A 115,343-nucleotide genomic window follows, 5' to 3' on the forward strand; every position below is an offset into this window, starting at 1 on the left:
GTTGAAAAGCTTTACTCTGTTTTTCAAAATCAATGAGTGGTTGAAAATTGCCATCGAGTAAATAATCGTTTATATCTGCCCTTGCTTCTACAGCCCAATCGTAACCGTAATTTTCGGTATTGATGTTTCTAAAATCGACCATTCTCAAATTATGGATGATGTTTCCGCTACCTACAATTAGGATTCCCTTGCTACGTAAGGCACTTAGTTTTTGCGCCAAATCAAAATGATATTGTCCTGATTTTGTATTATCGATACTCATCTGAATTACAGGAATATCGGCATCTGGATATAAATGTTTAATTACACTCCAAGCTCCATGGTCTAACCCCCAATGCTGGTCTAATTCTACTTCGGTTGGAAGCAGTAATTCTTGGGTTACGGTTGCTAATTCAGGGCTTCCTTTGGCGGGATATTGCACTTCAAATAATTCTTGTGGAAATCCGCCAAAATCATGAATTGTTCTTGGCATTTCCATTGCGGTAACTTTGGTTCCATTAGTAAACCAATGCGCCGAAATACACAAAATAGCATTGGGTTTGGGCAACGTTTTAGCTAAATTTCTAAAACCAGTGACAAACTGGTTTTCTTCAATAGCATTCATGGGGCTTCCGTGTCCCAAAAACAAAACAGGCATTTTTTCAGTATTTGAAAATGAACCTGATATTTTATGTAAGTCATTTAGTGTGTTCATTGTATTTATTTTTTTTACCGCAGATTTGCAGATTTTTTTATAAATCTATAGTTATCTATTATTCATTCAAGATCTGCGAATCTGTGGTTAATTTTTTAATCATTCCACAAAACTCTCATCCTTAAAACCTATCAAATATAGCTTATTTTTGGCTCTTGTCATAGCGGTGTACAGCCATCGGATGTAATCTCTGTCAATACCATTTGGTAAATACGGTTGTTCTATAAAGACCGTATTCCATTGCCCTCCCTGCGATTTATGACAAGTAATAGCATACGAGAATTTAACTTGTAATGCATTGAAATATTCGTTTTCCTTAACTTTTTGGAACTTTTTGTACTTTGTAGTTTCACTTTCATAATCTTTCATCACTTCTTGGTACAAACGATTTGATTCCTCGAATGTCAAAGACGGGGATTCACTTTTTATGGTATTCATCAAAAGCACAGTTTCAAAAGGTTTCTGATCGGGATAGTCAATCATTCGGATTTTTACTTTTGCAAATTTAAAACCGTAGAGTTCCATTATGCCAAACATTTCCAAAATCTCGATAATATCACCATTGGCAATAAATCCGGCTTCATCCGAATCCTTTAGCCAAAAATAATTATTCTTTACCACCATCAGGAAATCTCCTGTGGAGAGTTCACTTTCTTTATCGAGAATTTTTGTCCGTATTTGCTCATTATATTGATTTGCCCTTTTATTGGAACGAACAATAAAAGCGGTGTCTTCTATACTAAAATTGCTGTAAGCCGAATGAATTGCATCCTGAATATCATAGCCATCAACCAAACGAACAATGTCTTTGAATTTCCGAACATTAAATTTGAATTCGGTTATAAAAGTATCCTTTAATAATTCACGCAGTTCGGTAGCATTGTGCAAAATCCCAGAGTTTTCTTCCTGACGCATTACTTCGTCCAGTTCAATATATTCAACTTCTTTGTTGTAATTTATACTCAGTGTATGAATGTCCAAAGCCGGGCTTATGTCCAAATTCACAGGCGGTAACTGAGCCGTATCTCCCAATAGAATCATTTTGCAATTGGTTCCCGAATAGACATAGGAAATCAAATCATCAAGTAAAGAACCGTTTTCATACAATTTAGAATCCGAATTCGTATCCGAAATCATCGAAGCTTCATCGACTATGAAAACCGTATTTTTATGTTTGTTCTGTTGTAAAGTAAACGAAACGCCTCCCCCTGAATTCTTCTTCGGGAAATAGATTTTTTTATGAATCGTAAAAGCCGGTTTATTCGAATAATTGGCAATTACCTTGGCCGCCCGCCCTGTCGGAGCCAGCAAAACATACTTTTTGTTAATCTCCAGTAAGCTATTTACAATGGTGGAAATAACCGTTGTTTTTCCAGTTCCTGCATATCCTTTCAGTACAAAAATCGTCTCATTTTGAGTGTCGGTCAAGAAAATAGCTATTTTTTGAAAAAATATATCCTGATTATACGTCGGCTGAAAAGGGAATTTTTTCTGTAAATGGCTGTAAAATGAGGAGGAATTCATTGGGTATATTTTGATTGCAAAGTAAGGCTATTTCAATGGCAATTTCAATTTCAAAAATCAATTTCAAAAATCAATTGCAATATCAATGGCAAAAAACAATTACAATTGCAATATCAAAAATCATTATTAACTTGGAATTTCAATTTAGATTGAAAGCCTATTCCATTTTTTATTTACTATTAAACTTTATTTTTTTTCTATTGCCATTGATATTGCCATTGCCATTGATTTTTGATATTGCCATTGCCTTTTTATTCGTAAGTTTGCATTGTTGAAGAAAATACTATGAGCACCAATATAACCGATAAAAAATACAAAAAGCTTTCCATTCAGGTTTCACTGACAGGACTCTCTTTTTGTTGTTTTGATACGCTTCATAATACGATTGTATCTATAAATGAAATTCATTTTGACACTTTCCATAAATCGACCAAGATTGAGGAATTGTTTTCGGATGCTTTCCGAAATTATCCGGAACTGAATGACAGTTACGATGAAATTCAAGTGATTCATAATAACAATCTTTCGACATTTGTTCCCACTGCCCTATTTGATGAAAATTTTCTAGGCAGTTATTTGCAATACAACACCAAAGTTTTTGAAACCGACTTTTTTGCATTTGATGAAATCAACAATTATCAGATGAATGCGGTTTACATTCCGTATGTGAATATCAATAACTTTTTTATAGATCAATTTGGTTCTTTCGATTACAAACACGCCAACAGTATCTTGGTTTCAAAGCTTTTGGATGCATCCAAAAACAATGACAATAAGAAAATGATTGTCCATTTTAATCCTGGACATTTTGAAATTATTGTGATTCAGAATCAAAAATTACTTTTATTCAATTCATTCGAATATAAAACGCCAGAGGATTTCATTTACTATCTGCTTTTTACAGCCGAACAGCTAAATATGAATCCCGAAAGTTTCCAATTGGAATTATTAGGAGCCATTTCGGAAGAAGATGATTTTTATAAAATCGCTTTCAAATACATTCGAAATGTATCCTTTCTTGATGTAACAGATTTACAAAAAAGCAACAACTTTTCAGCAGGACAGAATCTGCAACATTTTATACTTTTTAACTCATGAGAATCATATCTGGAAAATACAAAGGAAGACGCATTTCTCCACCAAAAGGACTCCCCGTTCGACCTACAACCGATATGTCCAAAGAAGCATTATTCAATGTTTTGAATAATCATTTCAGCTTTGACAGTTTGAAAGTATTGGATTTATTTGCCGGAACAGGCAATATCAGCTATGAGTTTGCTTCACGAGGAAGTACGCCAATTACTTCAGTTGATGGTGATTTTGGGTGTGTGAAATTCATCAAGCAAGTGGCATCTGAATATGATTTTAATATTGCGGCCACCAAAAGTGATGTTTTCTCTTTTTTGGAAAAATGTAAAACAACTTACGATATTATTTTTGCAGATCCTCCTTATGGTTTAGATCAAAAAATATTTGAGAAAATTGTTTTATTGATTTTCGAAAAAGGATTACTCAATGAAGATGGCATGATGGTTATTGAGCATTCGAAGTACACCAAACTGGATCACATGATTAATTTTTCTTTCCAGAAAAGTTATGGTGGCTCTATTTTTAGTTTCTTTGAATTGGATTCAGTTAAAGAGGAAGAAATTGACGATGAGTCCAATCAAAAAGATACAGAAGAAGACGAAGGTTAAGATACTTAAGAATTTATACAAACAAAGCCCTTGCAATCGCAAGGGCTTTATTTGTATAAGGGAGTTAGTTTTTTACTTCTTTTTACCAATTACCCAACCTATTGTAAATCTAAAATATGGTGTAAATCCATCATCATTAGATTTTGATATTTGATACCCAACTCCAACCTGATACCCAATATTAAACCCTCTTTTATAAGTTCTTTGTAAACCATAAAAAGCGGCTATTTGGGAAGATTCAACAAATTTTTCCTGCTGTTTCGTAATTGGCTTAAAAAAATAACCTGCGTTAGCTCCAAAATAATTTCCTGAATTTCTCGAAATGCTTTTACCTTTTCGAATTCGTCTTGCAAAATTATAATAATAACGATATTCTTCTAATATGAAAGGATAAGCAATAAAGGTTGAGCCATAGTAATCACTATATTTATAACCAAGTCCTAATCCAATTTCCGAATTTAAAGTGCTGTTTGCTGTTAAACCATGTTCGAAAGTAAAACCTGGATCTAGGAAATCAATTTTGAATAAATTTTTCTCAACTGATGGCATGTCTTGAGCAATTGTTTTAATCAAAGGTGTAAAAAATAAAAAAAGAACAAAGGGATGCAGTAATTTCATAAAGGCTGGTACTAATAATTAATTTGTAATCAAATGTAATACAATTATTATATTTAAACCATGTTTGTAATCATTTTAGTTTATTAATAAGATTAAGATTGTCTGATTAAGAAAATTGACTGGGAAAATTATTATCGAATTCTATTAGAATTATCATCAATATTTTTTTCCTTAAACTCTGCCGATTTTATTTTGCCAAATGAATATTTAACAGCTATCGAAAATTCATGTGCATCGACAAGATATCTAGCTTTTGAACTTATTCCATTAATCGTAAATCTTTCTTCATAAATTGTGTTTCTAAAAATATCATTATAACTTACGGTGCAGTTCCAATTGGTTAAAAATGATTTTGAAACGCCCAAATCCATTATGAATACAGGTTTTCTTTCAAATACTCCTTCTTTTTGTTCGGTTAATCCCCAAGCTGATACTACAATTGTGTAACCTTTTGGCAGTTTAAATTCATTACTGGAATAATAATATAAATACGGTTTTGATGTAATAAATTCGGCAGAATCATCTTCTATTTTATTCAAAATACAGCTTAGACTGTTGGTTGAAGTCCAAATTTTATAAGTAAAAGGCAAAGTAAATTCTAAGTTAAGTCCCGATTCTTTATCAAAATTGGTTTCTTTAAAAATCAATATATTATTCTTGCTGTCAAATAAAAAACTGCTGTACACAGGATCCAAATTTTGATAAAAACTTAGCTTTACCGATTTGTCATGATATTGGAAGCTAGACGAAATTTGATTGTTAATAGTTGGATTTAAATTGATATTTCTGGAATATAAAAAATACGGATTGATATAAGTTGAACCCTGACTTGTCGATGAATAATTAGGTCTCAGAATACTTTTTGAATAATTTAAGGTTATTGATTTTGTACTGTCAATTGGGATGTCAAGCTGTGCTTTTGGAAAGAAATCGGTATAACTTTTATTGATTAATGGCACATTGTCATTTTTGAATTTTCCTATAATGTTTGTATTTTCAACTCTCAAGCCAAAAGAATATCCAATCTTTTTCATACTGCCAGACAATTGAGAATATACTGCGCTATTTTTTTCTTCGAAATTGTAATTTGAAATGATTGTAGCGTTGGAATCATAATTAAAATTGGCAAAATCAGTTTTTGCATCAGCTGATAAATAAAGGCCTCCCGCTTCCAACTTCATCTCATTTTTTAATTTTTTTTCAAAATCTACCCTACCGGAAAAAACATTTACATTGAATTTTTGATCGCTGTTTTGTGCCAATTCAAATTGAGTGTCATTAAAATTGTTCCGGGCCAACGACTTTGAATCCTGATTAAAATTAGAATATTGTAAACCCGTAAACAATTGCGTGTCAATAGATTTAATTTTCTTTGAATAATTAACAAAAGAGTTGATAAAATTCTTCTGGCTCTTATTATCGCTGTACGTTACAACATTATTTTCGACATCTCCGTTTTTGTTATAAGTTGTTGTGTTTATGTCGAAAGGTTCGCTTTGTAATTTACTGTTCATGCTAATTGAAAAATAATCTTCTTCATTGATTTTATAAAAAAGGCCTCCACCAAAAATGAACTGCTTCCTTTTAGTATTTGCCGTAGCAACATTATAATTCGAAATTATACCCTCAGATGGAATTTGATAATTAATGCTGTGGCTTTCCCAAGGACTCAGTTTGTTGTAATTAAAATTAGTTTTCCATTCCAATTTATTCTTTTTGAAACTCGAATTTATTCCCAAATAATTATTGAATTCTTTCTTGAACGAAGCCACCTCGGATAAAGTCGTTTGTGAGCCTTCCTTTTTACTAAATTTTCTGGTTATCAAAATTACCGCTCTTCCTTCGGCTTCATATTTTGATGATGGATTATTGATGATTTCGATGGTTTTTATGTCATCTACCGACAAGGCAGTCAAATCATTCATTCCCACTTTTTGATTGTCTATGTATATTAAAGGATTTCCCTTTCCAATAACCGTGATATTCTCTTTGTCAGCACTGAGAGTAATATTGGGTAGTTTGGATAACAAATCTATCGTATTTGGGGCTGAATTTAGAATAGAATTAGCAACATCAACTTTTATATTGCCATTTTTATTGGTGAACATTTTTTTTTCTTTAGTGACAACTACTTCCTTTAATTTATTGGATATACTGTCATTTTCGGTAGTATTTTGTCCGTAACTCAATCCAGAAATAAGAAGACAAATGGTGATTAATGCATTTTTAAATCCTAATCTATTTTTCATTTATAATAGTAAGTTTTTTGATTATGAAACGCTGCAAAAATGATTCTAAATACTCACTATTTAAGTTAATCGAAGGTTAATGCGGAGTTAATGGCTAATTTGAATGATAAAAGAATTATTTTTGAATTCAATTATTACCAAATGAAACAAAGAATTAATTTATTAATCGCATTTTCAATAGTTGCTATGATTGTCTTATCTGCCGTGCAATGCTATTTGGTAAAAACCACTTATGATTATAAAGTGGCACAGTTTCACACAGAAATTAAAGAAGATATTGCCAAAATAACGAATGATTACAGTGATATTGATTCGGCTTATGTCAACAAAAAAGAAATGCTTTATAAGCAATTGGCCCAAAATTATGTTTTGGGTAAAAAATCAAAGATTACTATCAAAAATACTTTAATAGAAAATGAATCTAATGACGCCTTAACACGAAAACTACAACTTCGATTTAAAAGAGATTTCCCCAATATAGCCATTGATTTTGCTATTGTCCTGAACAAATTTGTCATTTATAATAGTTATCGAAAAACGGATACTATTTTTTCTGAAAAGCCTCTTATTCAAAATAAAATATACGGTAATTTAAAGTCTTTAAATAATGCTTTTTTGGTTAGAAATTATGTTAGTACCACAAATGGTCCTGCATCATTAAAAGATTATAAATTACTTACAGAAGATTCCATGTATGTTTCTGTAATCGATTGGGAAATGATCATTTTTGAAAGAATGAAAATGATTTTACTGCTGTCATTGCTTTCAATTCTAACTTTAATAACTCTTTTTGTAATTGCGATTAAAGCATTAATTAAGCAAAAAAAAGTAAGTGATGTCAAAACCGATTTCATCAATAATATCACTCACGAACTCAAAACTCCTCTGACTACTTTGGGAATTTCCACAAAAATATTAGAGCGAAAAGACATTCGCGAGAATGAAGCGCAATTCAGCTGTGTTTTGAATACTATTTCGCGTCAAAATACTCGTTTGCAAAGCTTAATTGACCAAGTAATGGCTAATTCCTTGGGAGAAGATGAGATTGAATTGCAAAAAGAGAAAATCGATGCAGAATCATTTTTAAAAAATATCGTTGCCGATTTTAAGATTGCGTTTCCAAAAGTGACTATCGAAACACATTTTAACACAAACGAAACGTCTTTGGTTTTGGATAAATTCCATCTGACGACTGCTCTTTTAAATGTACTCGAAAATGCCGTGAAATATGGAAGTAATACTATTACAATTAAAACCGAATTAATCAAAAACCAATTTAACATCAGTATTAAAGATGATGGAATTGGAATTTCAAAAAATAAACATTCTTTATTGTTTGATAAGTTCTACAGAGTCGAAGAAGGCAATTTACACAATACAAAAGGATTAGGATTGGGGCTTTTTTATGTAAAGCAAATTATAAAAGCACATCAAGGCACAATTGATGTTATAAGTGATTTAGGTAAAGGATCTGAGTTTACGATTATGTTTAAAGTCTAATATTCTCCCATTGAAAAAAATACTTTTAGCCGAAGATGATGCTGATTTCGCAAGTGTTCTCAAGCAATATTTAGAATTATACCAATATGAGATTACTTGGGCAGAAAACGGAGAAGAAGCGTTGCGTATCTTCCAAATTGAAAGCTTTGATATTTGCGTTTTTGATGTTATGATGCCCAAAATGGATGGATTTACCCTTGCCGAGAAAATCATCAAAATCAATCCTGAAGTCCCTTTTGTTTTTCTGACGGCAAGAAAGCTAAAAGAAGACAAAATCATTGGATTAAAATTAGGTGCGGATGATTATATTGTAAAGCCTTTTGAGGCTGACGAACTTGTTTTGCGACTGAACAATATCCTAAAAAGAAGTAATCAAAAACTAACTCACTTCCCTATGACAGATGAATTGCGAATTGGCAGTTATTTATTTGATACCCAGCGTTTATGTCTAAAAAATGACTCTGCGATACAGCAACTCACTGAAAAAGAAGCGGCTCTTATCCATTTTTTCTATACTCATAAAAACCAAATGGTAAAACGGGAACAAATTTTGAAGACTATTTGGGGGAGCGACGATTTTTTTTCAGGAAGAAGTATGGATGTCTATATCAGTAAAATTCGTAAGTATTTCAAAAATGACTCTCGAATAAGTATTGAAAGCGTTCGGAATATTGGATTGGAATTTAAAATCGAAAATTAAATCTGTTTTTATTTTTGCAATTTGTCTAGTATCAATTGATAAACTGGTGTCGAAACTCTATATTTCTGACCTTCTTTTACGACGAATTCGGTTAGTGAAACAACTTCAGTTTTATGATTGGCTAAAAAATCCCTATGCATTGAGGAAGTTGCTTCTTGCGGTGATTTTTCAAGTTTGATAATAGTTTCTTCAATAATATTTTTGGGCATTTTTAACCCTTTCGCGGAAGCGACCAAGGCAATTTCATTCAACAAAGAAATATAAACTTGTTTACTCTCTGAATTTGATAAAATCTGACCAATATTCTGATTCAAATAAGAAGTTGCTGAGGCAAGAGCCGAAATAAAAATGAATTTTTCCCAAACGGTTTCTTCAATATTCGTAACAAAATAACTTTCGATTTTTGCCTTTTCGAAAATAGATTGAAGTGTTGTTATTCTAGAATCCTTAGTTGATTTCGATCCGAAAAATAGTTTTTCGTAAGGTCCCATTTTTTTGATTATTCCTGGTGCAACAATCATCGAAACGATATAGACACAGCCTTGCAAAACAATATTTTGTGGAAATAGTTTGTTAATCCTCTCTGTAGCATCAACTCCGTTGTAAAGTGGAAGAATGATTGTATCGGGTGTAATGCATTTTCTGTACAATTCAAAACTAGTTTCAATATCGTAGGTTTTGGTCGCACATATCAGGTAATCGAGTGTTCCGATTAATTCAGGATTGTCAGAAACTAAATTTGGGAAAACAATCGTCTCACCATCATCGGAGAGGATTTTTAATCCTGATTCAACAATGTTTTTTTGAGTTTCGCCTCGAGCAATAAAAATAATTTCGACGGTATTGGATTTAGTGTATTCTCTGGCCAATAGTCCTCCAAAATAACCGCCTACTCCACCCAAACCTAAAATTCCTATACGTGTTTTCATTATTTAATGGATTAGTTTTCAAGAGTCTCTTTATGGTTTTTCGTAGCTGCAATAACAATCAGCCCCAAAATTAGAGCACAGCTATACTCCATTCCTCCTTCACCGTGTTCACCAACCCACCAACCATTTTCATAATGGATGATAATATTACCCATTATTAACATCAAAATAAATCCAAGAGACAGATACTTTGTATAATATCCAAAGGCCAGTGCGATACCTCCAATAATTTCATAGGCAGTGATTCCCCAAACCATTACAGTGGTTGCAAAGAAGCCTTTGGTGGATAAAAATCCGGCAAATCGATCTATTGTCCCGTTTGCTATTCTTGTAACGGCATGGGCCACAAAAAATAAGGGTAGTGTAATCCTAAAAAGCAAAAGTGACTGTGATGAGGATAAAAAAGGAAAATTTTTCATATTTTTTTGACTAAAATAGTAAAAAAACATGAAAATTGTAAAAAAATGCAGACCTATAAGCCGGATTCTGTTCTTGTTATTACTAACAATACCTTATCATTTATCTAGATCCAGCATTACTGTTGGACTCAAGCTATCTACCCTTCAGCAACGGACGAGAAGCCCTTAAATGCTGATATACTTGATATTTCACCGCATAGAGTTTACCTGGTTTCACTACAGCATTACCTGTACATACTTTCTGTTGCACTTGTCCTAATCACGTCCTAAAACGCAACCGACGGGTGTTACCCGCTATGCTTCTCTGTGGTGTCCGGACTTTCCTCCCTCCCGATTAATCGAGACGACGATAAGGCGGTCTGCGGTGCAAATCTACAACATTAATCAAGGTTTTTCAAGAATACAGCTTTTACTTTAACAAGTCATTTGCAACATACTACAAACAAAATAGTTATCTTTAATCTAAATATTAATTTCTGTCATTATGAAATTGGCATGACTCTAAATTGGTCGTAAAAACCAATGATGATTGCGTCTCGAACGTTAGCGAACAGACGAAGCAATTACATATGACCAATAAAAAAAAAGCTACATATGAAACCAACTTATCATTATACCACCGTTTTGGAAGCCTTAGAAGATTTAAAAGAAAAAGGATTTCACCATGATTTTAATCTTCATACAGAAGCCATTAAATCGAATCCAGATGATTACTCAGTAGAACATGTATATCGATATGAAGGAGACTCGGATCCAGATGAAGAATCTGTTGTTTATGGTATAATTTCCATTTCAGGTAAAAAAGGTGTTTTTGTGTCCGGTTTTTCAGCAAATTCTGATGATGAAGCGGCAAAAATTTTGGAAAAATTATTTATTGAAAGTAGCAAATAATCATCTCTTGTTTTTATTTTTAATGAATATAATAAAAAAACAAACCAACTTAAAATGTTCCAAAATACCCGTTTTAGGTCTAAGAATAACTTAGTTTAGGTGTTTTCTTCCAAATTATTGTGATCGTCTCCGCCAATGCTGTAATGGCTGTTTTCTTCATCTTCTTCTCCAGTCGAAATGTATTCATCATCAAACTCTGAACCTGGGATATCTAAATCGGCACCAGACATGTCCTCATCAAATTCCTTTTGGTTCAGTTCGCTTATATTGTTGATTTCGATAGGAATTTTCTTTTTCGAAATATCTTCAGGGTCGATGTCACTTTCTTTATGGAATTTTCTATAAATATCTTCTTCCGGAGGATACAAAAGAGAATCCGGTAACTTGTTTTTGTTTTCTTTTTTTTGTTCTAAACCATTTGTTCCTGAATTTTTTTTCATCTCTTCCATAATGCCTTTATTTTACTGATTTTCAATATACTAATTTACGTATTCTAACTAAATATTACTCCCAATTTATTCATTTTTTTTTATGTTTAACACCATGCAGAATTGTATTATTCTAAAAATAGGATGTAAATGATACTAATAACCATCAATAATGACCAATACATTTTTTTAATAAAAAATTAGATTTTACTTCGCTTTGGGTCAAAAAAAATATTGCCGCATTATTTAATCAAATGGAAATAACTAACTTTAAGCTACATTGATGGTATAAAACAAAACTTCTATTATGGGAAATGATAATTTTATTAAAATTGAGGCTATTCAAATCGCAGAAGTTTTTAACATAAAAAAAATAAGAACTGAATATGGAGTTGAAGCACATTCTAGTTCACCCTCTGAAATTTTTTATACGTTAAAAAACAAAAAACGCTACATCTATATATTTGATTATGGAGTAGTTGTATTTGCAAATTGCACAGCTACGGAGAAAAATGAATTCATTGATTTTGTCAAAAACTATGCTTCGACAATTGTTGATTTGGAATTGCTTGAGGAATATCGAATAGAAATTGATACAAACACTCCAAAAGTGATTATCAAAAATGATTATGTCTCTGTACCTTTTGTTGATGCTTCTGTCATGAAAATCGTAATGCTCAATATTGCCCAATCTGTTGCATTGGATTATTATGAAGCGCTGACAGATGATCTTATCACTTCTTCCAAAAAATACATACAAGAATTAGAACAGCACGGAAAACTAAGCATTTCAAAAAAAAATCTATTAAAATACATCGGTAAAGTACTAAATGTAAAAAACAGTATAGTTGACAATCTTTATATTCTCGATGACCCCAATTTAGTTTGGGACAATGAAGAGCTCCATTTGCTAAACCGTCATCTAAAAGCTAATTTTGATATTAATCCACGGTTTAAAGACCTTGATTATAGATTGGACATTGTAGAAGATAATCTTAGACTTTTTACGGACGTTTTGAATGTTCGCGAAAGCTCGCGCTTGGAATGGATTGTGATTATATTAATCTTTCTGGAGATAATGATAGCATTGCTTTTCCATTAATCACTCTTCAGCCATCCTGTAATACTCATTCTAGTACTTTGGGTAACCAAAACTTCGTGAACGAGCTCATCACTCTTAAAAAAGATAGTTTTACCTTGAGTAGGGCTTATTTTTTGATTGTTATCCAATTGATGAATAAGTAATTCTCCACCATCACTTTCTTGCCAATCACTGTTTAAATAACTAATCATGGAGTATTTTCGGCTTGGGTTGTTTTTGAATTGATCGAGATGTTTCAGATAGAAATCTCCTGCTTCATATAACGAATAATGAAATTCATAACCCGTAATTCCAGCGTAACAACTTTGATTCAAATAAAGAATAAAAGCTTCTATTTGAACAAAGAACTCATTTTCAAAACTATTATTGTTTTTTTTGTCAAGCCAATAAATAGAATCACTTCGAATGGCACCATCGTATGATAACTTCTCTGAATTTCCAATTCCTGCCGCAGACAGTTGACTGTTTTGATTTAACGTATATAAATTCTGCTTTAAATTATTGGCTAAATCATAACTCAAAAAATTTTCTGATATACCTACTTTGTTTTCTATATATGTAGCAATCAAATCTTCAAAACTATTCTCCATATCGCATTTTGATGGACTGAAAATAATTCCAACGTGGCAAGGTAGACTAATTAAAATCAGTAATGCTATATTTAAAATAAATAACACGTAAAGTACTGATAATCAATTAATTTTTGTTAAATTTAATTCTTTTTTTAACTAAAATTTTAAATAAACATGAAAAATTGTATTGCACTTGTATTGTTGATCGCAACTTGCATCACTTACGCTCAAAAAAAACCGAATGGAACTATTTATGCAGAGCATCCAGCTATCACCACGGTAGAAAACATGACGCAAGCATTTGTTAGTGGAAACGCCGATAAAGTGGCTAGCTATTTAGCTGATGATTTTAAGTACTATAGCGGAACAACTACCAATAAGGATGACAAAGGAATGGATAAAGCGGCTTATTTAAAGACGGTTAAAACATGGAAAGACAACATCGATTATCCTAGTATTAAAAGATCCAAAGGTGCTTATCCTGACGCGCTGGAATACAAAGATGAAGATCAAAAAGATTTGGTTTGGGTGCAAACTTGGGAAGATGTAAAAGGGGTGCAGAAAGAAACTGGCGTAAAAATTGATCGTCCAATCCACCGTTTATTTACCGTAAATAAAGACAATAAAATAAAAATGATGATTAACTATTCAACCAGTACTGTGAATGATGAAATCAATGAAAGTTTTACTGAGAGAACCAATGGTCAAATCTACAATCATCATGAAAATATTAATTCTGTGCGAAAAATGGTGTATGCATTTGAAAACAAAGATTTTGATAAAGCTTATAAGTATTATGATGACAAAGCTACTTTTATAGATATTAATAATCCAGACATCAATAAACAATACACCTTGGCAGAACAAAAGGAAAACGATAAAAAAATGTTTGAAATATATGATCTTGTAAGCATTGATCAAGTGGGATATCCTGATTATCTGCATTACGAATTGGACGATGCAAGAGTTGTTCAATCATGGTGGAAAATTAGATTAATCCGAAAATCAGATAAAAAAAGTATCGTCTTGCCTATGATGTTCATTGATACTTTTGATGATAAAGGAAAAATAACCAATGAAATAGCATATTACAGTCAAAAAATATTGGAAGTGAAATAATGGGACATTCAATAACTCAAATCTTAACCCAAAAAAACACGAATTACACTAATTAGCACGAATTAGTATCTTTTTTTAACGATACAAAGAATTTGTGCTAATTAGTGTAATTCGTGTTAACTTTTACTAATCCAATTAGTTATAATTTACTGATATAACTTCCAAAGATATCTTTGAACTGATACCCTTCGGATATACGGTCTTTGCTTAGTTTTTTGTATTCGACCAATCCCCACAAAACAAACTCTTTCATAAAATAACGATCTCGTTTTTCTAATTGTGGTTGATACTTTTCTATTAATTTTTCCAAAGGGACAATACCGTCCAAAATAGTTTTGTATTCCTCATCGGAACAGTCATCCAATAATTCAAAACCGCTTTCGGTGAAAAACCAATCCAAAATATCCGTATATGGTGTTTTTTCTCCTTGTTTTTCCAATTTCTCAACTTTTGGGAAATAGGCTGGGAAAAAAGTATGGATTGCATCATTTATAAGGTGTTGCGCCACAATAGCCGCTCCCTCCTGCTCTCCTTCGTAAACCAATTCAACTTTACCGGTTATGGACGGAATAATCCCCATAAAGTCAGATAAACGCAAAGTAGTTTTATCTATTCCTGATCGTAAAGCACGACGCTCGGCGGTACTCAATAAATTTTCGTAAGCCGTAATGCTCAAACGGGCGCTAACGCCACTTTTATTGTCAATAAATTCGCTTTCTCGCGCTTCAAAACTGATTTGTTCCAATAAGTCCTTCGCTAGAGAAGGAATATAAACCAAATCGCTTTGGGCAGTATCAAGTTTTGCTTCCTGCGTTGTAATTGTTCGAGCCGTTTTGATATCTTGAGGATAATGTGTCAAGATTTGCGAACCTATTCGGTCCTTTAAAGGAGTCACAATACTTCCTCTATTGGTGTAGTCTTCAGGGTTTGCGGTAAAGATAAATTGCATATCGAGTGGCATTCTCAATTTGAACCCACGAATTTGTATGTCGCCTTCTTGCAGTATGTTAAATAGCGCTACTTGAATTCTAGCTTGCAAGTCAGGTAATTCGTTGATCACAAAAATACAACGGTTGGCACGCGGAATCATCCCAAAATGAATGACGCGATCATCAGCATAGGATAATTTTAAATTCGCAGCTTTTATGGGATCGACATCACCTATCAAATCGGCGACTGTTACATCTGGAGTGGCAAGTTTTTCGAAAAATCGTTCGCTTCTGTGCAACCACGAGATCGGGGTTTCGTCTCCTTTGACAGCAATAATGTCTTTAGCAAAACGGGATAAAGGATGAAAAGGATCATCATTGATTTCAGAATCCGTTACATACGGAATGTATTCGTCCAACAGTTCAATCATTTTTCTAGCCAATCTTGTTTTGGCCTGCCCGCGAAGTCCCAACAAATTGATATTATGACGCGACAGAATAGCTCTTTCCAATTCAGGGATTACGGTGTTTTCAAAACCGTGCACTCCTTCAAAAGTTGGTTCTCCCGATTTGATTTTTGTTCTTAAATTGTGTCGCAATTCATCTTTGATACTTTTGCTTACGTATCCTGATTTCTTTAATTGACCGAATGTATTTATGTTTTCTATCTTCATATTTTTTATTTAAGTTGCTGTCCCGATAGTTATCGGGACTAAGTTTCTAAGAATCTAGGTTTAATTAATTCTATTTGTTTTATAAGTGCGAAAAAGCAATTTTCCCTTTTAGCCCCGATTGTAGCGGAAATCCTTATAAGCCGGGGTTAGGCTTATAAGATTGTAGTGGAAAGCGGGACGATGTTTCCAAAAATGCCCAATCTTTCTGCTCCAAACTATACCTAAACTATTTTATTCGTTTCTTTCTATTGGTTTCATAATCTTCAAAAATCATTTCGCCCAAACCTTTCAATCCGGTGTAGAATGCTTTTCCCTGATTGGCTTCGGTAAACTTATTTACAAACTTTTGCAGATAAGGATCGTTTGCAATCATAAAAGTGGTTATCGGAATATGGAGTTTTCTGGCTTGTTGCGCCTGGGTATAACATTTTTCGACGATGTAATGATCGAGACCGTTGCTGTTCATATAATAAGAGCCGTCTTTTTCCCTAACACAACTTGGTTTACCGTCGGTAATCATGAATATTTGCTTGTTGGTATTACGTTTTCTGCGCAATAAATCCATTGCCAATTGCAGACCGGCAACGGTATTGGTGTGAAATGGACCGACTTTGAGGTAAGGCAAATCCCGAATGGAAATCTGCCAAGCATCATCTCCAAAAACAAGTATATCCAGAGTGTCTTTTGGGTAACGGGTAGTGATTAATTCGGCCAACGCCATTGCCACTTTCTTGGCGGGAGTTATACGATCTTCTCCGTACAGAATCATACTGTGGCTGATGTCAATCATCAAAACGGTGCTCATTTGGGATTTGTATCGGGTTTCCTCGACGACCAAATCATTTTCGGTCAACATAAAATCGGCCACACCGTTGTTGATTTGTGCATTTTTCAAACTTTCGGTCAGCGAAATACGCTCTAATGCGTCTCCAAAATGAAACTCTCTAAATTCTCCTGTATGTTCATCGCCATTACCAACGTGCTTGGTTTTATGGTTACCGCTCCCCGATTTTTTAATGTTTCCGAAAATGTTATCCAAAGCCTGTTGGCGTATCGCTCGCTCGGTTTTGGCTGTAATTCCCATACCTGAAGTTCCATCGTCTTTGAGTTCTTCTCGGATGTATCCTTTTTTCTTCAAATCCTCGATAAAATCATCGATTGTATAGGATGGCTCGGTAAGTTTGTATTCTTTGTCCAATTCGCGTAGCCAACCGATGGCTTCGTCAAAATCTCCCGAAGTGTGTGTAATTAGCTCTTTGAAAATTTCAAAAAGTCTATCAAATGGAGATTGAAACGGAGCTTCGTAGCTTTTAAAATAGAATCCCTTTTTTATCGTATCGTTCATAAATATAAATTTAGATTATTTTTAAATGAACTTGCTACTAACAATTTATAATTTTAAGTTAAAAGCCTTTTTAGGAAAAGAAACACAGATTTAGATCATTGCTCAATATTTTTTTAGTATTCGCTGATTTTTAATTCACAAATTTACACAACTTTATCTGTGTGAATTTGTGAAATCTGTGTTGCATTTTATTGCTGTGGATTTTTTTTGGTTGAACATATTCTAAATTAATCATTTAAAACAACTAATCTACTTTTTTAAAAACCAACTCATTACCCGACTGATTTGTAAGCGTCAATCGTAAGTTTTTGACTTTATAAGTGGTCGTGCTTTGTAATGCTTTTAGGAATTCATTTTCTTTATTATTTTCACTGCAAGCCATTCTTGTGGTTATGGTATTGGTGAATCGAAGCAGTCCTCTTTCGAAGAAAATAGTGCCATTCATTCTGTTGCAACCGGCGAAACCCATGAATTGATTGGTTGTACTGTTTATTTCAAGATTGGGCAATTCCTTGGTGAAATCTGTTAAACTTACTTTTTTCCCATTCAATTGTTCCAAAACCCAAATATCGTGCAAACGGGGATCGGTTATATAATTACCGCAACCACTCAAAAATGTGGAATTGTTGTCTTTTACAATTTCAATTCGAACGGAATAAGATGATTTCTCACCAGACATCGTATTTACACATTCCTGCTGCATAATTTGGATAATCATTGTGATTGATTTATCCGTAACTCGATACATTTTTACATTTGCATCCATAGCCCGAAGGGGTTCAACATGATTACCGGTTAATGTTTCAAAACCGGGCATCAAAGAAGAAAATTCAATGGTATTTTCGGATATTTTTAAGTTCCAATCCGGTTCGTTGCCATTTCCCCTGAAATAGATGCCTTTTTCCAAATTCTCCATTTGCTGTTTATAGGCAAAAGTAGGTTCGGATTTCACGGTTTCATTCGGAGCTGTTACAGCGCTTTTGCAACCAATTATAAGCAAAATAATTGGCAAAAATTGAATCCATTTCTTCATGATTTTTAATACGCTTTTAAAACTGTAAATTATTTAAACTTCCCATCCACATAATACCAACTGTCGTTTTCCTTTTTAAAAGTAGAAAACTCATGATGCACTTGATTGGTATTGTTTTCATCAATAAAATACGCTTTGAATTCCACCGTGTTTTCAGTAGCCGCGGTAATTTCGAGTTTTTGCCATTTATTGGCTGTCGCCCAATGTAAAATTTCTTCTCGCGAATAATATTTTCTTTCGGAACTGTGTGTTGTAGCCAATAAATAATCAGCCTGATGTGTGGCATAGGCCGAGTATCGCGATTTCATTAGTGCTAAAGCTGTTGGGGCTTTTTGAGCACCACTTATGTAACGATTACAGCAGGATTCAAAAGATTTCGAAGAACCGCAATAACATTTTTTAGAAATCATATTCTATTTTAAAATGGATTAAATTTGCCCGTCAAGCATGACTATTCTTTGTTGTAGCTGGTTCAATAACACTTGATATTTACTGATCTCCCTAAGATCTTCATCCTCTTCGGCGTGATCCAGCATTTCATCCAATTCCTCGCTAATATCAACCAACTTATTATTGGCGTCCTTGGCGTTTTTACTGGCAATAAAATCAATTATTTCCTGAACACCACTTTTTAATTCGATAAATTTACTTTTATCCATGGTTTCTCGTTTATTCATTCTCCGAAGATTTTCCTTCATTGAATTTTTTAGTGATTTGTTTTAGTTTTTCTTTACGATCCATCGCTGCTTTCTTGGCTTTGTCTTGCGCTTTGTGCAGTTTATCGTTGTGTTTTTTGATGTTCCCTTCGTTGTTTCTGCTCATTATATTTCTTTCGATTTTTATTTGAATAATAATCTTATTATAAAATCGTTACCCTAAAGTACGGCCACAAAGTTCGGGTTTATTATTGAAATGACTGAAATTTTTATGTTGAAAAACCATCTACTTCATGTTTTAATATTAAAAATGAAACAAGTATTTCTTACTTTTGTGTATTAGAAATAGTATCTTTATATAGACAACTTAGGTTTTTTATTCAAAAAAGGCACCTTTTTTGAAACCTTACAATATTATTTTCAATGGAATACAAAGGTAAATGGCCCAATTTTATTCAATGGTTTTTAACAAAGCCTAAGACGACAGGGGTATTAATTTTTTTAATCCTGAGTATTGGCGTTGCATTTTCAATTTTTCAGCGTTTCCAAATTATTAAAGAAAATAAACTTCGAGAGATGCAGTCAACTCTTGAAAATTTACATCAAAATATTGATCAATGTCTTAAGAGTTGTTACGCAACAACTCTTACGTTGGCATTAACTATCAATGACGATGGTACGCCCGATAATTTTGACTCTATAGGATCCCAACTTCTTGCTTCTAATAATTGCATTAGTGCAGTTCAACTGGTGCCAAATGGGGTTATCAAATATATTTATCCTTTACAGGGAAATGAATCTGCTTTAAATCTTAACCTTTTTAGCACTCCAAGTGTTAAAAGTGAAGCACTAAAATCTATAGCAAATAAAAAAATGTATTTTGCCGGTCCTTTGGTTTTGAAACAAGGCGGAATTGGAATTGTTGGCAGATTGCCTGTTTACAAAAAAAATAAATTTTGGGGGTTCTCTGCTGTTGTAATCAAATTGGGAGATTTATTAAAAATTTCTGGAATTAATTCAATTGATACCAGTAAATATTATTTTCAATTTTCAAAAATAAACCCCAATACTCAAAACGAAGAGTTTTTTCTTCCTCGCAAGGAAGGAATTTATGACAAAGAAAAAATTTCAATACAAATTCCAGATGGAAACTGGAAACTATATCTATTGTCAAAAAAGCAAAATAATCATTACTCAGTTCTCTTTCTTCCTTCAATTTTAGGCTTTCTTCTAGCATTATTACTGGGGTCATTCGTCACCATCTTATTAAATAGACCGAAACAATTACAGAAATTGCTCGATATTCAACAAAAAAAGTTACTGAATAGCGAATTGAAATTTAAAACTATTTTTGATCAGGCTCCAATAGGTATAGCTCTCGTAGACAATGATACAGGTGCTTTTCTGGAAATCAACAATAAATTTTGTAGAATTCTGGAATATTCTGAAAATGAGATAAAAACAAAAAACTACCAATCAATTACGCATCCTCATGATTTAATAATAAATGAGGAAAATGAAAAGGCACTCAATGAAGGTCAAATTAAAGATTACAACTTAAAAAAACGTTATATAACTAAATCCGGGAAAAAAATCTGGGCAAATATCATTGTAAGTTCACTTTCCAAGGCGAATGAAAAGTCAGACACGAACACAAACATTGCTATCGTGGAAGATATTACTCTACAAAAGCAAATCTTAGAGGATCTTAAAAAAAGTGAAAAACAATTTAAAAACCTTTTTAAAAACTCCCCTATTCCTTTATGGGAAGTTGATTTATCTTTTATAAAAAGTTACTTAAAGGATCTTAATCTTGTTGATAAAGACCCTGTAGTGGTCGAAAAATATTTTTTGGAACATTTTGATGTTGTTCATACGTGTTTCAATCTTATCAAAATTATTGCAGTAAATAACGAATGTCTTAAACTTCTTAAAATAAAAACAAAACAGGAATTAGTTGGTAATTTAGAACAAGTTCTTGATACAGAAACTTTAAATGATTTTATTAAACAGTTGGTTGCTATTACACAAAATAACAATCGTTTAACATATGATAGCAAAATCAAGAGCAGTGATGGAAAAACTATTGACATACATTTTAGATGGAATGCATTACAGGGGTATGAAAAAACATTGGAGCGCATGATTATTTCTACCGAGGATATTACTTTTCGAAAGACAAATGAAAAAACAATCCTTAAATCACAACAAAAAGTACAATCCATTATTAACACTATTGACGGAATTGTTTGGGAATGCGATATTCAAACCTTTGCTTTTACTTTTGTTAGTAAAAAAGTTGAACAAATTTTAGGCTATACTTCAGATGAATGGTTAAGTAATCCTAATTTTTGGAAAGATCATATCCACCCTGAAGATAGAGAATGGGTTACTGAATATTGTGTGGCAAAAAAAAATGAACACATAAATCACGATTTAGAATATAGAATGATTTGCAAAAACGGAGCTATAATATGGCTACGAGATATGGTAAATATTGTTTATGAAAATAGCAAAGCGATAAGCTTGCAAGGAATAATGATTGATATTACAAAATCAAAAAATATTGAAGATGATTTGAATAATTCATTTATTTTGGTTTCCAAACAAAATGAAAGATTATTGAATTTTTCTTATATAATTTCGCATAATTTAAGATCGCATACCAGCAATATAGCCTCAATTGTAACATTACTTCAGGAAGCTGAAACAGAGCAGGAAAAACAACAAATGATGGAATTGTTGGTTTCGGTTTCCAGTTTGCTTAATGAAACAATGTTGCACTTAAATGAAGTGATTAATATCCGTACTAATATAGACTTAGCAACGGAAGCATTGAATTTAAAAGAGTATATTGATAATGTTATGAAAGTCTTTTCTAAGCAAATTATATCCAAAGAAGTTACAATCCTTAATCATATTCCAGAAGATTTAACAATCAACTACAATCCTGCGTACCTGGAAAGTATTCTTTACAATATCATTTCAAATGCAATTCGATACAGCCATTCAGAACGAAAAATTATTATAAGCATTAAATGGATAACTAAAAAAAATAAAAAAATTATTGAAATTTCCGACAATGGAATGGGTATTGATTTAGTAAAATATGCAAATAAAATTTTCGGTATGTATAAAACTTTTAGTAATGATCCTACTTCAAAAGGAGTTGGATTGTTCATTACAAAAAACCAAATAGAAGCTATGGGTGGAACTATAACAGTAGAAAGTGAACCCAATGTAGGAACAACATTCAAAATTGAAATCGTATGAGTCTTAAAACAATATGGGTAGTAGATGACGACCCTATTTATCAAATTATTGCAAATAAAATCATCAAAAAATCGGAACTATTTTTAAGTGCCAGCAGTTTCAAAAATGGAAAAGATGCAATTGATGTCTTAAAAAAATCAGTTGAAAAAGGAGAAATACTTCCTAATATAATTCTTTTGGATATTAATATGCCAATTATGGACGGTTGGGAATTTATGGAAGAAATGGTTAAGCTAAAATCGCAAATCAGTGAGCCCATACAAATATACATAGTGAGTTCATCTATTGCTTTAGAAGATAAAAGTAAGGCAAAAAATTATTCTGACATAATTGCCTATTTATCAAAACCAATTGATTCCAATGATTTAATATTAATAGCGGCAAACATCTAAACGAATTCTCTTTTTATTTCTTCCAATGTTTTATTGGTGAAAATTAATTCTTGTATGATTTCCCTGCGCAAATCATCAAGATTGTCATAATCAAAATACTTGGCCCACGAAGTAAGTTCAAATATGTTCCGAATTTGCTTGATTCGTTTTGCGGTTGCAAAACTGGTTCTCAATATGGCTTTCGAATCGTAATTTGGATTGTTGCGGTGTTGGTAGTTAACCGTTTTTTTTAAGTAATTGGCTTCCAGATAATATAATTCTTCTTCAGTATTATCTGGATAAAATTCATTCCAGGCCGCAAAACCTATTTTGAATTTGGATTCTGTCTCTGGTTCCATTGGCTCCAACCGCCATTTGCTGTTGGCCAAACGCCCCCAATGATTGGAAAGCCGATACATCCCTTCCCTGGTGTAAAAATATTTACTCCCCGATTGACTGTCATATTGCACTGGCATTCCCGCAATTCGATCAGGCAACACTTCATGAAAAACACAAAATGTGTTTTTGAATGATTTTGGGCTCGGGCGAAATACTTTTTCCATAAAACAAAGGTAATCACAAACATCGCTAAGTACCAAATCAATTCCAAAAACAAGTATTTTGGGTTGTCACCATAAAGAAAAGGAACCTAATTCACGTAACGCTTATGAGGTTCCTTTCCTTTATGCTGTCGGGCTATCCATGCTACTTCGGTAGCTTATTTCTATCCCTCACCCAGCTCGCAATCCTATTTTTTATAAATAACAACTATTCATTTTACGAAAAGCATTTAAACTCTCGGGACAAACGATGAATTCCTTTTGCCGAAGATTCGTTGATTTTTGTAAAAATTTCTATCCAAAATTAACCGCTTTCCGAGGAATTAGCGCAAATTAGTTTCCCTGAAATTACAAAATTCAATTTATCAAGGAATAAATCTGCTAATCTGTGGTTGTTTTTAAAACTAATGAATTTGCCCTGATTTCAAGTGTAATCTCACATCAATTACCGATTAATTTCCTAACTTTGTCCCCAGAATTATTTTAAAATAAAGAGATTATGACCAAAGCATCAGAAGAAAGAATGTTACAAAAAGGCGTTTTTACAGGAATAATGGAGCAAGATGAAAACAACAATTATTTTTGTGGTATTTATCTTTTGGACTTCAAAATGGCTCAAAAACATAACGTTGGTGATTGGATTACCATAAAAAGTGTCATCGAAAACCCAAGCGATATCAGTTATAATAAATATCCAAAAAAATCAAAAAACTTTGACAAGGCTAATATGAAGCCTGAACAATAGGCTTTTAGCTCATCAAAATTATTTTTAAAAATCAAAAAAGTACTTTTTTTGATTTTTTTTTTTAGCTAAAGTAAAAAGTTAAAAAAAAGTGTACCTTTGCAAAAAATTGTCAATTTCCAGCCAAATACATTTGGTTTGATAGTAAAAGACAAGTAGTTACCTTATTTATGAAAAAAATAGTTGAATACCGCAAACTACTTAACGTAGAAAAAACAGTAGAGCTTAAAGAATTAAAAACCATCTATCGTAATGCAATGAAAGATGCTCATCCTGACAAATTTCAAGGCGATGAAGCTGGTTTAAAAGAAGCTGAAGAAAACAGTAAAAAAATAATCGAGGCTTATCACTTCTTGGTAAGTATTAATGCAGAGACCATTAAACAACTTTTACCTGAATATACTGAGACAATCGCTACATCAACAATTACAGACTACAAATTTGTTGAAGGAAGATTGATTGTCAATTTCTCAAACGGAAGTGTTTACGAATACATTAGTGTTCCTAAAGCTACTTACGTAAAAATGGTAAATGCCGATTCTCCTGGAAGATTTGCAAAAAGACATATCTTTAATGCATTTCCTTGGAGAAAAACTATCAATCAAGAATAGTTTTCAATATAATATACACAAAAGCACTCCCTCAAAAGAGTGCTTTTTTTATATCCATACTAATTCTAAATTGCTGCATATATTTTCATAAATTTTAAAATTGAAGTGACTTAACGTTTTTTTAACAGGTTTTTTAATAAATTAGCATACCCAAATAATACTAACTTAACCCAAAAAACCATGAATGATTATATTAATCGGTACCAGAGGCAATATAAAAATGCCCTGAAAACCTATGAAAAGCTTGAAAAAATAAAGGCTGAAATTGATTTTAAATTAAAATCAAATCCAGTTTGTTCACATTTGCACAAAGATCTGAGAACAGTGAATTTAGATATTAAGATAACATTAAATGAAATCGAACATATTGAATCACATATTCATCAATGCGAATCCTGAATTCATTAATTAAAAAAATTATACATACTCTATACTTCTCCAGGCTATGTATATTTAAACTTTTATAAAATTATAAACATTGAATTTTACTGGTTTCTAAGAACTTTAGAAGCGAGAAAATTATAACATAAATTTAGGGACTAAAGTTATTGTTAATTTATAATTTTAAATACTTTTGTAACCTTAAAAACAATTAACTAATAAAAATGAAAAAAATTATTTTATTTCTTACTGCTACAGTATTACTTACTTCTTGTAGCAAAGACAAATACACTATCTCAGGAACTGCTACTGGTTTTGAAAACGGTAAAACAGTAATCCTAGAAACTCAAGATGAGAAAGGTATGGGATTAATTGCTGTAGATACAGTAAAAATAGAAAACGGTAAATTTGAAATTAAAGGAAAAGCAGTTGAACCATCTTTTCATACTTTGCAAATTGAAGGAACTCAAGGTAAAATTCCATTTATCTTAGAAAATGGAGATATTACAATCGTTGTAAACAAAGATACAATTCAAAAATCTAAAGTTTCTGGTACTTACAACAATGATGAGTATGTGAAATTCAACGAAGAAATCACTAAAGTTCAAAAACCTTTAATGGATTTCCAAACAGCTAACATGCAAAAAATGCAAATGGCACAGCAAACTAAAGATACTGCAACTATCAATGGTTTAATGAAAGAGTATACTAAAATTCAAACTGAAATTGGAGCTACTTCAAAAACTAAATATGTAGATTATGCAAATACACACCCAAAATCTTTTATCAGTGTATTAATTATCCAAGGAATGAGCAATGACCCAGCTGTAGATTCTAAAAAAATTGAAACTATGTACAATAGCCTTGAAGAGTCTTTAAAAAACTCTAAGCCAGGTAAAGCTCTTAAAACAAAACTTGCTGAATTGAAAACTCCTTCTGTTGGTGCTACAGCAATGCCACAAGCTCCAGCTGCTAAATGAAGGACTGATTTCTCTGCTCCTAACCCACAAGGCAAAAAAATCAGTCTAAAGGAAAGTTTAGGAAAAGTGACAATCGTTGATTTTTGGGCCTCATGGTGTGGTCCTTGCCGAAAAGAAAATCCAAATGTAGTGGCTATTTATGCTGAATTGCATTCTAAAGGTCTTAATATAATTGGTGTTTCTCTAGACGAAGATCCTGCAAAATGGAAAGAAGCTATTGCAAAAGATAAACTAGTTTGGACTCAGGTTTCGAATCTTAAAGGTTGGGAAGATCCGATTGCAAAGCAATACAAAGTAGAATCAATTCCAGCTACCTTCATCCTTGATAAATCAGGAAATGTAGTAGCGCAGGATTTAAGAGGCGATGAACTTAAAGCAAAAATCATAGAATTATTAGGTAAATAATCCTTTTTAGTATTCCAAAATAAAAAATCTCCCTTATGGAGATTTTTTATTTTATTCAATACCAATGCATTAAAAATAATACTAAAATAAAGTGCAAAAAAAGTTTGTAAAACTAAAAACAGTCTCTATATTTGCACCCGGATAACGCAATAAGCGTTACCAAATAAGGCCTGGGGAGATACTCAAGCGGCCAACGAGGGCAGACTGTAAATCTGCTGTGTGAACTTCGCAGGTTCGAATCCTGCTCTCCCCACAAAATCGCTTCAAGTAATTGAGGCTTTTTTTTTATCTAAAAATCTACTATATCCGTATAGTTTATATAATTTATTTATTATGCTAAAAAAATCAATTGCGGCTTTAAAAATTGAAGCAGCGAATACAGGAGAAAATTCATTAAAACGGAGCTTAGGAGCTCTTAATTTAGTTGCCATTGGAGTCGGAGTAATTATTGGTGCAGGTCTTTTTTCATTAACCGGAATTGCGGCTGCAAATAATTCTGGCCCCGCTGTAATACTATCATTTGTTATAGCAGCTGTTGGTTGTGCATTCAGTGCTTTGTGCTATGCCGAATTTGCTTCTATGGTTCCTGTCTCGGGAAGCGCCTACACTTATGCATATGCAACTCTGGGAGAACTTTTCGCCTGGATTATCGGATGGGACTTAATCCTAGAATATTCGGTTGGTGCTGCGACGGTTGGAATAAGCTGGTCACAATATTTGGTAAAATTTCTAGAAAAATTCGATATTTTCATTCCGCCCCAATTGGTTTTATCACCATTTGAAACCGCCACATTAGCCGATGGAAGTATTGTTCGTGGTATTGTAAATTTACCTTCTATTTTAATTATTGCCTTAATTACTTCTATCATCATTCGTGGCACAAAAGGCTCTGCCCTATTTAATGCAATAGTTGTGGCATTAAAAGTAGGTGTAGTGATTGTTTTTATCGCTTTGGGTTGGCAATACATTGATCCTGCAAATTATCACCCTTTCATACCAAATAATACGGGAACATTCGGAGAATTTGGATGGTCTGGAGTTTTACGAGGAGCCGGTGTGGTTTTCTTTGTCTTTATAGGTTTTGATATTGTAGCAACAATGGCTCAAGAAACGAAAAATCCGCAACGTAATATGCCTATCGGAATACTTGGATCTTTACTTGTTTGTACAGTTCTTTTCATCCTATTTGGTTATGTGATGACAGGATTAGCTAATTACACCGAATTTAAGAATAGTGCAGCACCAGTTGCCATTGCTATAGCAAATACACCTTATGAATGGTTAGGAATTGCTGTAATTTTAGCCATTTTAATTGGTTATACTTCCGTTATTCTAGTTGATTTATTGGGACAATCACGTGTATTTTATTCGATGAGTAAAGATGGATTGTTGCCAAAAGTTTTCTCAGAATTGCACCCTAAGTTCAATACACCTTATAAATCAAATATTGTTTTATGCATTTTTATAAGCCTTTTTGCAGGATTAGTTCCAATAAGCATTGTGGGTGAAATGACCAGTATTGGTACTTTATTGGCTTTTGTAATGGTTTGTTTAGGAATTTTAATACTTAGAAAAAAAGAACCCAATTTAGAACGTCCTTTTAAAACACCATTCGTTCCCGTTGTTCCTATCTTAGGAATTATTACTTGTGTTGTTATGATGGTTTCTTTACCATTTGATACTTGGTTGCGACTTTTTGTTTGGTTGGCCATTGGCTTTATAATCTATTTCTTTTATGGCAAGAAAAGAAGTAAACTTCGAAACGAAACTAAATCATAAAAAAAAGTGCTTGAATTTTCAAGCACTTTTTTTATAATAAATGGATATGATTTTATTCCAATTTAAAACTTACACTAACATTGGCTATAATCTCGATTTCACCAACAGCCATGGTTTGTCTTGGAGCAGCATTATCAGATTCAACAGACATTGATTTCATTGCATATACGGGTTGTGGATAATACGTTTGTGAATTATCCGTAATAGTAAACCCTGCTCCTACTTTTTGCCCTAAAACCGACACATAGTCATCAGCTTTCAATTTAGCATCTTTCATGGCTTGTTTGCGAGCGTCAGATTGGTATTGAGCCAACTTTGATGATTGAAAAGTTACATTGTCAATACGATTGATTCCTTGATCAACCAAGCCTTCCATTAATTCGTCATATTTTGATAAATCTCTCAAAAGAATCTCGATGGTTTGCGTAGCATTATAAGTATGTTTCTTTTTTTCATAATCATATTGAGGATTCAAAGAAACTCTTTTTGTTTTATAATCTGCAGGAGCCAAATTCATGCTTTTTACCAATTTTAGAACAGCCTCCATTTGTTGGTCATTTTGCTTTTTAACTTCTTTGGCATTTGTACCTTTAGTTTCCACTGTAGCCAAAATGGTAACTTGATCAGGGACTACTTTGATTTTTCCTTCACCTGATACATTTACTTGGGGAATAGGTTTGATTTCTTGGCTGTGTGCCAAAACAGTAAATAGACAGATAACAAACAAGATCGATTTTTTCATAATATTGATTTTTAAAGATTGAAATTAAATTTTAAAGTTTACCCATTTTTGCCATTGCAAAAAGAATTACAATAGGAATTGCAAGCAAAACGGTCATTAAAGCATGTTCTTGTATTAATTCAGGATTTCTCAACAGAGTAATCAAGTAGCCTCCCATAGCCCCTCCAAAATGAGCTGTATGGCCAATGTTGTCATTTTTGGATCGCATTCCATAAATTGAATACAACAAATAAATGATACCAAATAAATAAGCTGGAATTGGAATCACAAAAAACAGGCCTAACATCATATCAGGCTGCAATAATATAGCAGAATATAAAACTCCCGTTACCGCTCCAGATGCTCCTACAGCTCTATAACTATACTCATCTTTGTGAAAAAGCATCGTTAATAAACTGCCAAAAATCAAACTGCCGAAATAAACCATGATAAATGAAACATTACCTAAATAATTTGTGACAACAGGAGCAAAGAAATAAAGAGTAAGCATATTGAACAATAAATGAGTCATATCAACATGCAGAAATCCAGAGGAAATCATTCGGATTTGTTCTCCGGCGCGAATACTGCCAACATGGAATTCATATTTTCTAAAAAAAGAAAGATCGTTAAATCCTTTATAACTTATTAATACATTGGCGACAATAATTCCAAGCAAAATGGCATTCATAAAATGTAGGTTTTTAAAATTTAGTGTAAATCTACTTAATATTATAATTTGTCCTAATAAAGAAATCATAAACTATTTCCCTATGAAATTTAAAAAACTATATTTGGGGAAATATATCAAATGAAATACATTGTTTACCTAATTGTTTACCCTATTCTATGGTGTATTTCAATCTTACCTTTTCGCTTACTCTATCTTTTTTCAGATTTTGTTTACATAATAGTTTATCGACTTATTGGTTATCGAAAAAAAACAGTACGAAACAATTTAGCGCTAACCCTACCCCACTTATCTGATAAAGAACGATTGGTCATAGAAAAAAAATTCTACCACCACATGTGTGACATGTTTCTGGAAATGATAAAAACGATGACTATTTCCAAAGAGGAAATATGCAAAAGATATGTTTTTACAAATTTTGAAGTCTATGCAGAGCTTGAAAAACAGGAAAAAAGTATAGCCATTATGTGTGCTCATTACGCCAGTTATGAATGGGTTGTGTCAATGAACTACTTCACAAAATTTCACGGCTACGGAATTTACAAACAAATAAAAAATCCCCATTTTGATAAATTAGTTCATTCCATTCGTTCTAAATTTAATGCAACTTTGATTACTACCAAAGAAACAATACCCACAATTATAACGAATAACAGAAATAAAAAACTGTCGGTATATGGTTTTGCGAGTGATCAATCTCCAAAGGAGAATAGCGCCCATCATTGGACAAAATTTATGGGAATTGAGGTGCCAGTACACACAGGTGCTGAAATGCTCGCTAAAAAATACAACATGAATGTTGTTTTTCTTAAAACAAAAAAAGTAAAGCGCGGTTATTATGAGGCAACTTTAGAAGTGCTATCAGAAAACGCAAGTGAAGTCCCTTGCTATGAATTGACCGATTTATTTTTGAAAAAAGTTGAAGAGCAAATTTATGAATCTCCAGAATATTATTTATGGACTCATAAAAGATGGAAACATAAACGATTGCTATAAAAATGGACTAAAAGCGTAAAATTAGTAATTCTCAAATTTCAAACAATTCTGAAAAAGATTATTTAATTATATTTGCATTAAATTTTAATAAATGCAATACCTCATATATTTAGTAGCCTATCCAGTAATTTGGGTAATTTCGATGCTTCCCTTTCGACTATTATATTTATTTTCTGATTTTGTTTATTTCATCGTGTACCGAGTTATTCGATATCGTAAAAAAACGGTTCGTGAAAACCTTATCCTGGCATTACCCCATTTATCTGACCAAGAACGATTGATTGTAGAAAAAAAATTTTACCATCATATGTGCGATATGTTCCTTGAAATGATAAAAACAATGAATATTTCGAAAGAAGAAATTTGCAAAAGATTTGTTTTTAAAAACATTGAAGTTTATAAACAACTTGAAAAACAGGGAAAAAGTGTAGCTGTTATCTGTTCGCATTATGCCAGTTACGAATGGATTATATCAATGAATTATTATTCGGATTTTGTAGGGTACGGAATTTACAAACAATTAAAAAATCCCTATTTTGACAAATTAGTCCGTAAGATTCGCTCCAGATTTAATGCCAAATTAATCACGACCAAACAGACGGTCCCGACGATTATAAATAATAATAAAAATAACATATTGGCTTTGTATGGTTTTGCCAGTGACCAATCACCTAAAGCAAAAGGGGCGATGCATTGGTCAAAATTTATGGGAATTGAAGTCCCTGTTCATGTAGGCGCCGAAATGTTATCCAAAAGATACAATATGAATCTGGTTTATCTCAATACCAAAAAAGTATCACGAGGTCATTACGAAGCGACCCTTGAAATTCTTTCTGATAACCCTAAAGAGGTTCCAAACTTTGAACTCACTGACCAGTATTTGAAGCTTTTGGAAAAACAAATCTACGAAGCCCCAGAATTCTATTTATGGACACATAAGAGATGGAAATACAGAAGAGATAAGATTTAAGACTGCAGATTTTAGAATTAAGATTTCAGGAATTTGATTCAATAAAAAATCACTTATTCAAGACAAGCTGTTTTGATTAAGTGATTTTTTTTTAAACGTAGAATCTTATCATCTTAGTTTCTTGGCTTCTTATAAAGAAAACCAATCATGAACTAGTGTATCTTCAATTGCATGAGCGTTTTTGTGTAAGAACTCATTGGTGTCTTTATTATAATCATAATCCAATGCCCAATTTTTATGATTTTCGGCAAGAGATTTAATGCTGTTGCAAACATATTCAATTTCGGCCTTAGTGGTTGTTGGATGTATTGACATCCTGATCCAACCTGGCTTTCTGATTAAATCTCCCAAACTAATTTCATCAATCAGTTTGTTTGAAGCTTCTTGGTCCACGTGCAACAAGAAGTGGCCATAAGTTCCAGCACAACTACAACCGCCACGAGTTTGGATTCCGAATTTATCGTTCAATAGTTTTACACCTAAATTAAAGTGCAAATCTTCTATAAAAAATGAAATTACTCCCAACCTATCGTGATGTTGTCCTGCAAGAATCTTGATATTTGGAATATTTCCCAATGAATCAAAAACATATTCCACAATTTCGTGTTCGCGTTTGAGAATATTTTCAATTCCCATTTGCTCTTTCAATTGAATAGCCAATGCTGTTTTGATCACTTGAAGAAATCCCGGAGTACCGCCGTCTTCCCTATCTTCTATGTTATCAATATATTTATGTTCTCCCCAAGGATTGGTCCAAGAAACCGTTCCTCCACCTGGACAATCAGGTACCATATTATGGTATAATTTTTTATTAAAAACCAAAACTCCAGAAGTTCCCGGCCCACCCAAAAATTTGTGAGGAGAAAAGAAAATAGCGTCCAAATATGATTCAGAATCTTCTGGATGCATATCTATTTTTACATAAGGACCAGAACAGGCAAAATCCACAAAGCAAACCCCGTTGTGCTGATGCATTAGTTTAGCAGCTTCATGGTAAGGCGTTTTAATACCGGTTACATTAGAACATGAAGTTATAGAGGCAATTTTGTATGTTCTGTCTTTGTATTTATCTAATAAAATAGCAAGATTAGCGATACTAAAAAGCCCTTCCTCACAGGAAGGAATAACTTCTACATCTGCAATAGTTTCAAGCCATGAAGTTTGGTTGGAGTGATGTTCCATGTGCGAAATAAAAACAATTGGTTTTTTTTCGGCTGGAATATTGATATAATCTTTTAGATTCTCCGGTACTTTTAAGCCTAAAATGCGTTGAAATTTATTTACTACACCTGTCATACCGGTTCCATCCGTTATCAAAACATCGTCTGAATTAGCATTTACATGACGCTTAATAATGTTACGGGCATGGTGGTACGATTTGGTCATTGCTGTACCTGAAACGGTAGTTTCGGTATGAGTATTGGCAACAAAAGGTCCAAACTCATTCATCAACTTTTCTTCGATCGGACGATACAAACGACCACTGGCCGTCCAATCTGTATAGATAATTTTTTGAGCCCCATAGGGAGATTCAAATTCTTGGTTAATTCCAATAATATTATCTCGAAATTGTTGAAAATATTGTTCTAGTTGAGTTGTTACTTTAATTGAAGCCATTTCATTTTAATTTGGCACCAAATATATTGTTTTTTGATTAAAATATAAACATTCCAATCTTTTCATTTTTGAAAGTATTTCAAGTGTAAAAGCAAACTATTATCATTTTCAACTTGTATAAGTCACTAATTTTAGGAATAATACAAAATATGATCTTGAAAATTCGTACATTAAATATTGGATATTCTAGTAATAAAACTTAATTATGATTGCAAACAATCCGAATTATAATTTTCTTTTTTTTCGATAAAAAAATATATTTGCAATCGAAGATACCCGGGATGTAGCGCAGCCAGGTAGCGTACTAGCATGGGGTGCTAGGGGTCGCTGGTTCGAATCCAGTCATCCCGACAAGGCATAAAAAAACCGACTTACGAGTCGGTTTTTAGTTTTTATATTCCAGCTATTGCTTTTATTTCGTCGATAATTCGCAAGGCCAAATCATCTGCCAATTTCTGACTGGACGCCTCGGTATAAATACGAATAATCGGTTCGGTGTTTGATTTTCTTAAATGCACCCAATTATCGGCAAAGTCAATTTTGACCCCATCAATTGTGGTAATATCTTCATTTTTGTATTTTTCTGTCATCGCCACAAGAATCGCATCTACATCAATTTGTGGAGTCAGCTCAATTTTGTTTTTGCTCATATAATATTCTGGATATGAAGCTCTCAATGCCGAAACTGACATTTTTTTGTTCGCCAAATGAGTCAGGAATAAAGCTACACCTACCATACTGTCACGCCCATAGTGTGATTCTGGGTAAATGATTCCACCATTACCTTCGCCCCCAATAATCGCATTGTTTTTCTTCATCAATTCCACGACATTCACCTCACCTACTGCGCTGGCTTCGTAGCTTCCGTTGTGTTCGTTGGTCACATCACGCAGTGCACGAGAAGATGACATATTCGAAACCGTATTTCCTGGAGTTTTACTCAAAACATAATCGGCACAAGCCACCAAAGTATATTCTTCACCAAACATTTCACCGTCTTCACAAATAAATGCCAAACGATCTACATCTGGATCAACGACTACTCCCAAGTGTGCTTTTTCCTTTACCACCAACTCCGAAATATCTGTTAAGTGTTCTTTTAAAGGTTCTGGATTGTGAGGAAAATGTCCGTTGGGCTCACAGTATAATTTTACTACTTCAACTCCCATCAATTCCAATAATTTTGGAATAATAATTCCTCCTGAAGAATTCACGCCATCCACAACTACTTTAAATTTAGCAGCTTTTACAGCTTCAACATCTACCAATGGCAAGTTCAATACTTCATCGATATGGATATCCATATAGGCATCATTTACAGTAATTTCGCCTAAACTGTCCACATCTGCAAAGTCAAAAGCTTCGGCTTCGGCAATCTCAAGGATTTTTTCTCCTGCAGCACCACTTAAGAATTCACCTTTCTCATTCAGCAATTTCAATGCATTCCATTGTTTTGGATTGTGAGAAGCTGTCAAAATGATTCCACCATCTGCTTTTTCCAATGGAACAGCAATTTCAACTGTTGGCGTAGTAGAAAGACCTAAATCTATTACATCAATTCCTAATCCTATAAGTGTATTGATAACCAAATTATGAATCATAGGCCCCGAAATACGGGCATCACGACCAACTACAACTGTTAGTTTATCTTTTTTTGAATAGTTTTTCAGCCAAGTTCCATACGCCGAAGCAAATTTTACGGCATCAACCGGAGTTAAATTATCTCCTACTTTCCCACCTATAGTTCCTCGAATTCCGGATATTGATTTTATTAAAGTCATTGTGAATTATGATTTTTGATTAAGGATTTTTAATTGCAGATTTCCATTTTGCAATTCAAAATTTGAATTATTTTATAGGGACAAATATAAAAAAGTTTATGTCTTTATTAAGAAGAAAATTGCAAAAGGAATTGAATTTTGGACTACTATTTCTTTTACTAAAGGGTTTACTGTTTTTTTATATCTTTATCAAACGAAGATAGACTACAAACATCTTCAGACTTGATTTAAAAAGCGAAAATCAGAAATCCTTAATCTTCAATCAAAAATCCCAATGAACTTCCTAGCCCACATTTATTTATCTGGAGACAATGATTTGATAAAAATCGGAAACTTTATGGCGGACGGAATTAGAGGAAAACAATTTGAAACTTATCCCCCAGAAATACAAAAAGGAATTATTTTGCATCGATTTATTGATACTTACACTGATGCTCACCCCGTTTTTAGAAAAAGCACCAAACGATTACATGAAAAGTACCATCATTATGCTGGGGTAATTGTAGATGTCTTTTATGATCATTTTTTAGCCAAAAATTGGAGTAATTATTCGGATGAAAATTTGGTAAATTTTACAAATCGTTTTTATCAATCTTTACGTGACAATTATGATTTTTTATCTGAAAGAACCAAAGGAATGATGCCTTATATGATTGAATACAACTGGCTGGTAAGTTACCAAACTGTAGAAGGAATCAATAGGATTCTGACACAAATGGACAGTCGAACCAAAAATGAATCTAAAATGCGATTCTCATCTGCTGAACTAATTGAATTCTATACCGAGTTCGAACACGAATTTATCACATTCTTTGAAGACGTAAGAATACATTCAAAACAAAAATTAATGACATTATGAAAAAAATAATATTCTTAGCTGCAATACTGTTCTTAAGTTGCAAATCGAATGAAAAAATAGTTGAACCTACAGGTCTGGTGACTTCGAAAGCTATGGTCGTTTCGGCTAGAGAAGAAGCATCCAAAATTGGTGTTGAAATTTTGCATAAAGGCGGAAATGCTTTTGATGCTATGGTTGCCACCGAATTGGCTTTGGCGGTAAGCCATCCACAAGCAGGAAATATTGGCGGTGGAGGATTTATGGTTTTCAGAAAATCCAATGGCGAAACAGGCGCTTTGGATTACAGAGAAAAAGCACCTTTATCAGCATCAAAAGATATGTATCTCGATGAAAAAGGAAACGTTATTGAGGGTAAAAGCACCGAAACAGCTTTGGCTTCAGGAATTCCCGGAACAATTGCCGGGGTATTTGAAGTACATAGAAAATATGGCTATTTGCCTATCAGCGAAATTTTAAAACCTGTAATTGCTTTAGCAGAAAGAGGCGTTGTAGTTACCCAATTTCAAGCACAAAGTTTAGCAGAATACAGAGCTTCATTTATAGAAGCAAATGGACCAAATAGTTTGTTTTCGAAAGTATATAAAGTTGGTGATACCATTAAATATTTGGCTTTGGCAGAAACATTGAAACGAATTTCAAAAAATGGGGCAGCTGAATTTTACAAAGGTGAAACTGGACAGAAATTAGTTTCTTTTATTACAAAAAAAGGAGGTCTTTTTACTCTTGATGATTTGGCTAAATACCAAGCAAAATGGAGAACGCCAATTACTTTTAAATACAAAGATTTAAAGATAATATCGATGTCTCCTCCAAGCAGTGGTGGTATTTGTTTGAACCAAATTATGAAAATGATTGAACCTTTTGATCTTGCCGAAATGGGTCATAACAGCATGAAAGCGATTCAGGTAATTACCGAGGCTGAAAGAAGAGCCTATGCCGATAGAAACTATTTCTTAGGCGATCCTGATTTTGTAAAACTTCCAATGAAAGAGTTACAAGACTCAACTTATTTAAAAAACAGAATGGGTAATTTTTCATTTGATAAAGCCACAAAATCTTCAGATGTTGCTCACGGTACAATTCAAGGTTATGAGAGTAAGCAGACAACCCATTATTCTATAGTTGATTCCAAGGGAAATGCGGTTTCGGTAACTACAACTTTAAATGATAATTATGGTTCTAAAATTTATTGTGATGAATTGGGTTTCTTTCTAAACAATCAAATGGATGATTTTAGTGCAAAACCCGGAGTACCCAATTTATATGGTCTGACAGGAACTGAAGCCAATAGCATTGCTCCCGAAAAAAGAATGTTGAGTTCGATGTCTCCAACTATTGTTGAGAAAAACGGAAAACTTTTTATGGTCGTTGGAACTCCAGGAGGATCAACTATCATAACTTCGGTTTTACAAACTATTTTGAATGTTTACGAATTTGACTTGAGCATGCAAGAAGCCGTCAATGCTCCACGTTTTCATCATCAATGGCTGCCTGATGAAATTGTTTTTGAGCCGAATTCTTTCTCAAAATCTTTATTGGATGATTTAAAAAAGAAAGGCTACATTATCAATGAGAAAAACAACCAGATTATTGGAGAAGTTGATGCTATTTTGGTGCTTCCAAGTGGCAAATTAGAAGGTGGTGCTGATAAAAGAGGAGATAATAATGCATCTGGATATTAATCGATTTTAAAAATGAAAAAATTATACATTCCAATACTATTTATCTGTTTAAATAGTTTTGCGCAGACAAACACAACAGTCAAAGGTCTTATTGCTGATAAAGCTATGGTCGTTTCGGCACGGGAAGAAGCTTCCAAAATTGGAACAGAAATTATGCAAAAAGGCGGAAATGCTTTTGATGCTATGGTAGCCACAGAATTGGCTTTGGCGGTCGCCTATCCGTATGCGGGAAATCTTGGAGGGGGAGGATTTATGGTATTTCGAAAAGCAAATGGAGAAATTGGTTCTTTAGATTATAGGGAGAAAGCACCTTTGGCTGCATCCAAAAATATGTTTCTAGACAAAGATGGTAAAGTAATTAAAGGAAAAAGTACCGAAAGTCCGCTTGCTATTGGAGTTCCTGGAACTATAGCAGGTGTTTTTGCTGTTCATAAAAAATTTGGCTCAATGCCAATGTCCGAAATTTTGAAACCCGTTATTGCTTTAGCCAAAAGAGGAGTTATTGTTACTAAAAAACAAGCAAACCGTTTGAGTGATTATCATGATGAACTGGTTAAAATAAACGGAACAAGTTCATTATATTCTACTTTATACAAAGAAAATGACACCATAAAATATCCAGCCTTGGCATCCACTTTGAGAAGAATTTCCCAAAATGGGCGAAATGAGTTTTATAAAGGCCAAACTGCAAAAATTTTGGTCAAATACCTTAAAGAAAAAGGCGGAATTATTACGATGAAAGATTTGGCAAAATACGAAGCCAAATGGAGAACTCCCCTATCTTTTGCATATAAAGATTTAAAAATAATTTCGATGGCACCTCCAAGCAGTGGTGGTATTTGTTTGGCACAGATTTTAAAAATGATCGAGCCTTATGACTTATCCAAAATGGGACATAATTCGGCTGAATCGATTCAATTAATTGTAGAAGCCGAGCGCCGTGCCTATGCAGACAGAAGTTATTTTCTTGGTGATCCCGATTTTGTGAAAATTCCTTTGAAAGGATTGATGGCCGATGATTATTTAAAACAAAGAATGTCTAGTTTTAATGTAAATAAAGCTACTTTATCATCTGAAATTAAGGAAGGAAAAGTAACTTATAATGAAAGCACCGAGACTACCCACTACTCTATCGTAGATCAATTTGGGAATGCAGTCGCGGCAACCACAACTTTAAACGACGGTTATGGATCCAAGTATTATTGTGATGAGTTGGGCTTTTTTTTAAATAATGAAATGGATGATTTCAGTGCCAAACCTGGCGAACCCAATATGTTTGGATTGGTCGGAAATGAAGCCAATAGCATAGCTCCGCAAAAAAGAATGCTGAGTTCCATGACACCCACAATTGTAGAAAAAGACGGTAAATTGTTTATGGTCGTTGGTTCCCCTGGAGGATCTACCATTATTACTTCGGTTTTGCAAACGATTCTGAATGTTTATGAATACAATTTAGGCATGCAAGAAGCAGTAAACGCTCCAAGATTTCATCATCAATGGTTGCCGGATGTCATTACATTTGAGCCCAATACTTTCGACACAAACACTTTTGAAAAATTAAAAGCCAAAGGATATATCATCAATGAAAAAACAACGCCTGTAATTGGAAAAGTAGATGCCATTTTGGTTCTCCCTGATGGCAAAATTGAAGGAGGTGCTGATTACAGAGGTGATGATAAGGCTGCAGGGTTTTAGATTGCAGATTTTAGAATTTAGATTTCAGTTTATCTATTTAATTTTGGAATTTAAATTTTCTCATTGTCATTGAAATTGGCATTGCTATTGCCATTGAATTTTTTATTATTATGAATTTTATTCCTTCTTTAGAGAAAGCTTTTACAGAAAACAGCAATACCGAAAATGCTGTTGCTATGTCAAAATACATGAAAAATAATTTTCAGTTTTTCGGAATAAAAACAGAGGAAAGAAGACGAATTTTCAAAACTATTTGGACCGAAAACCAAAAAGAAGTTTCCGACAATCCAAGGGAAATTTCTTTGTTTTTATATTCGAAAAAAGAAAGGGAGCTACATTATTGCGCCCTAGAAATTTTGATAAAAAATCTAAAAGATAATTATATAAAAGAGGATATTCAGCTTATCGAAAAACTTATAATTACAAACTCTTGGTGGGATACTGTTGATGTTATTGCTAAATTCCTTTTGGGCGATTATTTGCGTAAATTCCCTTTAGAAACTGATGCTGTCATTAGTCGTTTTTCAAACTCCGAGAATATGTGGTTGAATCGAAGCGCTATTCTTTTCCAGCTGGGTTATAAAGAAAAAACAAATTTTGATTTATTAAAATCAATCTGCGAGAAACATAAAACTTCAACTGAATTTTTCATTCAAAAAGCCATTGGTTGGGCATTACGAGAATATGCCAAAACAAATCCCGAAGCAGTAAATGATTTTGTATCCGTTTCCAATCTAAAAAAAATGAGCGAAAAAGAAGCTTTGAAAAATATAAAATAAATAAGCATGTTTTTATTCTTGAAATAAACACAATGACTTGATTTGCAAAATCTTATATATTTAAGTAAAAATTGTTTCAATTTAAATAAACCAGCATATAATTAGTACGTTTTGTTTTACTAAATTTGCTTTCAAAAAATTAGCAAAATGTCAGAAAATCAAACTTCAGAAGAAAATAACAATACAAATCCATTGCAAACCAATAACAAAGCAAGAAATAAAAAAATAGCATTAATTATTGGCGTACTATTTGTTCTGGGGTTAATCATAATTCCAAGAGTTTGGGCCAAATTCAATAAAAAAGAAGTTGTCTGCCTTAATAATCAAACTCAGATTTATGAAAAATACAAAGATGCTGTTGTACTTGTCAAACATACATACGCTTTGCAAATTTCAATCAAAGGCTCTGAACCTTTTCAAATTGCTGTTGACGATAGTTCATTGGGAGAAAAAACAATTTCTGGAACAGGATTTTTTGTATCTGAGGATGGAAAAATAGTTACCAATCATCACGTTGCCGAACCTTGGAAATATACCGAATCTAAAAATGAAGATTTTGGCGATTTAAAAGACCATATCGCATCTATTTTACCTGATTCCATTGATAAAAAAGACTATAAAACTTATCTTGAATCACACTGGAATGACTATTACGATGAAGAAGGCGAAGGAGATTATTCTGAAGAAGAAGCTGCTGCAGAAAACAATGCACCTATTGCAAATGTTGATTCTTCGAGTGTAAATAGTGAAGTAAATGATTTGATAGCAGATAATAAAACAGAAGAAAAAGCTGTAACTAGCCAAATTACATATACAAACCTTGAGGATATCAAAATCGTTCCTAAAACAGTTGAAATTAGCATAGCGCTACACGGTTCAAAAGACAATTGGTTACAATGCAAAGTATTCAAAATAGCCGACGGAGATGAAGTTGATGTTGCCGTTTTGCAATTGATAAGCGAAAGTTTGCCAGCTTCGGTTTCGGATATAGTTGATTTAGACGATGCCGTAAAAGATGATGCAAGCATCAAACCGGGAACCAATGCCATTTTGATTGGTTATCCAATGGGATTACAATTGGCGAACACGCGCAGAGGGATAAAAGTGCAAGTTTATGAGGGACAAATCAATAAAGAATCAGACGGTGTTAGTGTACAGTATAACGTAACTTCTACTCATGGCGCGAGTGGTTCTCCTGTATTTAACGAATGTGGTCAACTTATTGCAATCAACTATGCAGGCTATGATGAAGCGCAAGGATATAATTTTGGAATTGTTGCCAAACACGCTATGTCTTTGATGGAATAGTTTGTACTTTTTGCATTAAAAAGCTTAATTTTGTGATAAACCAACTTTAAAGAGATAATGTTTAAAAAGTTTTTTTCAAAAATAGAACAGCTGCTTGCTTTATCCCAATCTGCTTTCAGCCCAAAGCAATTTATCTTTTTATCCAGTGTTTTAGTTGGAATTTCATCTGCTTTAGCTGTTATTGTATTAAAAACATTTGCCCATTGGGTTTTCAGGTTTGCGACATATATAACTTTTCACACCAATTTTTTTAAGATAGGAATTATAAAGATATTATTGCCTGTAATTGGTATTATGCTTACGGTATTTGTCGTAAAACGTTTTCTGGGAGGAACTATTGAAAAAGGAACTTCACAAATTCTATATGCTGTAGCCAAAAAAGCGAGTATTATTCCAAAAAAACAGATGTATGCCCAAATCATGACAAGTTCGCTTACCGTAGGTTTGGGAGGTTCGGCAGGTCTTGAAAGTCCGATCGTGGTTACCGGGGCAGCCTTTGGCTCTAATTATGCCCAAAGATATAAACTGCACTATAAAGACAGAACATTACTCATTGGTTGCGGAGTTGCAGCTGGAATAGCTGCTGCATTTAACGCCCCAATAGCAGGAGTTCTATTTGCTATTGAAGTTCTATTGGTTGATGTCAGTATTTCGGCTTTTACCCCAATAATGATAGCAGCTGCCACAGGGGCTTTAGTATCGGCAATTGCCTTAGATGAATCGATTTTATTAAATTTCCCAAGCAGACAAACTTTTAATTACCATAATATGCCATATTATGTGCTTCTCGGTGTATTTACTGGGTTTGTATCGGTATTTTATGCTCGTAATTTCCAAAGAACGGAGCACTTTTTTGCCCATATTCGATATCCACTTTATACAAAAGCGTTGATTGGCGCTTCTATATTGGCGCTTTTAATATTTATTTTTCCAACACTTTTTGGAGAAGGTTACGAGAGCATCAGGACTTTGTCTGGTAGTGATCCAGGAGAATTATTAGAAAATACTTTTTTTAGCGGATTTAGAAATAACAATTGGGCATTATTGGCTTTTGTTGGTTGTTCTTTTATGTTAAAAGCCTTTGCTACTGGAATAACTTTAGGCAGTGGCGGTAATGGAGGTAATTTTGCCCCTTCCCTTTTTTTAGGTTCTTATGTTGGTTTTTTCTTTTCAAAATTATTGAATCTAATAGGTTTGACAAATTTACCGGTCGGTAACTTTACTATGGTGGGCATGGCAGGAATTTTGAGCGGATTATTTCATGCGCCTTTAACGGCAATCTTTTTAATTGCTGAAATAACAGGAGGTTATGGATTGATGATTCCTCTTATGATTGTTGCTTCGATTAGTTTTGCTATTTCCAAACGGTTTGAAAAACATTCTTTAGATGTTAAGAACCTGGCTAAGAAAGGACATGCGTTTACAAGTAATAAAGATTCTAACGTCTTATCGACATTAGAGACACAATCAATAATTCAAACTGATTATCTGAAGATTTCTCCAGATGAAAATCTTGAAAAATTGGTTGATTTAATCTCACATTCTAATCAAGTTATTTTTCCTGTAGTTTCACCTGACAATCGGTTATTGGGAATTGTGCATTTTAATGATATTCGGGAGATAATTTTCAATCCATATAGAGTGAAATACACTTTAGTCAAAGAAATCATGGTGCAACCAGTTGCCATTGTCAATCCTTCCAATAGTATGGAAATTGTCATGGACAAATTTGAAGCTTCCAAAAAAGCCTTCCTTCCTGTAATAAGTGATGATAAATATTATGGTTTTATATCCAAATCTGTGGCGCTCGAAGCATATAGAACCAAGTTAAAATCTATGACAATAGAATAATTTGGGCGTGACCCTGTTCCCTAAATGGGCTTATATACAGTAGTGGTTAAGGGCCCATTTAGGGAACAGCGTCGGGCTATCACGAGCGCTATGGCGCCTTGCTCTATCCCTCACGTACACACAAGAAGTTTACAGAAAACGAAGTCTTTTCATTTTTCAAGAACTTTTAAATTTTTCAAATCTGAAAGATAAAATCGTTATTCTTAAATCATAAATCACTCTTTTTTTTAACACAATCTTCCATACTGTTCTATCAAAAGTAGCAATCAAAATGGTAACTTTGCTTTTTTGCAAAAATTATGCTAGATACAAACAATACGATTGAGGTTCAAGGTGCCCGCGTTCACAATCTAAAAAATATAGATGTTTCCATTCCCCGTGAAAAACTGGTAGTCATAACGGGTCTTTCGGGCTCTGGAAAATCCTCATTGGCTTTCGACACTATTTATGCCGAAGGACAACGCCGTTATGTAGAAACGTTTTCAGCTTATGCGAGGCAATTTCTTGGTGGTTTGGAACGTCCCGATGTCGATAAAATTGACGGACTCTCGCCTGTTATTGCCATCGAGCAAAAAACTACCAGTAAAAGTCCTCGTTCTACAGTGGGAACCATTACCGAAATTTATGATTTCCTGCGTTTGCTTTATGCCCGTGGTGCCGATGCCTACAGTTACAATACCGGTGAAAAAATGGTCTCTTACTCCGATGACCAAATCAAAGATTTAATTATTCAGGACTTTACTGGGAAAAGAATCAATATTCTCGCTCCGGTTATTCGAGCAAGAAAAGGACATTATGCCGAACTTTTTCAGCAAATAACCAAACAAGGATTCTTAAAAGTTCGTGTCAACGGAGATATTCTGGATTTGGTTTCGGGAATGAAATTGGATCGTTACAAAACCCACGATATCGAGATTGTTGTCGACAGAATGCTGATTGAAAACACACCTGATAACGAAAAACGCCTGTCCGAAAGTATCAACACTGCAATGCATCATGGCGAAAATGTTTTGATGGTTTTGGATCAGGACACCAATGAAGTTCGTTATTTCAGTAGGAACTTAATGTGTCCGACTACCGGCATATCCTATCAAAATCCAGAACCAAATTTATTTTCTTTCAATTCACCCAAAGGAGCTTGCGATAATTGCAACGGATTGGGAACTGTCAATCAAATTAATGTTGGCAAGATTATTCCGAATCCTAAATTATCCATCAAAGCTGGGGGATTTGCGCCTTTAGGTGAATACAAATCATCTTGGATTTTCAAACAAATGGAGATTATAGGTGAGAAATATGGTTTTAAATTAACCGATGCCATCGAAAAAATTCCTTCAGAAGCAATAGAAATGATTTTGAATGGCGGAAAAGAAAAATTCACCATTAATTCTGAAGTTTTAGGAGTTGCTCGAGATTACAAAATTGACTTTGAAGGAATCTCCCATTTCATAAAAAACCAACATGATGAAAGTGGTTCGACAACCATTAAGCGTTGGGCCAAGGAATTTATGGACGAAATAAAATGTCCTGTTTGCGAAGGTTCCCGTTTGAAAAAGGAAGCCAATTATTTTAGAATAAACGAAAAAAGCATATCCGAGTTGTGTGATATGGATATTTCGGATTTGACAGCTTGGTTTTTGGATTTAAACAAACATTTATCAGACAAACAAAAAAGAATTGCTACCGAAGTAATTAAGGAAATCAAAGACCGTTTGGCTTTCTTAATGAATGTAGGATTAGAATATTTGGCTTTAAGCCGAAGTTCCAAATCACTTTCAGGCGGTGAAGCACAACGTATTCGATTGGCGACACAAATTGGGTCGCAATTGGTGGGTGTTTTATATATTTTGGATGAACCAAGTATTGGTTTACACCAAAGAGACAACGATAAGCTGATTCATTCTTTGGAGCAATTGCGAGACATTGGTAACTCTGTTATTGTGGTTGAACACGATAAAGACATGATCGAACGCGCGGATTATGTAATCGATATTGGTCCAAAAGCAGGAAAATACGGAGGGGAAATCATCAGTATTGGGACTCCGGCCGAAACATTGGCTTCGGATACGATTACTGCTCAGTATTTGAATGGCAAAATGAAATTGGAAATTCCCGAAAAACGCCGTGAAGGGAATGGAAAATTCCTGAAATTAACCGGAGCTACAGGAAATAACCTAAAAAATGTTTCAATTGAATTGCCTTTGGGTAAAATGATATGCGTTACGGGAGTTTCGGGAAGCGGGAAATCAACATTGATTAACGAAACCCTCTACCCTATTTTGAATGCCTATTATTTTAATGGTGTTAAAATTCCGATGCCGTATAAAAAAATAGAAGGTTTGGAACATATCGACAAAGTGATCGATATCGACCAAAGCCCGATTGGACGAACACCGCGTTCCAATCCTGCAACCTACACTGAAGTTTTTACCGAAATACGAAACCTATATACAATGACTTCCGAAAGTATGATTCGTGGGTATAAAGCGGGACGTTTTAGTTTTAATGTAAAGGGAGGTCGTTGCGAAACCTGTGAAGGTTCTGGAGTTCGTACCATTGAAATGAACTTTTTGCCTGATGTGTATGTAGAATGTGAGACCTGCCAAGGAAAGCGTTTCAATAGAGAAACATTAGAGATTCGCTATAAAGGAAAATCCATTTCGGATGTGTTGAACATGACCGTTGACGAAGCGGTACCTTTCTTTGAAAACATACCTAAAATTTATAGAAAAGTAAAGACTATTCAGGATGTTGGTTTAGGGTATATCACGCTTGGACAACAAAGTACCACACTTTCGGGCGGTGAAGCACAACGTATCAAACTGGCCGGTGAATTGTCAAAAAAAGACACCGGAAATACATTTTACATTCTTGACGAACCGACAACCGGTTTGCATTTTGAAGACATTCGAGTGTTGATGGATGTAATTAATAAACTAGTTGATAAAGGAAATACCATCTTGATTATCGAACACAATATGGACGTAATCAAACTAGCCGATTACATTATTGACATTGGCCCCGAAGGCGGAAAAGGCGGTGGACAACTTGTAGCCAAAGGAACTCCTGAGGAAATTGTGAAAAATAAAAAAAGCTATACGGCGCAGTTTTTGAAAAAAGAGTTATCTTAGTTATACATCTTTAAAAAAAAATTAAAGGTAAATTGAAAACCGATGCCCTAGCCCCGATAGCAGCGAAATCCTCCCGATTTTTCTTCGGGAGATTGAAACGAATAGCGGGGCACGAGCGAAGCGAACTGACAAAGTAAATAGCTCCAAATAAATATATTAATATGAGATTAGAAGATTTTGACAACGATGAGGATAGAGTAATCCAAGATAAATTAAAAAGAAAAACTTGGAATGAGATAAAAACAAACGATAGTTGGGCCATTTTTAAAATCATGGCCGAGTTTGTAAACGGATATGATTCGATGAGCCGTATTGGACCTTGTGTGACTATTTTTGGTTCGGCAAGGATAAAACCGGAGGATCATTATTATTTACTGGCTGAAAAAATTGCTTTCAAAATCAGTAAGGCCGGTTATGGCGTGATTACTGGAGGTGGTCCCGGAATTATGGAAGCCGGAAACAAGGGTGCACATTTAGGTGGAGGAATTTCGGTAGGACTCAACATCGAATTACCATTTGAACAGCATTTTAACCCTTATATTGACAGGGACAAAAACTTGAATTTTGATTATTTCTTTGTTCGAAAAGTAATGTTTGTAAAATATTCACAGGGATTTGTGGTAATGCCAGGAGGATTTGGAACTTTGGACGAATTATTTGAGGCGATTACCCTAATTCAGACCAAAAAAATAGGCAAATTCCCGATTATATTGGTTGGAACTGCATTTTGGTCTGGTTTGATTGATTGGATAAAAACAGTACTGATAGAAAGAGAACACACGATAAGTCCAGATGATTTGAATCTCTTTAAAATAGTAGATACCGAAGATGAAGTAGTCGCGGTACTGGATAATTTCTATAAAAAGTACGATTTAAGTCCTAATTTTTAATACTGAGAGCCGTTTTACAAACGGCTCTTTTTTTTTAACGCATATTAGTGTATTTTGACTATTAAATACTGGCCTTTTCTTAATTTTTTGTAAATTGTCTTAGATTTATACTTTTTTAGAAACTTATATATCACCCCAGATTGAAAACTCACGGTAAAATCATACTATTCTTAATTGTTTTGTTGGTTTTCCACAAACAATATGCACAGCATCACTCTAAAATGTCTGTGGCAGTGAATATGAATTCTAATACCCTGACAGTTGATCAAGAAATTACCTTTTATAACCAGACTAATGACACTTTAACCTCTATAGTGTTGAATGATTGGAACAATGCTTTTTCAGATAGAGAGAGTCCATTGGGGAAACGTTTTTCGGACGAGTTCTACAATAAGTTTCACATGGCGCTAGCAGAAGATCGTGGAGGAACCGTTAATTTAATTATCGAGGATAACGATAAAAATGTTTTTACATGGGAAAGAACCAAAAAAAATCCTGATTATATTGAGGTTTTACTACATCATACATTGGCTCCAAACCAAAAAGTAAAATTGCATCTTACTTATATTTCCATGATTCCAAGCAACAAATTTACCAAATATGGTCATTTTGAAAAATATGGCATGCATCTCAAAAACTGGTTCCTTACCCCTGCCCGTTATGAAAATCATCAATTTATAAAATACAGTAATGAAAGCCTTGACGATATTGCTAATGGAGTTTCGGATTTTGATGTTGATTTGAAAATTACCAATAAAAACGCAGTAACAACGGATTTAACTGTTAACAATTTCACTGCAACCGAACAAGAAACCAATGTCAATCTTTCAGGTAAAAACAGAACCGATTTTGATTTAATTATTGAAAAAGAATCGAGTTACAGAAGTTATAAAATTGGTGCTTTTGAAGTCATGACCAATTTAAGTTCGGGAAGATTTGATGACTCATTGAAAACAGCAATCATCAAGCGAGTGGTTGATTTTGCCAATACTCAAATTGGACAATATCCTTTTGGGAAAATCATCGTTTCGGAGGAAGATTATGAGAAAAATCCGTTTTATGGTCTGAATCAGTTGCCAAAATTTATGCGCCCTTTTCATTCTGATTTTTTATTCGAAATAAAATTTTTAAAAACCTATTTAAATAATTTTCTCAAGAATAGTTTGCTATTGGATTCCAGAAAAGACAATTGGATTTATGACGGCATTCAGATATTTACCATGATGAATTATATTGACCAATACCATCCTGACAGCAAGATGATGGGATCGGCTTCCAAGTTTTTTCTATTCAGGGGATTCAAAATGGCGCAAACTGATTTTAATGATCAATACAGCTACTATTATATGTTGATGGCACGTAAAAATCTCGATCAAGCACTTAATGAGCCAAAAAATACGTTGATAAAATTCAATGTGCAAATTGCGAACAAATACAAAGCTGGTTTGAGCCTACAATATCTAAACGATTACCTTAGAAATGATTTGGTTTTATCCGGAATTCAGCAATTCTATAAACTTAATAAAGAGGGACAAACGAACAGGGATGATTTTGAAAATATATTGAGATCAAAAGCGCCAAAAAATATTGATTGGTTTTTTAAATATATTATTGATAGTCGAGTACCTATTGACTATAAATTTGGCGATTTTTCCAAAACAAAAGACTCCATCACTTTTACTGTTAAAAACAAAGGAATTCCATTGGTTCCAATGCCTGTATTTGGTATCAAAAACAAACAAATTATTTTCAAAAAATGGATCGAAACCAATGAAATAGATACTACACTCATTTTTGAGAGAAAAGGCATTGATAAACTGGTATTGAATTATAATAACGAAGTCCCTGAGTTTAATTTGAGAAACAATTGGAAATCATTGTATCCATTTTCACTAAACCGTCCATTGAAACTTACTTTTTTTGAGGATTTAGAAGATCCGCATCGTTCCCAATTATTTTATGTTCCCACTATATTTTACAATAAATATGACGGATTTGCACCTGGAATCAGTTTTTACAACTATAGTTTCTTTGACAAACCGTTCATGTTTTCCTTAAATCCGATGTACTCCATCAATACCAAATCAATTGTGGGCAGTTATCAATTAATCCTAAATCATTATTTAAGAGAAAGTAGACTATATAATATGCGCTATTCTTTGAATGGTTCTTATTATCATTATGCCGAGGATGCCGCTTATTTAAAATTGTATCCAAGTTTGTCATTATACTTTCGGGAACCTAGGTACAGAGACAATAGAAAACAGGCCATATTTGTAAAATACAATATCATTTACAAAGAACCATCTGCTGTTGTGATTGATAGTACAGATAATTATTCCATTTTGAACCTTAAATATTCCAATATAAAAACAGAGGTTGCCAGCCATGTTAAATTCTTGACCGATGTACAGTTTTCAGGTTATTTTGGTAAAATATCAGCTGAAATGGAATATCGTAAGTTGTTTAATGACAATCGTTATTTTAATATTCGTGCATTTGCTGGTACTTTTTTATACAACACGAACAACACCCAAAACTATAATTTTGGAGTTTCCAGAGTTAATGATTATTTGTTTGATTATCCTCTTTATGCACGATCTGATGAAACTGGAATATTAAGCCAGCAATACGTTATGGGCCAAGGAGGACTTAAATCGTTCGTTAATCCTTCGGAATCCAATCAATGGCTGGTAACAACAAATTTGAGCTATAGTCTATTATGGAATTGGGTAGATGCGTATGCTGATTTTGGTTTTGTAAAAAATAAAGGGTTTCATAATAACTTTGTTTATGATAGTGGAATACGGCTAAATTTGGTTCAAGATTACTTCGAATTATTCTTTCCTGTGTATTCTTCGAATGGATTCGAGCCAAGCCAAAAAAATTACAGTGAAAAAATACGATTTATCTTTATTTTTAATCCAAAATCATTAATTAATCTTTTTACCCGAAAATGGTTTTAATTCAAAACAAAAACTTTAAAATATTAAACTATTACACAATTTTTTAAGTTTAAATTACATATATGATAAAAATACATTCGATTTACTGGAAATTATTTCATAAAAAATTATAAAAATACAGAATCACATAATGATATATACGTAGTTTTTGATTACTTTTGCACCATTAAAGCTATACTTTTAAATTATGATAAAAGAGAAAGTCAATACTAGTTTAACATTTGAAGATTTTAAAACCGAAGTCTTAAATGATTACCGAATTGCCATAATAAGCAGAGAATGTAGTTTATTAGGACGTAAAGAAGTATTAACTGGAAAAGCCAAGTTTGGTATTTTTGGTGATGGAAAAGAAGTTCCACAACTTGCCATGGCCAAATGCTTTAAAAATGGAGACTTCCGTTCAGGATATTATCGCGATCAAACTTTTATGATGGCTATTGGCGAATTGACTATTGAACAATTTTTTGCCGGTTTATATGGTCATACTGATATTGATTTGGAGCCAATGTCTGCAGGAAGACAAATGGGTGGTCACTTTGTAACCCATAGTTTGAACGAAGACGGATCTTGGAAAAACTTAACACAACAAAAAAATTCTAGTGCCGATATTTCTCCAACAGCTGGACAAATGCCAAGATTACTTGGATTGGCGCAAGCCTCAAAGATATACAGAAACGTTCCAGGAATTCCAAATGCAGACCAATTTTCAATAGAAGGAAATGAAATTGCATGGGGAACTATAGGAAATGCAAGCACATCAGAAGGATTATTTTTTGAAACCATGAATGCTGCCGGAGTTTTACAAGTTCCTATGGTGATGAGTGTTTGGGATGACGAATACGGAATTTCTGTACATGCAAGACACCAAACTACTAAAGAAAGTATTTCGGAAATCTTAAAAGGATACCAAAAAGATGAAAATACGAATGGTTTTGAAATATTAAAAGTAAAAGGATGGGATTATGTTGATTTGATTGCCACTTATGAAAAAGCGGCAGAAATCGCCCGTGAAAATCACGTTCCTGTTTTAATTCACGTTGATCAACTTACGCAACCTCAAGGACACTCGAGTTCTGGTTCACACGAAAGATATAAAAATGCTGCCCGATTGGCATGGGAAAAAGATTTTGACTGTATTCGTCAAATGAAATTATGGATGATTGCCATTAATATTGCGTCACCAGAAGAAATTGACGCGATCGATTTGGAAGCCAAAAAAGAAGTTTTTGAGGGTAAAAAAGCCGCTTGGAACGCTTTTATTGGACCAATAATTGAAGAGCAAAACGAATTAGTTGCTATTTTAGAAAGAATAGCGGTAACCAGTGCCAAAAAAGAAGAAATTCTTAGAAATGCTGCTACCTTAAAAAGTATCAAATCTCCTTTGAAAAAGGAAATAATGGTAGTCGCCCGAAAAACATTGCGTTTGATTATCAATGAAGAAGACAAAATTGAATTATCCAATTGGATTACTGATTATATCAAAAAAACACAACCAAAATTTAGTAGTAATTTATTTTCTGAATCGGATAAAAATGTTTTTTCTGTTAAAGAAGTTTTACCTCAATATCCAAGTGATGCCACAGAAGATACTGACGGCAGAATGATTTTGAGAGATAACTTTGATGCTATTTTTTCTAAATATCCAGAAACTCTAATTTTTGGAGAAGACGCAGGAAATATTGGTGATGTAAATCAAGGTTTGGAAGGAATGCAAGAAAAATATGGTGAGTTGCGAGTTGCCGATGTTGGGATTCGTGAAGCTTCTATATTAGGTCAAGGAATTGGAATGGCATTGAGAGGACTACGTCCGATTGCCGAAATTCAGTATTTAGATTATCTATTGTATGCTATTCAGATCATGAGTGACGATTTGGCTACATTACAATACAGAACTGTTGGTAGACAAAAAGCACCACTTATTATACGTACCCGTGGACACCGTTTGGAAGGTATCTGGCATTCAGGTTCTCCAATGGGGATGATTATCAATGCCATTAGAGGAATCCATGTCTTGGTTCCTAGAAACATGACACAAGCAGCTGGTTTTTACAATGCTTTATTGGAATGTGACGAACCTGCTTTGGTTATCGAATGTTTGAACGGTTACCGATTGAAAGAAAAAGCACCTTTGAATTATGGTGAATTCAAAACACCAATTGGAGTTGTGGAAACATTAAGAAAAGGAACCGATATTACGCTTGTTTCTTATGGCTCTACGTTGAGATTAGTAGAACAAGCTGCCAAAGAATTATTTGAAGTTGGTATTGATTGCGAAATTATTGATTTACAATCATTGCTTCCGTTTGACATTCATAGTGACATTGTGAAAAGTATAGCCAAAACCAATCGATTATTGGTTATTGACGAAGATTTACCTGGTGGTGCTTCTGCTTACATTTTGCAACAAATCGTTGAACAACAAGATGCTTACAATCATTTAGACAGCAAACCACAAACTTTGACTGCAAAAGCACACAGACCTGCTTATGGTACAGATGGCGATTATTTCTCAAAACCGTCTGCGGAAGATATTTACGAAAAAATATATGAAATGATGCACGAAGTAAATCCTTCAAAATATCCAAGTTTGTATTAAACTTAAAATACAATAATCAAAATCCCAATCTTCAGGTTGGGATTTTTTTTTATCTTTATTCAAAAACTATTATCACCATTTTAAATGACACCCTTAGAAACTTTATTTTTAGATTTAAATGACATCAAAGTAATCGATAGCGCTATTCCCTATTCGGAATACACTCCATTGGATTTATCGGCTTCCAATCTGGAATTGAATCAACTGAATATTACTGATTCTTCACAATTTGAAGCTTATATCGAACTTTTATTAGCTAAAAACAAAGCAAAAGTCACATATGGTGGTTACAATGAAATTCGTAATTTGTATAAACGAAGTGCTGTCTTTAATGATCTAAACACAGAGGAACGAAACATTCACATCGGATTGGATTTATGGATTAAAGCTGGTACTGCTGTTTTGGCTGCTCTAGACGGAAAAGTACATAGTTTTCAATACAACAATAACCTGGGTGATTACGGTCCCACCATAATTCTGGAACACCAATTGGAAAACCAAATTTTTTATACTTTATATGGTCACTTGTCTTTAGAAAGTATTGCGAATCTGAAAGTTGGTGATTTTTTTTCAAAAGGACAACACTTGGCTACATTAGGAGATAATAGTGTAAATGGCGACTATTCTCCACATTTACATTTTCAAATTATAAAAAATATAGAAGATAATTATGGTGATTATCCAGGAGTTTGCAGTAAAAGCAAATTGGATTATTATTTGGAAAATTGTCCAGATCCCAATCTGCTATTGAAAATTTACTAATAAAGTTTCTTTAAATATTATCTTTCAGACGAATAAACAGACTACTTATATATCTCTGTTCCCAAAAGATAAATCCCATATTAATAGTTATTGGTTGTATTTATACCTACATTTGATACGGATATACCCTATTTATGGATGTATTAAGAAGAATATTACTTTTTAATACTGCTGTCCAAAGTAAATATTGGTACCATGAAATCAATTTTGACCATAGAAGATAATAGTTTACTTAAATCACTACCCAATAATAAAGTAATAGCAACGAAAGAAATCAAAGTCTCGAAAGTCCCTGCAAAAAAAAATCCGTTTTCAAAGAAGGAGCTCAAAAAAAAATCTTTTACTGTTGTAGCTATTGGTGCCTCTGCAGGTGGTCTTGAAGCAGTAACCCAATTATTGAAAAACATTTCTCCTACCACAGGTATGGCTTTTATATATGTCCAACACCTAAGTCCAGATCATAAAAGTTTACTTGACAAACTTTTATCTAAAGTGACTCAAATGAAGGTCCAGTTGATTGATAACATGGAATTACTGAAACCCAATAATTTTTATGTTATTCCCAATGATAAAGAAATTGAGGTTATTGATGGACATATAAAATTGACTCCCCGACCTAAAAACAGAACTTCAAACTTCTCAATCGACTTACTTTTTTCTTCTTTGGCAGAAACCCATCATGAAAATGTTATTGGTGTTATTCTGTCTGGATCTGCCAACGACGGCACACGAGGATTGAAAGAAATAAAACAGGCCGGAGGAATTACTTTCGCCCAGGATGACTCGGCGAAATTTGGCAGCATGCCCAATTCTGCAATTGCTGAAGGTATTGTTGATTTTGTATTATCTCCAAAAGAGATTGGAATTGAATTAACACGAATCAGTCAGCATCCTTTAATAGTCAATACTGCCATAAAAAAAATCCCTGAAGCCGAAATAGAAAATAGCAATCCAGAGTTGAAGGTTATTCTACAACTTTTACACAAAAGAAAAAATGTAGATTTCAGTCATTACAAAATGAATACTATCAAAAGGCGAATGCTTCGCAGGATGTTAGTTCATAAAATTAAAACTTTAAAAGAATACATCGAAATACTTACTAATCAAAGCAATGAAGTCGATATTCTTTATCAGGATCTATTAATTAATGTAACCGCTTTTTTTAGAGATGCTGAACCGTTTTTGTATTTAAAAAATGTAATTCTGCCTAAATTAATCGAAGCGAAAACCACAGGTGAGACTCTTCGCTTATGGGTTGCTGCTTGTGCCACCGGTGAAGAAGTTTATTCGATAGCGATATTATTACTAGAATTACAAGAAAACAATCCTAACAGTATTCCTTTTCAAATTTTCGCTTCCGATCTCAGCGCCGAAGCCATTCGGATTGCTCGAATTGGTGAATATTCTGCTTCGCAATTGGCAGCTATTTCACCAGAAAGATTAGTTCGCTTTTTTGTAAAATCCAAAAATAAATACCGTATTTCAAAACAGTTAAGAGATGTTTGTGTATTTGCAAAACACAACATTTTGCGGGATCCTCCATTTTCAAGAATGGATTTCATTAGTTGCAGGAATATGCTAATCTATTTGGACACAGCTGCTCAGAAAAAAGCAATTTCCACTTTTCATTATGCCTTAAACGATGGAGGCTGTTTGATGTTGGGAAAATCGGAAACAATTGGAACAACAGCACAGCTTTTTTCGATTCTCGATAAAAAATTCAAATTTTATTCCCGAAAAAAAAATTCAGGTTTACTCACCATTCCTGACCTTACTTCACGTCTATCCCATTCTACCATGCCTGATAAAAACACTACACCACCTACTACATTCAAAAAAGTATCTGCATCTGTAAACGGCACTATCGGAATGGCTTTTGATGCCGTTTTACTGGAACATCATGTACCTGCCAGTGTCATTATCAACTACGATTTAGAAATTCTCCAATTTAGGGGATCTACTTCCTTGTATTTACAGCATTCCCCTGGTAAGGCCAGTTTTAATATTTTGAAAATGGCACATATAGAAATCACATTTGAGTTGCGAAATGCCATTCATCATGCCATTAAAACAAAACTTCCGATCCAAAAAATGGGGATTGAAATGAATCGAAACCCGATAGACAAAACCATTCAAATTGTAAATCTCGAGGTTATTCCGCTTAACATTGAAGGAGAAGAGCCTTTATTGATTGTTATTTTTACAGGAAACATCGAACATGAAACAGAGGAAGACTCAATAAAAGGGCAAGAAAACAACACGATTGCTAAAGATCGTCGAATAAAAAAACTTGAAGACGAACTTGCTGCAGCCAGAGCTGATATGGGATCTATCACCCATGATCAGGAAGCCGCCAATGAAGAACTGCAAAGTGCCAACGAAGAAATAGTCTCAAGTAATGAAGAATTGCAAAGCTTGAATGAAGAACTCGAAACCTCCAAGGAAGAGATTGAATCAACCAATGAGGAATTGGTAACCAGTAATCAGGAATTACATTCCAGAATTCAGCAAGTCGAAGAATTAAACCAATATAATGAAGCCATACTCTCTACAGTTCATGAACCTGTGCTCATTCTTGATAAAGACATAAAAATAAAATCAGCCAATAAATCATTTTGCAAAACATTTCATGTAACCGAAGAAGAATGCATTGGAAAATCATTATATAAATTAGGGAATAACCAATGGAACATTCCAAAATTAAGAACGCTAATAGAAAAAATTGTTTCTGAAAACAAGAACTTTCATGATTTTGAAGTAGAACATGTTTTTCCGGTTATTGGAAAAAAAATAATGTTGCTCAACGCCCACCGGATCATCCAAGCACGAGAAAATGAAGAATTAATTGTCCTTACGATTATTGACATTACCGATGTTCGAAATCTTGCCATTGAACTCCAAATCAAAGAGAAAAAAGTACTGGAAGTACAACTTGAAGTAGAGAAAAAAGCACTTAAAGCCATTGAAGACAGCAATAAACGGTATAGTATGATGCTCATGCATTCTCCTTTCTCTTTTGTCATATTAAAAGGAAAAGAGATGGTCATCAAACTTGCCAATGATAGTATTAAAGAAATTTGGGGAAAAGGCAATGATATCGAAGGCAAGCCAATTCTTACCGTTTTACCCGAATTAAAAGATGGTCCGATCCCAAAAATGCTAGACGAGGTATATACAACAGGTATTCCTCAAGAAGGATATGAACTCCTTGTTCCCATAAAACGCAATGGCCAATTTGAGGATGTTTATTTTAATTTTGTTTATCAACCTTATCTCGATGCTGATGAAACCATTTTGGGGGTAACCGTTATTGCTTACGAGGTTACAGCTCATATTAATTTAAAGTCCGAATTAATCGAAGCAAAGCGCGTAGCGGAACAAAACACAAAAATTGCCGAAAATGCATTAAAATCTAAGCAACAATTTTTGTCGAATATGAGTCATGAGATTAGGACTCCGATGAATGCCATAATTGGGTTTACAAATGTGGTTTTGAAAACTGAATTGAATAAAGAGCAAAAAGAATTTATCACAGCTATTAAATCTTCGGGAAGCGCATTGATTGTTTTAATTAATGATATTCTTGATCTTGCCAAAGTAGATGCTGGAAAAATGACTTTTGACAAAAAAAACTTCAACATATTTGAATCTATTGCCGATATCTTTTATTTGTTTGAATCTAAATGTTCAGAGAAAAATTTAAAATTAGAACAACAATATGATAGTCGAATTCCTGAATTTATTGTAGGCGATTGTATGCGTTTACGACAAATTATTTTAAATTTAATAAGCAATGCTATCAAATTTACTTCAAAAGGAAAAATAATATTGAGTGTTCAAATGCTGAAAGAAGATTCAGAAAAAACCACAATAGAATTCAAATTAACCGATACAGGTATTGGAATTCCAAAAAACAAACTGGCAACTATTTTTGATAATTTCGAACAAGCATCTACCGAAATTTCACGATTATATGGGGGAACCGGTTTAGGTCTTGCCATTGTCAAACAACTGGTAGAGCATCAAGGAGGTACATTAATTGTACAAAGTGAAGAAGGTATCGGCTCCACATTTGGTTTTGTCATGGATTTTGAAAAATTCTGCGATGAAATTCCTGCAGAAACAGAAAATATTTACACTACAATCGAAGGATTAGAAAATGTAAAAGTTTTGGTCGCAGAAGATGTACCGTTGAATCAACTTTTGATAAAAATCATTTTAGAGGAATTTGGTTTTCAATGTGATATTGCCGAAAATGGTAAAGTAGCCATTGCAAAGCTAAAAGAGAATAGCTATGACATTATTTTAATGGATATACTAATGCCTGAAATGAACGGGTTTGAGGCTACAGATTTCATTCGAAATACAATGAATTCCAAAATTCCTATCATTGCGCTTACTGCAGATGTGACCACCGTAGATGTACAAAAATCAAAAACCGTGGGAATGAATGATTACATCTCAAAACCCATTGATGAAAAGCTTTTGTATGAGAAAATAGTCAAACAACTTAAAAAAACACTTCCTAAGAAATAGAACTCTAACCTTTGTCAAAGTTTACAACTTTGACAAAGGTTAGATGCTAGACAAAATTATATGCATCTAGTTTTTTTGATTTGCAATTAAAATTTTGCTAATGGCTTATATTTAAAAAGGCAACAATCAGTGAATTATACAACAATCTTGTAAATTCTATAACATCGATTGTTGATTTCTAGACGACCTTTACTCTATCCTTTAAAACAAGAACAACTTGAAATTATACATCAAATACATGGTTAGTAATCGCTGCAAAATGGCGGTAAAAGAAGAATTGAAGAAACTTGGTCTGCACTTTATTGTGGTTGATTTAGGCGAAGTGGAAATCATGGAAACTATTTCTATGTATCAAAGAGAGCAACTCAAAATAGGCTTAATCGATTCGGGACTCGAATTGATGGATGATAAAAGAGCCATGCTTATCGAAAAAATAAAAAATGTAATTATTGAATTGGTACATCATACTGATGAAAACATTAAAATTAATTTTTCCGACTATTTGCATGAAAAATTAAATCACGATTATACCTATATGTCCAATCTTTTTTCGGAAGTACAAGGAACTACAATCGAACAATTTATCATTTCGCACAAGACCGAAAGAATTAAAGAATTGATTATTTATGGCGAACTCAATATCACTGAAATCGCTTGGAAAATGGGATATAGCAGCGTAGCTCACTTATCGAGTCAGTTCAAAAAAGTAACAGGCCTATCTCCTACCCACTTTAAACAATTAAAAGACAAAAGACGAAGCCCAATTGAGGAAATTGGGAATTAAGTACAACTTCATCTTTAAAATTCCACTATAAATTTAACCAACAATACCACGTTTCCCAATGCAAGAATCACAATATGCCAGAAGTTTAATAGAAGCCAGTTTGGATCCTTTGGTTACCATTAGTACCGAAGGCAAGATTACGGATATGAATGAAGCATTGACTCATATTACTGGAATATCGAGAGAGGAATTGACAGGGACTTATTTTAAAGATTATTTTACTGAGCCAAAAAAAGCACACGATGTTTATCAAGAAGTTTTTTCTAAAAGCTCAGTTTCTGATTCTCCGCTTACACTTCGCCACAAAAATGGAAAATTAACAGAAGTGCTATTTAATGGTTCTGTATATCGTGACAATAATGGGAATATAAAGGGAGTAGTAATTGTAGCACGAGATATAGCCGAACAAAAATGGGCGCTGGAATTGAGAAATGCTAATAAAGAATTGGCCTTTCAAAATGATGAAAAAGAAAAACGTGCAGATGAATTAGGCATAGCCAACAAAGAATTAGCTTTTCAAAACGAAGAAAAAGAAAAACGTGCTGCCGAATTAGGTATTGCCAACAAAGAATTGGCATACCAAAATGATGAAAAAGAAAAACGCGCAGATGAATTAGGAATTGCCAATAAGGAATTGGCTTTTCAAAATACAGAAAAAGAGAAAAGAGCTGCAGAGTTGGTTATTGCAAATGAAGAGCTGGCCTACCAAAATAAAGTCAAAGAAAAAAGAGCTGCTGAGTTAGTTATTGCCAACAAAGAATTGGCTTTTCAAAATGATGAAAAAGAAAAAAGAGCAGATGAATTATACATTGCCAACAAAGAGCTTATTTTTCAAACAGGTGAGAAAGAAAACAGAGCAGCCGAACTTGTAATTGCTGATCTGGAACTTGAATTTCAAAGCAAAGAGAAAGAGAAACGTGAGATTGCCAACAAAGAATTAGAGGCCCATAGTTATTCCCTTAAATTGGCTTCCCAATATTCTTTGAGTTTAATTGAAGCCAGTCGGGATCCTTTATTTACCATTTCACCAAACGGAAAAATTACGGACACCAATGATGCAACAGTTCGAGTTACTGGTGTATCCAGAAAAAAACTTATAGGTTCTGATTTTATTAATTATTTCACAGAGCCTCAAAAAGCTCGGGATGGATATAAAAAAGTTTTTACGAAAGGCTTTGTCGTCGATTATCCGCTAACTATAAAAGACGAAAAATTTACCGATGTTTTGTTTAACGGCTCGGTTTACAAAGATGATTTAGGAAATGTGGTTGGTGCAGTTGTGGTTGCCAGAGATATTACCGAACAAAAGCGAATTGCAACAGAATTATTTGAAGCCAAAGTCTTTGCTGAATTGGCAACAGTAATAGCCGAAGAAGCAAAAAGTAAAGCAGAATTGGCTACTAAAATTGCTGAAAATGCCGTAAAAGCAAAACAGCAATTTTTATCGAACATGAGTCATGAGATTCGGACACCGATGAATGCCATAATTGGATTTACGAAAGTGGTCTTAAAAACAGAATTATCAGCCAAACAAAAGGAATATCTGATGGCGATAAAAATGAGTGGCGATGCGCTAATCGTGCTTATAAATGACATTTTGGATTTAGCAAAAGTAGATGCGGGAAAAATGACTTTTGAGCAAAGTCCTTTCAAAATAAAAAAATCATTATCTTCTATGCTTCATTTATTTGAAACAAAAATTCAGGAAAAAAACTTAAAATTAGTTTCTGAATACGACGATAAAATCCCAGAAGTCTTAGTTGGAGATGCAATTCGTTTGCACCAAATTATTTTAAATTTGGTTAGTAATGCAGTAAAATTCACAAATAAAGGGGTCATTACCGTAAGCGTTCATTTAATGTTTGAAGACGACGAAAAAGTAATTATTGAATTTGCAGTCAAAGACACCGGAATAGGAATAGGAGAAGATAAAATTGACCGAATTTTTGAAAATTTCCAACAAGCATCAAGTGGAACTTCCCGATTATATGGAGGTACAGGTCTTGGACTTGCTATTGTAAAACAACTGGTAGAATCTCAAGGAGGAAGTATTAGGGTCAAAAGTAAAATAAACGAGTATTCCCGTTTTAGTTTTACTTTACCTTTTCTAAAAACGAAAGAAGATGCAGAACTAGAAAATGAAATTATGGAATTGGATAATGAAATCAAAGGCATCAAAGTCTTGGTTGTTGAAGATATGGCTCTCAATCAATTGTTGATGAAAACGGTATTGGATGATTTTGGCTTTGAACGTGATATCGCCGAAAACGGAAAAATTGCCATCGAAAAACTCAAAACAAATCAATACGATGTTGTTTTGATGGATTTACAAATGCCTGAAATGAACGGTTTTGAAGCCACAGAATACATTAGAGAAACATTGAAATTGACAATCCCAATAATTGCTCTGACGGCAGACGTCACAACTGTAGATTTGGCTAAATGTAAAGCTGTGGGCATGAACGATTATATTGCAAAACCCATTGATGAAAGAGTATTATACAGCAAAATTGTAGGTTTAATACAAAAGCCTAAAAATTTAAAACCAAAGAATACTATCAAAACAGGGGGTTCAGAAGTGGAAAAAGTAAAATACATCAATTTAGATTACTTGAACCACCGCACCAAATCCAATCCAAAATTGATGATTGAAATGATTGGGCTATATCTGGAACAAACGCCTGAGCTAATCAGTACATTAAAACAAAGTTTGTTAGATCAAGATTGGAGTATGCTAAATGCTGCCATTCACAAAATGATTCCCTCATTTTCAATTATGGGAATGCATTCCGATTTTGAAAATATGGCAAAAAAAATTCAGGAATTTGTGGCAATACAACAACAAAATGATGAAATGGAAAGTATGGTATTGAAACTTGAAGATGCATGTACGCAGGCCTGTAAAGAATTAGAGCTAGAATTAGAAACACTAAAAAAATCCCTAAAATGAATAGCACAAACAAAATAAAACTGTTCTTAGTCGATGATGACGCCTTATTCTTGAAATCTTTGGAAATTGAGTTTTTGGATCATGCTGATTTTGAAATAGAAACCTACTCTACCGGTGAACTTTGCCTTGCCAATTTATCCAATAACCCAGATGTTATTATTTTGGATTATCATCTGGATGGTATTGATAGAAATGCGATAAACGGTATCGCGACCTTGGACAAAATAAAAGCATTCAATCCTGAAATTGCTGTTATTATGCTGTCTTCTCAGGATAAAATTGATGTAGCTATCGATTGTATGCATCATCAGGCCTTTGATTATGTGGTTAAAAGCGAAACGGCTTTTGTTCGTTTGCAAAAAATAATATCATCTCTTTACGAGTTTAGAAAAATGAAAAAAGAACTAAGCTGGTATATGGACAGGATGTAATTAAAATAATTTCAAATTCTATCGCATTATAAATTTTAAAAATAAAAATCATGAAATGAGCATGAACGTAAATTGGTCGCAATTGAAAATCATCGAATACCAATATAAAATAGTAACCGATGAGATAAACACTAATGACGATATGCGAATTACATACAACAATAATAATCAATAAATATCTACATTATGAATATCAAAAGAATCTTCGGCGCATTATTAACAGCACTCGGTATCGGTGGGCTTATTTATGATGCAGTAATATTTACTAACACTTCTGGCAGTGAAAGGGACATTAAAGCATTAATCATCTATGGAATTTTAGGAACTGTTTTCTTTATAGCAGGAATTAGTTTAGTGCGTACTACAAAAGATGAATCTTAGATTTGTATAACACAAACTAAAAAATTCTTTATAAATATATTTCCCATCAAAAAAACAATAGTGTTTTTTACTGATTTGCCAGGTTGGCGCAACGGCATCAAGAACATAGGAGTTTTCCAACCTTACATCTATGACCAACGAAATGGTACACGAGCTTGATAACCGTTAATCAGTTAAAAATATTCTCCTTTGCTTTAAACCATTACATATTTTGCGGCTTTTTATAAGTATTTTACAGACTTTAAATTTAGATTAGCATCAAAAATATAATGTCTTGGTAAGCCGGTAGGGATTTCAAAATTGACAATTTCAGTCTTGCTGATACCTTCCAGATACATTACTAAAGCTCTTAGACTATTGCCGTGAGCGACTATCAAAACATTTTGTCCAGTTCTAAGTTTTGGTTCTATTTCTTTTCTAAAATAAGGGACTACCCTATCGTAAGTATCGGCTAAACTTTCGCCATCTGGCGGCCGAGTATCATAACTTCTTCTCCAAATTTCTACTTGTTTAGAACTGTATTTTTTTGAGACTTCGTCTTTGTTTTGTCCTTGCAAACTTCCATATCTTCTTTCATTTAAAGCTTTATCTGCTATAATAGGGATCGTAGTTTGGTGAATTACTTCCAAAATTATTCTCAAAGATTCCTCTGCTCGTTTTAGAACAGAAGTGTATGCAATATTATATTCAAAATTCTTCAACTTGATTCCTGCTTGTTTTGCTTCTTCTTTTCCCAAAGGAGTAAGTGCCACATCTACATTACCGGTAAATAGATTCTCTAAATTATAAATCGACTGTCCGTGCCGAATAAGTGTCAATATTGCCATACTTATTTCTTTATTACATTTTTAAACCCGAAATACCAGCGAATTTGATTGAGAATTCAACATCCTAATTTTGGTAAAATTTCTATGAAATGCAGGATAAATAAATTCTATTTTTAGAATCTAAAATATTGATTTATAAGTAAATAAAAACGAATAATATCTGTAAATTCTATAACTATTATCAAAAGTTATACAACAGTATTTCATGCTTAAGTTTCCATCTTTGTATTCTAAAGGTTTCTGATTTTGAATAATCTAGATCAGAATTTTAAAAAAAAAAATAGTCGTAAAACAGCATTAAAAACTAGAAAATATGGAACCACAAATTGGAATTACGAAACAAAATTTACAAAAAAGCATTGCAGTCTTATCTTCAGTTTTAGCAGATGAAATGACTTTATATATAAAAATACGAAAATTCCATTGGAATGTATCTGGCAATAGTTTTATGGAATTACACATATTATTTGAAAACCAATACAAACAATTAGAATCTTCAATTGATGAAATTGCTGAACGCATCAGTAAATTGGGAGGGAAAGCTATTGGCACCATGAAAGAATTTTCAGAACTGACAAGACTTAAAGAAAATCCAAATAAATATCCTTCACAAAAGGATATGCTACTGGAACTATTAGAAGATCATGAAACCATTATTATTGAACAACGCAAAGATGTAACAGTCTGTGCTGAAGAAAATAATGATGCTGGTTCAGCAGATTTTTTGACTGGCTTAATGGAAGACCACGAAACAATGGCCTGGAAACTTAGAAGATACTTAAGTTAAGTCAATACAAAAAAACTATAAAAATGTATAAAGTAGAAAAAGAATTAGGGTTCAGTTCCAAAAGTCATTGCAAAGTGGGTAAAGTAACTTCTAGAAAAAATGCTGCAGTTGATACTGGCTCCATTCAATTTGATTTTAAAACAGAAGCTTTTAAAAAATCCAATGTTCTATTTATAGAAAAAATAAGAACTCTTTAGGTTCACTTCATTCTATAAAAATATATAAAAAGAAAAGTCATGTATCATATTTCAATTATTTCGTCGAGTATAAGAACAGGTAGAAAAAGCCACAGTGTCGCATTGTACTTGCAAAAGTATCTCGTAGAAAATGAATTGGCGGCAGTCGAAATATTAGATCTGAAAAGCTATAATTTCCCAATATTTGAAGAGCGATTGGAATTTCAAGTTAAACCGACAGCTCAGGTACTTGAATTTACTGATAAAATCAAAGCTTCAGAAGGTATTATTATCGTTACACCGGAGTACAATGGAGGTTATCCCGCTAGTTTAAAAAATGTTATTGATCTTTTGTACGCCGAATGGGAACGTAAACCTATTGGAATTTCCACTGTTTCGTCCGGAGGATATGCTGGATCACAAGTCTTGATTTTTTTACAATTCGTACTTTGGAAAATTAAAGCATTTACCATTCCTGCAACTTTTCAGATTGCAAAAGTTCAGAATGAATTTGATGATTTAGGAAATGCCATCCACAAAGCCGCAACTGATAAACTGGCGTCTGCTTTCATAAAAGAATTGCTTTGGTCAATAAAATTGGTCAAAAAAGAATTTTATTCATCGGACGTAATTAGCATATAAAGAAAAAGAGTTTCATTCGAGTGTTTTCCGCAAGAAGGCACTCGAATTTTTAATTGGGGTAACTCAATACTATAATTTTTAAAATAAAAAATAAAAAATGACTGCCTCCTCAACTATTGTCACAAAGAAATTATTCCTATTTTTTCTTCTTATAACAGGTTTATATTATGGGAAAGTTTTCCTTATGCCTTTTGTAATTGGAGGAATTTTGGCTACCCTTTTTTTACCTTTTTGCAATTGGATGGAAAAAAAGAAAATTCCAAAAGGAATAGCAGTATTTCTTTGTTTTTTTGCTTTATTCCTTTTTCTTTCTGGCTTAATTGCACTACTGAGTTGGAAAATATCTGAAGTGATGAACGATATCACTCTTTTAAAAGATAAGGCCATTGATACTGTTGTCTACATTCAAAAATACATTTACAGCCATTTTAATATTTCGATAGAAGAACAGTACAAAATTTTGAAAGAGGAAAAACCTTCTTATTCAAATATGGTGCAAATGCTATTAAGTTCGCTGGCGATTACATTAACTAATCTTATTTTGGTCACGGCTTATTTTTTATTTTTGTTGTACTATCGCTCGCATATCAAACAATTTATCTTAAAACTTACTGCCATTTCAGAGCAAAAAGCAATGGAACAAGTAATACACAAGGTGGCCAATGTATCGCAACAGTATTTGATTGGCCTTTCAAAAATGATCGTTTGTTTATGGATTATGTATTATATCGGTTTTAGCTTTATTGGATTAGAAAACGCACTCTTTTTTGCCATACTATGTGGATTCCTAGAAATCATTCCTTTTGTCGGTAACATCACTGGAACGGCACTTACGATTTTAATTGCAGCCATGCATGGAGGCAATTTAATTCTACTTGGTGGTATTGCCATTACATACGGAATCGTTCAATTTATACAAGGCTGGTTGCTTGAGCCTTTGATGCTAGGACCTCAAGTAAAAATTAATCCTTTATTTACGATTATTGCACTAGTACTAGGTGAACTACTTTGGGGAATTCCTGGAATTATTTTGGCAATACCATTAACTGCCATGCTAAAAATCATCTGTGATCATGTTGAAGCATTGAAACCTTATGGCTTTTTGATAGGAGAAATTGAAAGCAAAAAATCTACAAATTCAAGTTTTTTCAAAAAAATAAAAGCCCTATTATAACGAATAGTAAAAGTCAATTTATTATTCCAAAAAAGAACCGCAAACATCCAAACTCATTTTATAATTTATTTAAAAAGGTGTGAATCATGTAACTAATAGAAAAAGTTATGTAACACTTAAAATCAATTTGTGAATGACCTTTGATATAAACAATTAAAAAAACACAAAAATGAAAAAATTATTATTCATATGTATATGTTTAGCATTTACATATAGTACAGAAGCAAAAACGGGAAAACTAAAATGGGATATTAAAATTTCTGAAACTAAAGCTTCACCTATTGGAGATTTAGAAAATGATTTTTATAAAACAAATATTCCGTTTTATGGAGTTGGAAACTTAGCAACTACGCTTCTTGATGAAATAAAGGATACTGATAATGACGGTGTTTCCGACAGAAATGATAAATGTCCTAATACTCCTGCTGGTGTCGCTGTTGACAAAACTGGATGTCCTCTTGATAAAGATATAGATGGTGTTGCCGATTATTTAGACGAATGTCCCGATGTACTAGGATTAGGAACCTTGAATGGTTGTCCTGATACTGATAAAGACGGAATAGCTGACAGCAAAGACCGTTGTCCTGATGTTGCCGGTTCAGTTGACTTAAAAGGCTGCCAGGATGTTGATAAAGACGGTGTTGCAGACATTGATGATAAATGCCCGAATACAACTGCAGGTTACAAAGTAAATGCATCTGGGTGTCCTTTAGACAATGATAATGATGGTGTAGCCAATGAAGTGGATCTCTGTCCTGATGCTGCTGGGCCATTAGCACTAAAAGGTTGTGCAGATACTGATGGCGATGGTGTAACAGATAATGTTGACCGTTGTCCAAGCGAGAAAGGGAATATTATTGACAAAGGCTGTCCTACAATTGCACCAGTAGACGTCAAAAAAATAGCTGATATTGCAGGTAAACTTTTCTTCGAGAATGGCAGTGCAGAGTTAAAAATATCGTCTTATGTTCAACTTGATTATTTGGTGGTCATATTAAAACGTTATAATGCGACTGATTTGCAAATTGGTGGTCATACTGATAATGTGGGTGGTGACCTCGCTAATATAGACTTATCAAAACAACGTGCCGAATCTGTAAAAACTTATTTAATCAGCAAAGGAATACCTGAAACTAGGCTTACTGCTTTAGGATTTGGAGACGGTAAACCAATTGCCGACAACAAAACTGCTTCAGGCAGAGCCAAAAACAGAAGAGTTGAATTGATAACAACATATAAATAGTTTATTCTATTTTTTTGGATATTTATTTTTAAGGGGAGATCGTTGTAAAAAACGATCTCTTTTTTTTTGTTTAAAACCAGAATAAAATTGCAACAATAATTTAAATACAAAAACTAAAACCGTAAAGTGGAATATATTGCAATTTTACAGAATTATTATAAATAATTGAGTATCAATATATAAAATCAATTAAATCTTTTGATTCTTTCAATAAAGGTGTGAATGATGCAACTATTAACAAAAGTTTTGTAACTCAAAAAATCGATTTATGAGTCACCTTTGATTAAATAATTAAACATAACACAAAATGAAAAAATTACTATTCTTATGTACGTGCTTAGCATTTACATTTATTGTGAATGCACAAACCGAAGACCGAAAATGGAATATCGGAATATCTGGTGGAGCAACTCAATATAATGGAGATCTTGGAAATGACTTCTATAAAACCGATATGACTTTTTATGGAGTTGGAGGTTTGTCAGTTTCCAGATATTTAGGAAAATATTTTGATTTGAACTTAGCTGCAAATAAAGGAACTGTTGCTTATAATCGACCTGATGGATATTTCAACAGTGAGTTTTCATCTCTTGCCCTAAATTTAAAAATCAATTTATTAAATCCAGATTACGTGGTAAGACCATACGTTTTTGGAGGATTAGGAGTTATGCTCTTTGATAAAAAACTAGATGTTAACAGTAAAAAAATCGATTATATTTTGCCAACAGCGGGTGGTGGATTAACCTTTAGGCTGAGCCCTGTTGTTATGCTTAATGTACAAGAAACCTTTATGTTTACGGATGGTGATGATAGAGACGGTGTTTCTGGCGGAAGCAAAGATTCGTTCCTAATGCATACTGTGGGATTATCTTTCAACTTAGGAGAGAAAAAAGATGCCGACAAAGATGGTGTTTCAGACAGAAATGACAAATGTCCAGACACACCAGCAGGTATAGTTGTAGACAAAAACGGTTGTCCTCTTGATAAAGACAATGACGGTGTTGCCGATTATTTAGACGAATGCCCTGAAGTTGCGGGATCACCAGCCTTAAATGGTTGTCCAGACAGAGACAAAGATGGTGTTGCCGATGCCAAAGACCGTTGTCCTGATGTTGCTGGACCAGTCGCTTTAAGAGGTTGTCCTGATGTAGATAATGATGGTGTTGCAGATATCGATGATAAATGTCCAAATACCCCTGCTGGTCAAAAAGTTGACGCTGCTGGATGTCCTATGGATAATGACAAAGATGGTGTTGTAAACAGTGAAGACCGTTGTCCTGATGCTGCTGGACCAGTTGCCCTAAAAGGTTGTCCTGATTCAGATGGTGATGGTGTTCCGGATATTGATGACCGTTGTCCTACCGTGAAAGGAAACATCATTAACAAAGGATGTCCAGAAATTGCACCAAAAGATGTTAAAAGAATTGCCTATATCGCTGGTAAACTTTTCTTCGAAAATGCAAGCGCTAAGTTGAAAACATCTTCTTACGTACAACTAAACGAGTTAGTTCTCATACTAAATCGTTACGAAGCAACCAATTTACAAATTGAAGGTCATACAGACAGTAATGGTAGTGATGCATATAACATCAAATTATCACAACAACGTATGGAGTCAGTAAAACAATATTTAGTTAGCAAAGGTATCTCTGAAAGTAGATTACTTGCTTTAGGATTTGGAGAAGGTAAACCAATAGCAAGCAATAAAACTGCTGCTGGTCGTGCCAAAAACAGAAGAGTTGAGTTAAAAACAACTTATTAAAGAGTTTATTTTTTTTTTTGAATGTTTTTTTCCGAAAGAGGTTGTTGCAAAACAACCTCTTTTTTTTGTTATAATCTAAAACATATTAAATAACAAATTTGGCATATAAAAAGAGACTCATTCAAAACAGTAAATAGTATAACTTATTAAAATAAAATTGTAACCCTGTTTGGCATTATAAATAGACCTTTACATTCATATCAAACAAGAGATACAATTTAATGCACAGCTCTTTTGCAAAGACATTTAAAATATAGCATTTGGAAACAAGAATTCATTAGGCAGGAAAAATAATAATAGGTTTGGGTGAAGGGGGCTGTTGGAAACGACGGCCCTTTTCTATTTAAAAGATTATTACTACCAACTCAAAATTTAACTAGAGTAATTAAACACCATAGTATAACTATCTATAAATCTGTTAATAATATAACTTATTAAAAAAGTATTGCAACAATTTTAGTCGATAAAAATTGACCTTTATAATTCTAATTTTTTATAATAAAATCAAATAAAAAATCATGGTAACTGTAAAAAAAGAAGGGGTTCTTATTCAAAAAACGGAACTTCTTTTTGAGAATGAAGGAGTATTAAATCCAGCTGTAATAAGAATTGGTGAACACGTTCATTTGTTTTATAGAGCTGTAAGCAATGGAAATTATTCTAATATAGGATATTGTAAACTAAAAGGCCCTCTGACCATCGAAAGCCGTAATCTAGTTCCTATTATTTTTTCCGAATTTAGTTATGAATCTCACGGTGTTGAAGACCCCAGAATTGTAAAAATTGAAGACATCTATTACATGACCTACACTGCATATGACGGAGTGAACGCATTGGGCGCTTTGGCAACATCAATAGATTTAGTGAAATGGGATAAAAAAGGGATAATTGTTCCTCAAATTACCTACAATGAGTTTGATGAGGATACCACAAACGATAGAAAAAAGAACGATAAATACTTTCGCTATAATAATCATGAAGGAGTAGCCCAGAAAAAAGGAGAAAAAGTACTGCTGTGGGATAAAAATATCATTTTTTTCCCAAGAAAGATCGATAATCAATTCGTTTTTCTGCATCGTATAAAACCCGATATACAAATTGCCGTTTTTGTAAAAAGCTTAGAAGAACTCAACTCTGAATTTTGGGAAAATTATTTTGAAAATTTTGATGAACGCATTGCAATGAAACCCAAGTACGAACATGAAGCCAGTTATATTGGCGGAGGCTGTCCTCCTATTGAGACCCATTTGGGATGGCTTGTCATTTACCATGGTGTACAGGATACTATCAAAGGATTTGTTTATTCTGCTTGTGCAACCTTACTGGATTTAAAAAATCCAATGAAGGAAATTGCACGATTGCCTTATCCCCTTTTCAAACCCGAATTAGTTTGGGAATTGAAAGGTGAAGTCAATAATGTGTGTTTTCCCAGCGGAACCGCTTTATTTGAAGATACACTTTATATATATTATGGAGCTGCCGATGAACGAATTGGAACTGCCTCTGTGAGTATATCTGAATTATTAAAAGAATTAATGCTTAATACCTTTAAAGATGAGAAATAGAATCACCACACAGACCCCTAATATCCTTCCAATGGGAGTATTAAACACAGAATCTAAAACGTCAATTATCAATCATTTGATTCCTAATACAGTCGTAAAACTTCCAGAAATACTGTTTATAACCACTTTCCCTCCTAGAGAATGTGGTATTGCAACTTATTCTCAGGATTTGATTAAATCATTAATTAATAAATTTAAGAATTCATTTAATATAAAAATTTGTGCATTGGAATCGGATGCCGAAAAACATCATTATGAGGAACCTGTAAAATATATCCTCAACACTGATGAACCCGATTCTTTCAGCAATTTGTCCGAAAAAATCAATGCCAATAATTCGATTCAAATAGTATTGCTTCAGCATGAGTTTGGCCTTTTTAGAAATAACGAAGCCCATTTAATACAATTTCTATATAAAATTGAAAAACCTTCAATAATTGTATTTCACACAGTATTACCTAATCCGAATGATTCGCTTAAAGAAAATGTTCAAGTTATAGGACAGCTAGCACATTCGATAATTGTGATGACCAATTCGGCAGCTTTAATCTTGAAAAATGATTATGGAGTCGATTCAGAAAAAATATCGGTAATACCTCATGGAACTCATTTGGTGCCCCATTCTGACAAAGAACTTTTGAAAGAAGAATATAATTTGTCCGGGAAAAAAATACTGTCCACTTTTGGATTACTAAATTCAGGAAAAAGCATCGAAACAACACTTGATGCCATGCCAAGTATTATCAAAGAAAACAATGATGTTTTATTTTTAATAATTGGCAAAACACATCCATCTGTAGTAAAAGTAGAAGGTGAAAAATACAGAATGATGCTGGAGGAAAAAATTCAAAGCCTGCAATTACAAAACCACGTATTATTTGTCAATGCCTTTTTGCCCCTGCCCCAACTTCTAGACTTTTTGCAGCTTACGGATATTTATTTGTTTACTTCAAAAGACCCAAATCAAGCAGTTAGTGGAACCTTTTCATATGCCATGAGTTGTGGTTGCCCTATTGTCTCCACACCTATTCCACACGCATGTGAAGTGTTAAGTGATGGTGCTGGAATCATAATTGATTTTGGAAATTCTAAGCAATTGGCCAAAGAAGTAAATCGTTTGTTACTCGATAATAAATTAAGAAAAAACATAAGCGCAAACGGATTGCATAAAATTGTGCCAACAGCCTGGGAAAATTCGGCTATTGCCCATGCTTTTTTATTCGAGAAAATTGATGATGAAAATTTGACTTTAGAATATAAAATTCCTGAAATCAATTTAGACCACATCAAAAGATTAACGACCGATTTTGGTATGATTCAGTTTTCTATTATCAATCAGCCCGACTCTGAATCAGGATATACCATAGATGACAATGCCCGTGCCATGGTAGCGATGTGTGAACATTTTGAATTAACGAAAGACAAAACCGATTTAGAGTACATCAAAATCTATTTAAATTTTATCACCTCTTGTCTACAGGACGATGGTTCTTTCCTAAATTATGTAGATGAAGATGGTGATTTTACAGATCAAAACTACGAGACTAACCTTGAAGATTCTAACGGTAGAGCCATTTGGGCTTTAGGTTATTTGATTTCTTTTGCATCAGTTTTGCCAGGTTCATTGGTAGAAAAAGCAAAAAAGACTTTGGAACGAGCTTCTGTCAATGTTTTAAAAATGCATTCGACACGCGCAATGGCTTTTGTAATAAAAGGGCTTTATTATGTCAACACAAAAGAAAAATCACAACAAAATACCATAATAATAAAAGAACTGGCCGATAGAATGATTCAAATGTACAAGCATGAATCGAAACCCAATTGGAACTGGTTTGAAAGTTATTTGACATACGGCAACAGTATTTTGCCAGAAGCGATGCTTTGTGCTTATTTGAGTACTGGTGACACAAACTATAAAGCTGTAGCTAAAAATTCATTTGACTTTCTTTTGGGTAAAATTTTTAATGACAACAGTATCAAAGTAATATCCAATAAAGGGTGGCTGCTAAAAAACAACAGTGCAAAAATTCGAGCAATAGGTGGTGAACAACCTATAGATATTGCCTATACTATTTTGGCGTTAAGCAAATTTTCTAAAGCTTTCAACGACCCCGAATACAAACGAAAAATAAAAATTGCTTTCAGTTGGTTTTTAGGAAACAACCACCTGCATCAAATTATTTACAATCCTTGTACTGGTGGTTGTTATGACGGATTAGAAGATACATACGTCAATTTAAATCAAGGTGCAGAATCTACCGTAAGCTACTTAATGTCTAGATTATGTATAGAAAAAAATACCAGAAAGTCTTTTCTAAATGCTCTCAATGGTTCTCAAAAAGAGCTTTATTCTAAAGTAAACCATAAAAAAACATTGGCTTAATGTGTGAACTATATAAGATTTACTCAAAGTTATGAAACACTTTTGGATACCAAAGTATTGACCTTTGTTTATTGAAAATTTTGCTTTTTTGATATCAAACAGGCCAACCATAATTTGAATCTGATGAATAAGAAAAAATCTATTGATGCATTAAATGCTTTTATCGGGATAAATAAGAACCGATTTGAAAGTTACATAATGGCCTCGAAGCAAATCAATGAATACGATTTAATAACGTTGTTTACAGGATTTCAAGAAAAAAACAAACAGTATAAAGCCGAATTGGTTTCTGAAATTCTAAAATTAGGAGGAAAACCGACAATGGAATCCCCCATAATTTTATTAGTATCTAAAATTTACAGGGAAGTAAGATCAAAATTTAGAATTAAAGATCGTGAAGATATTCTAAACAGATGTGAATACGATGCTGATGTCACCCTAAAAAAATACACCACTGTTTTGAATAATAATATAGAGCATTTGTCTCCAAAACATCAAAACATAATTAATGCACAACATCAATCCATAAAGAAAGATCATGATACCTTAAAAGGTCTTGGTGATTTGATGGTGACTTGCAGAAGATTCAATTTAGAAACTCAAACCTAACGACTATCCATTTGCTTAATCAACTTAACAACTCTATTTTTTTTAAATCATGAATAGTTCTGCAAAAATTATAAAAGTATCGATTGTAAAAACCTATCTGAAAAACATTTTTGAAGATATTGGAAAGGCTACACTATTTACAACACGATTTTTTAAAGAAGTTGCGAAGACCTCCTTCGAATTCAAAGAATTTCTTTGGCAGTGTTATGCTATTGGATACAAATCCTTACCCATTGTAAGTATTACTGCTTTTATAATGGGTTTGGTACTTACCATACAATCTCGCCCAACAATGGCGAAGTTTGGTGCCGAATCATGGTTACCCAGTATGGTTGGGCTTTCACTAATACGGGAAATTGTCCCCGTAATCACGGCATTAATTTGTGCCGGGAAAATTGCGTCTGGAATAGGAGCAGAATTGGGTTCTATGAAAGTTACTGAACAAATTGATGCGATGGAAGTTTCAGCTATAAATCCTTATAAATATTTAGTGGTAACCAGAATTATGGCAACCACAATTATGATTCCAATTTTGGTCATTTACGCAGATTTCATTGGAGTTTTTGGTGGATATATAGGTTACAACATTCATGAAAATATGGGCTTTTACCGTTATTTCTCCAATGTATTAGAACATCTTGAATTTCTGGACATTCTACCGGCGATAGTAAAGACTTTTTTCTTCGGATTTGCTATTGGTCTAGTGGGCTGCTATAAAGGATTTAATGCCGAAAATGGAACTGAAAGTGTTGGAAAGGCAGCAAACACAGCAGTAGTTACCGCTTCTTTAAGCATCTTCATCCTTGATATGATTGCCGTGCAAATAACCGACTTATTTTATTAAATTATGACACAGGCAAAACCATTAAAGAATAAAAAAACGGCAACAGATTCAGTAGAAACAATCCTAGAACTGAAAAATGTTTGCAAATCTTTTGGGGATAATGATGTTCTCAAAGGCATTAATTTATCTGTAAAAAAAGGAGAGAATTTGGTCATTTTAGGCCGATCAGGTTCTGGAAAATCAATAGCTATAAAATGTTTAGTAGGTTTAATTCATGTTGATGAAGGTGAAATAAAAATTTTTGGAACCGATATCACCGAATTAAGGAATGATGATTTAAACGACATCAGAGTTCGAATAGGTTTTCTTTTTCAAAATGGTGCTTTATATGATTCCATGACTGTTAGACAGAATTTGGAGTTTACTTTAAAACACCACTCTCCACATGTATCCTCTGCTGAAGTTGACGAAGCCATTCTAGAAGCACTGGAAAGTGTAGGCTTAGAAGAAGCCATTGACAAAATGCCTTCCGAATTGTCTGGTGGTATGCGAAAAAGGATTGGTTTAGCCAGAACAATTATTATCAAACCTGAAATCATTTTGTATGACGAACCTACCACAGGTTTGGACGCTATAACTTCAAGAGAAATTAGTGAACTGATATTGTATGTTCAAAAAAAATACAAAACAACTTCTATTATTATTACTCATGATATGGCCTGCGCCAAAATTACAGCAAACCGAATTATGATTATAAAAGATGGCGTAATCTGCGCAGAAGGCAGTTATGCCGAATTAGAAAAAAGTGAAGACGAATGGGTTCGTTCATTTTTCATTTAATAAATAAATAGACAAAATACTCAAATTATGTATAAAGAATCAGGATTTACATGGAAGTTAGGAATGTTTGTAACAATCGGATTGATTCTCTTTGTTGGCACCATATACTTTGTTGGAAAACAGAAAAATTTATTTGGATCAACTTTTACGCTGCAATCACAATTCAAAACTGTATCAGGACTGAAGGTGGGAAATAATGTTCGATTCTCAGGTATAAATGTAGGGACCGTAAGTGAAATTGAACTCATTACTGATTCTGCTGTTGTAGTCAAATTAGTGATTAAAGATGAAGTTCGACGCTTTATAAAAACAGACGCCAAAGCCAGCATCGGTTCTGATGGTCTGATGGGCGATAAAGTACTGACTATATCTCCAGGAACAACATCAAAAAGTACTGTAAAAGACAATGCTACAATTGCCTCGCTCACAGCAATTGAAATCGAGGATATCATGAAAGGGGTAAAAACGACAGTAGATAATGCCGCTGTAATTACGGATCAATTGGCCGAGTTCAGTTTTAAAATAAACAATGGAAAAGGAACTTTATCCAAACTGTTAATGGATGAGCATATGGGCAACAAATTGGATGCAACTATGACAAACCTAGAAAAAGGAACCAAAGGTTTTGATGATAATATGGAAGCAGCAAAACACAACTTTTTGCTGAAAGGCTATTTCAATAAAAAAGAAAAAGCCGAGGCCAAGAAACAAGAAGAGATTCAAAAAGAAAAAGACAAAACCAAGAAACAAGAAGAAAAACAAAAGGAAAAAGATTTAAAAGCAAAAGCTAACTAATCCGTGAATTATGAAATCTTTACTAGAAATACTATAACAAGGTTTGAATGTTTATGAATGAACTTTGTAATATCAAATTGAGAGGAGAATAAATCGCCTCATAAATGAAGATAAAAAAATAAAAAAAATAAAAATGAAAGCACTAAAACTAATTGCCCTAGCCCTATTCTTATTTGCATCAACTGCAAATCATGCGCAAGTATCCATAAACGTAAATGTAGGAGCACCGCCTCAATGGGGACCGGTTGGCTATAACGAAGTATCGTATTATTATATTCCAGATGTGCAATCCTATTATGATGTACATGCACAACAGTTCATCTTTTTAAGCAATGGCGCTTGGATTAGATCTAACAATCTGCCTAATCGTTATAGAAACTATGATTTGTACAATGGATATAAAGTAGTATTAAATGATTATCATGGTACAAGACCTTATACCCATTACAATGAGCACAAAGTAAAATATTACAAAGGCTATAATAAGGGACATCAGGAAAACTACAGAACAGCGTCTAATTACAACAAACATGATAATGATAATCATAATGGAAACCAAAAGCATAACGACAATCATGGTAATGATGGCCATAAAAATGGTAAACATTAATTCCTAATAAAAATGGAAGCTGAAAGTGAACTAAACAACCAAATCTTGAAGGTCACAATGTTGATAAGAAAGGACTATCCCGAATTGTCAAAATATCTTCTAGAAATGCCAGAAACCATTCCAGGTATTGAAAATCCTGAAATGAACAAAAAAGTTCTAAATGAATATCTAAATTCTTTAAAAGAAATTTTAGATAAATATGCTCCAAATCACGGAATTGATATTCTAAATATTTGAAAACAAAAAAATGAAAACAGAAAAAAAATTAGGCGTTTGGATGGATCATTCAATAGCTCACATCATAGAATTTACGGATCAATGGAATGAATTGAAAACAATTGAATCCAATTTTTCCCATCTAGATAAAGTTAAAAGTTTAACTAAAAGTGAATCATTGATGCATAATAAAGAACAGCAACTGCAAACTGAATTCTATAAAAAAATAGAAGAAATCATTTTAAAATATGATGACGTATTGCTCTTTGGTGCAACCAATGCAAAAACAGAACTATTCAATAAAACACAAAAGGATCATCGCTTTGCTAATATTAAAATAGTGGTAAAAGAAGCAGACAAAATGAGTAACACTCAAAAAATCTTTTTTATTTCAGATTATTTTGAGACCGTAAAAGCATAAACGTTCTTACAAAAAAAATTAAATTTAAGACAACGGGAACGTTTGTTGAAAATTTAGAATAAGCCCTGCTATTAAATTGGTAGGGCTTTTTTATACTTTCTAAAATAAAATATCATGAATAAAATATACAACCATTCCGAAAATCTTTTCGAAAAATTGGTATCTGTGGCAACAACTATATTAGGAAACTCCATTTCGTTTTTAATAGCATTATGTTTAGTGCTTTTCTGGTGGATCAATAGTTTATTCATAAAAAATGACGCACATCTTATTATCGGGGATATCATTTTTGGTGTTACTTTCCTGAGTTTATTCATTATCCAAAAATCGTTCAATCGATTCTCAGCTTCCTTGAATCTAAAAATAAATGAATTAGTGTCCTCTCATGAAACCGCCAGTAATGCCGTATTGAATGCCGAAATCAAGACCGAAAAGGAAATCACCGAATTATCCAAAGAATACTCTGACTTAGCAGAACAAATTAAGGAATTGGATGATGAATGTAAAGTAGAGTTTAATAAAGAACTTGATAAGGCCTTGGATACAGAAGAAAATCATATCAGAGAAAAATAATGGGCTATACGTAAAACCGTAAATGATGTAACTCTTTTCAAGAATTTTGAAACACTTTTATGTCAATATTACCCCACCTTTGTAATGTTGTGAAAATGGTTTCACACATAATATGGACAAGATGAACACAACAGAACTAAAAGGAAACTGGGACGAGCAAAAAGGAAAATTGAAACAAAAATTTGCTGCCTTAACGGATAATGATTTATTATTTGTTGAAGGAAAAAAAGACGAAATGCTGGGAAAACTTCAAATTAAATTGGGTAAAACCAAAGAAGAACTTCACAAAATTATTCAAGATCTTTAAATCGTTGCTGCAAGTTGTATCCATTTATAATTTTCAACTGTTTAAATGGATACAATTTTTACAAAAAAAATATAATCTTAAATATACTAAAATGAAAAAATCAATTTTAACCCTTGCAATTGCAACTTTCATGATCGGATCAATGGTCACGAGTTGTAAACCAAACACAGAAAAAGAACAAACTGCACAAGATAGTGTTGACAGTGCAAAAGTTGCAGTAACAGATGCAGAAAACGATTTGGACGAAGCCAAAAGAGTCGCAACAGCTGAAGAATGGCAAGCATTTAAAGATAGTACCAATGTAAAAATTGAAGAAAACAATGCCAAAATAGCCGAATTGAAATTGAAAATCAAAAAAACGGGAAAAGACATCGATAAAGCATATCAAAGAAACATCGATACAATTGAACAAAAAAATAAGAATCTAAAAGCAAAAATGGATTCCTATAAAAATGATGTCAATAGCGATTGGCAATCTTTTAAGAGAGAATTCAACCATGATATGGATGAACTTGGACAAAGCTTAAAAGACTTCACCGTAAATAACAAAAATTAAACAAATGCGTTATATAGTTGTAATAGTGATGATTGCAGCTAAAAATTAATCTTTAAAAAAAATAGAAATCATGAGTAATCTTCTTTATACAGTAGCAGTAATACTAGTTATTTTTTGGGCAATCGGATTCTTTGCCTATAGTGCAGGATCCATAATACACATTTTACTTGTAATTGCATTAATTGCAGTAATATTAAGAATAATTCAAGGCAGAAAAGTTTTATAATTAATCTTTAAAGACAGAAATAGGGAATCGCCATTAAAACCATTTTTGTTGTAAACAATTGAAAAATCATCGAACTCCGATGAAAAGAAAAGATTGTGAGATAAACATTAATAAAGAAAACGATGCCATATATCGATAACAAATAAATTTTACATATTATGAAAGCAAATAAAATCGCATTAGGCCTATTAGGCGGTATAGCCGCAGGAGCAGTTGTAGGAATATTGTTTGCACCTGCAAAAGGAGCAGATACAAGAAAAAAAATTCAGCAAAAAGGCAGTGATTATGCCGATAATTTGAAAGATAAATTGGAAAATCTATCTGGGTCATTAAAAAACAATTATGAAAAAATTGTTCATAATGGAAAAGACTTAGTTGCTGAAAGTAGATCAAAATTTGATGATATTAAAAGTATCAATCCTTGAATTTAAATCATTAAGGCAGTAACAATAGAGATATTCTTTAAAAGAAGAAGGCTATTGCTGCTGTTTTTTTTTATTACAAATAAATTAAAACTCTTTTTTATGATTTGGATTGTATCCTTTGAAGATTTATGGTTAAATTTTAAAAACAACAAATTTTATGGATTCAATAAATGAAAATGAATTATTAAGCGCAAATAAAAAATTGGCCTTTCAAGTTCAGCAGAAAGAAAATAGAGTAGCAAAATTGGCTTTAGACAATAAAAAATTAGTCTGTCAAAATGATGAAAACGAAAAATGTATTGAAGAATTAAAAAATATCAATAAAGTATTAATGTTTCATTATCAGAAAAATAAAAAGTGCAATGAAGAGTTGACTATTGCCAATAAAGAGCTTCTCATTAAAAATAAAGAAAAAGAGAAAAAAAGTGTCATGACTGCTAATGACAAATAAAGAAATCAAAAATTGACTTCATATAGCTCTGTCTTGAAGAAAAAAGTTTTTATAAAAAAACAATAGAAAAAGTTTAGGGTTCTAAGTAGATTTTAATCGGTTTCTCTACAACAAAAAGCCAAATTGTATTTCGTACAATTTGGCTTTTTTTATGGAGTAAATAGTAAAGCAACTATTTTTTGATAACAGCGAATTATACAACTAATAGGCCGAATTCTATAACACTCTTTTGCGCTAATCAAGCAAACTTTGCAATATAAATAATCAAATCCCCAAAAAAAATGAATACTAAAAAACTAATAACGACAATTGCGATAGCACTTGTTGTTTTAATAACTGGATGCTCAAAGGACGATGTAGAACAAGTAACTGGTGAATCTGCTATCGTTACTTCCGCTAATCCAGAAAATGGATCTATAAATGTCCCTTTGGATCAAAAAATTTCGGTAGTTTTCAATCAAGAGATGAAAGCCTCCACATTTGATTCCTCGTCTTTTACAGTACAAGGAACAACATTGGTTGCAGGAACAGTTTCCATTACTGGAAAAACAGCTACGTTTATTCCAACTGCTCCGCTTACCGCCAATACAACGTACACAGGTACTATTAAAACAACTGTGCAAAATATACTGGGCCAAGCCTTAGAAGCAGATTATGTTTGGACTTTTAGTACAGGAACCACCCTAAACCCAATGGTGCTTTCATCTGATCCTATCAATAAAACTACCAATGTAGTCCTTAATAAAGTAGTCGCTGTTAATTTTAATATGCCAATGAATCAAACTACTATAAATGCAAATAGTTTTACTGTCAAACAAGGAGCAGCAACAGTTGAGGGAAGTATTTCATATAATGGAACAATAGCGTATTTTAAGCCAAATACTTCTTTAATGGCTAATACACAATATACAGCTACAATTACGACAGAAGCCAAAAATATACAAGGAACAGCTTTGAGTTCTAATTATGTTTGGACGTTTACCACTGGAGCTACAACAGCACCAACGGTAGTCTCTACTGATCCTTTAGATAATGCAACAGCAACAATGCTTAACAAATCGATTTCTGCTACTTTCAGTATTGCTATAGATCCTAAAACTATTAATGACAAAACATTTATTGTAAAAAATGGAAATACAGCAGTGATAGGAATTGTTACCTATACAGGTACTACAGCCACTTTTGATCCAAGTAGTGATCTTTTGCCAGGAACAACTTATACTGCAACAATTTCTGGAGCCAAAAATTTGGCGGGTGTTGCATTAGCTAACGATTATATATGGAATTTCAGCACGAGTTCTACATTAGTTGGTAACACCGTAAACCTTGGATCAGCAGAGAGATTCGGAATTCTGGCTGGTGTTGGAGTAAGCAATAATGCAGGTTTTAGCGAAATAAGAAATATGGACGTAGGAATAAGTCCGGGAGTTCGATCTTCAATTACTGGCTTTCCGCCTGCAATAATCGTAGAAGGTGCTATTTACGCTTCTGATGATATTGCTCCTCCTGGAATAGGCGCTATGCTAATAAAAGCCAAGCAAGATTTGACAAATGCCTATCTTTTTGCAGAAGGTGCTTCAACACCAGCACCAGCAACGGTATCTGGTGATCAAGGTGGTAAAACACTGGCCCCTGGTATTTATAAATCGACTTCTACCCTTTTAATACAATCTGGAGATTTAACTCTTGACGCACAAGGAGATGCTAATGCTGTTTGGATTTTTCAAGTAGCCTCAGACTTTACAACTGTAGGTGGAGCCGGCGGAAATGTTATTTTGAGCGGAGGTGCTCAAGCCAAAAATATCTTTTGGCAAGTGGGTAGGTCTGCGACAATTGGAAACTATACTATATTTAAAGGAAACATATTGGCATTGACATCTATAACACTGAATTCACATGCTACTGTCCAAGGTAGAATGTTAGCCAGAAATGGTTCTATCGTTATGACGCATACTAATATTATTTCTAAGCCATAAATGTTTTAATAATAAAAGACTACTCATAATACAAAGGATAGGTAATTAAAAAAGCCTATCCTTTTTTGTTTGGAAAATAATAAGTTTATCAAGTATTAAATAGAGCTTACCTTTTTCAAATATTGATAAGAAACAGGTTCAATTAGTATGAAAAAAATTACTATTTTTACTTTCAAATTTTATAAAAATGAATCCAAACGAACAACTAATATTTAAGTTCTATACTGCTTTTGCAAATGGTGATGCCAAAACGATGTGTGAATGTTATCATCCCGAAATTCAATTTCAAGATCCTGCTTTTGGTATACTAAAAGGAAATGATGCTAGTCAAATGTGGAAAATGTTGATTGAAAAAAGTAAAGGGAATATTAAAATTGAATTTTCAGATATTAAAGCTGATGATTATATAGGAACTGCAAAATGGATCGCTACCTATAATTTTAGCAAAACCAATAGAAAAGTTATTAATGTTATTCATGGTGAATTTAAGTTTCAGGATGGTTTAATTATTAGACATACTGATAATTTTGACATTTGGAAATGGGCTAAACAAGCATTAGGTTTCAAAGGATTATTGTTTGGTTGGACAGGTTTTATGCAAAAGAAAATACAAGAACAAGCGCTAACTTCTTTAAACAACTATACTAAAACAATTTCATAGAGATGATAGAGACTTTAAAAACTTTGTTTAACAGGGACCTAAATAGACTAAAATTGGAGATTGAATCATTCCAGAATGAAAGTAAGATTTGGAGTATTGATCGAAATATATCTAATTCGGCAGGGAATCTTTGCTTGCATTTAATTGGGAATCTAAATACCTATATCGGAGTTCAAATTGGAAAAACAAACTATATCAGAAATCGGGAACTAGAATTTTCCAATAAAGACATTCCAAAAGAAATACTTATAGCCCAAATTGAAGCAACAAGACAAACCGTTAATGATGCTCTTATACTTTTAACGGAAGAAGATTTAAAAAAGGAATATCCAATTTTAGTTTTTGAAGCTAAAACTTCAACAGAATTTCTGTTAATTCACCTCACAACACACCTTACCTATCACTTGGGACAAATAAATTATCACAGACGATTACTCGATAATTAGGTTTGAAATCATCTTATTGTAACCAAAGAACAATTGACTTTGTCTATAATATGATTTAAATTTTATTGCTGTTAAATCATTTCCAGAATAAAATATTTGATAAATATTTTTTAACCCAGATAATCTTATAAAAATAAATTGCTATAAATTTTATCGATAACGTAATAGTTTTTTGAAATAATCACAAAAACTAAGTAAAACTTAAACAAACAACTACTTAAAAATGAATACCTTAATTATTGTTTAAAAATCAACCAAAGCGTCTTTTCAACCCATAAAATCACTAAATTTACTAGTATAATTCAGTTTATTACAAGTAAAAAAACGTTAACTAATAATTTTAATAGAAATGAAAAGTACGACAGAAACACTATATTTTAAAACAGGAAATTGGAATAATGCAATTGATGTTTATGATTTTGTTTTGCAAAATATTACTCCTTATGAAGGAGATGCCAAATTTTTAGTGGGACCATCAGAGAAAACTAAAACGCTATGGAGTGTTTGCAAAGAAAATTTACTTCAGGAAAGAAAAAACAATGGATGCTTGGCAATTGACACAAACGTTATTTCAAATATAACCTCATTTGGACCAGGATACATTAATAAAGAAAATGAAGTTATTGTAGGTTTACAAACCGATGTTCTTTTAAAAAGAGCTATGAAGCCTTTCGGCGGTATTAAATTGGTAGAATCTGCTGTAGCAGAAAGAGGATTGAAGGTATCTGATGAAGTGGTTAAAATTTTTAATTATGCAAAAGATCATAATCAAGCTGTTTTTAGTGCTTATGATAGCGAAATTAGAGCCTATCGTTCAAAACACTTATTAACTGGTCTGCCTGATAATTATGCTAGAGGAAGAATCATTGGTGATTTTAGAAGAATCGCTCTTTATGGAGTCGATCGTTTGATTGAAATCAAGAAAAATGATTTTGCAGCTGTTGCTGGTGAAATGACCGATCACAAAGTGCGTCTTAGAGAAGAAATTTCAGAGCAAATAAAAGCCTTACAGGATATGAAAATCATGGCCAATTCTTATGGCATTGATATTTCTGTTCCTGCGACCAACGCACAAGAAGCTGTACAATTTACTTACTTGGCTTATTTAAGTGCTGTAAAAGAACAAGATGGTGCCGCTATGTCACTTGGTAATGTATCATCATTTTTAGATATTTATATAGAAAATGATTTAAAATCAGGTCTAATAACAGAGGAAGAAGCACAAGAATTTATAGACCAATTTGTGATGAAACTTCGTTTGGTGCGCCATTTACGTCCAGGTGCTTATGATGAAATTTTTGGTGGAGACCCAACTTGGGTGACTGAAGCCATTGGTGGACAACTTAATGATGGTAGAACTAAAGTAACTAAAACCTCTTTTAGATTTTTGCAAACACTTTATAACTTAGGAGCTTCTCCGGAGCCAAATTTAACAATTTTATGGTCTCAAAATTTACCAATAGGTTTTAAAGATTTTTGTGCACAAGTATCTATTGACACATCATCCCTACAATATGAAAATGATGATTTGATGCGTACCAATAGAGGTTCTGATGACTACGGAATTGCTTGTTGTGTTTCTTACCAAAAAATTGGAAAAACAATTCAACACTTTGGAGCCCGTGCCAATTTGCCAAAAGCCTTATTAATGGCTTTGAATGGCGGTAGAGAAGAAGATAAAGGATCAGTAGTTATTAGAAATATTCCTCAAATGGAAGATGGTGTTTTAGACTATGATTCTGTTATTAATATGTTCAAAATAACTTTGGCTGAAGTGGCAAGAGTTTATGCAAAATCCATGTACATCATTCATTATATGCATGACAAATACTATTATGAAAGAGCCCAAATGGCATTGATTGATAGTGATCCTAATATTGATATTGCTTATGGTGCAGCTGGAATATCTATCATTGCCGATTCACTTTCAGCAATTAAATATGCTAAAGTAACTCCAGTAAGAAACGATATCGGATTAACAGTAGATTTCAATATTGAAGGTGATTTTCCAAAATTCGGTAATGATGATGACAGAGTCGATAGCATTGCACAAGAAATCACTACTATTTTTATTGAGGAATTAAGAAAACACAAGGCTTATAAAAATGCCACTCCTACTCTATCTTTATTGACAATTACATCAAATGTAATGTATGGTTCAAATACAGGTTCCACACCGGATGGTCGTAAAGCTGGTGAGGCTTTTGCTCCTGGAGCAAATCCAATGCACGGTAGAGATGTAAATGGTGCTATCGCTTCCTTAAATTCAGTAAGTAAATTGAATTATGAAGATGCTCAAGATGGTATATCATACACATTCACAATGGTACCAAAATCTTTAGGATCTGACAAAGAAGAACAAATTTCAAATTTGGAAACCATCTTAGACAGTTATTTTGGAAAAAATGCGCACCACTTGAATGTCAATGTTTTGGATAAAGAAACCTTAATGGATGCTTACAATCACCCGGAGAACTATCCTCAATTAACCATTAGAGTTTCTGGTTATGCAGTGAATTTCGTTCGATTGTCCAAAGCACATCAATTGGAAGTTATTACAAGAACTTTTCACGAAACAATGTAAATTAACACTGAACTATAAATTTTGAATTAAACCACACTAACCTGTCTAAAGAAACTAAATTGAGTTTGATTTAGACAGGTTTTTTTTAAATCTTTTTATTCGAATGTACTTTCCACAACAAGAATATATTGACGACTCGATCGACGCACAAAACCCCGAATTATTACGAATCCACTCTATAGAAACATTAGGGACTCATGATGGGCCTGGAATTAGAATGGTAGTTTTTGTACAAGGATGTCAATTCAGATGTTTGTATTGTCAAAATCCAGATACTTTGGATATTCATGGGGGTTCTTTTATGCCTATAGAGGAACTAATCGAAAAGGCATTGCACCAAAAATCTTATTTCGGAAAGAAAGGAGGTATAACCGTCTCTGGTGGCGAACCGTTATTGCAACGTGAAAAATTAATTCACTTTTTTGACCGTTTACACGAAAATGGAATACATACTTGTTTGGATTCCAATGGAAGGGTTTTAGATTCCAAAACAGAACAACTATTAGAAAAAACCGATTTATTGCTATTGGATGTTAAACACATCAACAAAGAATGGCATAAAAAACTAACAGGGCTAAAAAATAAAACCACTTTACGAGTTGCAGAATACAGAGAAAGTACTGGAAAGCCGATGTGGCTGCGTTATGTATTGGTTCCAGGTTGGAGCGATCAGGAAGAATACCTACATGAATGGGGACAGCATTTTACTTCGTATAAAACAGTGGAAAGAGTCGAAATTATTCCTTTTCATCAATTAGGAAAGCACAAATGGGAAATCTTAGGCTTGGAGTATCAATTAGCAGACACAGTGCCTCATACAGCAGAAGAAGTAAATAAAGCTGCCAAAATATTCAGGCTCTACTTCAAAAATGTAAAAATTAAATAAGGTCTTAATAACAATACAATCATGTCAAAAAATAAATATTTGATCGTATTGGCAGGAATGATTATGCAACTGTCAATCGGGTCTATATACGCTTATAGCAAATGGATAGAACCCTTATCAAAGGAATTAAACTGGGATGCTCACGATACCAAAACAGGTTTTAGCTTAGCAATTTGCTTTTTAGGATTAACAGCTGCTTTTATGGGTAAATTTACTCAAAAAATTGGCCCAACAAAAGCTGGATTAATAGCAACCCTATTTTTAACTATTGGCTTATTGGGCAGTGCTTTGGCAGTCAAAATGAGTTCCATCTATTTGTTCTATTTAACATTTGGAGTTTTACAAGGAATCGGATTAGGATTTGGGTATATTGTCCCTGTTTATACTGTTGTAAAATGGTTTCCTGACCGTCCAGGGTTGGCTTCCGGGATTATCATAATGTCATTTGCTTTGGGTTCTTTATTGGCTTCCTTTTTAATTGGTCCTTTATATACTTCAATGGGACTGTCTGGTGCATTTTCTACTTTAGGAATCTGTTACGGAATTTGTATGCTTTTGAGTGCTTTATATTTGTCCAATCCGATAAGCACATCTGAAAATCAACATACACATGTAGATTTGACTCCAAAACAAATTATAACCGACAAACGTTTTATTGCATTATGGTTATTGTTATTCCTAAACGTATGTGGAGGAATTGCCATAATCTCTAAAGCTGCAATTTTAGGAGAAGAAGTTGTAGGAATGAGTGCTACACAAGCAACAATGTTTGTGGCTATCATCGGTTTGTTTAATGGATTGGGGCGTTTGTTCTGGTCAAGCATTTCCGATAAAATAGGTTGTTGGAGAACTTTTATGATCTTTATTGGAATAAACGCTGCCTGCTTCGCATTAATACCTACTTTTTCAACCGATAGAATCTCGTTCCAAGCTCTAACCTTTATTATTATTGCAGGTTATGGAGCTGGATTTGCAACCATGCCTTCATTTGTAAAAAATATTTTTGGAACAGAAAAATATGGACCGGTTCTTGGTTACACATTAACTGCTTGGTCGGCTGCAGCTTTTGTTGGACCATTATTACTAGGCTTAAGCACCGAAATCACAATTTTCTATCTGTTTGCTATATTGCTTGTAATTGCTTTATTTGTTGGATTGTGGCTAAAAAATCTTTTATTAAAACTTACTTAATAACCTGAATTCGATTATTGCTATTACTCCTTTATTAGATAGTGGCAAAAAAAGCAAAATATCTCCTTTTAGCCCCGATTGAAGTGGAAATCCTCCCGAATTTTTTTTCGGGAGATTGCAGCGAAAAGCGGGACGATATTAACAAAAATGCTTAATGTTTCTGCTGTAAAAAAATAATCGAACTCAAGTTAATGCTATTTAGAAAATACACAAAAAAGCAGTTCAAATTGAACTGCTTTTTTACTTTGTTTTTGACAATACAGTAAGAAATTAATCTATTTTACTATACTTTCCCATAATACATAGCTTTTACTATTCCATCTGAAAGTCCAATTTTTGGAACATAAATCTGTCTGGCGCCACTCCATTTCATTGCATTCAAATAAATACGAGTTGCTGGAACAATTACGTCTGCTCGGTCAGGGTTTAAACCTAATTGAGAAATTCTTTGTTCATAAGAAAGTGAACTTAAATAAGCATATTGGGAGTTCATATAAATGTATGATAAAGGTTTTTCTTGAATTTTACCCGACATTTTGAACAATTTATTAATATTCCCGCCAGATCCTATTAAGGTAACCTCTTCATAATCGGCAGTATTATTTTTAATCCATTTTTCAATTTCATCCCAGACTACATCGCAAACCATATCATTTAGTAATCGAACCGTTCCTGCTTTAAATGACCTTGAATTTACCATTTTTCCGTTAGAGAATAATGTGAATTCAGTGCTTCCACCTCCAACGTCTACAAACAGATAGGTTTCGTCAGTTTTTAATAAATGATGTAAATCTGTAGAAGCTATTATAGCGGCTTCTTTTTTACCATCAATAATTTCTATTTTAATGTCCGCTTTCTTTTTTATTAAAGCGACCACTTCTTTTGCATTATAGGCTTCACGCATTGCCGATGTTGCAAAGGCCATATATCGTTCTACTTTATGCACTTTCATTAACAAATTGAATGCCTTCATGGCATCAATCATTCGCTCTATATTTTCTTGAGAAATTTCCCCCACAGTAAAAGCGTCTTGCCCTAAACGAATAGGCACACGCACTAATGAACTCTTATTGAATTGTGTTTCCTTCCCTTCTTCTTCTACAATATTGGTGATTAATAAACGCATAGCATTCGACCCAATATCAATAGCAGCATATTTTTTAATTTTAATCATATTCTCTAGGATGCGATTTATGGTTTAGAATAATTCTATTCTTGCGTTATTTTAATCTTCTTTTAATTCCCCTGTCAATTCAACTTTTCTTAGGTAATAATTATAGGTTTCCAACTGGGCTCTAAAAATTGGATTATCATTCCTTATCCTGTATTTATTATCTAGTTTATAAGAATGAAATCTTGCTTTTACATTTCCTTTCCAACCGATATCAAAATTTTCAATCAATTCATTTTTAATTTCTTGATCATAAATTGGACACGTAACTTCTACTCTTGCATCTATATTTCTGGTCATAAAATCGGCCGATGAAATATAAACTTCGGTAAATCCAGCATTCCCAAAAATATAAACTCTTGAATGTTCCAAATAATTATCGACTATACTAATAGCTTCAATATTTTCACTCAACCCTTTAACTCCAGGAATTAATGAACAAATACCTCTTACTTCCAATTGAATTTTCACACCTGCTTTGCTCGCTTCATATAATTTATCAATCATAGCCAAATCAGACAAACTATTCATTTTTAATTTCATGTAAGTCTTTCTACCAGCTATTGCGTGTGCAATTTCTCGATCGATCAGTTTCACAAAACGATGTCTTGTATATTGAGGCGAAACAATAAGGTGTTTATAGCGTTGCACTTTATAATTGATATCAAAAAATTCAAATATTTTTGATATGTCTTTTAATATTTGAGGATGACATGTAAAAAGTGTAACATCCGTATAAATTTTTGCTGTAGCCTCATTAAAATTTCCTGTCGAAATAAAACCATATCGCTTTATTTTATTTTTCTCCATTCTTTCAATCACGCAGACTTTGCTATGAACCTTCAATCCTTTTATTCCAAAAATAAGCTGGATTCCTTCGGTTTGCATTTGTTCGGAATAAGAAATATTAGAAGCCTCATCAAATCGGGCTTGCAATTCTATTTGAACAATAACTTTTTTTCCATTTTTTGCCGCATTAATCAAAGAACTTATGATTTGAGAATTTTTGGCTAATCGATATAAAGTAATTTTGATTGAAGTTACTTTGGGATCCAAAGCCGCTTCACGCAAAAATTTTATTAAGTAAGCAAAAGATTGATATGGTGCATTTAACAAATAATCCTTTTCGGCAATTTTTTCCAAAATACTGCCTTCAAGACTTAATCCAGGTATTGGAAGAGGATCGTTTTTTTTATACAATAAATCAAATCTTCCAAGATTCGGGAAATCCATATAATCCCGTCTATTATGATATCTTCCTCCCGGAATAATACTATCCGTAGAATCGATATTCATTTTGTCCAGAAAAAACTTTAGTGTGTCCTTGTCTATCTCCTGATCATAAATAAAACGAACTGGCTCTCCTATTCTTCTGTCTTTTACACTAGACGATATTTTTTCAAGCATGCTTTTGCTCAAATCGCTATCAATATCCAATTGAGCATCTCTTGTTATTTTAATCATATGAGCCGAAACACTTTCGTAATTGAAAATATTAAAAATACTGCTCAAGTGCATTCTGATAACGTCGTCAATCAGAATAACATATTGTTTTTCATTGTTGGAAGGTAATACAACAAAACGATTAATCATTTTAGGAATCTCAATAATGGCGTAACGAACTTCTAGATTTTTTTTCATCACGAGTTTTACTGCCAAATATCCCAATGAATCTTTAAGAACAGGAAATTCTGCTAAATCATTTAATATAATGGTTACAAGCTCAGGACTTAGCTTTTGAATAAAAAAATCTTTCAAAAAGGCTTCTTGCTCTTTATTAATGTCATTTTCATGAATAATAAAGATATTCTCGGTTTCTAATTGTTCTTCTATATTATTAAGAATTCTTAAACTCTCGGATTGCTGTTGGATAACAATCTCTGTTATATCTTTAATCAATTGTTGTGCAGTAACTCCGCCAAAATATTTTTCGCCAGAAATGCCACTCAAACTCAAACGCCTTATGGCGGCAAATCGAACTCTAAAAAATTCATCTAAATTATTGGAAAAAATTCCTAAAAACCTTAACCTGTCTAATAATGGTACCGTATCATCGGCAGCCTCTTGTAACACTCGAGCATTAAAAGCCAACCAGCTTTTCTCTCTATCAATATATTTATGTTCAAACACTTTTTATTTATTTTAAATCTCTGGGGAATAGTATTTTTTTTGTCTTGCCTTTATTAATAGTGTCCCAGCTTTCATTATCAAATTCAATATGAACAAATCCAGCTGTAGGAACATTATCAATGTTAACATCCCCAAATTTATTAACAAAATTTGTAATAGCCTCGTTATGTCCGAATATAATTATACTATCATAACCATTACTATATGATTTGATAACTTTTTCCAATTTTCTTTCATCAAAAGTATATAGCTCGTCCTTATATATAATGCTTTCCAAAGGGAAATTTATATTTTGAGCAAAAATCAATGCCGTTTCTATCGCTCTTTCAGCTGTACTACTCCAAATACTAAAGGTTTTGGGCAAATATTTAATAGCATGAGAAGAAACTAAATGAGCACTTTGCATTCCTTGTGAAGTCAACGGTCTATCTTTATCATGTAAAGGTGCTTCCCAACTAGACTTTGCATGCCGAATTAAAATTAAATTTTTCATACATCACAACTTTTATTTTATAAAACAAAAATGACACCACAATAAAATTAATTAGGTGAAATTCAATAAATTAACTATTTTAATTAGGTTAGATTTCAATTAAACAAATTGAACTAGAAAATCTTAGGGAGCTACAATTTACAAAAAAAAGTTTAAAATCTTAATTTTAATTTTTATTTAAAGTTAAATATCAATTTCAGTGAAGTTATAAAAATACACTTCCGGCAATAACAATGTAATACAATTTTATTCTTAATTATTGAGCTGAATCAAAACCAACAAATCATTCTCGGATATTTATTATTTGAAACTATTGCAAAAAAAAAGCTGTCAAAAGATGACAGCCCTATTACAAACATACAAAACAAACAAAACTTAGATTTTTACGAAAATATTTGTATAATATTTTCTTCCATTAACGGGGTTCTCTCTTATAGATAATCCAAAATGTGTAAAATCACCTTCAATATTTTCTCTATGGCCAGGACTATTCATCCAGGCATCAAATGCAGCTTGTGCGCTATTATAATTATATGCGATATTTTCACTTACTCTTAACGCACCCAATGCTTTTATTATATTTTCTGATCGAGCCACAAAATCGTCATGATTGACAACATTATTTGCAATCATATATTCATCATGCTCTTCTGATTTATAAGAGACGTGATTTATTTTTTCCAAAGCATTTAATCCAATACTCACTCTATAATTATTTATTAATGTCATTGTTTCCAATTCCATTGGACTATAATTATAAACAGTGACTATTGGCAATTTTGCTTCAGTCTCCTTTGAATTATCTTCAGATGTACATGATGTTAAAATAGAAAGCAGAAAACTAATGGTTACAAAACGGATAAATTTTGTTTTCATAAATAGTATAGGTTTAAATTTAAGGTAGATGTGGGGCAAAAACTTAAATTGTTATTAAATTTCATTTGTCAAATAAACAATATATTCGTTTAAGTGCAAAAAATAATCGTTGAAATACACTGTATTTTATATTTTTATAGGTAAAATATTTCAATTAAAACTTAACTATTTAATTTACAAATAGATAACTTCAAATAGAATTTAAAAAATTTAAGTTATAACTTTCTTCAAGAACTAGAAATTCTTGAGATACCAAATCACACTTTTTAGTAGTATGTTTAAATTTAAGATTAACCGCTTTTTAATTATCATTTTAGTTTTAAACAGTAGTCTAAACAATGTTTTAAATTATGGTCAAAACATTGATTTGCAGGTGATTTATAAATTTTAGCTATTCAGTTATCAGCATTTTATAATACTATATTTATTACATCAAAAGTGGCACATTCTTAAACTATTCGTATCATAAGACACAATTTTTTAAAGACAATTAAATATAATTACCATTTTTAAGAATCACTTTGTTAGAAAAAAGTAAAAACAGATCAAAAAAAATATTATTTTTTTAAGGTATTTTACTTATATTTTTAACTCTTCAACGAGTATTTAGGTTTTTCAAAGACAATCAGATTGTATTATGAACATTCTTTATAATTTTGGTATATAAATAATTTATTAGTTTTTTAACCCCAAATAAAAAATGTTTTAAAAATTATTTTGTAACCTACTGCAAGCTTTAATGCTGAAACCGAAAATTTTGATTGTATTCCCAAATCTCAATCAAAATAAAAAAAATCTACTACAAGTACCTGTTAACCACGTATGTGTTAGCAAATTAAAAAGAAAGTTTTGATTGTAATCCCAAATCTCAATCAAAATTAAATTGACAAAAAAACCTACTTCAATTCATTGCTAACTGATATTAAGCTTCAGTTTTCAATTTAGACAAAAAAATTTTAATTTGATTTAATTCCCAAATCTGAATCAAAATAGAATTAATAAAAAACCTACTTCAATTCATTGTTAACTGATATTAAGCTTCAGTTTTCAATTTAGACAAAACAAAATTTTAATTTGATTTCTTTCCCAAATCCAAATCAAGTCAAAATTGTCTTTCTCGAACCTACTGCATGTATTAGTTAGTTTGCCTGTTCATTATAGGCAAAAGCAGTCAAGTTTTCAACTCTAATCATTAACCATAATTTCAATTAAAAAAACTAAGAATATGAAACCTAAAACTACGCTAAACCTATTCAAAAACTTTTTAGCAATTGAACTTAAAAAACATCTTTTATTGTTTTTAGCATTTGCATATGAAAAAGTGTCACCGAAACCTTCAATGTTATTTCTTGCATCGATTTTATTATTAAATAGCTCTATTACTTATTCTCAGTCGAGCTCTTGTAAAGCAACCATTCAAGTAGAAAAAAACAGATTTACTCAAAGTGTTCCTCCCGAGGGAACATCTTATACAATACAAATTTCAAATACAGGATCATCAAATTCAACCTATACTTTGAGTTCCTCGAATGTAAATAGTAGTTGTTCAAATAATGACGGAAGTAATGTCTCTGGCAATGTAAATTTAAACGTCTCCTTTTCTGATGCTTCTCTAAATTCAATCTCCGAAATTTCTTTAAGTCCAGGAGAAACTGCAAGTTTTTTGGTAAATGTCAAAGTTCCCGTAGGGACAACCGTAAGCAGATGGAACTGCACTGAAATAACTGCAACAGCTACAGCTTGTTCTTCTTATAAAGTTAGTACAATTCTACATACTTTAGTTAGTGATCCTAATCAAGAATAATTGTTTAAGAATCCATACTTCTAATACCTAGGTTATTCACCTTAATATAGTTAAAAAATGAAAAAAATTTTACACTTCAGCAATTATATAGAAGGATTAAAAAAAGAATTATTTGCAATTCTTTTAATTCTGTCATCTGTACTAGGTTCTGCACAAACAATTACCCCTACAAAAACAGTTACGGTTAGACCAGGTGTTTGTGGGAAAATTGATGTAGAATTAAAAATTCAAGGCGCCAATCCAGTTTCAAGACCTCTTGAAGTAGTTTTAGTCATCGATGTTTCTGGGAGTATGGGTGATGGTAATAATCCAAAACCTTTAGCCCATGCACAAGATGCAGCTATAGATTTTATAAATAAAACTTTTCTAGCCGCTAATAATCCAACTGGAAAAAACAAAATTTCCATAGTTAAATATAGTAATACTGCCACCATTGTAAAACCATTAACCTTATCAACTGGCCAAGCCGATTTAATAAGTGCAATAAATGCATTGACTGCAAATGGTAGTACTAATATTCAAGATGGTATTAAAAAAGCAGACGATGAACTAACAGCTCATGGAACATTTGATTGTGTAACCTCTAGAAGTATTGTATTATTGACAGATGGTGTTGCTAATAGGACTGGTAACGATCAATCTTGCACGGCAGGTCAAGGTGGTAGCTGTATCCAATCAGCTATAACGGCTGCAACTGATGCTAAAACAACAACTGTATCAAGTGTTGTATATAATAATCAAATATTTAGCGTAGGCCTTTTTGGTGCTATTTCCGGTACTGATCAAACTAATGCTGAATATACTTTAAACAATATTCAATCCGCAGGAGCATTTTTTACAGAAAGTGGTGCAGATTTGACCGGTATATACTCAAATATATTTACACAACTTTCTTGGGTCGCTCAACAAATTTCGGGCACCCCATTTGACAAAGAAACTGTAAGTGCTGATTTTACAATTGGAGCTATTACCCCTTCTAAAGGAACAGCATCAGTTTCTGGACAAGTTATTTCTTGGAATATAGATTTTTTGAATGTTGAAACTATTACATTAAAATATGAATTGACTCCAAAATCAAATGTCTGTGGTACAAAAACGGTTAGTACTTCAAGACTTGATTATAAAAATTCAGCATGTACAAATACATTCTTGGACATTGCAACACCTTCCACAAATATCCCCTGCCCTTCTGTTACTTTAGCTTCGCAAACTAATGTGAATTGTTTTGGAGATACTACCGGTGCAATAACAATTAATGATGCCACAGGAGGAACAGGCCCTTATACTTATGCATGGAAAAAAAATGGATCAGCGTATGCAACCACTCAAAACTTAACTGGATTAGGAGCTGGCACTTATACTGTAATTGCAACAGATAAAAACGGCTGTGCATCAAGCGAATTATCAGTTACTATTACTCAACCAAATGCGGGTTTAAGTATAGCCGTGACCTCTCAAACCGACATTAAATGCTATGGCGATACTACTGGAGCCATCGACTTGACTATCTCTGGAGGAACTTCTCCTTATACTTATACTTGGAAAAAAGACGGAAACGCGATCGCAGCCACAACTCAAGATTTATCTGGAATTGGCGCCGGAACATATGAAGTAACCGTAACCGATGATAAAGGTTGTAAAGCAATCAAATCGATCACAATTACTCAACCAAATGCGGGTTTAAGTATAGCCGTAACCTCTCAAACCGACGTTAACTGTTATAACGATACCACTGGAGCCATAGATTTGACTATCACTGGAGGAACTTCTCCTTATACTTATACTTGGAAAAAAGATGGAAACGCAATCGCAGCCACAACTCAAGATTTATCTGGAATTGGCGCCGGAACTTATGAAGTAACCGTGACCGATGATAAAGGTTGTAAAGCAATCAAATCGATCACAATTACTCAACCAAATGCGGGTTTAAGTATAGCCGTAACTTCTCAAACCAACGTGAACTGTTATAACGATACCACTGGAGCCATAGATTTGACTATCTCTGGCGGAACTTCTCCTTATACTTATACTTGGAAAAAAGACGGAAACGCAATCGCAGCCACAACTCAAGATTTATCTGGAATTGGAGCCGGAACATATGAAGTAACCGTGACCGATGATAAAGGTTGTAAAGCAATAAAATCGATCACAATTACTCAACCAAATGCGGGTTTAAGTATAGCCGTAACTTCACAAACCAACGTGAACTGTTATAACGATACCACTGGAGCCATAGATTTGACTATCACTGGAGGAACTTCTCCTTATACTTATACTTGGAAAAAAGACGGAAACGCAATCGCAGCCACAACTCAAGATTTATCTGGAATTGGCGCCGGAACTTATGAAGTAACCGTGACCGATGATAAAGGTTGTAAAGCAATCAAATCGATCACAATTACTCAACCAAATGCGGGTTTAAGTATAGCCGTAACCTCTCAAACCGACGTTAACTGTTATAACGATATCACTGGATCCATAGATTTGACTATCTCTGGCGGAACTTCTCCTTATACTTATACTTGGAAAAAAGACGGAAACGCAATCGCAGCCACAACTCAAGATTTATCTGGAATTGGCGCCGGAGCTTATGAAGTAACCGTGACCGATGATAAAGGTTGTAAAGCAATCAAATCGATCACAATTACTCAACCAAATGCGGGTTTAAGTATAGCCGTAACTTCACAAACCAACGTGAACTGTTATAACGATACCACTGGAGCCATAGATTTGACTATCACTGGAGGAACTTCTCCTTATACTTATACCTGGAAAAAAGACGGAAACGCGATCGCAGCCACAACTCAAGATTTATCTGGAATTGGCGCCGGAACTTATGAAGTAACCGTAACCGATGATAAAGGTTGTAAAGCAATAAAATCGATCACAATTACTCAGCCAAATGCGGGTTTAAGTATAGCCGTAACTTCACAAACCAACGTGAACTGTTATAACGATACCACTGGAGCCATAGATTTGACTATCTCTGGCGGAACTTCTCCTTATACGTATACCTGGAAAAAAGACGGAAACGCAATCGCAGCCACAACTCAAGATTTATCTGGAATTGGAGCCGGAACTTATGAAGTAACCGTAACCGATGATAAAGGTTGTAAAGCAATAAAATCGATTACAATTACTCAACCAAATGCGGGTTTAAGTATAGCCGTAACTTCACAAACCAACGTAAACTGTTATAATGATACCACTGGAGCCATAGATTTGACTATCTCTGGCGGAACTTCTCCTTATACTTATACCTGGAAAAAAGACGGAAACGCGATCGCAGCCACAACTCAAGATTTATCTGGAATTGGCGCCGGAACTTATGAAGTAACCGTAACCGATGATAAAGGTTGTAAAGCAATAAAATCGATTACAATCACTCAACCAGACGCAGGTTTAAGCATCGCCGTAACTTCACAAACCAACGTAAACTGTTATAATGATACCACTGGAGCCATAGATTTGACTATCTCTGGAGGAACTTCTCCTTATACTTATACTTGGAAAAAAGACGGAAACGCGATCGCAGCCACAACTCAAGATTTATCTGGAATTGGCGCCGGAACTTATGAAGTAACCGTAACCGATGCCAAAGGTTGTAAAGCAACCAAATCAATCATAATAACTCAACCAAATGCCGCGTTAAGCATCGCCGTAACTTCGCAAACCAACGTAAACTGTCATAATGATACTACTGGAGCCATCAACTTGACTATCACTGGTGGAACTTCTCCTTATACTTTTACTTGGAAAAAAGACGGAAATACAATTGCCGCCACTACTGAAGATTTATCAGGCATTGGTGCTGGAACTTATGAAGTGACCGTGACGGATAGCAAAGGCTGTAAAGCAACCAAATCGATTACCATCACCCAACCAAGTGCCACTTTAAGCGCTACAGCAATAATCATTAATAACAATAATTGTATTGGTTGCAGCAATGGTTCCATTAATCTAACAGTTTCGGGAGGAACAGCTCCATATACATTCTTATGGTCAAATGGAGCAACAACAGAAGATATTTCAAACTTACCAAATGGTACATATAGTGTTGAAATTACTGATAGCAAAGGTTGTAAAGCTAATTATACATATATAATTTCTGAATCAAGTATCAATATTACCAAAGACGGAACCTATGTGGATAGTAATAATGATGGTATCACCAATGTTGGAGATATTGTCACTTACAACTTTGTAGTTACTAATACTGGAAGTGTAGACCTTACCAATGTAACAGTTACAGATAACAATGCAACTATAACAGGTGGGCCAATTGCTACACTAGCTGTTGGAGCTAGCGACTCAACCACATTCTCTGGCTCACATGTTATCACTCAAGATGATATCAATACAGGATATGTATACAACTTAGCTACGGCAACAGCAAAAGATCCTGAAGATAAAACTGTGACCGACACATCTTCAGACCCGACACCTTGTACAACTTGTCCAATCGACCCCGAGTGTCCTGATTGTACAATTACACCACTAACACAATCTCCTAGTATAAACATTACTAAAGACGGAACTTATGTAGATAGTAATAATGATGGTATTACGAATGTGGGAGACATGGTTACTTACAATTTCGTAGTGAAAAATACTGGAAATGTAACATTAACCAATGTAACAGTCACTGATAATAATGCAACTATTACAGGCGGACCAATTGCAGTCTTAGCTGTCGGGGCAACTGACTCAACAACATTCTCCGGTTCGCATGTCATCACTCAAGAAGACATCAATACTGGATATGTGTATAACTTAGCAACGGTGACATCAAAAGATCCAAAAGGAAATCCTGTAACGGATACTTCTTCTGATCCTACGCCTTGTACCACTTGTCCAATCGATCCTGAGTGTCCTGATTGTACAATTACACCACTAACACAATCTCCTAGTATAAACATTACTAAAGACGGAACTTATGTAGATAGTAATAATGATGGTATTACGAATGTGGGAGACATGGTTACTTACAATTTCGTAGTGAAAAATACTGGAAATGTAACATTAACCAATGTAACAGTCACTGATAATAATGCAACTATTACAGGCGGACCAATTGCAGTCTTAGCTGTCGGGTCAACTGACTCAACAACATTTTCTGGTTCGCATGCTATCACTCAAGAAGACATCAATACTGGATATGTGTATAACTTGGCAACGGTGACATCAAAAGATCCAAAAGGAAATCCTGTAACGGATACTTCATCAGATCCTACACCTTGTACCACTTGTCCAATAGATCCAGAATGTCCTGATTGTACAATTACACCGCTAACTCAGTCTCCTGGATTGGTAGTTATTAAAACCGCAACAACTGCAAGTTATAGTGTTGTTGGAGATGTAATTAATTATACCATAACTGTAAAAAACACAGGTAACCAAACATTACATCAAATAACCGTAAAAGATCCACTTACTGGATTAGACACAATTATAGCTGATTTAGCTCCAGGTGCGAGTTCAGAATATACACAAAGTTATACTGTAACTCAAGAAGATTTAAATACAGGTTCAGTTACTAATGTTGCAAAAGCGGATGGATTTACGCCAAATGAAACACCAATAAGTGCATCAGATGATGAAATTGTGAACGAAAAAACAAATCCAATTGATGCTGTAGATGATAATGCAGGTACAATTGTTGGTGTGAATCAAACTACACCAAATGTCATCAACGTTTTCACTAATGATACATTGAATGCATTGCCTGTAAATCCAGCAGATGTAATTTTAACAACTGTAACATCAAACCCATTTTTACAAATGAATCCTGATGGTTCAATTGATGTATTACCAGATGCTCCAGTTGGAACTCAAACAATGACATATCAAATATGTGAAAAATTAAACAACACGAATTGTGATACCGCTACAGTAACCGTAAATATAGAAGGACCAACCATGACAGTATCTGGGGAAGGAATTTGTATTAATGATGTTCCTTACTTCAGCTATACAACTACTGCCAATAATTTCACTCCTGTAAATGGATTGACATTGACATGGACTGATAGTAATAATAATGTAGTTGCAACAATGACTAACTTACCATTGAATGGAAAAGTACTTTGGCCAGGAGCAATTGTTGATGAAAATGGTAATGGAACCGATTGGCCTGGTTGGTTATTGGTAGACGGAAAATGGATTGAAGGCCCTGATGGTTTTGAAAACCTTAGACCAACAGCTTCTGTGACATTTACATTAAATCCAAGTCAAACAATAGTAGCAAATTATCCTCCATCGGATCCATTCTGCACCTCTAGACCTACATTTAAAATTGATGCTGTAGATGACACAGCTGGGCCTATAGACGGAATAAATGGTGCTTCTAATGTTCTTAATGTATTCACCAATGATACTTTGAATACTGCGGCTGTAAATCCTGCCGATGTTACTTTAACTTTAGTAACACCAGATGCAACAGGTTATATGACAATGAATACAGATGGATCTATAGATTTAAAAGATGGCACGCCAGCTGGAACATATACCTTAGTGTATCAAATTTGTGAAATTGCAGACAATGGAAATTGTGATACTGCGACTGTGACTATAACTGTAATTTGTAATAATACTACAAAAATTGCCGGTATTGTTTTCAATGCAGGGACTAACACTCCTCTAGCAAATGTCCCAGTAACGTTAGTTCCTCAAGGAACAACAACTGGCCCAATATTAATTAGAATCACTAATGCACAAGGGTATTATAATTTTACAGGAATGGTTCCCGGTGATTATTTAGTACAAGTACAAGATGCTAACTTAAATAGTGCCTATCAATTATATCCAGTAAATTCAAGTTTATTCTTTACAACTTTAGAAAACTGTATATATCAAACACATGATTTTGGATATGACAAATCTGATTTGCCTGTATTAGGAGACTTTGTTTGGTACGATGCAAACAACAATGGAATACAAGACGAATGGTTTGATGCCAACAATGATAATTTGGTAACTAAAAACATACCTGATGCCAATGGATCATTTGATTATAGCAAATGGGAATGGATTGACCTTAATGGTGATGGTAGCTATCAAGGTCCAACGAATGTTGGGGAATTGAATGCGGCTGGTTTTGGTAACGCAAAATCTTCAAATATATTTGTAACAGGCCCTAATGATTACGCTGCCAGTGTTATTATTGGTATTCAAGGTTTCTGGAGAAACAGACCGCCTGTTGGTGCATTCGGAGACTATAAAGTTGAACTAAAAATGGATGCCAACTTAGAAGCGCAATCTTCAGCAATGGGTGCTACAGGATTAGTAAAAGTTTTACCAAGTACAACTAAAAATGGAAAATCTCCAAAAACTGGTAAACCAGCAAGCTTTGAAGTTTGTGGACCTACAAATGCTAATCCACAAACGGCTGTTGTAAGTGCTGATAACCAAGTTCATTTAGATATCGATTTTGGTATCAGTTGTAAAATGTTTGCCGACATACAACCGACCGCTGACCTCTTTAGTGTAACGCAATGTACAATTGGTGATGCAATCCGAAATGCTTTAAGCAACGATTTATTGAATGGTTCACCAGCAAATTTGAGTGATTTTAAATTCAAATTGTTAACTGCACTCGGACAATACATCAAAATAGATGAACAAGGAAATGTAACATTCATAAAAGGAGTAGCAGCAGGACAATACACTTTTGACTATCAAGTTTGTGAAGCTGCAAATCCTACAAACTGCGGTACATCAACAATCACAATCAATGTTGCTGCAATTGAGCCTATTACAATCACCAGCCCTGCATTTTGTAATGCTGATACAACTCCGATTGATTTGACAAAATTATTACCTGAAGGAATACCAACAGATGGAACTTGGATCAACACTGATAATGTGGGAGTATTAAACGGGAATATTCTAAATGCTTTTGGAATACCTGTAAACACATACCATTTTGAATATAAAGTTGCAGGTGATTGTCCAAGAAGTCTAATCCTCATAATGCCAATTAATGATGACTGTAAAGTGCTTCCTTGTAAAACTATAATTGTACACAATGCCTTCTCTGCTAATGAAGATGGTCGAAATGATTATTTCCAAATTGAAAACTTAGAAAACAACGATTGCTATAAAAATATAAGAGTTGAAGTATTCAATCGTTGGGGAGTTTTAGTTTTCGAGAAAGACAATTATAATAATGAAGGTAACGCATTTAGAGGAAGATCCGAGGGAAGAACAACCATTAATAAAAACGAAGGTTTGCCAACAGGAACATACTTCTACATAATAAGTTACGACACCGTTGATGGCCTTGGCAAAACACTAAACGTTAAAAAAGATGGATATCTCTATTTAGTAAAATAAATAGGAATTGAAAATGCTCTGAGGATTGCCTCTTCAGAGCATCTTCAACTATCTTTTATAAAAAATAATACTATTAATAAATAAATCCTCAAAACTATGCTGTTGAAAAATAGCCAATTTAAACCAACAAATAGCTAACTATGAAAACAAAATTATTTTCAATCGTTATGATGTTTACAGCCATTGCAAGTTATGCGCAACAAGATGCTCAATATACTCAATATATGTACAACACAATAAATGTGAACCCTGCATATGCTGGTTCGAGAGGTGCCTTAAGCTTTTTCGCTTTGCATCGTACGCAATGGGTTGGCCTTGATGGTGCTCCTATAACCAATACATTATCTGTAAACACTCCTTTCAACAATAGCAAATTAGGATTAGGAGTTTCTATAGTTAATGATGAAATTGGGCCATCAACTACCAATTCCATATCGGCTGATATATCCTATACTATTCCAGTTTCTGAATCGTATAAGTTGTCATTTGGTGTGAAGGGAACCGCAAATTTATTTAGCATAGATGTGAATAAATTAAATCCAAGTGATCAAACGGATCCCCAATTTCAAAATTTTGACAATGAATTTTCCCCAAATATTGGAGCTGGTATTTATTTACATTCACATAAAGCCTATTTAGGATTTTCAATTCCTAACTTTATAGAGACAGATGCATACAATGATAATGATGTAGCTATTTATAAAGAAAAAATAAACTATTATTTGATTGGGGGATATGTTTTTGATTTAAACCAATCAATAAAGTTTAAACCTACTTTCATGACCAAATTAGTGGAAGGTTCTCCTTTGCAAGTTGATCTTTCAGGTAACTTTATGTTCAACGAAAAATTTGTTGTTGGTCTGGCCTATAGATGGAGTGCGTCAGTGAGTGCTATGGCTGGTTTCCAAATTTCAGACGCTTTCTACGTTGGATATAGCTATGATTTTGAAACTACTGAACTAGATAATTACAACTCTGGTTCTCATGAGATTTTCTTACGTTATGAGATATTTAAGAAAAATAACAAAATCACAACACCTAGATTCTTTTAATCCTATAATAGTTTAGTCTATCAATGAAAAGAGTCAGCAAATAGTAATTACATCATAAAAAGTGTTTACTCTTAAAATAAATGTCATGAAAAATCAAATACTTCTTTACACGGTAATTATAAGTTTATTTTCATTCAATAGTTGGACTCAAAAAAGTACGGTTTCATTAAATGAAAAAAAAATAGGTGATTCTACAAATAGTTTAGCAATGGATGATAAAATTTACCATCCTAACATGAAAGTGAAATATTATCATGTAGAAGAAACCGTCCCCATGAAATTTGGAGGTTACAAAACAGTTTATGATGTAAGTAACCCAAAACTAATTCGAACATATGATTTAGGTCCAAACAGCAAACGAATTGTTACACCTGTATTTAAAGAAGGGCTACAAGATGAAAAAACTATTCTAAAATCGGATACAACATTGAAAACTGAAAATGCAAAAATTTCAATTTCCGATGCACCAAAAAAAGTAGATTCGTATGCTTATATAGATATTATTAAAACATATGAAAGAGTTGCAGAAAAAGGATATGAATCTATTGATATGTTAAAAAAAATGGGAGACTCCTATTTTTTTAATGACGAATTAGATAAAGCTGAAAAATGTTATGGCAAACTATTTAGTAAAACATCGGATTTAGAACCTGAATATTATTACCGCTATTCTATTGCGCTAAAATCGATTGGAAAAACGGATAAGGCCAATGAATATCTAAAAAAATTCAATCAATTATCTAGTAACAATACTCGATGAAAAACTCTTATAGTAATCAAAAATATTATTAAAGATTCCTAAAAAATTAATATTATGAAAAACATTACAGTAATTTACTTAGCAATACTTTACTTCTCTTCATTAAGCAATTATGCCCAAAAAGCTAAAGTAGCAAATGCGGATAAAAAATACGACAATTACGCCTATATTGACGCAATAAAAACATACGAAAGAATTGCTGCAAAAGGATATCAATCACCTGATATGTTCCAAAAATTGGGTAATGCATATTTCTTTAATTCTGAATTAGATAAGGCTGCTAATTGGTATGGCCAGTTATTTGCTTTAACAACAAATGTTGATCCTGTATACTATTACAGATATGCCTACTGCCTAAGATCTACAGGTGATAATGAAAAGGCAAATGAAATGCTTAAAATCTACAATGAAAAATCAGACAATGCCAAAAAAGGAGAGCTTTATATCCAGGAAGTAAATTTCTTAGATGAAATAAAAGAAAATTCAGGACGATATAAAGTTAAGGACGCTGGAATTAACACTAAATATTCTGATTATGGAAGTTCATTCTACAATGAAAATAAATTAGTTTTTACTTCGTCAAGAGATACAGGAAGCTTAGGACAAAGAAAACATACTTGGACAGATCAGTATTTTACAAATTTATATGAAGCTAACTTAAGTGGTGATTCATTAAAGGCTGAAAAAGTAAGCAAATTTTCAAAAGGTGTGAAATCAAAATTTCATGAAGCCAGTGCAATTTTTACAAAAGACGGCAAGACTATGTATTTCACCAGAAATAATTATTTGGAAGGAAAAAAAGGAAAAGATGATAATAAAGTTACATTGATTAAATTATACAAAGCCAGTTTTGGAGACAAAGATTGGGGAAATGTTACTGAGTTGCCATTCAACAGCAACAATTATAGTACTGCTCATCCCGCTCTTAGTCCTGATGAAAAAACATTATATTTTGTCTCAGATATGCCTGGAACCTTGGGAGAATCAGATATTTTTAGAGTCAGCATCAATAGCGATGGTAGCTACGGGACCCCTCAAAATTTAGGACAAACTATTAACACCGTAGGAAAAGAAACCTTTCCGTTTGTGAGCGATGAAAACGAAATCTATTTTTCTTCCGATACGCATTCTGGACTTGGAGGTTTGGATATATTTGTATCAAAAATTAATCCAGACGGAACTTTCGATGAGGTGCAAAATGTGGGTGCTGATGTCAATTCCCCAAAGGATGATTTTGCCTATTTAATAAATACAAAGAATAAAATTGGTTTTTTCTCTTCCAATAGAGATGGTGGGAAAGGATATGATGATATTTATCAATTTTTAGAAGTAAAACCTCTTTGTAAACCTGAATTAGGGGGAGTTATATCAGAACTGGTTTCAGGACAAGTACTTCCAGATTCCAAAGTAACACTTTATGATGATCAACATAAAATAATCAGTAGTGTTCAATCTGATTCTAATGGTAATTATTCATTTACTAATTTAAAAAAGAAAAAAACATATAGTGTAAGAGCTGAAAAAGGAGATTATACTACTGTAGAAAAAACCATAACAATAGCCCCTACTCCCGATTGTAAAACTAAATTGGATTTAGCTTTTGAAAAAGCGCTATGCAAAGTGGCGGTTGGTGATGATTTAGGTAAATGCTTTGGAATTAAATGGATCTATTTTGATTTAGACAAATCAAATATTAGATCAGAAGCCGCTCTGGATTTAGCCAAAATATTAGACGTAATGGCTGAATATCCAAACATGAAAATTGATATCCGTTCACATACCGATAGTCGTGCTTCTTTTAAATACAATGAAGGATTATCTGAAAGAAGAGCCAAATCAACCAAAGATTGGTTAATCAAAAATGGTATTAGTCCTAATAGACTAACCAGCAAAGGTTATGGAGAAACCCAATTAGTTAATAAATGTTCCGATGGAATAGAATGTACTGAAGAAGAACACCAACAAAATAGACGTAGCGAATTTATCATTACTGCTCTATAAAGAGATCTTCTTTTAAAAAAAAAAACTACCATTAAGGTAGTTTTTTTTTTGTTTTTTATTCAGTTTTGAATTTAAATCTTAACAAAGATATTTGTATAATATTTTTTACCATTTGCTGGATTTTCTCTGATTGAAATTCCAAAATGTGTAAAATCACCTTCTATATTTTGTTTATGTCCTTCGCTTTTTAGCCAAGCATCAAATGCACCTTTGGCACTATTGTAATTGTAGGCTATATTTTCACTTACATTTTTTGCATGCAAAACTTTTATAATATTTGCTGAACGTGCATCAAAATCATCATGATTCACTACATTATTGGCAATCATATAATTATCATGCTCTTCGGATTTATATGAAATATGATTAATTTTTTCCAACGCATTCAAGCCTATACTTACTCGGTAATTGTTAATCAAAGCCATTGTTTCTAATTCAACCGGACTATAATCATAGTTCAAAACAATTGGAGAATTTTCGGAAGTTTCTCTTGTTGTAGCACTGTCCTCGGCAGTACAGGAAACCATAAAACACAAAACTGCAGCAAAAAAAGACAAACGAAGTAATTTCGAATTCATAAAAATAGTAGTTTAAGTTTAAAGTAGATTGGGGGCAAACTGCTTTAATGTTAACGGTTTAGGTTGAATTTTAATCCAAATAAACTCACTAAACTTAAAAGTACCAAATAAAATCGATGAACTACATAAAAATTGCAAAAGATAATAGCGTATTCTTACATTATGGAGCAAGACGAGAAATTTTCCATGAAAAATCTTCCTGAAGCGTATAGCGAATCCTATCATGCAAACGATTGGGTCTTCCTTGCCAAAACTCTACTTCTAAAGGTGTTACCAAAAAACCTCCCCAATGCTTTGGTCGTGGAATTCCTTTTCCTTCAAAATCTTTCTCTAATTGCTTTAAATTTTCTTCAAGATAGTCCCTTGAGGGCACTACCTCACTTTGATTGGATACTATGGCTCCTAATTTACTGCCATCTGGTCTTGACTCAAAATATCCATCTGAAATATTCTCGGAAGTTTTCTGGGCAATCCCCTTTATTATTACCTGTCGTTCCAAACTTTCCCAAAAAAAAGAGAGACAAATTTTGGGATTATTAATTATAGCCCTACCCTTTTCAGAATTATAATTAGTAAAAAAAATAAAACCTTCTTCATTGAATTTCTTCAATAAAACAATACGTGATTTCGGATATCCATCCAATCCAATTGTAGAAACTGTCATAGCATTGACTTCTCCACTTTCATCAAAATCTTCTTCTTCGTGAAACCATCTATTAAAAAGATTTATAGGATCTTCCGGAATGGTAGATTCTAATAATTCACTTTTCTCGTATGATTTTCTATAGCTACTTAAATCCTTCATTTTTTTTAAACTTAAAATTTTCTAAAATGGTTATTCAAAATCGAAGCTTTTACCATCTTCTGCCAATAGTACCTCTTTAAAAATGGTTTCGGCTTCTTTTTTAAACAAATCAATACTATCGTAACGAGTAGAATAATGTCCTAAGATCAATTGCTTAACATTGGCTTTCAAAGCAATTCTTGCTGCCTCCTTCGCCGTTGAATGCATCGTTTTCATTGCTAATGCTTCTTCGGATTGCAAAAATGTAGATTCGTGATATAATACAGTAACATTTTCTATTAAAGGAATTATATCCTCACAGTATTTGGTATCCGAGCAAAAAGCATAACTCAAAGCGGGAATTGGATCAAAAGTCAATTTAGCATTTTCAACGATTCGGCCATCTTCAAGTGTAATGTCTCTTCCATTCTTTATATTCTGATAATAACATGTATTAATCTCATAATCATGGACAGCGTTCAAATCGAGTCTGCGCTCCCCCATTTTTTCTTGAAATAAAAAACCATTGGTGTAAACACGATGCTTTAATGGAATCGTTTTTACGATTACTTTATCATCTTCATAAACGATTTCACTTTCCTTAGATTGCAATTCATGAAAAAACAATTGATAATTAGTCCATGAATTTGATAATTTTAATTGCAAATCAATTATCTCTTTGATCCCTTTTGGACCATAAATATGTAAATCTGTAGTCCGCCCTAAAAGAGCAAAAGTGGATATCAAACCAATTAATCCAAAAAAATGATCCCCGTGCAAATGAGAAATAAAAACATGATTGATTTTTGAAAATTTCAATTTGTTTTTACGCAACTGAACTTGGGTTCCTTCTCCACAGTCAATCAAAAAAAGTCTATTTTTAATTTCTAGAACCTGTGAAGTGGGATTGGTTAAAGTACGGGGGGTAGCGGCATAACAGCCTAAGATGGTAAGTTTCAATTTTTTTTGTTTAATCGTTTATTTGTTTAATCGTTTAAAGTTGATTGAAAGCCTGTTTAAAAAATAATTTTCTAGAATTTTTATTTAAATCCAATTTTATATTTATCTAACAAATAAACGGTTAAACAATTTTAAAACCCCAAATCTCTTTCAATTTCATCCATTTCTATCAAATCCAGTGCCTCCAATTGGGTGGGAACAACCGTAATAGAAACCGGAACTTTATTATAGTCCAAATCTTGAACAACAAAAACCAAGGATTTTTTTTCTTTTTTATGGCGTTTGATTAAATCTGAAAAAATCTTAATTGATTTTACATCAACCGATTTATCGTGCGAAATATCCAAAATAAGATTATACTCTTTGAAACTATTGTATTGGCTATTTATTTTATCAAGAAATTCTACAATATCCCCTTCTGTATCTTTAATTATAGTTGTATGTCCTTTTGTGGTAACTTTCATCGTCGTTGTTTATTGGATTTTTGATGCTAAAAGATAGATAACTGCCATTCTAATAGCAACTCCATTCTCTACTTGATTTAAAATCACCGATTGTTGAGAATCGGCTACATCACTTGTAATTTCAACACCACGGTTTATTGGTCCTGGATGCATAATTACAATTTCTTTATCGAGTGAATCCAATAAAGCCTTGTCAACGCCATATTGTTGGGCGTACTCTCTAGTTGATGGAAAAAAATTAACATCCATTCTTTCATTTTGAACTCTCAACATATTAGCTACATCACACCATTCAAGTGCTTTACGCAAATTAGGTTCAACTGTCACTCCAAGTGATTCGATATATCTTGGAATAAGTGTTTTCGGTCCACAAACTTTAACTTCGGCACCTTGCATTTGTAAAGCATATATATTCGAAAGTGCTACTCTTGAATGCAAAATATCACCAACAATAACTACTTTTTTTCCCGTTACATCTCCTAATTTTTCTCTAATCGAATAACTGTCCAATAAGGCTTGTGTAGGATGTTCATGGGCACCATCACCTGCATTTACAATACTTGCTTTAACATTTTTTGATAAAAAATAAGCCGCACCAGGATTCGAATGTCGCATAACTACCATATCCACTTTCATCGAAAGAATATTGTTTACAGTATCTATTAATGTTTCTCCTTTTTTTACCGAAGATTGTGCTGCCGAAAAACTAATAACATCAGCTGATAAACGTTTTTGAGCCAATTCAAATGATAATTTTGTTCGTGTACTGTTTTCAAAAAAAATATTAGCAATTGTAATATCCCGCAACGAAGGTACTTTCTTTATTGGGCGATTAATTACTTCTTTAAAATGATCGGCAGTTTCAAAAATCAGGTTAATATCATTTTCATTAATATATTTAATACCTAATAAATGATTTACACTTAATTCGCTCATTATAGTTTAGATTTTCAGATTTTTATAATTATTAATATGGAGTTCCGTTTTATTTTTGAATTTCCAAATCTAATTGGTCACTAAATAAACTCCATCTTCTCCATCTTGCTCAGCCCAACAAACTTTTACCTTTTCACCATTAATCGCGTCTACTTGACGACCACGATAATCTGGCTGAATAGGTAAATCTCTACTAAAACGACGATCAATCAATGTCAATAATTCAATTCCAGAAGGCCTCCCAAAAGATTGGATAGCTGTCAAAGCAGCACGAATACTACGTCCTGTATACAATACATCATCAATGAATATGACTTTTTTGTCTTCTACTAAAAAATCAATTTGTGTTTTATTGGCTTCCAAAGGCTTATTGGTTCTTCGGAAATCATCTCTAAAGAAAGTGATATCCAAATATCCTAAAGATACATTTGGTATGTGATATTCTTTTTCTAATAATTCTTTTAATCGTTCTGCCAAAAAAGTTCCTCTAGGCTGAATCCCTATCAAAACAGTATCAGAAAAGTCAAGATGTTTTTCAATTAATTGACAAGCCAAACGATTCAAAATAATATTGACTTCTTTTGAATTGAGTAACACTTTTTGATTCATATTTAGCAATTATTTGTTTTTAAAAGATTTACGGCATCTTTAGTATTATTTTTGAAATACAATATTTAATATTAGCAATTTCAAAACATCCGTAAGTTTGGTTAAGCAAATATACAAATTCCGAATTAGGATTTATTCATTGCAACACCAGAAAAATTATTTCTTTTTTTTCTAAAAGAAATCCATGTTGCCTTATGCCAAATATACTCCAATGGTCCTTGCTTATGAGTTTTTAACCACCAAGTACAAAATGATAATTGCAAAACAAACAAAACTATTCCGATCAGTAAACAATAAGTAGCTCCTGTATATTCAACAAGTCCCAATCCGTATCGGTAGTAAATAAAGGAACCAACGATAGACTGCATGATGTAATTGGTCAAACTCATTTTTCCGAAAGGAATCAGTTTTGACAAAAGATTATGAATCGATTCTTTTTGATAAATCAAAATAAATGTGGACACCAAAACAATCATAAAAGCAAGATTTGACCAAGATGTTATAATCACCGAAAGACTACTCATAGTCGCTTTTCGAACTATCATATCTGGTAAAAAAGTCTTTAATGCAAATAATGGTAAAAAAAGAACAATGGCATATTGCAAAGCTTTTATCCAAAACAAATTACTTTCGGTCGATGCAATAAAAAGTTTTCTGCGTCCAACTAACATACCCAACATAAATAAGGCAGGAGCTTGAAAAAAACGTCCATTTTCCCATGACCAAGCAACTGATGCAAATCTCCCAATATTGAGATTACCTATCGCATAGTCCATAAAAGAAGTGCTTTTGAGATACTCGCCCATCATTCCAAAATAATGATCTGATAAATTTGGCATTGGAACATATTCTGGATGGAATAGCATATAAACGAACTTTGTCCACTCCAAAGGCTGTAACATCAAAATAACCGCAGTAATAAAAACAGCTTTATCATTCCATTTACAAACAGGAATTAATGCAAGTCCCAAAACGGCATAAATCATTAATATATCGCCTTCGTAAAAAATTGTATTTACAAATCCAAAACCTAACAATAGCAATAAACGCCATATAAATCGACCTCTAAAATCTTTTCCTTTTTTCTCCTGATTATCATTTTGAATATAAAAACTAAAGCCAAAAAGCAGTGCAAAAATGGCATACGATTTTCCTCCAAAAAGAAAAAATAAGGTTTCCCAAATTACTTTGTCCAAGACTTTCATCCATTCAGGTAAGGCTTCCGGAAAATAATAGTAATCAAAATGTTCAATATTATGCAATAACATAATAGACATAATTGCAAATCCTCTCAAGGCATCAACAACTTCTACTCTTGGTGTTTTAAAATTAAAAGTACTCTTTGACATAGACACGGTAAAAAAATGAAACAATTATTTTCTCAAAAGTATCTTAATTTTCTATAAATAACTAAAAATTAATTTTTAAATTCATTATAAATAAAACACTCATTTTGAACATTATCGCCCAAAAAAAAAGCTCCTACATTTATGTAGAAGCTTATAATTTATTGAAACTTATTTATTCTTATGAATACATTTTAACTCTTAATTCTTGAACTTTTTCATCATCCAAATATTCATCAAAAGTCATGTAACGATCGATAGCTCCGTTTGGTGTTAACTCAACAACACGATTACCTACGGTTTGGGCAAATTCATGGTCATGTGTTGTAAAAATAACTGATCCCTTAAAGTTTTTCAATGAATTATTGAAAGCAGTAATCGATTCCAAATCCAAGTGATTGGTAGGTTCGTCTAACATCAAGATGTTAGCACGCTCCATCATCATTCGGGATAACATACAACGAACTTTCTCTCCTCCTGATAAAACTCTACTAGTTTTTAAAGCTTCTTCACCTGAGAAAATCATTTTCCCAAGGAAACCTCTAATAAAGACTTCATCACGTTCTTCCTCTGTTTTTGCCCATTGGCGTAACCAATCAACTAAAGTATAATCATTTTCAAAGAACGAATGATTATCACCCGGCAAATATGCCTGATTTGTCGTAACACCCCAATCAAAAGTACCTGAATCTGCAGTTTGATTCCCGTTTAAAATTTCATAAAACGCAGTCGTAGCTCTAGAATCTTTAGAAAAAAGAACAATTTTATCTCCTTTTGCCATATTCAGATCCACTCCTTTAAACAAAGTTTCTCCATCCACAGAAGCACTCAAATTCTGAACGTTTAAAATTTGATCCCCAGCTTCACGATCCTGATCAAAAATAATGGCAGGATAACGACGGCTAGAAGGTTTTATCTCTGAAATATTCAATTTAGAAATCATTTTTTTACGAGAAGTAGCTTGTTTTGATTTGGCTACATTCGCAGAAAAACGACGAATAAATTCTTCTAATTCTTGTTTCTTTTCTTCAGCTTTTTTATTTTGCTGTGCACGCTGTTTAGCCGCTAATTGACTGGATTCATACCAAAAAGTATAATTTCCTGAATAATGGTTTATTTTACCAAAATCAATATCCGAAATATGTGTACAAACTGAATCCAAGAAGTGTCTATCGTGAGAAACTACAATTACTGTATTTTCATAATTTGCCAAGAAATTTTCCAACCAAGCTATGGTTTCAAAATCCAAGTCATTGGTAGGCTCATCCATAATCAACAAATCTGGATTTCCAAACAACGCTTGTGCCAAAAGAACTCTCACTTTGATTTTCCCCTCCAAATCCCCCATTAATGTATAATGGTTATCCTCTGAAATACCAAGATTAGAAAGCATTGAAGCAGCATCAGAATCGGCATTCCAACCGTTCATCTCTTCAAATTGCACTTGTAACTCCCCTATTCTATCTGCATTTTTATCATTGTAATCCAAATAAAGGGCGTCCATCTCTGTTTTTACAGCATATAAAACTTTATTACCCATCATCACAGTTTCCAAAACTGTATGTTCGTCAAACATATTGTGGTTTTGGTTTAAAACCGACATACGTTTTCCTGGTTCCAAATGTATATGCCCCGAAGTAGGATCGATATCACCTGCAATTATTTTAAGAAAAGTTGATTTTCCAGCACCATTGGCTCCAATAACTCCATAAATATTTCCGTGTGTGAAGGTTGTATTTACTTCGTCAAACAAAATTCGTTTGCCAAACTGAACTGATAAATTATTGACTGTTAACATGAATGTCTCTTTATTAAAATTTTGCGCAAAAGTACAAAAAAATAATGACTTTTTTTATTCAAAAAAAACCTGATAAAATTCCATTAGGTTATCAATATTATATTTTTTTTTACATTTAAAATATACCTATTCTTATCGTAAAAGCGAAAAATGACCTTTTGTAAATCTTCCGTCAGATAAATATAAAGTGTACCAATAATCGTCAGCTGGTAAAGGAAGATTGTTAAACGTACCATCCCATCCTACGTCTTTTGGTGAAATTTGTTTTAGAAGTTTACCAAATCGGTTAAATATATCGATAATTGCATTTGAATTTGATGGAGTGTTTAAGTCCCAAATATTCCAATTGTCGTTTATACCATCTCCATTTGGAGTAAAGTATTTTGGGGCACCTAAAACAGAAATTGTCTTATGCAGAATACCGCAACCATTAAGATCTTTTATGTACAAATCGTGGATACCTGTGGCAACATTTTCAAAAATGGGGGAAGCTTGATAATTTTCGGATATATTATCTAAAGAATACTCATAAATTCCTTGCCCTAATGCGGAAATAGTAACTTTTTTTACTTCGGTAAAATCGTCTATTATAATTTCATAAATCTCAGCAAGTTCTGAGTTCTTCACAGTAAATATCCGCTCTCTTGTACATCCGCTTTGATTTTTAACGACAACCGTGTAGGTTCCTGCTTTATTAACATCTATTTCAGAAGTTGTTTCTCCGTTTGGAGACCATTTGTATTGGTAATTAATTAAATCTACGTTGGAAATTCCTGTATTTAATTTTATTAAATCTTCTGTTTTATTTAAACATAAATACAATGTTTCATTTTTTTCAAGATTAGGCAAAACAGCCACTTTTAACTCAATAGTATTAATACCAATGCAATCGTTTTCATTTTGGACTCTGGCATAAACCGTTTGCTGATAGGGCTGCGTATTTGTAAAACTTGCAGCTATTGGATTTTGAAACAATTGTGCATTTTCTGATGTTAGAAAATAAGTGACTTTGTTTCCGTTATTTTCGAAGCCTGCGTCAGCTAGATTAAATTTCACAATACCATCGGATATGGCATCATCATCACATTTTTCTATTGTTTGGGTTAGTGTAATTCCTTTTTTTACTTTCAAATCTACTGTTGTAAAAGCATAACAAGCTGTAGTTTTGTTTGTTACTTTGGCAATTATTGTTTGTGGATTTGTGCTATTGGTGTACAAGAAATCTAAGGGATTTACATCACTTTGAGCATCTGAATTGTTAAGGTAAAATTTTACAGAAAACAGAGAATCTTTTAAAGTCAATGCTTCCGATGCTTCCAAGAGATTAAATGTTTTTATATCACTTGGCACATTACCAATATCACATTGTGTTAACTGTACAGGTTTTACATTCGGAAGTGTTTTATTTATTATTAATTTGAAAGGCTTAAAAACACTGCAAAGCGATTGTGTATCCAATATTTTAGCATAAACAGTTTCTTCTTGATAAGCCTCTTTGTTTACATAATCTTTTGGCAATGTTATCATATCATTTGCCGCGGGATGATAGGTTACAATTCTGTTTGGATTATTG

96 protein-coding genes, 2 tRNA genes, 1 other RNA gene and 1 pseudogene (2 of these 100 running past the window's edge) are annotated in these 115,343 nt (G+C 33.2%); 66 read left to right on the plus strand and 34 right to left on the minus strand.

Translation table 11 applies throughout. The annotated features are described in order from the left end of the window. Both ygiD and C8C85_RS17805 read right to left on the minus strand, forming a co-directional pair. On the minus strand, nt 1–694 hold the 5' portion of the coding sequence (ygiD, locus tag C8C85_RS17800) for a 4,5-DOPA dioxygenase extradiol (RefSeq protein ID WP_116798220.1). It extends 140 nt beyond the left edge of the window; 694 of the gene's 834 nt are visible here — the first part of the coding sequence; its start codon is at nt 692–694; the stop codon falls past the left edge of the window. 99 nt (nt 695–793) lie between these two features. After that, nucleotides 794–2,218, minus strand: a complete 1,425-nt coding sequence (locus C8C85_RS17805) for an ATP-dependent RecD-like DNA helicase (protein ID WP_116798221.1) — start codon at nt 2,216–2,218, stop codon at nt 794–796. A 285-nt stretch (nt 2,219–2,503) separates the two neighbouring features. Between C8C85_RS17805 and C8C85_RS17815 the strand changes: the two genes are divergently transcribed. Together C8C85_RS17815 and C8C85_RS17820 are read left to right on the plus strand one after the other, a co-directional pair. Then, nucleotides 2,504–3,316: a DUF3822 family protein gene (locus tag C8C85_RS17815; protein WP_116798223.1), complete on the plus strand. Its 813-nt coding sequence runs from the start codon at nt 2,504–2,506 to the stop codon at nt 3,314–3,316. After that, complete coding sequence (locus tag C8C85_RS17820) at nt 3,313–3,915, plus strand: RsmD family RNA methyltransferase (protein ID WP_116798224.1); 603 nt, start codon at nt 3,313–3,315, stop codon at nt 3,913–3,915. Before C8C85_RS17815 ends, C8C85_RS17820 begins: the two co-directional genes overlap by 4 nt. Before the next feature lie 72 nt (nt 3,916–3,987). Here the strand turns inward: C8C85_RS17820 and C8C85_RS17825 are convergent, their stop codons facing one another. Both C8C85_RS17825 and C8C85_RS17830 read right to left on the minus strand, forming a co-directional pair. Further along, entirely contained in the window at nt 3,988–4,533 is a 546-nt protein-coding gene (locus C8C85_RS17825; RefSeq protein WP_116798225.1) for a hypothetical protein, read from the minus strand. Between the two features lie 131 nt (nt 4,534–4,664). Next, a complete protein-coding gene (locus C8C85_RS17830) occupies nt 4,665–6,782 on the minus strand; it encodes an outer membrane beta-barrel family protein (protein WP_116798226.1) in 2,118 nt (705 codons plus the stop codon). A gap of 141 nt (nt 6,783–6,923) precedes the next feature. Here C8C85_RS17830 and C8C85_RS17835 point away from each other — a divergent pair, with 141 nt between their 5' ends. Continuing rightward, nucleotides 6,924–8,282 carry a sensor histidine kinase gene (locus C8C85_RS17835; RefSeq protein ID WP_116798526.1) on the plus strand — a complete coding sequence of 453 codons (1,359 nt, stop codon included), beginning with the start codon at nt 6,924–6,926 and terminating at the stop codon, nt 8,280–8,282. 10 nt (nt 8,283–8,292) lie between these two features. Continuing rightward, on the plus strand, nt 8,293–8,982 hold the full coding sequence (locus tag C8C85_RS17840; protein ID WP_116798227.1) for a response regulator transcription factor: 690 nt from the start codon (nt 8,293–8,295) through the stop codon (nt 8,980–8,982). A gap of 8 nt (nt 8,983–8,990) precedes the next feature. Here the strand turns inward: C8C85_RS17840 and C8C85_RS17845 are convergent, their stop codons facing one another. From C8C85_RS17845 to rnpB, 3 genes are all read right to left on the minus strand, one after another. Continuing rightward, nucleotides 8,991–9,911 (minus strand): ketopantoate reductase family protein, encoded by a 921-nt coding sequence (locus C8C85_RS17845; protein WP_116798228.1) that lies wholly within the window; start codon nt 9,909–9,911, stop codon nt 8,991–8,993. Between the two features lie 11 nt (nt 9,912–9,922). Continuing rightward, entirely contained in the window at nt 9,923–10,330 is a 408-nt protein-coding gene (locus tag C8C85_RS17850; RefSeq protein WP_165818133.1) for a DoxX family protein, read from the minus strand. A gap of 40 nt (nt 10,331–10,370) precedes the next feature. Continuing rightward, nucleotides 10,371–10,696, minus strand: an RNA gene (gene rnpB, locus C8C85_RS17855) — RNase P RNA component class A. A 228-nt stretch (nt 10,697–10,924) separates the two neighbouring features. On the opposite strand from rnpB, the gene C8C85_RS17860 reads away from it, so the two are divergent. Beyond that, complete coding sequence (locus C8C85_RS17860; RefSeq protein WP_116798230.1) at nt 10,925–11,221, plus strand: hypothetical protein; 297 nt, start codon at nt 10,925–10,927, stop codon at nt 11,219–11,221. Between the two features lie 95 nt (nt 11,222–11,316). On the opposite strand, the gene C8C85_RS17865 is transcribed toward C8C85_RS17860, so the two are convergent. Next, nucleotides 11,317–11,670: a hypothetical protein gene (locus C8C85_RS17865; protein ID WP_116798231.1), complete on the minus strand. Its 354-nt coding sequence runs from the start codon at nt 11,668–11,670 to the stop codon at nt 11,317–11,319. Nucleotides 11,671–11,956: 286 nt separating this feature from the next. Here C8C85_RS17865 and C8C85_RS17870 point away from each other — a divergent pair, with 286 nt between their 5' ends. Then, the gene (locus C8C85_RS17870; RefSeq protein WP_116798232.1) at nt 11,957–12,751 is read left to right on the plus strand and encodes an RMD1 family protein; all 795 of its coding nucleotides are present in this window, start codon (nt 11,957–11,959) and stop codon (nt 12,749–12,751) included. Here the strand turns inward: C8C85_RS17870 and C8C85_RS17875 are convergent. Then, nucleotides 12,748–13,341 (minus strand): 2OG-Fe(II) oxygenase, encoded by a 594-nt coding sequence (locus tag C8C85_RS17875; protein ID WP_116798233.1) that lies wholly within the window; start codon nt 13,339–13,341, stop codon nt 12,748–12,750. The genes C8C85_RS17870 and C8C85_RS17875 overlap by 4 nt on opposite strands. 156 nt (nt 13,342–13,497) lie before the next feature. Here C8C85_RS17875 and C8C85_RS17880 point away from each other — a divergent pair, with 156 nt between their 5' ends. Further along, nucleotides 13,498–14,442 (plus strand): nuclear transport factor 2 family protein, encoded by a 945-nt coding sequence (locus tag C8C85_RS17880; protein ID WP_116798234.1) that lies wholly within the window; start codon nt 13,498–13,500, stop codon nt 14,440–14,442. A gap of 139 nt (nt 14,443–14,581) precedes the next feature. Here C8C85_RS17880 and C8C85_RS17885 read toward each other — a convergent pair whose 3' ends face one another. From C8C85_RS17885 to C8C85_RS17910, 6 genes are all read right to left on the minus strand, one after another. Beyond that, entirely contained in the window at nt 14,582–16,045 is a 1,464-nt protein-coding gene (locus tag C8C85_RS17885) for an AAA family ATPase (RefSeq protein WP_116798235.1), read from the minus strand. A gap of 226 nt (nt 16,046–16,271) precedes the next feature. After that, nucleotides 16,272–17,390: a vWA domain-containing protein gene (locus tag C8C85_RS17890; RefSeq protein WP_116798236.1), complete on the minus strand. Its 1,119-nt coding sequence runs from the start codon at nt 17,388–17,390 to the stop codon at nt 16,272–16,274. A gap of 244 nt (nt 17,391–17,634) precedes the next feature. After that, nucleotides 17,635–18,423, minus strand: a complete 789-nt coding sequence (locus C8C85_RS17895; RefSeq protein ID WP_116798237.1) for an META domain-containing protein — start codon at nt 18,421–18,423, stop codon at nt 17,635–17,637. A 29-nt stretch (nt 18,424–18,452) separates the two neighbouring features. Then, nucleotides 18,453–18,833: a YchJ family protein gene (locus C8C85_RS17900; RefSeq protein ID WP_116798238.1), complete on the minus strand. Its 381-nt coding sequence runs from the start codon at nt 18,831–18,833 to the stop codon at nt 18,453–18,455. An 18-nt stretch (nt 18,834–18,851) separates the two neighbouring features. Beyond that, nucleotides 18,852–19,082, minus strand: coding sequence for a hypothetical protein (locus tag C8C85_RS17905; protein ID WP_116798527.1), 231 nt, complete (start codon nt 19,080–19,082; stop codon nt 18,852–18,854). A gap of 10 nt (nt 19,083–19,092) precedes the next feature. Next, nucleotides 19,093–19,245, minus strand: coding sequence for a hypothetical protein (locus C8C85_RS17910; RefSeq protein ID WP_116798239.1), 153 nt, complete (start codon nt 19,243–19,245; stop codon nt 19,093–19,095). A gap of 257 nt (nt 19,246–19,502) precedes the next feature. On the opposite strand from C8C85_RS17910, the gene C8C85_RS17915 reads away from it, so the two are divergent. Both C8C85_RS17915 and C8C85_RS17920 read left to right on the plus strand, forming a co-directional pair. Then, nucleotides 19,503–22,352, plus strand: coding sequence for a PAS domain S-box protein (locus C8C85_RS17915; RefSeq protein WP_116798240.1), 2,850 nt, complete (start codon nt 19,503–19,505; stop codon nt 22,350–22,352). Next, on the plus strand, nt 22,349–22,744 hold the full coding sequence (locus C8C85_RS17920; RefSeq protein ID WP_116798241.1) for a response regulator: 396 nt from the start codon (nt 22,349–22,351) through the stop codon (nt 22,742–22,744). Before C8C85_RS17915 ends, C8C85_RS17920 begins: the two co-directional genes overlap by 4 nt. On the opposite strand, the gene C8C85_RS17925 is transcribed toward C8C85_RS17920, so the two are convergent. After that, on the minus strand, nt 22,741–23,286 hold the full coding sequence (locus tag C8C85_RS17925; protein ID WP_116798242.1) for a hypothetical protein: 546 nt from the start codon (nt 23,284–23,286) through the stop codon (nt 22,741–22,743). The two genes, C8C85_RS17920 and C8C85_RS17925, sit on opposite strands and share 4 nt — an antisense overlap. Before the next feature lie 496 nt (nt 23,287–23,782). On the opposite strand from C8C85_RS17925, the gene C8C85_RS17930 reads away from it, so the two are divergent. The 6 genes and pseudogenes from C8C85_RS17930 (at nt 23,783) to C8C85_RS17960 (ending at nt 28,181) form a co-directional block, all read left to right on the plus strand. Continuing rightward, the gene (locus C8C85_RS17930) at nt 23,783–24,028 is read left to right on the plus strand and encodes a hypothetical protein (protein ID WP_116798243.1); all 246 of its coding nucleotides are present in this window, start codon (nt 23,783–23,785) and stop codon (nt 24,026–24,028) included. A 167-nt stretch (nt 24,029–24,195) separates the two neighbouring features. Then, nucleotides 24,196–24,636, plus strand: coding sequence for a KTSC domain-containing protein (locus tag C8C85_RS17935; protein WP_116798244.1), 441 nt, complete (start codon nt 24,196–24,198; stop codon nt 24,634–24,636). Between the two features lie 605 nt (nt 24,637–25,241). Beyond that, a complete protein-coding gene (locus tag C8C85_RS17945; RefSeq protein ID WP_111411391.1) occupies nt 25,242–25,997 on the plus strand; it encodes a DUF4369 domain-containing protein in 756 nt (251 codons plus the stop codon). Between the two features lie 18 nt (nt 25,998–26,015). Next, nucleotides 26,016–26,402: pseudogene (locus tag C8C85_RS17950) on the plus strand (TlpA family protein disulfide reductase); the annotation flags it as partial. Nucleotides 26,403–26,574: 172 nt separating this feature from the next. After that, nucleotides 26,575–26,655: transfer RNA gene (locus C8C85_RS17955), tRNA-Tyr, on the plus strand. A gap of 80 nt (nt 26,656–26,735) precedes the next feature. Then, nucleotides 26,736–28,181 (plus strand): amino acid permease, encoded by a 1,446-nt coding sequence (locus tag C8C85_RS17960; RefSeq protein ID WP_116798246.1) that lies wholly within the window; start codon nt 26,736–26,738, stop codon nt 28,179–28,181. 52 nt (nt 28,182–28,233) lie between these two features. On the opposite strand, the gene C8C85_RS17965 is transcribed toward C8C85_RS17960, so the two are convergent. Both C8C85_RS17965 and C8C85_RS17970 read right to left on the minus strand, forming a co-directional pair. Next, the gene (locus tag C8C85_RS17965) at nt 28,234–28,923 is read right to left on the minus strand and encodes an SIMPL domain-containing protein (protein WP_116798247.1); all 690 of its coding nucleotides are present in this window, start codon (nt 28,921–28,923) and stop codon (nt 28,234–28,236) included. 31 nt (nt 28,924–28,954) lie between these two features. Next, nucleotides 28,955–29,593, minus strand: coding sequence for a rhomboid family intramembrane serine protease (locus C8C85_RS17970; protein ID WP_116798248.1), 639 nt, complete (start codon nt 29,591–29,593; stop codon nt 28,955–28,957). A 120-nt stretch (nt 29,594–29,713) separates the two neighbouring features. On the opposite strand from C8C85_RS17970, the gene C8C85_RS17975 reads away from it, so the two are divergent. After that, the gene (locus C8C85_RS17975; protein ID WP_116798249.1) at nt 29,714–30,589 is read left to right on the plus strand and encodes a lysophospholipid acyltransferase family protein; all 876 of its coding nucleotides are present in this window, start codon (nt 29,714–29,716) and stop codon (nt 30,587–30,589) included. Between the two features lie 91 nt (nt 30,590–30,680). Beyond that, nucleotides 30,681–31,559 (plus strand): lysophospholipid acyltransferase family protein, encoded by an 879-nt coding sequence (locus C8C85_RS17980; protein ID WP_116798250.1) that lies wholly within the window; start codon nt 30,681–30,683, stop codon nt 31,557–31,559. Nucleotides 31,560–31,688: 129 nt separating this feature from the next. On the opposite strand, the gene C8C85_RS17985 is transcribed toward C8C85_RS17980, so the two are convergent. Then, a complete protein-coding gene (locus tag C8C85_RS17985) occupies nt 31,689–33,176 on the minus strand; it encodes an aminotransferase class V-fold PLP-dependent enzyme (RefSeq protein ID WP_116798251.1) in 1,488 nt (495 codons plus the stop codon). 277 nt (nt 33,177–33,453) lie between these two features. Between C8C85_RS17985 and C8C85_RS17990 the strand changes: the two genes are divergently transcribed. Beyond that, nucleotides 33,454–33,527: transfer RNA gene (locus C8C85_RS17990), tRNA-Pro, on the plus strand. Nucleotides 33,528–33,568: 41 nt separating this feature from the next. Here the strand turns inward: C8C85_RS17990 and glmM are convergent. Next, a complete protein-coding gene (glmM, locus tag C8C85_RS17995) occupies nt 33,569–34,957 on the minus strand; it encodes a phosphoglucosamine mutase (protein ID WP_116798252.1) in 1,389 nt (462 codons plus the stop codon). Between the two features lie 274 nt (nt 34,958–35,231). Between glmM and C8C85_RS18000 the strand changes: the two genes are divergently transcribed. From C8C85_RS18000 to C8C85_RS18075, 16 genes are all read left to right on the plus strand, one after another. Then, nucleotides 35,232–35,816, plus strand: a complete 585-nt coding sequence (locus tag C8C85_RS18000) for an ACP phosphodiesterase (protein ID WP_116798253.1) — start codon at nt 35,232–35,234, stop codon at nt 35,814–35,816. Then, nucleotides 35,813–37,498 (plus strand): gamma-glutamyltransferase, encoded by a 1,686-nt coding sequence (ggt, locus tag C8C85_RS18005; RefSeq protein ID WP_116798254.1) that lies wholly within the window; start codon nt 35,813–35,815, stop codon nt 37,496–37,498. Before C8C85_RS18000 ends, ggt (C8C85_RS18005) begins: the two co-directional genes overlap by 4 nt. Before the next feature lie 12 nt (nt 37,499–37,510). After that, nucleotides 37,511–39,193 (plus strand): gamma-glutamyltransferase, encoded by a 1,683-nt coding sequence (gene ggt, locus C8C85_RS18010; RefSeq protein ID WP_116798255.1) that lies wholly within the window; start codon nt 37,511–37,513, stop codon nt 39,191–39,193. A gap of 110 nt (nt 39,194–39,303) precedes the next feature. Next, complete coding sequence (locus tag C8C85_RS18015; protein ID WP_116798256.1) at nt 39,304–39,972, plus strand: DNA alkylation repair protein; 669 nt, start codon at nt 39,304–39,306, stop codon at nt 39,970–39,972. A gap of 147 nt (nt 39,973–40,119) precedes the next feature. Beyond that, the gene (locus C8C85_RS18020) at nt 40,120–41,280 is read left to right on the plus strand and encodes a serine protease (protein WP_116798257.1); all 1,161 of its coding nucleotides are present in this window, start codon (nt 40,120–40,122) and stop codon (nt 41,278–41,280) included. A 57-nt stretch (nt 41,281–41,337) separates the two neighbouring features. Beyond that, nucleotides 41,338–43,131: a chloride channel protein gene (locus C8C85_RS18025; protein ID WP_116798258.1), complete on the plus strand. Its 1,794-nt coding sequence runs from the start codon at nt 41,338–41,340 to the stop codon at nt 43,129–43,131. A gap of 299 nt (nt 43,132–43,430) precedes the next feature. Further along, nucleotides 43,431–46,262, plus strand: a complete 2,832-nt coding sequence (gene uvrA / locus C8C85_RS18030) for an excinuclease ABC subunit UvrA (RefSeq protein WP_116798259.1) — start codon at nt 43,431–43,433, stop codon at nt 46,260–46,262. Nucleotides 46,263–46,423: 161 nt separating this feature from the next. Beyond that, complete coding sequence (locus C8C85_RS18035; RefSeq protein ID WP_116798260.1) at nt 46,424–47,152, plus strand: TIGR00730 family Rossman fold protein; 729 nt, start codon at nt 46,424–46,426, stop codon at nt 47,150–47,152. Between the two features lie 239 nt (nt 47,153–47,391). Continuing rightward, nucleotides 47,392–50,118 carry an aminopeptidase gene (locus tag C8C85_RS18040; protein WP_243412132.1) on the plus strand — a complete coding sequence of 909 codons (2,727 nt, stop codon included), beginning with the start codon at nt 47,392–47,394 and terminating at the stop codon, nt 50,116–50,118. Between the two features lie 187 nt (nt 50,119–50,305). After that, on the plus strand, nt 50,306–52,714 hold the full coding sequence (locus C8C85_RS18045) for a thiamine pyrophosphate-dependent enzyme (protein WP_116798262.1): 2,409 nt from the start codon (nt 50,306–50,308) through the stop codon (nt 52,712–52,714). An 84-nt stretch (nt 52,715–52,798) separates the two neighbouring features. After that, complete coding sequence (locus C8C85_RS18050; protein ID WP_116798263.1) at nt 52,799–53,476, plus strand: peptidoglycan DD-metalloendopeptidase family protein; 678 nt, start codon at nt 52,799–52,801, stop codon at nt 53,474–53,476. A gap of 195 nt (nt 53,477–53,671) precedes the next feature. Then, complete coding sequence (locus C8C85_RS18055; protein ID WP_116798264.1) at nt 53,672–58,012, plus strand: CheR family methyltransferase; 4,341 nt, start codon at nt 53,672–53,674, stop codon at nt 58,010–58,012. A gap of 238 nt (nt 58,013–58,250) precedes the next feature. Next, nucleotides 58,251–58,796 (plus strand): helix-turn-helix domain-containing protein, encoded by a 546-nt coding sequence (locus C8C85_RS18060; protein ID WP_077377454.1) that lies wholly within the window; start codon nt 58,251–58,253, stop codon nt 58,794–58,796. Between the two features lie 58 nt (nt 58,797–58,854). Next, the gene (locus tag C8C85_RS18065; RefSeq protein ID WP_116798265.1) at nt 58,855–61,746 is read left to right on the plus strand and encodes a PAS domain S-box protein; all 2,892 of its coding nucleotides are present in this window, start codon (nt 58,855–58,857) and stop codon (nt 61,744–61,746) included. Continuing rightward, nucleotides 61,743–62,177: a response regulator gene (locus C8C85_RS18070; RefSeq protein WP_116798266.1), complete on the plus strand. Its 435-nt coding sequence runs from the start codon at nt 61,743–61,745 to the stop codon at nt 62,175–62,177. The genes C8C85_RS18065 and C8C85_RS18070 overlap by 4 nt, the downstream gene beginning before the upstream one ends. Nucleotides 62,178–62,363: 186 nt before the next feature. Then, on the plus strand, nt 62,364–62,558 hold the full coding sequence (locus C8C85_RS18075) for a hypothetical protein (protein WP_111411367.1): 195 nt from the start codon (nt 62,364–62,366) through the stop codon (nt 62,556–62,558). Nucleotides 62,559–62,779: 221 nt separating this feature from the next. Here C8C85_RS18075 and C8C85_RS18080 read toward each other — a convergent pair whose 3' ends face one another. Continuing rightward, on the minus strand, nt 62,780–63,385 hold the full coding sequence (locus tag C8C85_RS18080; RefSeq protein WP_116798267.1) for a 2,3-bisphosphoglycerate-dependent phosphoglycerate mutase: 606 nt from the start codon (nt 63,383–63,385) through the stop codon (nt 62,780–62,782). A gap of 313 nt (nt 63,386–63,698) precedes the next feature. Here C8C85_RS18080 and C8C85_RS18085 point away from each other — a divergent pair, with 313 nt between their 5' ends. From C8C85_RS18085 to C8C85_RS18210, 27 genes are all read left to right on the plus strand, one after another. After that, nucleotides 63,699–64,172 carry a Dps family protein gene (locus C8C85_RS18085; RefSeq protein ID WP_116798268.1) on the plus strand — a complete coding sequence of 158 codons (474 nt, stop codon included), beginning with the start codon at nt 63,699–63,701 and terminating at the stop codon, nt 64,170–64,172. Between the two features lie 23 nt (nt 64,173–64,195). Next, nucleotides 64,196–64,369 carry a hypothetical protein gene (locus C8C85_RS18495; RefSeq protein ID WP_165818134.1) on the plus strand — a complete coding sequence of 58 codons (174 nt, stop codon included), beginning with the start codon at nt 64,196–64,198 and terminating at the stop codon, nt 64,367–64,369. A gap of 39 nt (nt 64,370–64,408) precedes the next feature. Beyond that, the gene (locus tag C8C85_RS18090; protein WP_116798269.1) at nt 64,409–64,990 is read left to right on the plus strand and encodes an NADPH-dependent FMN reductase; all 582 of its coding nucleotides are present in this window, start codon (nt 64,409–64,411) and stop codon (nt 64,988–64,990) included. A 97-nt stretch (nt 64,991–65,087) separates the two neighbouring features. Next, nucleotides 65,088–66,164 (plus strand): AI-2E family transporter, encoded by a 1,077-nt coding sequence (locus tag C8C85_RS18095; RefSeq protein ID WP_116798270.1) that lies wholly within the window; start codon nt 65,088–65,090, stop codon nt 66,162–66,164. A gap of 169 nt (nt 66,165–66,333) precedes the next feature. Next, nucleotides 66,334–67,407 (plus strand): OmpA family protein, encoded by a 1,074-nt coding sequence (locus C8C85_RS18715; protein WP_116798271.1) that lies wholly within the window; start codon nt 66,334–66,336, stop codon nt 67,405–67,407. A 307-nt stretch (nt 67,408–67,714) separates the two neighbouring features. Continuing rightward, nucleotides 67,715–69,169 carry an OmpA family protein gene (locus tag C8C85_RS18720; protein ID WP_116798272.1) on the plus strand — a complete coding sequence of 485 codons (1,455 nt, stop codon included), beginning with the start codon at nt 67,715–67,717 and terminating at the stop codon, nt 69,167–69,169. Between the two features lie 518 nt (nt 69,170–69,687). After that, nucleotides 69,688–70,734 carry a pesticidal protein Cry7Aa gene (locus C8C85_RS18110; protein ID WP_116798273.1) on the plus strand — a complete coding sequence of 349 codons (1,047 nt, stop codon included), beginning with the start codon at nt 69,688–69,690 and terminating at the stop codon, nt 70,732–70,734. Then, nucleotides 70,724–73,117, plus strand: coding sequence for a glycosyltransferase (locus C8C85_RS18115; RefSeq protein ID WP_207786944.1), 2,394 nt, complete (start codon nt 70,724–70,726; stop codon nt 73,115–73,117). Before C8C85_RS18110 ends, C8C85_RS18115 begins: the two co-directional genes overlap by 11 nt. A gap of 123 nt (nt 73,118–73,240) precedes the next feature. Continuing rightward, nucleotides 73,241–73,726, plus strand: a complete 486-nt coding sequence (locus C8C85_RS18120; protein ID WP_116798274.1) for a PA2169 family four-helix-bundle protein — start codon at nt 73,241–73,243, stop codon at nt 73,724–73,726. A gap of 49 nt (nt 73,727–73,775) precedes the next feature. Continuing rightward, on the plus strand, nt 73,776–74,570 hold the full coding sequence (locus C8C85_RS18125) for an MlaE family ABC transporter permease (protein WP_116798275.1): 795 nt from the start codon (nt 73,776–73,778) through the stop codon (nt 74,568–74,570). A 3-nt stretch (nt 74,571–74,573) separates the two neighbouring features. Next, on the plus strand, nt 74,574–75,350 hold the full coding sequence (locus C8C85_RS18130; protein ID WP_116798276.1) for an ABC transporter ATP-binding protein: 777 nt from the start codon (nt 74,574–74,576) through the stop codon (nt 75,348–75,350). Nucleotides 75,351–75,377: 27 nt separating this feature from the next. Continuing rightward, entirely contained in the window at nt 75,378–76,145 is a 768-nt protein-coding gene (locus C8C85_RS18135) for an MlaD family protein (RefSeq protein ID WP_116798277.1), read from the plus strand. Between the two features lie 133 nt (nt 76,146–76,278). Beyond that, a complete protein-coding gene (locus C8C85_RS18140; RefSeq protein ID WP_116798278.1) occupies nt 76,279–76,755 on the plus strand; it encodes a hypothetical protein in 477 nt (158 codons plus the stop codon). A gap of 12 nt (nt 76,756–76,767) precedes the next feature. Then, nucleotides 76,768–76,992: a hypothetical protein gene (locus tag C8C85_RS18145; protein WP_116798279.1), complete on the plus strand. Its 225-nt coding sequence runs from the start codon at nt 76,768–76,770 to the stop codon at nt 76,990–76,992. A 10-nt stretch (nt 76,993–77,002) separates the two neighbouring features. Then, the gene (locus C8C85_RS18150; protein WP_116798280.1) at nt 77,003–77,392 is read left to right on the plus strand and encodes a hypothetical protein; all 390 of its coding nucleotides are present in this window, start codon (nt 77,003–77,005) and stop codon (nt 77,390–77,392) included. A 114-nt stretch (nt 77,393–77,506) separates the two neighbouring features. After that, nucleotides 77,507–77,965, plus strand: coding sequence for a low affinity iron permease family protein (locus C8C85_RS18155; protein WP_116798281.1), 459 nt, complete (start codon nt 77,507–77,509; stop codon nt 77,963–77,965). A gap of 121 nt (nt 77,966–78,086) precedes the next feature. Then, nucleotides 78,087–78,272 (plus strand): CsbD family protein, encoded by a 186-nt coding sequence (locus C8C85_RS18160; RefSeq protein ID WP_116798529.1) that lies wholly within the window; start codon nt 78,087–78,089, stop codon nt 78,270–78,272. A gap of 91 nt (nt 78,273–78,363) precedes the next feature. Then, nucleotides 78,364–78,828 (plus strand): hypothetical protein, encoded by a 465-nt coding sequence (locus C8C85_RS18165; protein ID WP_116798282.1) that lies wholly within the window; start codon nt 78,364–78,366, stop codon nt 78,826–78,828. Between the two features lie 70 nt (nt 78,829–78,898). Next, nucleotides 78,899–79,054 carry a lmo0937 family membrane protein gene (locus tag C8C85_RS18170; RefSeq protein ID WP_116798283.1) on the plus strand — a complete coding sequence of 52 codons (156 nt, stop codon included), beginning with the start codon at nt 78,899–78,901 and terminating at the stop codon, nt 79,052–79,054. A gap of 158 nt (nt 79,055–79,212) precedes the next feature. Then, a complete protein-coding gene (locus C8C85_RS18175) occupies nt 79,213–79,479 on the plus strand; it encodes a YtxH domain-containing protein (protein ID WP_116798284.1) in 267 nt (88 codons plus the stop codon). A 157-nt stretch (nt 79,480–79,636) separates the two neighbouring features. Continuing rightward, nucleotides 79,637–79,930, plus strand: coding sequence for a hypothetical protein (locus C8C85_RS18180; RefSeq protein ID WP_116798285.1), 294 nt, complete (start codon nt 79,637–79,639; stop codon nt 79,928–79,930). A 281-nt stretch (nt 79,931–80,211) separates the two neighbouring features. Next, complete coding sequence (locus C8C85_RS18185) at nt 80,212–81,906, plus strand: Ig-like domain-containing protein (protein ID WP_116798286.1); 1,695 nt, start codon at nt 80,212–80,214, stop codon at nt 81,904–81,906. A gap of 187 nt (nt 81,907–82,093) precedes the next feature. After that, entirely contained in the window at nt 82,094–82,567 is a 474-nt protein-coding gene (locus C8C85_RS18190; RefSeq protein ID WP_116798287.1) for a nuclear transport factor 2 family protein, read from the plus strand. Between the two features lie 2 nt (nt 82,568–82,569). After that, nucleotides 82,570–83,013 (plus strand): DinB family protein, encoded by a 444-nt coding sequence (locus tag C8C85_RS18195; protein ID WP_116798288.1) that lies wholly within the window; start codon nt 82,570–82,572, stop codon nt 83,011–83,013. Between the two features lie 349 nt (nt 83,014–83,362). Beyond that, entirely contained in the window at nt 83,363–85,597 is a 2,235-nt protein-coding gene (gene pflB, locus C8C85_RS18200) for a formate C-acetyltransferase (protein WP_116798289.1), read from the plus strand. Nucleotides 85,598–85,700: 103 nt separating this feature from the next. Further along, on the plus strand, nt 85,701–86,483 hold the full coding sequence (gene pflA, locus C8C85_RS18205; RefSeq protein WP_116798290.1) for a pyruvate formate-lyase-activating protein: 783 nt from the start codon (nt 85,701–85,703) through the stop codon (nt 86,481–86,483). 21 nt (nt 86,484–86,504) lie between these two features. Next, a complete protein-coding gene (locus tag C8C85_RS18210; RefSeq protein ID WP_207786945.1) occupies nt 86,505–87,674 on the plus strand; it encodes an OFA family MFS transporter in 1,170 nt (389 codons plus the stop codon). A gap of 283 nt (nt 87,675–87,957) precedes the next feature. Here the strand turns inward: C8C85_RS18210 and C8C85_RS18215 are convergent, their stop codons facing one another. From C8C85_RS18215 to C8C85_RS18230, 4 genes are all read right to left on the minus strand, one after another. Then, a complete protein-coding gene (locus C8C85_RS18215; protein ID WP_116798292.1) occupies nt 87,958–88,848 on the minus strand; it encodes a Ppx/GppA phosphatase family protein in 891 nt (296 codons plus the stop codon). Nucleotides 88,849–88,899: 51 nt separating this feature from the next. Next, nucleotides 88,900–90,975 carry a polyphosphate kinase 1 gene (ppk1, locus tag C8C85_RS18220; RefSeq protein ID WP_116798293.1) on the minus strand — a complete coding sequence of 692 codons (2,076 nt, stop codon included), beginning with the start codon at nt 90,973–90,975 and terminating at the stop codon, nt 88,900–88,902. A 7-nt stretch (nt 90,976–90,982) separates the two neighbouring features. Next, complete coding sequence (locus tag C8C85_RS18225; protein ID WP_116798294.1) at nt 90,983–91,468, minus strand: SixA phosphatase family protein; 486 nt, start codon at nt 91,466–91,468, stop codon at nt 90,983–90,985. 375 nt (nt 91,469–91,843) lie between these two features. After that, nucleotides 91,844–92,344 (minus strand): CAP domain-containing protein, encoded by a 501-nt coding sequence (locus C8C85_RS18230; RefSeq protein WP_116798295.1) that lies wholly within the window; start codon nt 92,342–92,344, stop codon nt 91,844–91,846. Between the two features lie 1,225 nt (nt 92,345–93,569). Between C8C85_RS18230 and C8C85_RS18235 the strand changes: the two genes are divergently transcribed. The 5 genes from C8C85_RS18235 to C8C85_RS18255 all read left to right on the plus strand — a co-directional run bounded on the left by C8C85_RS18235 (nt 93,570) and on the right by C8C85_RS18255 (nt 106,295). Further along, complete coding sequence (locus C8C85_RS18235) at nt 93,570–94,148, plus strand: hypothetical protein (protein ID WP_116798296.1); 579 nt, start codon at nt 93,570–93,572, stop codon at nt 94,146–94,148. Nucleotides 94,149–94,205: 57 nt separating this feature from the next. Continuing rightward, nucleotides 94,206–102,482 carry a gliding motility-associated C-terminal domain-containing protein gene (locus C8C85_RS18240; RefSeq protein WP_116798297.1) on the plus strand — a complete coding sequence of 2,759 codons (8,277 nt, stop codon included), beginning with the start codon at nt 94,206–94,208 and terminating at the stop codon, nt 102,480–102,482. A gap of 140 nt (nt 102,483–102,622) precedes the next feature. Continuing rightward, entirely contained in the window at nt 102,623–103,534 is a 912-nt protein-coding gene (locus C8C85_RS18245; protein ID WP_116798298.1) for a type IX secretion system membrane protein PorP/SprF, read from the plus strand. Nucleotides 103,535–103,619: 85 nt separating this feature from the next. After that, nucleotides 103,620–104,294: a tetratricopeptide repeat protein gene (locus C8C85_RS18250; RefSeq protein ID WP_116798299.1), complete on the plus strand. Its 675-nt coding sequence runs from the start codon at nt 103,620–103,622 to the stop codon at nt 104,292–104,294. Nucleotides 104,295–104,348: 54 nt separating this feature from the next. After that, complete coding sequence (locus C8C85_RS18255) at nt 104,349–106,295, plus strand: OmpA family protein (protein ID WP_116798300.1); 1,947 nt, start codon at nt 104,349–104,351, stop codon at nt 106,293–106,295. 71 nt (nt 106,296–106,366) lie between these two features. Here the strand turns inward: C8C85_RS18255 and C8C85_RS18260 are convergent, their stop codons facing one another. The 9 genes from C8C85_RS18260 to C8C85_RS18300 all read right to left on the minus strand — a co-directional run. Next, complete coding sequence (locus C8C85_RS18260) at nt 106,367–106,873, minus strand: CAP domain-containing protein (RefSeq protein WP_116798301.1); 507 nt, start codon at nt 106,871–106,873, stop codon at nt 106,367–106,369. Between the two features lie 160 nt (nt 106,874–107,033). Then, nucleotides 107,034–107,678 (minus strand): pyridoxamine 5'-phosphate oxidase, encoded by a 645-nt coding sequence (gene pdxH, locus C8C85_RS18265; RefSeq protein ID WP_116798302.1) that lies wholly within the window; start codon nt 107,676–107,678, stop codon nt 107,034–107,036. 30 nt (nt 107,679–107,708) lie between these two features. After that, on the minus strand, nt 107,709–108,617 hold the full coding sequence (locus tag C8C85_RS18270; RefSeq protein ID WP_116798303.1) for a ribonuclease Z: 909 nt from the start codon (nt 108,615–108,617) through the stop codon (nt 107,709–107,711). Nucleotides 108,618–108,748: 131 nt separating this feature from the next. After that, nucleotides 108,749–109,081: a ribonuclease Z gene (locus tag C8C85_RS18275; protein WP_116798304.1), complete on the minus strand. Its 333-nt coding sequence runs from the start codon at nt 109,079–109,081 to the stop codon at nt 108,749–108,751. 9 nt (nt 109,082–109,090) lie between these two features. Continuing rightward, on the minus strand, nt 109,091–110,017 hold the full coding sequence (locus tag C8C85_RS18280) for an aspartate carbamoyltransferase catalytic subunit (RefSeq protein WP_116798305.1): 927 nt from the start codon (nt 110,015–110,017) through the stop codon (nt 109,091–109,093). Nucleotides 110,018–110,086: 69 nt separating this feature from the next. Then, nucleotides 110,087–110,626, minus strand: a complete 540-nt coding sequence (pyrR, locus tag C8C85_RS18285) for a bifunctional pyr operon transcriptional regulator/uracil phosphoribosyltransferase PyrR (protein WP_111410489.1) — start codon at nt 110,624–110,626, stop codon at nt 110,087–110,089. Nucleotides 110,627–110,751: 125 nt separating this feature from the next. Beyond that, nucleotides 110,752–111,975, minus strand: coding sequence for a DUF418 domain-containing protein (locus C8C85_RS18290; protein WP_116798306.1), 1,224 nt, complete (start codon nt 111,973–111,975; stop codon nt 110,752–110,754). A gap of 178 nt (nt 111,976–112,153) precedes the next feature. Further along, entirely contained in the window at nt 112,154–113,770 is a 1,617-nt protein-coding gene (locus tag C8C85_RS18295; RefSeq protein ID WP_116798307.1) for an ABC-F family ATP-binding cassette domain-containing protein, read from the minus strand. Nucleotides 113,771–113,902: 132 nt separating this feature from the next. Next, nucleotides 113,903–115,343, minus strand: the 3' portion of a protein-coding gene (locus C8C85_RS18300) for a T9SS type B sorting domain-containing protein (RefSeq protein ID WP_165818135.1). It continues 899 nt past the right edge of the window; the window shows 1,441 of its 2,340 coding nt (coding positions 900–2,340); its start codon lies beyond the right edge, outside the window; the stop codon is at nt 113,903–113,905.

It is taken from the genome of Flavobacterium sp. 103 (assembly GCF_003096795.1).
In the GTDB taxonomy this organism is placed as follows: Bacteria; Bacteroidota; Bacteroidia; order Flavobacteriales; family Flavobacteriaceae; genus Flavobacterium.

Coding starts and splice junctions, on each gene's coding strand:
- C8C85_RS17805 (WP_116798221.1), bottom strand. CDS start 2,218: ATGAATTCCTCCTCATTTTACAGCCATTTACAGAAAAAATTCCCTTTT.
- C8C85_RS17815 (WP_116798223.1), top strand. CDS start 2,504: ATGAGCACCAATATAACCGATAAAAAATACAAAAAGCTTTCCATTCAG.
- C8C85_RS17820 (WP_116798224.1), top strand. CDS start 3,313: ATGAGAATCATATCTGGAAAATACAAAGGAAGACGCATTTCTCCACCA.
- C8C85_RS17825 (WP_116798225.1), bottom strand. CDS start 4,533: ATGAAATTACTGCATCCCTTTGTTCTTTTTTTATTTTTTACACCTTTG.
- C8C85_RS17830 (WP_116798226.1), bottom strand. CDS start 6,782: ATGAAAAATAGATTAGGATTTAAAAATGCATTAATCACCATTTGTCTT.
- C8C85_RS17835 (WP_116798526.1), top strand. CDS start 6,924: ATGAAACAAAGAATTAATTTATTAATCGCATTTTCAATAGTTGCTATG.
- C8C85_RS17845 (WP_116798228.1), bottom strand. CDS start 9,911: ATGAAAACACGTATAGGAATTTTAGGTTTGGGTGGAGTAGGCGGTTAT.
- C8C85_RS17850 (WP_165818133.1), bottom strand. CDS start 10,330: ATGAAAAATTTTCCTTTTTTATCCTCATCACAGTCACTTTTGCTTTTT.
- C8C85_RS17860 (WP_116798230.1), top strand. CDS start 10,925: ATGAAACCAACTTATCATTATACCACCGTTTTGGAAGCCTTAGAAGAT.
- C8C85_RS17865 (WP_116798231.1), bottom strand. CDS start 11,670: ATGGAAGAGATGAAAAAAAATTCAGGAACAAATGGTTTAGAACAAAAA.
- C8C85_RS17870 (WP_116798232.1), top strand. CDS start 11,957: ATGGGAAATGATAATTTTATTAAAATTGAGGCTATTCAAATCGCAGAA.
- C8C85_RS17875 (WP_116798233.1), bottom strand. CDS start 13,341: ATGGAGAATAGTTTTGAAGATTTGATTGCTACATATATAGAAAACAAA.
- C8C85_RS17880 (WP_116798234.1), top strand. CDS start 13,498: ATGAAAAATTGTATTGCACTTGTATTGTTGATCGCAACTTGCATCACT.
- C8C85_RS17885 (WP_116798235.1), bottom strand. CDS start 16,045: ATGAAGATAGAAAACATAAATACATTCGGTCAATTAAAGAAATCAGGA.
- C8C85_RS17890 (WP_116798236.1), bottom strand. CDS start 17,390: ATGAACGATACGATAAAAAAGGGATTCTATTTTAAAAGCTACGAAGCT.
- C8C85_RS17895 (WP_116798237.1), bottom strand. CDS start 18,423: ATGAAGAAATGGATTCAATTTTTGCCAATTATTTTGCTTATAATTGGT.
- C8C85_RS17900 (WP_116798238.1), bottom strand. CDS start 18,833: ATGATTTCTAAAAAATGTTATTGCGGTTCTTCGAAATCTTTTGAATCC.
- C8C85_RS17905 (WP_116798527.1), bottom strand. CDS start 19,082: ATGGATAAAAGTAAATTTATCGAATTAAAAAGTGGTGTTCAGGAAATA.
- C8C85_RS17910 (WP_116798239.1), bottom strand. CDS start 19,245: ATGAGCAGAAACAACGAAGGGAACATCAAAAAACACAACGATAAACTG.
- C8C85_RS17915 (WP_116798240.1), top strand. CDS start 19,503: ATGGAATACAAAGGTAAATGGCCCAATTTTATTCAATGGTTTTTAACA.
- C8C85_RS17920 (WP_116798241.1), top strand. CDS start 22,349: ATGAGTCTTAAAACAATATGGGTAGTAGATGACGACCCTATTTATCAA.
- C8C85_RS17925 (WP_116798242.1), bottom strand. CDS start 23,286: ATGGAAAAAGTATTTCGCCCGAGCCCAAAATCATTCAAAAACACATTT.
- C8C85_RS17930 (WP_116798243.1), top strand. CDS start 23,783: ATGACCAAAGCATCAGAAGAAAGAATGTTACAAAAAGGCGTTTTTACA.
- C8C85_RS17935 (WP_116798244.1), top strand. CDS start 24,196: ATGAAAAAAATAGTTGAATACCGCAAACTACTTAACGTAGAAAAAACA.
- C8C85_RS17945 (WP_111411391.1), top strand. CDS start 25,242: ATGAAAAAAATTATTTTATTTCTTACTGCTACAGTATTACTTACTTCT.
- C8C85_RS17960 (WP_116798246.1), top strand. CDS start 26,736: ATGCTAAAAAAATCAATTGCGGCTTTAAAAATTGAAGCAGCGAATACA.
- C8C85_RS17965 (WP_116798247.1), bottom strand. CDS start 28,923: ATGAAAAAATCGATCTTGTTTGTTATCTGTCTATTTACTGTTTTGGCA.
- C8C85_RS17970 (WP_116798248.1), bottom strand. CDS start 29,593: ATGAATGCCATTTTGCTTGGAATTATTGTCGCCAATGTATTAATAAGT.
- C8C85_RS17975 (WP_116798249.1), top strand. CDS start 29,714: ATGAAATACATTGTTTACCTAATTGTTTACCCTATTCTATGGTGTATT.
- C8C85_RS17980 (WP_116798250.1), top strand. CDS start 30,681: ATGCAATACCTCATATATTTAGTAGCCTATCCAGTAATTTGGGTAATT.
- C8C85_RS17985 (WP_116798251.1), bottom strand. CDS start 33,176: ATGGCTTCAATTAAAGTAACAACTCAACTAGAACAATATTTTCAACAA.
- glmM (WP_116798252.1), bottom strand. CDS start 34,957: ATGACTTTAATAAAATCAATATCCGGAATTCGAGGAACTATAGGTGGG.
- C8C85_RS18000 (WP_116798253.1), top strand. CDS start 35,232: ATGAACTTCCTAGCCCACATTTATTTATCTGGAGACAATGATTTGATA.
- ggt (WP_116798254.1), top strand. CDS start 35,813: ATGAAAAAAATAATATTCTTAGCTGCAATACTGTTCTTAAGTTGCAAA.
- ggt (WP_116798255.1), top strand. CDS start 37,511: ATGAAAAAATTATACATTCCAATACTATTTATCTGTTTAAATAGTTTT.
- C8C85_RS18015 (WP_116798256.1), top strand. CDS start 39,304: ATGAATTTTATTCCTTCTTTAGAGAAAGCTTTTACAGAAAACAGCAAT.
- C8C85_RS18020 (WP_116798257.1), top strand. CDS start 40,120: ATGTCAGAAAATCAAACTTCAGAAGAAAATAACAATACAAATCCATTG.
- C8C85_RS18025 (WP_116798258.1), top strand. CDS start 41,338: ATGTTTAAAAAGTTTTTTTCAAAAATAGAACAGCTGCTTGCTTTATCC.
- uvrA (WP_116798259.1), top strand. CDS start 43,431: ATGCTAGATACAAACAATACGATTGAGGTTCAAGGTGCCCGCGTTCAC.
- C8C85_RS18035 (WP_116798260.1), top strand. CDS start 46,424: ATGAGATTAGAAGATTTTGACAACGATGAGGATAGAGTAATCCAAGAT.
- C8C85_RS18040 (WP_243412132.1), top strand. CDS start 47,392: ATGAATTCTAATACCCTGACAGTTGATCAAGAAATTACCTTTTATAAC.
- C8C85_RS18045 (WP_116798262.1), top strand. CDS start 50,306: ATGATAAAAGAGAAAGTCAATACTAGTTTAACATTTGAAGATTTTAAA.
- C8C85_RS18050 (WP_116798263.1), top strand. CDS start 52,799: ATGACACCCTTAGAAACTTTATTTTTAGATTTAAATGACATCAAAGTA.
- C8C85_RS18055 (WP_116798264.1), top strand. CDS start 53,672: ATGAAATCAATTTTGACCATAGAAGATAATAGTTTACTTAAATCACTA.
- C8C85_RS18060 (WP_077377454.1), top strand. CDS start 58,251: ATGGTTAGTAATCGCTGCAAAATGGCGGTAAAAGAAGAATTGAAGAAA.
- C8C85_RS18065 (WP_116798265.1), top strand. CDS start 58,855: ATGCAAGAATCACAATATGCCAGAAGTTTAATAGAAGCCAGTTTGGAT.
- C8C85_RS18070 (WP_116798266.1), top strand. CDS start 61,743: ATGAATAGCACAAACAAAATAAAACTGTTCTTAGTCGATGATGACGCC.
- C8C85_RS18075 (WP_111411367.1), top strand. CDS start 62,364: ATGAATATCAAAAGAATCTTCGGCGCATTATTAACAGCACTCGGTATC.
- C8C85_RS18080 (WP_116798267.1), bottom strand. CDS start 63,385: ATGGCAATATTGACACTTATTCGGCACGGACAGTCGATTTATAATTTA.
- C8C85_RS18085 (WP_116798268.1), top strand. CDS start 63,699: ATGGAACCACAAATTGGAATTACGAAACAAAATTTACAAAAAAGCATT.
- C8C85_RS18495 (WP_165818134.1), top strand. CDS start 64,196: ATGTATAAAGTAGAAAAAGAATTAGGGTTCAGTTCCAAAAGTCATTGC.
- C8C85_RS18090 (WP_116798269.1), top strand. CDS start 64,409: ATGTATCATATTTCAATTATTTCGTCGAGTATAAGAACAGGTAGAAAA.
- C8C85_RS18095 (WP_116798270.1), top strand. CDS start 65,088: ATGACTGCCTCCTCAACTATTGTCACAAAGAAATTATTCCTATTTTTT.
- C8C85_RS18715 (WP_116798271.1), top strand. CDS start 66,334: ATGAAAAAATTATTATTCATATGTATATGTTTAGCATTTACATATAGT.
- C8C85_RS18720 (WP_116798272.1), top strand. CDS start 67,715: ATGAAAAAATTACTATTCTTATGTACGTGCTTAGCATTTACATTTATT.
- C8C85_RS18110 (WP_116798273.1), top strand. CDS start 69,688: ATGGTAACTGTAAAAAAAGAAGGGGTTCTTATTCAAAAAACGGAACTT.
- C8C85_RS18115 (WP_207786944.1), top strand. CDS start 70,724: ATGAGAAATAGAATCACCACACAGACCCCTAATATCCTTCCAATGGGA.
- C8C85_RS18120 (WP_116798274.1), top strand. CDS start 73,241: ATGAATAAGAAAAAATCTATTGATGCATTAAATGCTTTTATCGGGATA.
- C8C85_RS18125 (WP_116798275.1), top strand. CDS start 73,776: ATGAATAGTTCTGCAAAAATTATAAAAGTATCGATTGTAAAAACCTAT.
- C8C85_RS18130 (WP_116798276.1), top strand. CDS start 74,574: ATGACACAGGCAAAACCATTAAAGAATAAAAAAACGGCAACAGATTCA.
- C8C85_RS18135 (WP_116798277.1), top strand. CDS start 75,378: ATGTATAAAGAATCAGGATTTACATGGAAGTTAGGAATGTTTGTAACA.
- C8C85_RS18140 (WP_116798278.1), top strand. CDS start 76,279: ATGAAAGCACTAAAACTAATTGCCCTAGCCCTATTCTTATTTGCATCA.
- C8C85_RS18145 (WP_116798279.1), top strand. CDS start 76,768: ATGGAAGCTGAAAGTGAACTAAACAACCAAATCTTGAAGGTCACAATG.
- C8C85_RS18150 (WP_116798280.1), top strand. CDS start 77,003: ATGAAAACAGAAAAAAAATTAGGCGTTTGGATGGATCATTCAATAGCT.
- C8C85_RS18155 (WP_116798281.1), top strand. CDS start 77,507: ATGAATAAAATATACAACCATTCCGAAAATCTTTTCGAAAAATTGGTA.
- C8C85_RS18160 (WP_116798529.1), top strand. CDS start 78,087: ATGAACACAACAGAACTAAAAGGAAACTGGGACGAGCAAAAAGGAAAA.
- C8C85_RS18165 (WP_116798282.1), top strand. CDS start 78,364: ATGAAAAAATCAATTTTAACCCTTGCAATTGCAACTTTCATGATCGGA.
- C8C85_RS18170 (WP_116798283.1), top strand. CDS start 78,899: ATGAGTAATCTTCTTTATACAGTAGCAGTAATACTAGTTATTTTTTGG.
- C8C85_RS18175 (WP_116798284.1), top strand. CDS start 79,213: ATGAAAGCAAATAAAATCGCATTAGGCCTATTAGGCGGTATAGCCGCA.
- C8C85_RS18180 (WP_116798285.1), top strand. CDS start 79,637: ATGGATTCAATAAATGAAAATGAATTATTAAGCGCAAATAAAAAATTG.
- C8C85_RS18185 (WP_116798286.1), top strand. CDS start 80,212: ATGAATACTAAAAAACTAATAACGACAATTGCGATAGCACTTGTTGTT.
- C8C85_RS18190 (WP_116798287.1), top strand. CDS start 82,094: ATGAATCCAAACGAACAACTAATATTTAAGTTCTATACTGCTTTTGCA.
- C8C85_RS18195 (WP_116798288.1), top strand. CDS start 82,570: ATGATAGAGACTTTAAAAACTTTGTTTAACAGGGACCTAAATAGACTA.
- pflB (WP_116798289.1), top strand. CDS start 83,363: ATGAAAAGTACGACAGAAACACTATATTTTAAAACAGGAAATTGGAAT.
- pflA (WP_116798290.1), top strand. CDS start 85,701: ATGTACTTTCCACAACAAGAATATATTGACGACTCGATCGACGCACAA.
- C8C85_RS18210 (WP_207786945.1), top strand. CDS start 86,505: ATGTCAAAAAATAAATATTTGATCGTATTGGCAGGAATGATTATGCAA.
- C8C85_RS18215 (WP_116798292.1), bottom strand. CDS start 88,848: ATGATTAAAATTAAAAAATATGCTGCTATTGATATTGGGTCGAATGCT.
- C8C85_RS18225 (WP_116798294.1), bottom strand. CDS start 91,468: ATGAAAAATTTAATTTTAATTCGGCATGCAAAGTCTAGTTGGGAAGCA.
- C8C85_RS18230 (WP_116798295.1), bottom strand. CDS start 92,344: ATGAAAACAAAATTTATCCGTTTTGTAACCATTAGTTTTCTGCTTTCT.
- C8C85_RS18235 (WP_116798296.1), top strand. CDS start 93,570: ATGAAACCTAAAACTACGCTAAACCTATTCAAAAACTTTTTAGCAATT.
- C8C85_RS18240 (WP_116798297.1), top strand. CDS start 94,206: ATGAAAAAAATTTTACACTTCAGCAATTATATAGAAGGATTAAAAAAA.
- C8C85_RS18245 (WP_116798298.1), top strand. CDS start 102,623: ATGAAAACAAAATTATTTTCAATCGTTATGATGTTTACAGCCATTGCA.
- C8C85_RS18250 (WP_116798299.1), top strand. CDS start 103,620: ATGAAAAATCAAATACTTCTTTACACGGTAATTATAAGTTTATTTTCA.
- C8C85_RS18255 (WP_116798300.1), top strand. CDS start 104,349: ATGAAAAACATTACAGTAATTTACTTAGCAATACTTTACTTCTCTTCA.
- C8C85_RS18260 (WP_116798301.1), bottom strand. CDS start 106,873: ATGAATTCGAAATTACTTCGTTTGTCTTTTTTTGCTGCAGTTTTGTGT.
- pdxH (WP_116798302.1), bottom strand. CDS start 107,678: ATGAAGGATTTAAGTAGCTATAGAAAATCATACGAGAAAAGTGAATTA.
- C8C85_RS18275 (WP_116798304.1), bottom strand. CDS start 109,081: ATGAAAGTTACCACAAAAGGACATACAACTATAATTAAAGATACAGAA.
- C8C85_RS18280 (WP_116798305.1), bottom strand. CDS start 110,017: ATGAGCGAATTAAGTGTAAATCATTTATTAGGTATTAAATATATTAAT.
- pyrR (WP_111410489.1), bottom strand. CDS start 110,626: ATGAATCAAAAAGTGTTACTCAATTCAAAAGAAGTCAATATTATTTTG.
- C8C85_RS18290 (WP_116798306.1), bottom strand. CDS start 111,975: ATGTCAAAGAGTACTTTTAATTTTAAAACACCAAGAGTAGAAGTTGTT.
- C8C85_RS18295 (WP_116798307.1), bottom strand. CDS start 113,770: ATGTTAACAGTCAATAATTTATCAGTTCAGTTTGGCAAACGAATTTTG.